Origin of the sequence: Kitasatospora sp. NPDC058170 (genome assembly GCF_042883905.1) — a bacterium.
GTDB lineage: Bacteria > Actinomycetota > Actinomycetes > Streptomycetales > Streptomycetaceae > Kitasatospora.
Genome location: NZ_JBHVUV010000001.1, coordinates 482,234 through 595,306 on the forward strand (window position 1 = coordinate 482,234; position 113,073 = coordinate 595,306).

Annotated in this window: 103 protein-coding genes and 1 riboswitch (1 of these 104 running past the window's edge); of the genes, 73 read left to right on the top strand and 30 right to left on the bottom strand. The window is 73.4% G+C overall.

The features are described 5' to 3' along the window. Positions 1-98: 98 nt before the first annotated feature. Both ACFVVX_RS02200 and ACFVVX_RS02205 read right to left on the bottom strand, forming a co-directional pair. A complete protein-coding gene (locus ACFVVX_RS02200) occupies positions 99-914 on the bottom strand; it encodes a hypothetical protein (protein ID WP_387940393.1) in 816 nt (271 codons plus the stop codon). A gap of 10 nt (positions 915-924) precedes the next feature. Next, complete coding sequence (locus tag ACFVVX_RS02205; RefSeq protein ID WP_387940395.1) at positions 925-1,719, bottom strand: alpha/beta hydrolase; 795 nt, start codon at positions 1,717-1,719, stop codon at positions 925-927. Positions 1,720-2,056: 337 nt separating this feature from the next. On the opposite strand from ACFVVX_RS02205, the gene ACFVVX_RS02210 reads away from it, so the two are divergent. The 3 genes from ACFVVX_RS02210 to ACFVVX_RS02220 are packed head-to-tail and all read left to right on the top strand — an operon-like array spanning position 2,057 to position 4,814. After that, positions 2,057-2,893: a lysophospholipid acyltransferase family protein gene (locus tag ACFVVX_RS02210; protein WP_387940649.1), complete on the top strand. Its 837-nt coding sequence runs from the start codon at positions 2,057-2,059 to the stop codon at positions 2,891-2,893. A gap of 30 nt (positions 2,894-2,923) precedes the next feature. Next, entirely contained in the window at positions 2,924-4,120 is a 1,197-nt protein-coding gene (macS, locus tag ACFVVX_RS02215) for a MacS family sensor histidine kinase (protein ID WP_387940397.1), read from the top strand. After that, positions 4,113-4,814: a response regulator gene (locus ACFVVX_RS02220; protein WP_387940399.1), complete on the top strand. Its 702-nt coding sequence runs from the start codon at positions 4,113-4,115 to the stop codon at positions 4,812-4,814. Before macS ends, ACFVVX_RS02220 begins: the two co-directional genes overlap by 8 nt. A gap of 44 nt (positions 4,815-4,858) precedes the next feature. On the opposite strand, the gene ACFVVX_RS02225 is transcribed toward ACFVVX_RS02220, so the two are convergent. Then, positions 4,859-6,793 carry an anthranilate synthase family protein gene (locus ACFVVX_RS02225; RefSeq protein ID WP_387940401.1) on the bottom strand — a complete coding sequence of 645 codons (1,935 nt, stop codon included), beginning with the start codon at positions 6,791-6,793 and terminating at the stop codon, positions 4,859-4,861. Between the two features lie 302 nt (positions 6,794-7,095). Between ACFVVX_RS02225 and ACFVVX_RS02230 the strand changes: the two genes are divergently transcribed. Then, the gene (locus tag ACFVVX_RS02230; protein ID WP_387940403.1) at positions 7,096-8,433 is read left to right on the top strand and encodes a class II 3-deoxy-7-phosphoheptulonate synthase; all 1,338 of its coding nucleotides are present in this window, start codon (positions 7,096-7,098) and stop codon (positions 8,431-8,433) included. 189 nt (positions 8,434-8,622) lie between these two features. Continuing rightward, a complete protein-coding gene (locus tag ACFVVX_RS02235; RefSeq protein WP_387940405.1) occupies positions 8,623-8,916 on the top strand; it encodes a bacterioferritin-associated ferredoxin in 294 nt (97 codons plus the stop codon). A 28-nt stretch (positions 8,917-8,944) separates the two neighbouring features. On the opposite strand, the gene bfr is transcribed toward ACFVVX_RS02235, so the two are convergent. After that, positions 8,945-9,424 (bottom strand): bacterioferritin, encoded by a 480-nt coding sequence (gene bfr, locus ACFVVX_RS02240; protein ID WP_387940407.1) that lies wholly within the window; start codon positions 9,422-9,424, stop codon positions 8,945-8,947. A 220-nt stretch (positions 9,425-9,644) separates the two neighbouring features. Here bfr and ACFVVX_RS02245 point away from each other — a divergent pair, with 220 nt between their 5' ends. Then, complete coding sequence (locus ACFVVX_RS02245; RefSeq protein WP_387940409.1) at positions 9,645-10,274, top strand: sulfite oxidase-like oxidoreductase; 630 nt, start codon at positions 9,645-9,647, stop codon at positions 10,272-10,274. A gap of 4 nt (positions 10,275-10,278) precedes the next feature. On the opposite strand, the gene ACFVVX_RS02250 is transcribed toward ACFVVX_RS02245, so the two are convergent. The 5 genes from ACFVVX_RS02250 to thiO all read right to left on the bottom strand — a co-directional run bounded on the left by ACFVVX_RS02250 (position 10,279) and on the right by thiO (position 15,940). Further along, positions 10,279-11,661, bottom strand: coding sequence for an FAD-binding oxidoreductase (locus ACFVVX_RS02250; protein WP_387940411.1), 1,383 nt, complete (start codon positions 11,659-11,661; stop codon positions 10,279-10,281). A 171-nt stretch (positions 11,662-11,832) separates the two neighbouring features. After that, on the bottom strand, positions 11,833-13,605 hold the full coding sequence (gene pknB, locus ACFVVX_RS02255) for a Stk1 family PASTA domain-containing Ser/Thr kinase (protein ID WP_387940651.1): 1,773 nt from the start codon (positions 13,603-13,605) through the stop codon (positions 11,833-11,835). Positions 13,606-13,757: 152 nt separating this feature from the next. Beyond that, positions 13,758-14,573, bottom strand: coding sequence for a thiazole synthase (locus ACFVVX_RS02260; protein WP_387940413.1), 816 nt, complete (start codon positions 14,571-14,573; stop codon positions 13,758-13,760). Positions 14,574-14,576: 3 nt separating this feature from the next. Continuing rightward, entirely contained in the window at positions 14,577-14,786 is a 210-nt protein-coding gene (gene thiS / locus ACFVVX_RS02265; RefSeq protein ID WP_387940415.1) for a sulfur carrier protein ThiS, read from the bottom strand. After that, positions 14,783-15,940, bottom strand: a complete 1,158-nt coding sequence (thiO, locus tag ACFVVX_RS02270; RefSeq protein ID WP_387940417.1) for a glycine oxidase ThiO — start codon at positions 15,938-15,940, stop codon at positions 14,783-14,785. Before thiO ends, thiS begins: the two co-directional genes overlap by 4 nt. Before the next feature lie 2 nt (positions 15,941-15,942). Beyond that, a riboswitch (TPP riboswitch) is annotated at positions 15,943-16,055 on the bottom strand. 118 nt (positions 16,056-16,173) lie between these two features. On the opposite strand from thiO, the gene ACFVVX_RS02275 reads away from it, so the two are divergent. From ACFVVX_RS02275 to thiE, 3 genes are read left to right on the top strand one after another with little or no spacing between them, the layout of a single operon-like run. Continuing rightward, positions 16,174-17,388: an NAD(P)/FAD-dependent oxidoreductase gene (locus tag ACFVVX_RS02275; protein WP_387940419.1), complete on the top strand. Its 1,215-nt coding sequence runs from the start codon at positions 16,174-16,176 to the stop codon at positions 17,386-17,388. A 52-nt stretch (positions 17,389-17,440) separates the two neighbouring features. Continuing rightward, entirely contained in the window at positions 17,441-17,806 is a 366-nt protein-coding gene (locus ACFVVX_RS02280; protein ID WP_387940421.1) for an Rv2175c family DNA-binding protein, read from the top strand. Further along, positions 17,806-18,453, top strand: coding sequence for a thiamine phosphate synthase (gene thiE, locus ACFVVX_RS02285; RefSeq protein ID WP_387940423.1), 648 nt, complete (start codon positions 17,806-17,808; stop codon positions 18,451-18,453). Before ACFVVX_RS02280 ends, thiE begins: the two co-directional genes overlap by 1 nt. A 31-nt stretch (positions 18,454-18,484) precedes the next feature. Here thiE and ACFVVX_RS02290 read toward each other — a convergent pair whose 3' ends face one another. Continuing rightward, positions 18,485-19,591 carry a polyprenyl synthetase family protein gene (locus ACFVVX_RS02290; RefSeq protein WP_387940425.1) on the bottom strand — a complete coding sequence of 369 codons (1,107 nt, stop codon included), beginning with the start codon at positions 19,589-19,591 and terminating at the stop codon, positions 18,485-18,487. Between the two features lie 186 nt (positions 19,592-19,777). Between ACFVVX_RS02290 and metF the strand changes: the two genes are divergently transcribed. Both metF and ACFVVX_RS02300 read left to right on the top strand, forming a co-directional pair. Continuing rightward, positions 19,778-20,692, top strand: a complete 915-nt coding sequence (gene metF, locus ACFVVX_RS02295) for a methylenetetrahydrofolate reductase [NAD(P)H] (RefSeq protein ID WP_387940427.1) — start codon at positions 19,778-19,780, stop codon at positions 20,690-20,692. Positions 20,693-20,826: 134 nt separating this feature from the next. Further along, positions 20,827-21,738, top strand: coding sequence for a hypothetical protein (locus ACFVVX_RS02300; RefSeq protein ID WP_387940430.1), 912 nt, complete (start codon positions 20,827-20,829; stop codon positions 21,736-21,738). Positions 21,739-21,766: 28 nt separating this feature from the next. On the opposite strand, the gene ACFVVX_RS02305 is transcribed toward ACFVVX_RS02300, so the two are convergent. Beyond that, a complete protein-coding gene (locus tag ACFVVX_RS02305; protein WP_387940432.1) occupies positions 21,767-23,236 on the bottom strand; it encodes a phytoene desaturase family protein in 1,470 nt (489 codons plus the stop codon). Between the two features lie 11 nt (positions 23,237-23,247). After that, the gene (locus tag ACFVVX_RS02310; protein ID WP_387940434.1) at positions 23,248-23,871 is read right to left on the bottom strand and encodes a DUF4126 domain-containing protein; all 624 of its coding nucleotides are present in this window, start codon (positions 23,869-23,871) and stop codon (positions 23,248-23,250) included. A 587-nt stretch (positions 23,872-24,458) separates the two neighbouring features. Here ACFVVX_RS02310 and ACFVVX_RS02315 point away from each other — a divergent pair. From ACFVVX_RS02315 to ACFVVX_RS02325, 3 genes are all read left to right on the top strand, one after another. After that, positions 24,459-24,983, top strand: coding sequence for an SAV_6107 family HEPN domain-containing protein (locus ACFVVX_RS02315; protein ID WP_387940653.1), 525 nt, complete (start codon positions 24,459-24,461; stop codon positions 24,981-24,983). Positions 24,984-25,100: 117 nt separating this feature from the next. Then, positions 25,101-25,853, top strand: coding sequence for a methyltransferase domain-containing protein (locus tag ACFVVX_RS02320; protein WP_387940436.1), 753 nt, complete (start codon positions 25,101-25,103; stop codon positions 25,851-25,853). A gap of 436 nt (positions 25,854-26,289) precedes the next feature. Then, complete coding sequence (locus ACFVVX_RS02325; protein ID WP_387940438.1) at positions 26,290-26,676, top strand: DUF3040 domain-containing protein; 387 nt, start codon at positions 26,290-26,292, stop codon at positions 26,674-26,676. 78 nt (positions 26,677-26,754) lie between these two features. On the opposite strand, the gene ACFVVX_RS02330 is transcribed toward ACFVVX_RS02325, so the two are convergent. From ACFVVX_RS02330 to ACFVVX_RS02345, 4 genes are all read right to left on the bottom strand, one after another. Beyond that, complete coding sequence (locus ACFVVX_RS02330) at positions 26,755-29,202, bottom strand: transglutaminaseTgpA domain-containing protein (RefSeq protein WP_387940440.1); 2,448 nt, start codon at positions 29,200-29,202, stop codon at positions 26,755-26,757. Continuing rightward, the gene (locus tag ACFVVX_RS02335) at positions 29,199-30,521 is read right to left on the bottom strand and encodes a DUF58 domain-containing protein (protein ID WP_387940442.1); all 1,323 of its coding nucleotides are present in this window, start codon (positions 30,519-30,521) and stop codon (positions 29,199-29,201) included. The genes ACFVVX_RS02330 and ACFVVX_RS02335 overlap by 4 nt, the downstream gene beginning before the upstream one ends. A 1-nt stretch (position 30,522) precedes the next feature. Then, positions 30,523-31,488 (bottom strand): AAA family ATPase, encoded by a 966-nt coding sequence (locus ACFVVX_RS02340; protein ID WP_387940655.1) that lies wholly within the window; start codon positions 31,486-31,488, stop codon positions 30,523-30,525. Between the two features lie 449 nt (positions 31,489-31,937). Continuing rightward, positions 31,938-32,480: a beta-class carbonic anhydrase gene (locus ACFVVX_RS02345; RefSeq protein WP_387940444.1), complete on the bottom strand. Its 543-nt coding sequence runs from the start codon at positions 32,478-32,480 to the stop codon at positions 31,938-31,940. Between the two features lie 581 nt (positions 32,481-33,061). On the opposite strand from ACFVVX_RS02345, the gene rsmH reads away from it, so the two are divergent. The 16 genes from rsmH (at position 33,062) to ACFVVX_RS02425 (ending at position 51,652) form a co-directional block, all read left to right on the top strand. After that, positions 33,062-34,036 (top strand): 16S rRNA (cytosine(1402)-N(4))-methyltransferase RsmH, encoded by a 975-nt coding sequence (gene rsmH / locus ACFVVX_RS02350; protein ID WP_387940446.1) that lies wholly within the window; start codon positions 33,062-33,064, stop codon positions 34,034-34,036. A gap of 116 nt (positions 34,037-34,152) precedes the next feature. After that, positions 34,153-34,671, top strand: a complete 519-nt coding sequence (locus ACFVVX_RS02355) for a septum formation initiator family protein (RefSeq protein WP_387940448.1) — start codon at positions 34,153-34,155, stop codon at positions 34,669-34,671. Beyond that, the gene (locus ACFVVX_RS02360; RefSeq protein ID WP_387940450.1) at positions 34,668-36,875 is read left to right on the top strand and encodes a penicillin-binding transpeptidase domain-containing protein; all 2,208 of its coding nucleotides are present in this window, start codon (positions 34,668-34,670) and stop codon (positions 36,873-36,875) included. The genes ACFVVX_RS02355 and ACFVVX_RS02360 overlap by 4 nt, the downstream gene beginning before the upstream one ends. A 6-nt stretch (positions 36,876-36,881) precedes the next feature. Then, the gene (locus ACFVVX_RS02365) at positions 36,882-38,534 is read left to right on the top strand and encodes a UDP-N-acetylmuramoyl-L-alanyl-D-glutamate--2,6-diaminopimelate ligase (RefSeq protein WP_387940452.1); all 1,653 of its coding nucleotides are present in this window, start codon (positions 36,882-36,884) and stop codon (positions 38,532-38,534) included. After that, positions 38,531-39,934: a UDP-N-acetylmuramoyl-tripeptide--D-alanyl-D-alanine ligase gene (gene murF, locus ACFVVX_RS02370; protein WP_387940454.1), complete on the top strand. Its 1,404-nt coding sequence runs from the start codon at positions 38,531-38,533 to the stop codon at positions 39,932-39,934. The genes ACFVVX_RS02365 and murF overlap by 4 nt, the downstream gene beginning before the upstream one ends. Continuing rightward, positions 39,934-40,995 (top strand): phospho-N-acetylmuramoyl-pentapeptide-transferase, encoded by a 1,062-nt coding sequence (gene mraY / locus ACFVVX_RS02375; RefSeq protein ID WP_387940657.1) that lies wholly within the window; start codon positions 39,934-39,936, stop codon positions 40,993-40,995. Before murF ends, mraY begins: the two co-directional genes overlap by 1 nt. Next, positions 40,992-42,425 (top strand): UDP-N-acetylmuramoyl-L-alanine--D-glutamate ligase, encoded by a 1,434-nt coding sequence (gene murD, locus ACFVVX_RS02380; RefSeq protein ID WP_387940456.1) that lies wholly within the window; start codon positions 40,992-40,994, stop codon positions 42,423-42,425. The genes mraY and murD overlap by 4 nt, the downstream gene beginning before the upstream one ends. Positions 42,426-42,555: 130 nt before the next feature. Continuing rightward, positions 42,556-43,929: a putative lipid II flippase FtsW gene (ftsW, locus tag ACFVVX_RS02385; protein WP_387940458.1), complete on the top strand. Its 1,374-nt coding sequence runs from the start codon at positions 42,556-42,558 to the stop codon at positions 43,927-43,929. A gap of 6 nt (positions 43,930-43,935) precedes the next feature. Further along, a complete protein-coding gene (gene murG, locus ACFVVX_RS02390) occupies positions 43,936-45,042 on the top strand; it encodes an undecaprenyldiphospho-muramoylpentapeptide beta-N-acetylglucosaminyltransferase (RefSeq protein WP_387940460.1) in 1,107 nt (368 codons plus the stop codon). Then, positions 45,035-45,847, top strand: coding sequence for a cell division protein FtsQ/DivIB (locus tag ACFVVX_RS02395; RefSeq protein WP_387940462.1), 813 nt, complete (start codon positions 45,035-45,037; stop codon positions 45,845-45,847). The genes murG and ACFVVX_RS02395 overlap by 8 nt, the downstream gene beginning before the upstream one ends. Positions 45,848-46,211: 364 nt before the next feature. After that, positions 46,212-47,441, top strand: coding sequence for a cell division protein FtsZ (ftsZ, locus tag ACFVVX_RS02400; protein ID WP_387940464.1), 1,230 nt, complete (start codon positions 46,212-46,214; stop codon positions 47,439-47,441). Between the two features lie 3 nt (positions 47,442-47,444). Beyond that, a complete protein-coding gene (pgeF, locus tag ACFVVX_RS02405) occupies positions 47,445-48,179 on the top strand; it encodes a peptidoglycan editing factor PgeF (RefSeq protein WP_387940466.1) in 735 nt (244 codons plus the stop codon). Continuing rightward, positions 48,176-48,964 carry a YggS family pyridoxal phosphate-dependent enzyme gene (locus tag ACFVVX_RS02410; RefSeq protein ID WP_387940468.1) on the top strand — a complete coding sequence of 263 codons (789 nt, stop codon included), beginning with the start codon at positions 48,176-48,178 and terminating at the stop codon, positions 48,962-48,964. Before pgeF ends, ACFVVX_RS02410 begins: the two co-directional genes overlap by 4 nt. 301 nt (positions 48,965-49,265) lie before the next feature. After that, positions 49,266-49,868 (top strand): cell division protein SepF, encoded by a 603-nt coding sequence (locus ACFVVX_RS02415; protein WP_030391444.1) that lies wholly within the window; start codon positions 49,266-49,268, stop codon positions 49,866-49,868. Positions 49,869-49,961: 93 nt separating this feature from the next. Continuing rightward, on the top strand, positions 49,962-50,243 hold the full coding sequence (locus ACFVVX_RS02420) for a YggT family protein (protein WP_148645520.1): 282 nt from the start codon (positions 49,962-49,964) through the stop codon (positions 50,241-50,243). A gap of 59 nt (positions 50,244-50,302) precedes the next feature. Then, a complete protein-coding gene (locus ACFVVX_RS02425; protein WP_387940470.1) occupies positions 50,303-51,652 on the top strand; it encodes a DivIVA domain-containing protein in 1,350 nt (449 codons plus the stop codon). Between the two features lie 175 nt (positions 51,653-51,827). Here ACFVVX_RS02425 and ileS read toward each other — a convergent pair whose 3' ends face one another. Beyond that, complete coding sequence (gene ileS / locus ACFVVX_RS02430) at positions 51,828-54,956, bottom strand: isoleucine--tRNA ligase (RefSeq protein ID WP_387940472.1); 3,129 nt, start codon at positions 54,954-54,956, stop codon at positions 51,828-51,830. Positions 54,957-55,542: 586 nt separating this feature from the next. Here ileS and ACFVVX_RS02435 point away from each other — a divergent pair. From ACFVVX_RS02435 to ACFVVX_RS02460, 6 genes are all read left to right on the top strand, one after another. Continuing rightward, positions 55,543-56,049 carry a TraR/DksA family transcriptional regulator gene (locus ACFVVX_RS02435; protein WP_387940474.1) on the top strand — a complete coding sequence of 169 codons (507 nt, stop codon included), beginning with the start codon at positions 55,543-55,545 and terminating at the stop codon, positions 56,047-56,049. Positions 56,050-56,122: 73 nt separating this feature from the next. Then, on the top strand, positions 56,123-56,806 hold the full coding sequence (lspA, locus tag ACFVVX_RS02440) for a signal peptidase II (protein ID WP_387940659.1): 684 nt from the start codon (positions 56,123-56,125) through the stop codon (positions 56,804-56,806). A gap of 69 nt (positions 56,807-56,875) precedes the next feature. After that, the gene (locus ACFVVX_RS02445) at positions 56,876-57,814 is read left to right on the top strand and encodes an RluA family pseudouridine synthase (RefSeq protein WP_387940476.1); all 939 of its coding nucleotides are present in this window, start codon (positions 56,876-56,878) and stop codon (positions 57,812-57,814) included. 11 nt (positions 57,815-57,825) lie between these two features. Further along, positions 57,826-58,296: a GNAT family N-acetyltransferase gene (locus tag ACFVVX_RS02450; RefSeq protein ID WP_387940478.1), complete on the top strand. Its 471-nt coding sequence runs from the start codon at positions 57,826-57,828 to the stop codon at positions 58,294-58,296. A 163-nt stretch (positions 58,297-58,459) separates the two neighbouring features. Beyond that, positions 58,460-61,267: an alpha/beta fold hydrolase gene (locus tag ACFVVX_RS02455; RefSeq protein ID WP_387940480.1), complete on the top strand. Its 2,808-nt coding sequence runs from the start codon at positions 58,460-58,462 to the stop codon at positions 61,265-61,267. Continuing rightward, positions 61,264-62,121: an ABC transporter permease gene (locus ACFVVX_RS02460; protein ID WP_387940482.1), complete on the top strand. Its 858-nt coding sequence runs from the start codon at positions 61,264-61,266 to the stop codon at positions 62,119-62,121. The genes ACFVVX_RS02455 and ACFVVX_RS02460 overlap by 4 nt, the downstream gene beginning before the upstream one ends. Before the next feature lie 65 nt (positions 62,122-62,186). Here ACFVVX_RS02460 and ACFVVX_RS02465 read toward each other — a convergent pair whose 3' ends face one another. Then, a complete protein-coding gene (locus ACFVVX_RS02465; protein WP_387940661.1) occupies positions 62,187-63,821 on the bottom strand; it encodes an alkaline phosphatase D family protein in 1,635 nt (544 codons plus the stop codon). Between the two features lie 191 nt (positions 63,822-64,012). Between ACFVVX_RS02465 and ACFVVX_RS02470 the strand changes: the two genes are divergently transcribed. Then, positions 64,013-64,603: a dienelactone hydrolase family protein gene (locus tag ACFVVX_RS02470; protein WP_387940484.1), complete on the top strand. Its 591-nt coding sequence runs from the start codon at positions 64,013-64,015 to the stop codon at positions 64,601-64,603. A gap of 220 nt (positions 64,604-64,823) precedes the next feature. Beyond that, positions 64,824-65,891 (top strand): alpha/beta hydrolase, encoded by a 1,068-nt coding sequence (locus tag ACFVVX_RS02475; RefSeq protein WP_387940486.1) that lies wholly within the window; start codon positions 64,824-64,826, stop codon positions 65,889-65,891. A gap of 70 nt (positions 65,892-65,961) precedes the next feature. On the opposite strand, the gene ACFVVX_RS02480 is transcribed toward ACFVVX_RS02475, so the two are convergent. The 3 genes from ACFVVX_RS02480 to ACFVVX_RS02490 all read right to left on the bottom strand — a co-directional run bounded on the left by ACFVVX_RS02480 (position 65,962) and on the right by ACFVVX_RS02490 (position 68,025). Next, positions 65,962-66,153 carry a DUF397 domain-containing protein gene (locus ACFVVX_RS02480; protein ID WP_387940488.1) on the bottom strand — a complete coding sequence of 64 codons (192 nt, stop codon included), beginning with the start codon at positions 66,151-66,153 and terminating at the stop codon, positions 65,962-65,964. A 10-nt stretch (positions 66,154-66,163) separates the two neighbouring features. Continuing rightward, on the bottom strand, positions 66,164-66,700 hold the full coding sequence (locus tag ACFVVX_RS02485; protein ID WP_387940490.1) for a DUF5753 domain-containing protein: 537 nt from the start codon (positions 66,698-66,700) through the stop codon (positions 66,164-66,166). Between the two features lie 188 nt (positions 66,701-66,888). Continuing rightward, positions 66,889-68,025: a winged helix DNA-binding domain-containing protein gene (locus ACFVVX_RS02490; RefSeq protein ID WP_387940492.1), complete on the bottom strand. Its 1,137-nt coding sequence runs from the start codon at positions 68,023-68,025 to the stop codon at positions 66,889-66,891. Positions 68,026-68,119: 94 nt separating this feature from the next. Here ACFVVX_RS02490 and ACFVVX_RS02495 point away from each other — a divergent pair, with 94 nt between their 5' ends. Then, positions 68,120-68,950, top strand: coding sequence for a hypothetical protein (locus ACFVVX_RS02495; protein WP_387940494.1), 831 nt, complete (start codon positions 68,120-68,122; stop codon positions 68,948-68,950). A 3-nt stretch (positions 68,951-68,953) separates the two neighbouring features. Here ACFVVX_RS02495 and ACFVVX_RS02500 read toward each other — a convergent pair whose 3' ends face one another. After that, positions 68,954-70,282 (bottom strand): DUF2252 domain-containing protein, encoded by a 1,329-nt coding sequence (locus tag ACFVVX_RS02500; RefSeq protein ID WP_387940496.1) that lies wholly within the window; start codon positions 70,280-70,282, stop codon positions 68,954-68,956. A gap of 188 nt (positions 70,283-70,470) precedes the next feature. Here ACFVVX_RS02500 and dnaE point away from each other — a divergent pair, with 188 nt between their 5' ends. Continuing rightward, on the top strand, positions 70,471-74,004 hold the full coding sequence (gene dnaE / locus ACFVVX_RS02505; protein ID WP_387940498.1) for a DNA polymerase III subunit alpha: 3,534 nt from the start codon (positions 70,471-70,473) through the stop codon (positions 74,002-74,004). 33 nt (positions 74,005-74,037) lie between these two features. Here dnaE and ACFVVX_RS02510 read toward each other — a convergent pair whose 3' ends face one another. After that, on the bottom strand, positions 74,038-74,925 hold the full coding sequence (locus ACFVVX_RS02510) for a LysR substrate-binding domain-containing protein (protein WP_387940500.1): 888 nt from the start codon (positions 74,923-74,925) through the stop codon (positions 74,038-74,040). Between the two features lie 72 nt (positions 74,926-74,997). Here ACFVVX_RS02510 and ACFVVX_RS02515 point away from each other — a divergent pair, with 72 nt between their 5' ends. The 6 genes from ACFVVX_RS02515 to ACFVVX_RS02540 all read left to right on the top strand — a co-directional run bounded on the left by ACFVVX_RS02515 (position 74,998) and on the right by ACFVVX_RS02540 (position 81,482). Beyond that, the gene (locus ACFVVX_RS02515) at positions 74,998-75,918 is read left to right on the top strand and encodes a dihydrodipicolinate synthase family protein (RefSeq protein WP_387940502.1); all 921 of its coding nucleotides are present in this window, start codon (positions 74,998-75,000) and stop codon (positions 75,916-75,918) included. A 97-nt stretch (positions 75,919-76,015) separates the two neighbouring features. After that, positions 76,016-77,047, top strand: a complete 1,032-nt coding sequence (locus ACFVVX_RS02520) for an aspartate-semialdehyde dehydrogenase (RefSeq protein ID WP_387940504.1) — start codon at positions 76,016-76,018, stop codon at positions 77,045-77,047. A gap of 251 nt (positions 77,048-77,298) precedes the next feature. Then, the gene (locus tag ACFVVX_RS02525; protein WP_387940506.1) at positions 77,299-78,519 is read left to right on the top strand and encodes an NYN domain-containing protein; all 1,221 of its coding nucleotides are present in this window, start codon (positions 77,299-77,301) and stop codon (positions 78,517-78,519) included. A gap of 210 nt (positions 78,520-78,729) precedes the next feature. Further along, the gene (locus tag ACFVVX_RS02530) at positions 78,730-79,728 is read left to right on the top strand and encodes an ABC transporter ATP-binding protein (protein WP_387940508.1); all 999 of its coding nucleotides are present in this window, start codon (positions 78,730-78,732) and stop codon (positions 79,726-79,728) included. A gap of 76 nt (positions 79,729-79,804) precedes the next feature. After that, positions 79,805-80,614 carry an ABC transporter permease gene (locus tag ACFVVX_RS02535; RefSeq protein ID WP_387940510.1) on the top strand — a complete coding sequence of 270 codons (810 nt, stop codon included), beginning with the start codon at positions 79,805-79,807 and terminating at the stop codon, positions 80,612-80,614. A 97-nt stretch (positions 80,615-80,711) separates the two neighbouring features. Then, on the top strand, positions 80,712-81,482 hold the full coding sequence (locus tag ACFVVX_RS02540; protein ID WP_387940512.1) for a hypothetical protein: 771 nt from the start codon (positions 80,712-80,714) through the stop codon (positions 81,480-81,482). Between the two features lie 22 nt (positions 81,483-81,504). Here ACFVVX_RS02540 and ybaK read toward each other — a convergent pair whose 3' ends face one another. The 3 genes from ybaK to ACFVVX_RS02555 all read right to left on the bottom strand — a co-directional run bounded on the left by ybaK (position 81,505) and on the right by ACFVVX_RS02555 (position 84,386). Beyond that, positions 81,505-81,999 carry a Cys-tRNA(Pro) deacylase gene (gene ybaK / locus ACFVVX_RS02545; protein WP_387940514.1) on the bottom strand — a complete coding sequence of 165 codons (495 nt, stop codon included), beginning with the start codon at positions 81,997-81,999 and terminating at the stop codon, positions 81,505-81,507. A gap of 35 nt (positions 82,000-82,034) precedes the next feature. After that, positions 82,035-82,706 carry an LON peptidase substrate-binding domain-containing protein gene (locus ACFVVX_RS02550; protein WP_387940663.1) on the bottom strand — a complete coding sequence of 224 codons (672 nt, stop codon included), beginning with the start codon at positions 82,704-82,706 and terminating at the stop codon, positions 82,035-82,037. 99 nt (positions 82,707-82,805) lie between these two features. Further along, positions 82,806-84,386 (bottom strand): oxidoreductase, encoded by a 1,581-nt coding sequence (locus tag ACFVVX_RS02555; RefSeq protein ID WP_387940516.1) that lies wholly within the window; start codon positions 84,384-84,386, stop codon positions 82,806-82,808. 91 nt (positions 84,387-84,477) lie between these two features. Here ACFVVX_RS02555 and hisD point away from each other — a divergent pair, with 91 nt between their 5' ends. The 8 genes from hisD (at position 84,478) to hisF (ending at position 90,334) form a co-directional block, all read left to right on the top strand. Beyond that, positions 84,478-85,785 carry a histidinol dehydrogenase gene (hisD, locus tag ACFVVX_RS02560; protein ID WP_387940518.1) on the top strand — a complete coding sequence of 436 codons (1,308 nt, stop codon included), beginning with the start codon at positions 84,478-84,480 and terminating at the stop codon, positions 85,783-85,785. Beyond that, a complete protein-coding gene (locus ACFVVX_RS02565) occupies positions 85,782-86,879 on the top strand; it encodes a histidinol-phosphate transaminase (RefSeq protein WP_387940520.1) in 1,098 nt (365 codons plus the stop codon). Before hisD ends, ACFVVX_RS02565 begins: the two co-directional genes overlap by 4 nt. 6 nt (positions 86,880-86,885) lie before the next feature. Continuing rightward, the gene (gene hisB / locus ACFVVX_RS02570; protein ID WP_209411986.1) at positions 86,886-87,479 is read left to right on the top strand and encodes an imidazoleglycerol-phosphate dehydratase HisB; all 594 of its coding nucleotides are present in this window, start codon (positions 86,886-86,888) and stop codon (positions 87,477-87,479) included. Continuing rightward, a complete protein-coding gene (locus ACFVVX_RS02575) occupies positions 87,476-87,628 on the top strand; it encodes a hypothetical protein (protein ID WP_387940522.1) in 153 nt (50 codons plus the stop codon). Before hisB ends, ACFVVX_RS02575 begins: the two co-directional genes overlap by 4 nt. A 127-nt stretch (positions 87,629-87,755) precedes the next feature. Next, positions 87,756-88,391: an imidazole glycerol phosphate synthase subunit HisH gene (hisH, locus tag ACFVVX_RS02580; protein ID WP_387940524.1), complete on the top strand. Its 636-nt coding sequence runs from the start codon at positions 87,756-87,758 to the stop codon at positions 88,389-88,391. Positions 88,392-88,413: 22 nt separating this feature from the next. Next, the gene (gene priA / locus ACFVVX_RS02585; RefSeq protein ID WP_387940526.1) at positions 88,414-89,139 is read left to right on the top strand and encodes a bifunctional 1-(5-phosphoribosyl)-5-((5-phosphoribosylamino)methylideneamino)imidazole-4-carboxamide isomerase/phosphoribosylanthranilate isomerase PriA; all 726 of its coding nucleotides are present in this window, start codon (positions 88,414-88,416) and stop codon (positions 89,137-89,139) included. After that, positions 89,136-89,567, top strand: a complete 432-nt coding sequence (locus tag ACFVVX_RS02590) for a RidA family protein (protein ID WP_387940528.1) — start codon at positions 89,136-89,138, stop codon at positions 89,565-89,567. The genes priA and ACFVVX_RS02590 overlap by 4 nt, the downstream gene beginning before the upstream one ends. After that, entirely contained in the window at positions 89,564-90,334 is a 771-nt protein-coding gene (gene hisF / locus ACFVVX_RS02595; protein WP_387940530.1) for an imidazole glycerol phosphate synthase subunit HisF, read from the top strand. Before ACFVVX_RS02590 ends, hisF begins: the two co-directional genes overlap by 4 nt. A gap of 48 nt (positions 90,335-90,382) precedes the next feature. On the opposite strand, the gene ACFVVX_RS02600 is transcribed toward hisF, so the two are convergent. The 3 genes from ACFVVX_RS02600 to ACFVVX_RS02610 form a co-directional block, all read right to left on the bottom strand. Beyond that, positions 90,383-91,168 carry a VOC family protein gene (locus tag ACFVVX_RS02600; protein ID WP_387940532.1) on the bottom strand — a complete coding sequence of 262 codons (786 nt, stop codon included), beginning with the start codon at positions 91,166-91,168 and terminating at the stop codon, positions 90,383-90,385. 131 nt (positions 91,169-91,299) lie between these two features. Then, on the bottom strand, positions 91,300-91,944 hold the full coding sequence (locus ACFVVX_RS02605) for a TIGR03085 family metal-binding protein (protein WP_387940534.1): 645 nt from the start codon (positions 91,942-91,944) through the stop codon (positions 91,300-91,302). A 29-nt stretch (positions 91,945-91,973) separates the two neighbouring features. Then, entirely contained in the window at positions 91,974-92,552 is a 579-nt protein-coding gene (locus tag ACFVVX_RS02610; protein ID WP_387940536.1) for a hypothetical protein, read from the bottom strand. A 122-nt stretch (positions 92,553-92,674) separates the two neighbouring features. Between ACFVVX_RS02610 and ACFVVX_RS02615 the strand changes: the two genes are divergently transcribed. The 18 genes from ACFVVX_RS02615 (at position 92,675) to ACFVVX_RS02700 (ending at position 111,614) form a co-directional block, all read left to right on the top strand. After that, entirely contained in the window at positions 92,675-93,145 is a 471-nt protein-coding gene (locus tag ACFVVX_RS02615) for a hypothetical protein (RefSeq protein ID WP_387940538.1), read from the top strand. Between the two features lie 66 nt (positions 93,146-93,211). Beyond that, positions 93,212-93,583 (top strand): phosphoribosyl-AMP cyclohydrolase, encoded by a 372-nt coding sequence (gene hisI, locus ACFVVX_RS02620; protein WP_387940540.1) that lies wholly within the window; start codon positions 93,212-93,214, stop codon positions 93,581-93,583. 38 nt (positions 93,584-93,621) lie between these two features. Beyond that, complete coding sequence (locus tag ACFVVX_RS02625; RefSeq protein ID WP_387940542.1) at positions 93,622-95,142, top strand: anthranilate synthase component I; 1,521 nt, start codon at positions 93,622-93,624, stop codon at positions 95,140-95,142. A gap of 40 nt (positions 95,143-95,182) precedes the next feature. Beyond that, entirely contained in the window at positions 95,183-95,743 is a 561-nt protein-coding gene (locus ACFVVX_RS02630) for a Uma2 family endonuclease (RefSeq protein WP_387940544.1), read from the top strand. A gap of 32 nt (positions 95,744-95,775) precedes the next feature. Beyond that, a complete protein-coding gene (locus ACFVVX_RS02635) occupies positions 95,776-96,414 on the top strand; it encodes a TIGR02234 family membrane protein (RefSeq protein ID WP_387940546.1) in 639 nt (212 codons plus the stop codon). 157 nt (positions 96,415-96,571) lie between these two features. Further along, entirely contained in the window at positions 96,572-96,823 is a 252-nt protein-coding gene (locus ACFVVX_RS02640; protein ID WP_387940548.1) for an HGxxPAAW family protein, read from the top strand. 84 nt (positions 96,824-96,907) lie between these two features. Then, entirely contained in the window at positions 96,908-97,354 is a 447-nt protein-coding gene (locus tag ACFVVX_RS02645) for a DUF2752 domain-containing protein (protein ID WP_387940550.1), read from the top strand. A 267-nt stretch (positions 97,355-97,621) separates the two neighbouring features. Then, positions 97,622-98,428 carry an indole-3-glycerol phosphate synthase TrpC gene (trpC, locus tag ACFVVX_RS02650; protein ID WP_387940552.1) on the top strand — a complete coding sequence of 269 codons (807 nt, stop codon included), beginning with the start codon at positions 97,622-97,624 and terminating at the stop codon, positions 98,426-98,428. A gap of 10 nt (positions 98,429-98,438) precedes the next feature. Further along, positions 98,439-98,588, top strand: a complete 150-nt coding sequence (gene trpM / locus ACFVVX_RS02655) for a tryptophan biosynthesis modulator TrpM (protein WP_387940554.1) — start codon at positions 98,439-98,441, stop codon at positions 98,586-98,588. Between the two features lie 49 nt (positions 98,589-98,637). Next, positions 98,638-99,888, top strand: a complete 1,251-nt coding sequence (gene trpB, locus ACFVVX_RS02660) for a tryptophan synthase subunit beta (RefSeq protein ID WP_387940555.1) — start codon at positions 98,638-98,640, stop codon at positions 99,886-99,888. A 2-nt stretch (positions 99,889-99,890) separates the two neighbouring features. Then, on the top strand, positions 99,891-100,700 hold the full coding sequence (gene trpA, locus ACFVVX_RS02665; protein WP_387940556.1) for a tryptophan synthase subunit alpha: 810 nt from the start codon (positions 99,891-99,893) through the stop codon (positions 100,698-100,700). Positions 100,701-101,004: 304 nt separating this feature from the next. Then, positions 101,005-101,262 (top strand): hypothetical protein, encoded by a 258-nt coding sequence (locus tag ACFVVX_RS02670; RefSeq protein ID WP_387940557.1) that lies wholly within the window; start codon positions 101,005-101,007, stop codon positions 101,260-101,262. Between the two features lie 136 nt (positions 101,263-101,398). Then, complete coding sequence (locus ACFVVX_RS02675; protein ID WP_387940559.1) at positions 101,399-101,938, top strand: MauE/DoxX family redox-associated membrane protein; 540 nt, start codon at positions 101,399-101,401, stop codon at positions 101,936-101,938. 97 nt (positions 101,939-102,035) lie between these two features. Beyond that, a complete protein-coding gene (locus ACFVVX_RS02680; RefSeq protein ID WP_387940561.1) occupies positions 102,036-102,899 on the top strand; it encodes a DsbA family protein in 864 nt (287 codons plus the stop codon). A 173-nt stretch (positions 102,900-103,072) separates the two neighbouring features. After that, positions 103,073-104,098, top strand: a complete 1,026-nt coding sequence (gene lgt, locus ACFVVX_RS02685; protein ID WP_387940563.1) for a prolipoprotein diacylglyceryl transferase — start codon at positions 103,073-103,075, stop codon at positions 104,096-104,098. Between the two features lie 193 nt (positions 104,099-104,291). Beyond that, on the top strand, positions 104,292-104,984 hold the full coding sequence (locus ACFVVX_RS02690; RefSeq protein ID WP_387940665.1) for a VIT1/CCC1 transporter family protein: 693 nt from the start codon (positions 104,292-104,294) through the stop codon (positions 104,982-104,984). Positions 104,985-105,589: 605 nt separating this feature from the next. Continuing rightward, the gene (gene gltB, locus ACFVVX_RS02695; protein ID WP_387940667.1) at positions 105,590-110,092 is read left to right on the top strand and encodes a glutamate synthase large subunit; all 4,503 of its coding nucleotides are present in this window, start codon (positions 105,590-105,592) and stop codon (positions 110,090-110,092) included. Continuing rightward, entirely contained in the window at positions 110,085-111,614 is a 1,530-nt protein-coding gene (locus ACFVVX_RS02700) for a glutamate synthase subunit beta (protein WP_387940565.1), read from the top strand. The genes gltB and ACFVVX_RS02700 overlap by 8 nt, the downstream gene beginning before the upstream one ends. 234 nt (positions 111,615-111,848) lie before the next feature. Here ACFVVX_RS02700 and ACFVVX_RS02705 read toward each other — a convergent pair whose 3' ends face one another. Next, the gene (locus tag ACFVVX_RS02705) at positions 111,849-112,823 is read right to left on the bottom strand and encodes a helix-turn-helix domain-containing protein (RefSeq protein ID WP_387940567.1); all 975 of its coding nucleotides are present in this window, start codon (positions 112,821-112,823) and stop codon (positions 111,849-111,851) included. A gap of 144 nt (positions 112,824-112,967) precedes the next feature. Between ACFVVX_RS02705 and ACFVVX_RS02710 the strand changes: the two genes are divergently transcribed. Beyond that, positions 112,968-113,073, top strand: the 5' portion of a protein-coding gene (locus tag ACFVVX_RS02710; protein ID WP_387940569.1) for an MFS transporter. The gene runs 1,145 nt beyond the window's last position; 106 of the gene's 1,251 nt are visible here — the first part of the coding sequence; it begins with the start codon at positions 112,968-112,970; the stop codon falls past the right edge of the window.

Genomic DNA, 113,073 nt, shown 5'->3' on the forward strand with positions numbered 1-113,073 from the left:
TCCCTGGGCGGGGCCCCGCGGGGCGCGGGTGTGGGGGCCGGCCGCCCCGCCCCCCCCCCCACTCCACGGCGCTCGGGCCGGGTCGCCCGGCCCGGCGGTCAGACGACCGCGCCGCCGTGCGGGTCCTCGGGCTCGTCCTCGTCGCGGTCCTTCATCCGGGCGACGAGGGTGGCGAAGCCGCCGAGGAAGGCGGTGACGCCGACCCAGGCGGGCCAGCCGGAGACCTCGCGCCAGACGACCGCGTCGAACAGCAGCAGCGCCGGGCCGCCGAGGACGGCGAGCCAGGCGAACTTGGCGGTGACGTCGGCGGGCGGCAGCGGCGGGGGCTCCGGGGGGACGAAGTGGCCCTCGTCCGCGTCCTCGGCCAGCTCGAAGTCGCGCGGACCGGTGCCGGCCGCCGGCATCACGGGCCGGGTGGAGCGGGGGCGGGGCTGCGGCGCGAGGTCGGCGAGGTCACCCGGGTCGGCCGGGCCCGTGCGCTGGTCGGTCCCCTCCTTGAAGCCGCCCTTGAGCTCGCCGCGGGCCCGCGAGTCCTCGATTTCCGGCCAGTTCGGATTGTTGAGGTCGACGGGGTCGTCGAACTGGGCGACCAGCGCGGCGAAGATCTCGTCCTGCTCGGCCTGGCTGCGCTCGGGCGCGCGCCGGACCCGGGGCTCCTCGGCAGCCGAGCCGGTGCCGGTGCCCGTGCCCGTGCCGGTGCCCGTGCCGGAGGTGGTGCCCGTGCCGGACACCGTTCCCGCGTCGGGCCCCGCGCCCGCGTCGGGGCTCGAACCGGTGCCCCCGCCCGAAGCGGAGTCGGTGCCCCCGCCGGATCCCGAGCGCGGGCCGGGGTCCTTCCGGTCGGTGGGCTCGCCCTTTGCGCCGTCCTCGCGGGGTGCCTCGTCCTCGCCGCCCGCCGTGCTGCTCTCGTGCACTTCCGGCCCTTCAGCCTTGGTGATCGTCGGATTCGACCCGGGTGACGCCCGCCGCGTGCGCGGGAGCCAGCCGTCGGATGAAGTCCTGGCTGGCCGCGAATATTTCCGCCGCGTCGTGGTCCAGCGTCGCGACGTGGTAGCTGCGCTGACACAGCCGCTCCGTCACATCGGTCGAGGATATCCGGGCCAGCACCAGTTCCGAGTTGGCCGGGGAGACGACGTGGTCCTGCGGGCTGTGGAACAGCAGTACCGGCTGGGTCACCTGCGGCAGCCGCCCCTGGACGTCCTTCCAGAGCCGGGCCAGTGACCAGGCGGCGTTCAGCGGTGTCCGGTCGTAGCCGACCTCGACCGAGCCCGCGCGGGCGATGTCGTTGGCCACCCCGGGCAGGCTCGGCAGCACGTGCCGCAGGGCCGGAAGCAGCACACTCGCGGGGTTGTCCGAGCGCACCGACGGGTTGACCAGCACCAGACCGGAGATCACCGGGCCGTGCAGGGCGGCCAGCCGCAGCGCCAGCGAGCCGCCCATCGACAGCGCGCAGACGAAGACCTGCTCGCACTCGGCGGCCAGCGCCAGCAGCTCCCGCTCGACCTCCGCGTACCAGTCCTCCCAGCGCGTCAGCTGCATGTCCTGCCAACGGGTGCCGTGGCCGGGCAGCAGCGGCAGCGAGACCGTGAACCCGGCGGCGGCCAGCTCGTCGGCCCACGGGCGCAGCGACTGCGGTGAGCCGGTGAAGCCGTGGCAGAGCAGCACGCCGATCGGCCCGCCCCGGTGGCGGTACGGTTCGGCACCGGGCAGCAGAGGCATGGCGGGCTCCTTCGCGGGCGGGGACGCTGGAGGGGACGCTGGAGGGGACGCTGGAGAGGAAAACGCTGTGGGGGCAACGCGGTTCGCGCGCGGAGACGCGGGAAAGCCGCATCGTCCCACGGGTCCGGCCACGCCGTACACCCCTGCCGAGCAGCGGTTGGACACCCCTTCGGGGGGCCGGGCCGGGCAGCCGCGGACCGGCCCCCGGGCAGTCGCCGTACGCCCGTCGGACGTCCCGTCGGAGATCCGACGGGGCGGGGCGGGCGCGGGCGGGCGCCGCGGGGCATTAGGATCGACCGGTCCGCATAACAGGAGGCCCCGGTTGTTCTACCGACTGATGAAGATGATCGTCGCGCCACTGCTTCGGATCTTCTTCCGGCCGTGGATCGAGGGTGAGGAGAACATCCCCACCGAGGGTGCCGCGATCATCGCGAGCAACCACCTGTCCTTCTCGGACTCCTTCTTCTTCCCCGCGCTGATCAAGCGCAGGGTGACCTTCATCGCCAAGGCGGAGTACTTCAACACGCCCGGCATCAAGGGCAAGTTGACCGCGGCCTTCTTCAAGGGCGTCGGCCAGCTGCCGGTGGACCGCTCGGGCGTGCGCGGCGCCGGCGAGGCGGCGATCCGCAGCGCGATCGCCGTGCTGGAGCAGGGCGAGCTCTTCGGCGTCTACCCGGAGGGCACCCGCTCGCCCGACGGCAAGCTGTACCGCGGCAAGGTCGGCGGTCTGGCACGGGTCGCACTGGCCACCGGTGCGCCGGTCATCCCGGTCGCCATGATCGACACCGAGAAGGTCCAGCCCCCCGGCCAGGTGGTCCCGAACTTCGGCATCCGCCCGGGCATCCGGATCGGCCGCCCGCTGGACTTCTCCCGCTACCACGGCATGGAGAACGACCGCTTCATCCTCCGTTCGGTGACGGACGAGGTGATGTACGAGATCATGCGGCTCTCCGGCCAGGAGTACGTGGACATCTACGCGACCGCCGCCAAGCGGCAGATCGCCGACGACAAGAAGCGCGCCGACGCCGAGCGCAAGGCGGTGCAGAAGGCCGAGCAGGCCGCCGCCAAGGCCGAGAAGGCCGAGGCGGACAAGGCCGAGAAGGCTGAGAAGGCCGCGGAGGCCGAAGCGGCCAAGGCCGCCGAGCAGGACCAGAAGGACGGCGGGCCGGCCTAGACCCGGTCACCAGGGGGAGGGGCAGGGCAGATGTCGGACGGCAGCAGAACCTGGGCGGTCGGCGGGACTCTCGCGGCCGGCGGCATGTCCGTCGAACTGCCGCTCTGGCGCGCCATCTCGTACTTCCGGGTCCTGGCGCTCTGCTACGCGATACTGCGCTACCTCAACTCCTACCTGCACTTCCTGCACCCCGTCGCGGGCTGGATCTACCTCGGCGCACTGATCCTCTGGACGCTCGCCAGCACCCGCGCCTTCGCCGGGCCGCAGCGCTGCACCTGGTACGTGCTCGGCACCGACCTCACCCTCGCCGTCACCGGCATCGTGATGAGCGGGATGACCGACGACCCGGCCAGGATCAGCCACGGCGCGCCCACCCTGCCCACCATCTGGGCGGCCGGCACCGTGCTCGGCTTCGCGGGCAAGGGCGGCTGGCGCTGGGCGGCCGCGGCCGGTTCGGTGATCGGGGTGGCCAACATCCTCGGCCACGGCGGCCCGACCGGTGACAACATCCACAACATCGTGCTGCTGATGGTGGCGGGCTGCGCCATCGGCTACGTCATCGAGATCGCCCGCGCCAGCGAGGCGACGCTCACCCGGGCGCTCCAGGTGGAGGCGGCCACCCGCGAACGCGAGCGGCTCTCCCGGGACATCCACGACGGGGTGCTCCAGGTGCTCGCCCTGGTCCAGCGCCGCGGCGGGGAGCAGGGCGAGGGCCGCGAAGGCGGCGGCGACTTCGCCGAGCTCGGCCGCCTCGCGGGCGAGCAGGAGCGCGCACTGCGGGCGCTGATGAGCGGCGGCCCGCTGCCCGCCCAGCGCCGCCCGCTCGAACCGCAGGACCTGCGCACCCTGCTCGGCGGGTACGCGGGGGAGCGGATCACGCTGTCCGCCCCCGGTACCCCGGTGCTGCTGCCCGCCCCGGCCGCCGGCGAACTGGCCGCCGCGGTCGGCGCGGCCGTGGACAACGTCCGCAGGCACGCCGGTGCGCAGGCCCGCGCCTGGATCCTGGTCGAGGACGAGCCGGAGGCCGTCACGGTCAGCATCCGCGACGACGGTCCGGGCTTCGCGCCGGGCCGGCTCGGTGAGGCGGAGCAGGCCGGCCGGCTCGGGGTCTCCCAGTCGATCCGGGGGCGGCTGCTGGACCTCGGCGGCACGGCCGAGCTGTACTCCACGCCCGGGGAGGGCGTCGAGGTCGAACTTCGCGTCCCGAGAAGGGGTTCTGATGACTGACCAGCCGACCGCCCAGCCGACTGCCCGGCCGGCCGACCAGCCGGTGCGGGTCATGGTCGTGGACGACCACCCGATGTGGCGCGAGGCCGTCTCGCGCGACCTCGCCGAGGCCGGGCTGGACGTGGTGGCCACCGCGGGCGACGGCGAGGAGGCCGTCCGCCGGGCCCGCGCCTGCAGCCCGCAGGTGGTGGTGCTGGACCTCAACCTCCCCGGCCTGTCGGGCGCCGAGGCGTGCCGTCAGGTGGTGGCCCAGGACCCGTCCGTGCGCGTGCTGGTGCTGTCCGCGAGCGGCGAGCACGCGGACGTGCTGGAGGCGGTGAAGTCCGGCGCGACCGGCTACCTGGTCAAGTCGGCCGGGCGGGAGGAGCTGCTGGACGCCGTGCGCCGCACCGCCGTCGGCGACGCCGTCTTCACCCCGGGCCTGGCCGGCCTGGTCCTCGGCGAGTTCCGCCGCCTGGCCGCCGAGCCCGCCGCCCCGACCGCGCCCGCCGTCCCGCAGCTCACCGCCCGGGAGACCGAGGTGCTGCGGCTGGTCGCCAAGGGCCTGTCCTACCGCCAGATCGCCGACCGGCTGGTGCTCTCGCACCGCACGGTGCAGAACCACGTCCAGAACACCCTGGGCAAGCTCCAGCTGCACAACCGGGTCGAGCTGGTCCGCTACGCCATCGAGCAGGGCCTCGACGACGAGATCTGAGCGGGCGCGCCGTGCGGCGCGCCCGCCCGTGGTGGAGCGGTGGATCAGCCGCGCAGCGCCGCCGCCTCGCGCAGCACCCCGGCGACGATGTCGACGCCCTCCCGGGTGAGCACCGACTCCGGGTGGAACTGCAGTCCGGCGAAGCCCGCGCCGCGCAGCGCGTGGACGTCGCCGGTCAGCGGGTCGCGGGAGACCTGCACGCCCTCGGCGGCGAGCCGGGCCGCGTCCTCGTCCGAGCAGCGCGCGGTGAAGGTGTTGTAGAAGCCGACCGTGCGCCGGGTGCCGAACAGGTCGACCGTCTCCTGCGCCCCCTGGTAGGGGACCGCCTTGCGGGCCAGCGGCAGGCCGAGCGCGTCCGAGAGCAGCTGGTGGCTGAGGCAGACGGCGAGCAGCGGGGCCGTCCGGGCGCCCGAGCGTACGGCGGCCAGCGCGTCGGCGACGATCGGGCGCAGTACGGCCATCTTGGGGTCCTGCGCGACGGCCGGGTCGCCCGGGCCGGGGCCGAGCACCAGCGGGCCGCGGTGGGCGGCGACCCGCTCGCGCAGGCCCGGCTCGTCGAAGCGCGCGACGGTGACCCGGTGGCCGAGCGAGGTCAGCAGGTGGGCGAGCATCGAGGTGAAGGTGTCCTCGCCGTCCACGACCAGGGTGGGTTCGGGCTCGGTGACCACGGCCGGCTCCTGCATCCGCAGCCAGAACGGGGCGAGGTTGGCGCGCCGCGCGTCCAGCGCCGCCTGGACGCGGTGGTCGTCGGCCAGCCGGGGTCCGCCCGGGTGGGGCACCCGGGCCGGGGTGGGGCGGGCGCCGATCGCGGTGAGCACCCCGGCGGCCTTGGCGTGGGTCTCGGCGACCTCGGAGTCCGGGTCGGAGTGGCGGACGAGGGTCGCGCCGACCCGGACCACCAGTCTCCCGGTGGCCGGGTCGATGTCGGCGGTGCGGATGCAGATCGGGGAGTCCAGCAGCTGGCCGCCGCTGGCGGAGCGGCCGATCAGGGCCAGCGCGCCGGAGTAGTAGCCGCGTCCGCCGCGCTCGTAGCGCTTGATCACCCGGGTGGCGTTCTGCACCGGGCTGCCGGTCACGGTGGCGGCGAACATCGTTTCCCTGAGCACCTCGCGGACGTCCAGCGAGGTGCGCCCGCGCAGCTCGTACTCGGTGTGGGCGAGGTGGGCCATCTCCTTGAGGCGCGGCCCGAGCACCTGGCCGCCGAGGTCGCCGACGGTGCACATCATCTTGAGTTCCTCGTCGACCACCATGGTGAGCTCCTCCAGCTCCTTGGGGTCGTGGAGGAAGTCGAGGAGCGAGTCGATGTCGGAGCCGCCGGCCGGATAGCGGTAGGTGCCGGAGATCGGGTTCATCACGACCGTCCCGCCGCTCTGGCGGACGTGCACCTCGGGGGAGGCGCCGACCAGGACGCGCTCCCCGGTGTGCACCAGGAAGGTCCAGTAGGCGCCGCGCTCCTGCTCCAGCAGCCGGCGGAACAGCGAGAGCGCGAGGGCGGGGGAGAAGCCGTCGAGGGTCGCGGTGAAGTCCCGGCGGATGACGAAGTTGGCGCCCTCGCCGCGTCCGATCTCGTCCTCGATGACCCGGCGGACGATCCCGGCGTACTCCTGGTCGTCGATGTCGAAGGCCCCGCCGGACAGCGAGACCGGCAGGTTCGGGAGCTCGGGGGCCAGCGCGGCCAGCGGGAAGGCGTACTGCTCGGTCACCGAGAGCGCCTGCAGCGGGGTGGCGTCGTCGTGCGCCTCGAAGCCGCGCTCGCGGATCTGCCGGTACGGGACGAGGGCGAGCAGGTCGTGGGCGGGCCCATCGGCCGGGACGCCCGAGCGGACCGGTAGATCGGCCAGGTGCTCGTACGTGCCGACCGTGCCCACCAGCACCTCGACGGTGTCCGGGGCGAGGCGGGGGGTGCGGCGGTGCAGCAGCGCGAACGCGGGGGCGTCGGGGCCGGTCAGTCGGGCGAGCAGGTCGGCGGGGGTGGTCACGGTGGCGGCTTCCTTCCGGGTGGAATGCGGGGTGCGGTGCTGTGCTCCGCTCCCGGGAGGGCCGACTGCTCAGACGCCGACGGCCGCCCCGAGGGGCGGCCGTCGTGTTCGTCTAGGAACGCGAGATCGGTGGGCCACCCTTGGGGTTGGCCCACCACCAGGAGTGGTTGTGCGGCGCGTTCATGCGTCGAGCGTAGCGGATGCCGCGGACCGGGTGAGGCGGGTCACGTGATTGTCCGAGATGTGTCTCACCCATCGGGCAGTGGTCACAATTCGGTTGCCGCACCCCGTAGCCTTGCCGTGTGACCGTGACAAATCCCCACTCCTGGCAGTCCCTGCCCGCGGCGCAGCAGCCTGAATGGCCGGACCAAGAGGCTCTGCGCAAGACCCTTGCGGAGCTCGCCTCCTATCCGCCGCTCGTCTTCGCCGGCGAGTGCGACCAGCTGCGCGCCCGGCTCGGTGCCGTGGCGCGTGGTGAGGCGTTCCTGCTGCAGGGCGGCGACTGCGCCGAGGCCTTCGACGGCGTGTCCGCGGAGCACATCCGCAACAAGCTGAAGACGCTGCTCCAGATGGCGGCCGTGCTGACGTACGCCGCCTCCGTCCCCGTGGTGAAGGTCGGCCGGATCGCCGGCCAGTACTCCAAGCCGCGCTCGAAGTCGACCGAGACCCGCGACGGTGTGACCCTTCCGGTCTACCGCGGCGACTCGGTGAACGGCTTCGACTTCACCCCCGAGTCCCGGATCCCGGACCCGGAGCGCCTCAAGCGGATGTACAACGCCTCCGCCGCGACGCTCAACCTGGTGCGTGCCTTCACCACCGGTGGGTACGCGGACCTGCGCCAGGTGCACGCCTGGAACCAGGACTTCGTGCGCAACTCGCCGGCCGGTCAGCGCTACGAGCAGCTGGCGCGTGAGATCGACAACGCGCTGGCGTTCATGAACGCCTGCGGCGTGGCGCCGGAGGAGTTCAAGACCGTCGAGTTCTACTCCTCGCACGAGGCGCTGATCCTCGACTACGAGACCGCGCTGACCCGCGTGGACTCGCGCACCGGCGACCTGTACGACGTCTCCGGCCACATGGTCTGGATCGGCGAGCGCACCCGTCAGCTGGACCAGGCGCACATCGAGTTCGCCTCCAAGATCCGCAACCCGATCGGCGTGAAGCTGGGCCCGACCACCTCGGTCGACGAGGCGCTCACCCTGATCGAGCGGCTGGACCCGGAGCGCGAGCCCGGCCGGCTCACCTTCATCACCCGGATGGGTGCGGGCAAGGTCCGCGACCACCTGCCCACCCTGGTGGAGAAGGTCACCGCGTCCGGCGCCCAGCCGGTGTGGATCTGCGACCCGATGCACGGCAACACCTTCGAGGCCTCCAGCGGCCACAAGACCCGCCGCTTCGACGACGTGCTCGACGAGGTCAAGGGCTTCTTCGAGGTGCACCGCGCCCTCGGCACCCACCCGGGCGGCATCCACGTGGAGCTGACCGGCGACGATGTCACCGAGTGCGTCGGCGGCGGCGACGAGGTGCTGGTCGACGACCTGCACCAGCGCTACGAGACGGCCTGCGACCCGCGCCTCAACCGCAGCCAGTCGCTGGACCTCGCGTTCCTGGTGGCCGAGATGTACCGCGGCGGTCACTGACCCCGCACCGGCCCCGCGCCCTCTCCAGGGCGGCGATGTGACGAAAGCCCCTCCGGATTCGGGATTCCCGAGCCCGGAGGGGCTTTTTCCTGTCCGGATCGCCAGGTAAGGTGAGGCTCAGTGAACTAAGGCAAGCCTTAGTCAAGATCACTCGGCAGATCAGCTCGCACCACCCCGGGAGAGACCGCGATGTACGTGTGCATGTGCCATGCGGTCACCGAGGCCCAGGTGAAGAAGGAGATCGACGCGGGTGCCAACACCCCGCGCCAGATCGCCAAGGGCTGCAAGGCCGGCACCGACTGCGGCTCCTGCGTGCGACGGATCCAGGCGCTGCTGGGCGAGCACGGTGCGCGCCCGTGCCCGACGGCCCGGCTGGCGGCCCGGCTGGGCCTGGCCGACCCCGAGGCCGAGGAGCTCCAGGCCCCGCAGTCCCATCCGCACGCTCCGCTCCCGGCCGTCGCGATACCGCTGCGCGCGGCCTGAGCGGCCGCACCCGGTCACGCCGGCCGCGTCACGACTCCGGCTGCTCGATCAGCTGGGCGAGGTAGAGCGGCTCCCCGAGCTTCTCCAGCAGCTCCAGCTGGGTGTCGAGGTAGTCGATGTGGTGCTCCTCGTCCGCCAGGATGGACTCGAAGATGTTCGCCGAGGTGACGTCGTCCTTGGCCCGCATCACCACGATCCCGCGCCGCAGCCGGTCGATCGCCTCGACCTCGACCTGGCGGTCCGCTTCGAACATCTCCTTGACGGTCTGGCCGATCCGGACGTGGAAGAGCCGCTGGTAGTTCGGCAGCCCGTCCAGGAACAGGATCCGGTCGGTGAGCACCTCGGCGTGCTTCATCTCGTCGAAGGACTCGTGCCGGGTGTACTTGGCGAGCTTCGTCCAGCCGAAGTTCTCCTGCATCTTCGCGTGCAGGAAGTACTGGTTGATCGCGGTCAGCTCGGCGGTGAGCTGCTCGTTGAGGAACTCGATGACATCCTTGTCGCCCTTCATGGGGGGTGCCTTCCTGCTCTGCGTCCGGGAATCACGGCCGTACCCACCGGCTTCCCGCGCATCCTGGCACCGGAATGGGGCGAAATTCCAGTAAGTTCACACTCACTCGGACATGTGTCGGAATATACGATTTGGTCCTCTATTAACCCGTACGGGCGGGCGCACACCACCTCAAAGGGGCGCGCGCTGGGCGTCGTCCGCCGTCTGTCACCATGGAGCCATGGGTCAGTCCGAACAAGAACCGCTTCCGCCGTCTGACCCGAGGCTCCCTCCGGGTCAGCGCCCGCAACGCGGCTGGCCCGCCCTGCACTACGGGCCCGTGCCCCGCTTCAAGCCGCTGACCTGGGACTTCCAGGTGTTCGGCGCGACCGCCTCGGCAGAGAAGCACAGCTGGGACTTCGCCGGCTTCACCGCCCTGCCCCGCGCCACCGTGCACGCCGACTTCCACTGCGTGACCAAGTTCTCGATGCTCGGCAACGAGTGGACGGGCGTGTCGGCCTCGCTCGTCCTCGAACAGGTGCCCCCCGCGCCCGGCGTCACCCATGTCATGGTCTGGGCCGAGTACGGCTACAGCGCGAACCTGCGGCTCGCCGACTTCGCCGACCCCCGGACGGTCTTCGCCACCCACCGCAACGGCGAACCGCTCACCGCCGAGCACGGCTTCCCGGTCCGGCTGGTCGTCCCGCAGCTGTACGCCTGGAAGGGCCCCAAGTGGGTCCGGGCGGTGGAGTACATGAGGGCCGACCGGCGCGGCTTCTGGGAGGAGCGCGGCTACCACAACCTCGCCGACCCCTGGAGCGAGCAGCGCTACTCCTACCAGGAGGAACCGGGCGACGGCCCGCTGCGGTAGCGCGTCAGGCCGCTGTGCCCGGCTTGATGTTCTGGTTGAGGTGGAACAGGTTGCCCGGGTCGTAGCGCCGCTTGGCCTGCGCCAGCCGGTCGTAGTTGCCCCGGTAGTTGTCCTGGATGCGGTGCTGGTCGTCGTGGTCCATGAAGCCGATGTAGCCGCCCGCCTCGGAGTGCGGGGCGAGCGCGGCGTAGTAGTCACGGACCCAGGAGGTGTTCGCGGCGTTGTCGGCCGGGTCCGGCCAGACCCCGGCGATCACGGTGGCGAAGGTGGCGTCGCGGTAGGCGAACGCCGTGCCGTCGGCGGGCACCCGGTGGCAGGCGCCGTTGATCGGGTAGATGTGCACCCCCGAGTTGACCGTCGGCACCAGGCGGCCGTACTCCAGATGGGCCGCGATCGCCCCGTCGGTCAGCTCGCCCGCGAAGAGGCCCTTCCAGTACTGCTGCAGGCCCGGCGGGAGCAGCGGGTCGAAGGCCGCGCCGAACGCCGGGTACGGCACCGGGCCGACGCCCTCGGCCAGCATCGGGGCGGCGTCCCGCAGCGGCGCCAGGACCTTCTCGGCCTCCGCCGGCGGACCGGACCAGCACGGCACCAGCAGGATGAAGTTGTCGCCGACCCGGTCCTCGGGGACGAACGGCAGCGGCGGCGCGATGTGGAATCCGGGGAACAGGCCCAGCTGCTCCGGGGCGTCCTGGATGAACTCGCGGTAGAAGCGCAACACGTCGCCGGCGTACTCCAGCTCGAAGACCATCGGCCCGGCGATCACGTCCTTGACCGGGCTCAGCCGGTACTCGAAGGACGTCACCGCGCCGAAGTTGCCGCCGCCGCCGCGCAGCGCCCAGAACAGCTCGGGCTCCTGCTCCGCGCTCACCGTGTGGAACCGCCCGTCGGCGGTGACGACGTCCGCCGAGATCAGGTTGTCGCAGCTCAGGCCCATTCCGCGGGCCAGATGGCCGAAGCCCCCGTTCAGGGTGAGCCCGGCGATCCCGGTGGTGGAGATGATCCCGCCGGTGACGCCGAGCCCGAAGGCGTACCCGGCGGCGTTCAGGTCGCCCCAGGTGACGCCGCCCTCGCAGCGGGCGGTCCGGCGCTCCGGGTCGATCCGCACCCCGTGCAGGCCGGAGAAGTCGATCACCAGGCCGTCGTCGCAGGTCCCGAAGCCCGGTGCGCTGTGGGCGCCGCCGCGCACGGCCAGGTCCAGGCCGTTCTCCCGGGCGTGGTCCACGGCGGCGATCACGTCCCCGGCGTTGGCGACCCGGACCACCACGGCGGGCCGGCGGTCGACCATGCCGTTGTAGACCCGGCGGGCCTCCTCGTACCCCTCGTCCGCGGGCGTGACCACCACGCCCCGCACGCGCTCCCTCAAGTCCTCGACGGTGGGTCCGCCCATGGCGACCACACTCCTCGGGTAGCGGCCGCCGCGCAGCCCCGACCGGAGGTCCCGGCGCTGCAGCCCACAGGCGGCACGCGGGGCCGGGCAGACCTGACTCCACGCTACGCCCGGCCGGACGCGAGCCCCAGCCGTGCGGCCGCGCGCGGGGGCCGGGACCCGGCGGGTGTCCTAGAGGAACGGGAAGGTGACCGTCACCACGGTGCGCTGCGGCCGGCGCTCGCCGGGAGCGGGGGACTGGCTGGAGACCTTGCCGGTGCCGAACAGGTTGACGCCGCTGCTCTGCATCGCGAATCCGGCGGCCTGCAGGGCCTTGGCGGCGTCGTCCTTGGACATCCCGGTCACGTCCGGGATCGGCACCATGCCCTTGCTGACCACCAGCGCGACCGCCGTGTTCTCCGGCACCTGCGCCCCGGCGGCGGGCGAGCTGCTGATCACCGAACCCTCCGGCACGGTGTCGTGGTAGGTCTCGGTGGTGCCGCCCCGGGACAGCTGGGCGCCGGTCAGCAGGGACGCGGCCTGGTCGGCCGGCTTGCCGGTGACGTCCGGCACGGCGATCCGCTTCGGCCCCCGGGAGACGGTGACGGTGACGGCGTCGCTCTTGCGGGCCCGCGCGCCGACCCCGGGATCGGTGGAGACCACCTGCCCGGCCGGAACGCTCTCGCTGTACACCTCGGTGAACCGCCCGTGCATGCCCGCGCCGTCCAGGATCCGCTGCGCCTCGGCCCGGTCCTTGCCCAGCACGCCGGGCACCGCTCCGTACAGCGCCCCGGACAGCGCGTAGGTGGTGCCGCCGACCAGCAGCACCAGAGCCGCCAGCACGGAGGCCCAGATCAGCGGCTTGCGCGGCAGCCGGCGCAGCAGGCCCGCCGCGCGGGGGGTGCGCGCCGGCGCCGGCTCGTCGTACGGGCGCGGCTCGGTGAGCAGCTGTTCCATCAGCTCCGGCGGCACGTCCAGCACGCTGGTGCGTTCGGCGGGCGCCCGGACCGCCGCGCCCGGCTGGATCACCGAGGTCGGCTCGCTGGTCGGGTACTGCGGGCTGGGCCGGGTGGAGGCGGGCGGCTCGGCGTCCAGCTGGGCGGCGGTGAGCGTGCGGCGGACCCGCTGGAGGGCGGCCAGCAGCTCGACCGCGTCGTACGGGCGGGCCTGCGGGTCGCGCGCACAGGCGCCGGCCACTATCGCGTCCAGCTCGGGGACGACGCCGGGCACGGTGAGCGAGGGCGCGGGCACGTCCTCGTGCAGGTGGCGGTACATGACCTGGACGGGGTTCTCGCCGGTGTGCGGACGCCGGCCGGTGAGCATCTCGTACAGCAGGATGCCGGCCGCGTAGACGTCGACCCGCTGGTCGGTGTCGGCGCCGGGGCGGATCTGCTCGGGGGCGAGGTAGGAGACCGTGCCGAGCACGGTGCCGCTGGTGGCGGTGGTGGAGGTGACCTCGCCGTCGGCGGTGTTCAGCACCCGGACCAGGCCGAAGTCGGCGACCTTGACCAGGCCGTCGTCGGTGATCAGCACGTTCTCCGGCTTGACGTCCCGGTGGACCAGCCCGGCCCGGTGGGCGGCGCCGACGGCGGCCAGCACCGGCTCCAGGATGTCCAGGGCGGCCCGGATGGACAGCGCGCCGCGGTCGCGCAGCAGGTCGCGCAGGGTGCGGCCGGGCACGTACTCCATGGCGAGGAAAACGTTTCCGCCGTCCGCACCCTGGTCGAAGACGTTGACCACGTTGGGGTGCGCGAGCCGGGCGACCGCCTTGGCCTCGCGGATGAACCGGCTGGTGAAACCGTCGTCCCCGGCGAGCGAGGGGTGCATCACCTTGAGCGCCACGACCCGGTCGAGCCGGGTGTCGGTGCCCCGGTAGACGGTGGACATCCCGCCGGTCGCGATGCGCTGCTCGACCCGGTACCGACCGTCGAGCAGGGTACCGATCAGGGGGTCGTGCAGTGCCATGTCCACCCGGCGAGTGTAGTGGCGCGGCCGGGCACGGGCCCCGGGGGACACCGCCCCCCGGGGCTCTGTGCCCGGCTTGTGACACGTCGAACAGCGTCGAACGGCCTCGGACGGTGTCGAGTCGGCGCCCGGACGCGGCCGGGGCGGGACGGTCAGAAGGCGGGGCGCTCCCGGGTGTCCAGGTCGGCCCGCCCGGCCATCGCCGAGGAGGCCTCGGCATGGAAGCGGCGCGGGATCCGGCCCGCCCGGTACGCGAGGCGGCCGGCCTCGGTGGCGCGGCGCATCGCGTCGGCCATCAGCACCGGGTCCTGAGCGCGCGTCACCGCCGACGCCAGCATCACCGCCGAGCAGCCCAGCTCCATCGCCAGCGCCACGTCCGAGGCGGTGCCGGCGCCCGCGTCCAGGATCACCGGGACCTTGGCGCCCTCCACGATCAGCTGGAAGTTGTGCGGGTTGCGGATGCCCAGGCCGGAGCCGATCGGCGAGCCCAGCGGCATGATCGCCGCGCAGCCGACGTCCTCCAGCTTGCGGGCCAGCACCGGATCGTCGTTGGTGTAGGGCAGGACGGTGAAGCCGTCGTCGACCAGGGTCTCGGCGGCGTCCAGCAGCTCGATCGGGTCCGGCAGCAGGGTGCGCTCGTCGGCGATCACCTCCAGCTTGACCCAGTCGGTGCCGAGCGCCTCGCGGGCCAGCCGGGCCGTCAGCACGGCCTCGCCGGCGGTGAAGCAGCCGGCCGTGTTGGGCAGGATGCGGATGCCGTTGCGGGTGAGCACGTCCAGCACCGAGCCCTGGGTGGTGGCGTCGACCCGGCGCATCGCGACGGTGGTCAGCTCGGTGCCGGAGATCCGCAGGGCCTGCTCCAGGACCTCCAGGCTGGGGGCGCCGCCGGTGCCCATGATCAGGCGGGAGCCGAAGGCGGTACCGGCGATCGTCAGCGCGTCCTTGTCGTCGCCGCGGGAGTGGACCATCGGTCAGCCCCCCTGGACGGCGGTGAGGATCTCCACCCGGTCGCCCGTCGCGAGCCGCGTGAGCGGCCACGAACCACGGGGCACCACGGCCTCGTTGAGCGCGGCGGCGACGCCGGAGTTGGCCTGGCTGAGGGCGGCCACCACCTCGGCGAGGGTGGTCGTGGCGGGCACCTGGCGGGGCTCGCCGTTGACGGTGAGTTCGATCTCGCTCATGCGGGGACCTTCGTGGTGAAGCGGGTGGGGGAGAACGGTTCGGCGAGCTCGGGCGTCGTGCCGGTGGCCAGGTACTCGGCGACCAGGTCGCCCGTCACCGGGGTGAGCAGGACGCCGTTGCGGTAGTGCCCGGTGGCGGCGACCAGGCCGGGCAGTGCGGTCGGACCGAGCAGCGGCGCGTTGTCCGGCGAGCCCGGGCGCAGGCCGGCGCAGGTCTCCACCAGCGGCAGCTCGGTGATGCCGGGGACCAGCTCGTGGGCGTCGCGCAGCAGCTCGTACACCCCGCCGGCGGTGACGGTGGTGTCGTAGCCCTGCTCCTCGCTGGTCGCGCCGATCACCAGCTCGCCGTCCTCGCGCGGCACCAGGTAGAGGTGCTGGCCGCGCACCACCGCGCGGACGTTGCGGGAGAGGAACGGCCGGTAGGGCGCGGGGACGCGCAGCCGCAGGATCTGGCCCTTGACCGGGCGGATCGCGGGCAGCACGCCCTCGGGCAGACCGGGCAGCAGATGGCTGCGGGGGCCGGCGGCGAGCACGACCTGGTCGGCGGTGACGCTCTCGCCGGTGGACAGCCGGGCACCGACCGCCCGGTCGCCCGCGACCAGCAGCTCGACCGCCTCGGCACGCCGGACGACGACGCCCGCGGCCTCGCCGGCCAGCAGCAGAGCGGTGAGCAGCCGGCGGCCGTCCACCTGGTGGTCGTCGGTGACGTGCAGGCCGCCGCGGACCCCGGGGGCCAGCATGGGTTCGAGCTTGCGGGCCTCACGGCCGGTCAGCCAGTGCGAGTCCAGGCCGAGCCGCCGGTGGAAGGCGTGCAGCTCGCGGAGCTCCTCGCGGTCGTCGGAGTCGAGGGCGACGGCGATGGTGCCGCACCGGCGGTAACCGGTGTCCTCGCCGCCGCTCGCCTCGGTGAGCTCGGCCGCGAAGGCGGCGTACCGCTCGTTGGAGGCCATTCCGAGGCGCAGCAGCGGCTCCTCGCCGTACTGGAGTTCGGTGACCGGTGCGAGCATGCCCGCCGCGACCCGGGCGGCGCCGCCGCCGGGGTCCAGGTCGACCACGACGACCCGCAGCCCGCGCTGTGCCGCCCGCCAGGCGACGGCGAGGCCGATGACGCCCCCGCCGATCACCAGGACGTCGGCGTGGGTACCCGGTGCCAAGCGTGTCAAAGTCGCTCTCTCCCTTCGCCGGAATGACCCGGATCAGGTTCGGACGGTCGCGGGCCGTGCCAGCCCGCCTCTCAGCCCGGTTCGCCGGGCTCCCGTGATGGTGCCCCCACCTTAACTCCGGGGGTTGCCGCCGCCGAAGGCGCGTACGAGGGGTGGACAGCGCCCGCCCCGGGCCCGTCCGGGGGCCGCCCCGGGCGTCCGGGGCGGCTGGGTACAGTGACGGCGTGGGAGAGCTGAGCGGGACGGATCGGGTGGTCGTCGTCGGTGCCGGGCTGGCCGGGGCGCAGTGCGCGGCGGGGTTGCGGCGGGGCGGCTGGCAGGGGCGGATCGTCCTGGTCGGCGAGGAGCCGCACGCGCCGTACGACCGGCCGCCGCTCTCCAAGGAGGTGCTGCTCCGCAAGGCCGACGCCACCACGCTCGACATCGACCTCCCGCAGCTGGGCGTCGAGCTGCTCACCGGCCGCCGCGCCACCGGCCTCACCCCCGGCACGCCGCACACCCCCGGCATGCTGCACACCGACGACGGCGACCTGCCGTACGACGCCCTGGTGATCGCCACCGGGGCCGCCCCGCGGGCCCTGCCCGGCGCCGAGCGCGCCCATGTGCTGCACACCCTGGACGACGCGCTGGCCCTGCGCGCCCTGCTCCGGCCCGGCCTGCGCCTGGTGCTGGTCGGCGCGGGCTGGATCGGCGCCGAGGTGGCCACCGCCGCCCGGGCGGCCGGCTGCGAGGTCACCGTGGTCGAGGCGGGCCCGGCGCCCGTCCCCGCCGCACTGCCCGTCGAGATCGGCCGGGCGATGGCCGCCTGGTACGCCGAGGCCGGGGTCGCGCTGCGCTGCGGCGTCGGCGTCGCGGCCGTGGAGCCCGGCGCGGTCCTGCTGGCGGACGGCTCGCACCTGCCCGCCGACGAGGTGGTGGTCGGGATCGGCGCCCGCCCGGCGACCGGCTGGCTGGCCGGCTCCGGGGTCGCGCTGGACGCCGCCGGGGCCGTCCTGGTGGACGAGCGGCTGCGCACCGGCCTGCCCGGGGTCTTCGCGGCGGGGGACTGCGTCAGCTACCCCTCGGCGCGCTCCGGCGCCCGGCTGACCGTCCAGCACTGGGACCACGCGCTGCAGTCGGGAGAGGCGGCCGCCGCCTCCGTGCTCGGCGCGCACGCGCCGTACGACCCGGTGCCGTACTTCTGGTCGGAGCAGTTCGGCCGGATGGTGCAGTACGCCGGACGGCACGGCGAGGGCGACGAGCTCGTCCACCGCGGCTCCCCGCAGGACCCGACCTGGGCGGTGCTCTGGCTGCGCGACGGCGCGCTGCGGGCCCTGCTCACGGTGGACCGCCCGCGCGATCTGACCCAGGGGCGGCGGCTGATCGAGCGCGGCACGGCACTGGACGCGGCCCGGGCGGCGGACCCCGCCGTGCCCCTGAAGTCGGCCGTCGCGGGGTAGCGCGGACGGGCGTTTGGTGCGCGGCGGGCCGCGGAGGTGGCAGTCTGGTGGCGTGAGTGAGATCGAAAGCAAGATTGAATCCCTGGTCACCGAGTGGATGTACCTGCCCGACATCTCGGAGCAGTGGGGGGTGCGGGTCACCGAGGTGCGCGACCTGGTCAAGAGCGGCGGGCTGATCGCCGTCCGGCGCGGCCCGAACAGGTCGCTCCAGGTACCGGCCGCGTTCATCGACGGCACCGGGCTGGTCAAGCACCTGTCCGGCACCCTGACGGTGCTGCGCGACTGCGGGTACAACGACGTGGAGATCCTGGAGTGGCTCTTCACCGAGGACCCGTCGCTGCCCGGCAGCCCGATCCAGGCACTGCAGGAGAACCGCGGCACCGAGGTGAAGCGCCGCGCCCAGGCGATGCTGATCTGATGGCGGCGGACACCCTGCGCCGGCGGCTCGCCGACGCCCGGCTCTACCTGTGCACCGACGCCCGTCGCGAGCAGGGCGACCTCGCGCAGTTCCTCGACGCGGCGCTGGCCGGCGGGGTGGACATCGTCCAGCTGCGGGACAAGGGCCTGGAGGCCAAGCAGGAGCTCGCGGCGCTGGAGGTCTTCGCGGACGCCTGCCGCCGGCACGGCAAGCTGCTCTCCGTCAACGACCGCGCCGACGTCGCGCACGCGGCCCGCCCCGAGGTGCTGCACCTCGGGCAGGACGACCTGCCGGTGCCGGCCGCCCGGGCGATCCTCGGCGAGGACGTGGTCATCGGACGGTCCTGCCACGCCGAGTCCGAGGTGGACGCGGCGATCGCCGAGCCCGGCGTGGACTACTTCTGCACCGGCCCGGTCTGGCCCACCCCGACCAAGCCGGGCCGCCACGCGCCGGGCCTCGGCCTGGTCTCGTACGCGGCGCGGCAGACCACCGACCGCCCGTGGTTCGCCATCGGCGGCATCGACCTGGGCAACCTCGACGAGGTGCTGGCGGCCGGGGCGAGCCGGGTCGTGGTGGTGCGCGCGATCACCGGCGCGGACGACCCGCAGGCGGCCGCCGCCGAGCTGGCCCGGCGGCTGCGGGCCTGACCGCCCGCCCGGCCGCCGCCGACCGCAGGGCTCAGTACTTGCGGACGGTGGCGGCCTCGGCCAGTGCCAGCAGGGCGGTGCGGGCCCGCTCGTCCGCCAGCGGCGCCGCCGCCAGCGCGGCCAGCGAATGGTTCATCAGCTCCTCGATCCGCCGTTCCACCTTCTCGGCCGCGCCGCTGCGCTCCACCAGGGCGCGCAGGCCGGCGACCTCCTCGGGCGCGAGGTCCGGCGCGCCGAGCCGCTCGTCCAGGTGGCGGGCGTCGGCGGCGGGCAGTCCGCGCATCGCGTGCGCGACCAGCAGCGTGCGCTTGCCCTCGCGCAGGTCGTCCCCGGCCGGCTTGCCGGTGACCGCCGGGTCGCCGAAGACGCCCAGCAGGTCGTCGCGGAGCTGGAACGCCTCGCCCAGCGGCAGGCCGAACGCCGAGTACGCCTCGACCAGCTCCGGCCCGGCGCCGGCCAGCAGCGCCCCGACCTGCAGCGGTCGCTCGATCGTGTACTTCGCCGACTTGTAGTGCAGGACGGTCTGCGCCCGGTCCAGGGCGCCCCCGTCGGTGGAGTCGCCCGCGACCGGCTCCAGCACGTCCAGGTACTGGCCGACCATGACCTCGGTGCGCATCAGGTCGAACACCGGCTTGGCGGCCAGCACGGCGGCCGGCTCCAGGCCGGAGCGCAGGAACAGCTCGTCGCACCAGATCAGCAGCAGGTCGCCGAGCAGCACCGCCGCCGAGGCGCCGTACTGCTCGCGGTCGCCGCGCCAGCCGCTCTCCCGGTGCAGCGCCTCGAAGCGGCGGTGGACGGAGGGCAGGCCGCGCCGGGTGTCGCTGCGGTCCATCAGGTCGTCGTGCACCAGGGCGCTCGCCTGGAGCAGTTCCAGGGCGGCCGCCGCGTGTGCGATCCCGTCGTTCTCGGACGGCCCGCCGGCGCCGCGCCAACCCCAGTAGCAAAAGGCCGGGCGCAGCCGCTTGCCGCCGTCCAGCAGGAAGTCGCGCAGCGCCTCGGTGGCGGGCGCGAGCTGCGGGGAGATCTTCCCCAGCAGGGCCGACTGGCCGTCCATGAACCCGGCCAGGGCGGCGTTGACGCGCGTCCGCACGTCCTCCAGATCAATGGGGTTGGCCGGCCGGTTGCTGGACGAGGTCACGATGAGGCTCCGGAGGTTCGCTGGGATGCGGCCAGCCTAGCCGGGCGGCTGGGAACAGCCGTACGGACCGCGGTCCGGCGGGGCCCGCGAAGGGCGTCCGAACGGAAGCGGAATCCCGTCCACCAGGTGTCTCAATCCGTGGACCCGAGTTGTCCGTGTCCAGCGCGTGACGGTTAACCTGCCAGCATGGCACTCGGTATCGCTTCCACCCGACCGGACCGCGCGCTGACGGTTCGCGAGCTTCTGGCGGCCGGCAAGCGGTCCTTCTCCTTCGAGTTCATGCCCCCGCGCACCGAGGTCGGCGAGCAGCGGCTCTGGGACGCCATCCGGCGGCTCGAACCGCTCGACCCCAACTTCGTCTGCATGACGTACGGCGCGGGCGGCTCCTCGCGGGAGCGCACGGTCAACATCGTCGGCCGGATCGCCACCGAGACCACGCTGACCCCGGTCGCCCACCTCACGGCGGTGGACCACTCGGTCGCCGAGCTGCGCAACATCATCGGCCAGTACGCCGACCAGGGGGTGCGCAACGTCCTCGCGGTGCGGGGCGACCCGCCCGGCGACCCGCGGGGCGAGTGGGTCAGCCACCCGCAGGGCGTCACCTACGCGTACGAGCTGGTCGAGCTGATCAAGGGCATCGGCGACTTCTGCGTGGGTGTCGCGGCCTCGCCGAACATGCACCCGCGCTCGACCGACTGGGACGAGGACATCCGCCACTTCGTCGCGAAGATCCGGTCCGGGGCCGACTACGCGATCACCCAGATGTTCTTCGAGGTCGACGACTACCTGCGGCTGCGCGACCGGGTCTCGGCGGCCGGCTGCGAGACGCCGATCATCCCGGAGATCATGCCGGTCACCAACGCCAAGCAGCTGGACCGCTTCCCCCAGCTGAGCGGAGCGGCCTTCCCGGCCGACCTGGAGGCCCGGCTGCGGGCCGTGGTCGACGACCCGGCGGCGCTGCGCGAGGTCGGCATGGAGCATGCCACCGCGATGTCCGAGCGGCTCCTCGCCGAGGGCGTGCCCGGGCTGCACTTCATCACGCTCAACCACTCGACGGCGACGCTGGAGATCTACCAGAACCTCGGCCTGCACCAGCGCTGAGCCGTCCGTACGCGGCCTGCCCGGCTCCCGCCCGAGCGGGGCGGGAACGCGATGCGGTGCCTTGGCCGTTGAACCGGTACAGTCGCCGCACACGCGCGGCGCGCGCGGGCGGGTGAGCTGGAGGTAGCGGGCGGATGGGCATCGGATACCTGCTGCTGTACGGCGCGTTGGCGGTGGTGGCGCTCTGGCTGGTGGCCGAGCTGCTGCTGCAGAACCGGGCTCCGCTGCACTGGCGGGCCCTCGCCCTGGCCGGCTTCCTCGGGGTGGCCGGCGGGATGGCGCTCGGATCCGTCCCGGTGATCGGCGCGGGCGCGGCGATGTTCGCGGTCGGCCAGGTCTTCGTCACCCTCTCCGTGAAGCGCGGCTACGGGTCCGGCTGGTCGCTGCGCAAGGCCGACGGAACGCTTCCCGGCCCGCTCGCCAAGGTCCCGCTGCTCGGCGCCCTGACCGGCGGGGCGGCGGCCGTGGCGGCCGCCGCGGCGGCGGCGGACCGGATCGGCGAGGTCAGCGCGGTGGAGGAGGCCGTGGTGGCCGTGCCCGTCGCCGTCGCGGAGGAGCTCCCGGCCGTCGAGCAGACCGCCGCCTTCCAGATGCAGGAGCTCGCCCAGGACGGCGTCTACGCCTCCGGCTACTACGAGCAGCAGCAGCCCGCCCAGGACCCGTACGCCGGGGCCTACCAGTCCGGCTACGACATTCCGCAGCAGCAGCAGCAGCAGCCTCAGCCGGACGCCTTCGGCTACGAGCAGCAGCAGCAACAGCAGCAGCAGTGGCAGGGGCAGCAGCAGCCCGCCTTCGCCTACGACCAGGGCTACGGCGGCTACCAGCAGCAGCCGGCCCAGCCGGATCCGTACGGCGGCTACGCCCCGCAGCAGGACCAGTACGGCGGCTACCAGCAGCAGCCCCAGCCGGACGCGTACGGCTACGAGCAGCAGCAACAGCAGCAGCAACCGGAACAGCAGCAGTGGCAGCCGGAGCCGGGCATCCCCCCGCAGCCGACCTACGACTACGGCTACCAGCAGCAGCCCACCTGGCAGCAGCAGGGCTGACCGGCCCGGGCCCGGACAGGGCCACGCCCTAGGCGGGGCCGATCAGGCCGGCCGCGATACAGGCGGACATGCCGACCCGGGCCAGGCCGCCACCGGGGTGTGCGGTGCCGCCGATCAGGTAGTGGCCGGGAGCCGACTCGTTGGCCGCCTGGAGGTACCCGCCGTGCAGGCCGGCCAGGGCGGGGCGCGGGACGGAGCCGCGCCGCGCGCCCGTCTCGCGCTCGGTGTCGGCGGGGGTGCGGACGACCCGCCACAGGAGCCGCTCGCGCAGCGGGATCCCGGCGGCCTCCACCGCGGCGACCATCCGGTCGGCGCAGCGCTCGCCGACGGCCGGGTCGGACCAGTCGGTGCCGGTGACCCCCACCGTGGCGGTGAGGACGACGCTCTCGTGCGCGCCGTCCGGCCGCAGCGACGGATCGTCAGGGCGCAGGACCTGCACGGTCGGACGGTCCACCGGCGGGAGCCCGCCGAAGACCGCGGCCGCCTCGGCGGCCGGGTCGGCGGCGTGCACCACCGTCCGGTGCGCGGTACCGGCCGGCCGGGCGCCGCGCAGCGCGAGCAGCACGCAGAGCCGGCCGGGCGGCAGCGCCTCCCCGTGCGGGTGCGGGTCGAGGCCGGCGATGCCGGAGCCCCGGGCGTCCACGGCCGAGACGACCACGTCGGTGGGCAGCTCCCCGCCCTTCGCCAGCCGGACGCCGACCGCGCGCCCCCCGTCGACCAGCACCTCCTCGACCGGACTGTCGAAGCGGAACGCCACCCCGCGCTGCTCGCACCGGCGGTACACCGCGTCGGCCAGCGCGCGGATGCCGCCGCTGACGTACCAGACGCCGAAGGACTGCTCCATGTACGGCAGCACGGTCGCGCTCGCCGGGGCGGTGCGCGGGTCGAGGCCGAAGCGCAGGGCGTGCTCGTGCAGCAGGGCGGTGAGCCCGGGGTGGCCGCCGAGCTCGCGGGCGGCCACGTCGGCGAGCGTCCAGGGCGCGCGGCGCAGCCGGGCCAGGCCCCTGCGGGGCGGGGCGGGGTACGGATCGGTGTGCAGCGGGGTCGGGTCGGCCGGGAGGGGCTCCTCCAGCAGCGGGCGCCGGGTGGCCTCCCACACCGTCCGGCCGTGGTTCATCACCTCGCTCCAGCGCGCGCCCGAGCCGGGGCCGAACGCGCCGTCCAGCGCCTGGATCACGCCGCCGCGGGAGGCGTTGGGCAGCAGCAGAGCGGTGCCGTCGGGGAACAGGTGGCGGCTCTCCGGGTCGACCGGGGCCAGCTCGACCAGCTCCTCCAGCGGCTCCCGGCCGGTCTTCAGCGCCAGGTCGCGGTAGACCGCGGGGAGGGTGAGCAGACCGGGGCCGGTGTCGAAGGCGAAGCCGTCGCGCTCGTGGCGGCCGACCATGCCGCCGTAGGTGCCGCCCGCCTCGCAGACCGTCACCCGGTGTCCGAGGGTGGCCAGCCGGGAGGCCGCCGCGAGCCCGCTCATTCCTGCGCCGATGATGACGATCCGTGCCATGGCACCCGATCCTAGGGCGTGTACACGCCCTGCTCCGGCCGGGTGCCCGCCGCGCGGGCGGCCCTGCGCTCGCGGCGGCGGGCCCGGAACCGGCGGATCCGGCTGATCGCGAACCAGACCAGCAGCAGCCCGACGGCCAGCAGCACGGCGGAGATCGAGGCGGCCAGCCAGGGGTGGAAGATCGCCAGGGTGACCAGGGCGGCGACCGAGACGTCCTCGGCCAGGCTGACCGCGATGTTGCTGGCCGGCTCCGGCGAGGTGTTGACCGCCATCCGCAGCGAGGCCTTCACCAGGTGGCTGACCAACGCCGTGGTGCCGCCCATCGCGCCCGCCGCGACCTCGCCGAGCGAGCCGGGGTCGGCACTGGCCAGCAGCGCGCCGACGGTGGCGCCCGCGATCGGGCGGATCACGGTGTGGACGGTGTCCCAGAGCGAGTCCACGTACGGGATCTTGTCGGCCACCGCCTCCAGCAGGAACAGCACGCCGGCGGCGATCAGGACGTCGGTGCGCTCCAGCGCGGCCGGTACCGACTGCGCGTCGGCGAACCGGCCCAGCAGGCCGAGCAGCAGCACCACGGCGTACGCGTTGATCCCGCTGGCCAGCCCGCTGGTGAAGATCAGCGGAAGGATCGACATCGGTCCCCTCCTCGCAGTGCCGACCGGTCCGCCCGGCCTCGCCGTACCGTACCGGGACGCGCGGCGGGCGCCGACCGGTTCCCGGCCCCGGTCCGGGGAATCCGGGGGAACTGAGTACGGATACTCAGTTACGCGGTTGAGTACCTCAACGGATGGCCTGCGACCTGCGCAGACGGGAAAGTAGTGGCACCGGGACAGCGGCGCGTCGGGCGCCTCGGCCCGGGACGCGGGCAGGTGGCGTCCACTCGGCCGGGGAGGCCGGCGGACGGCACCGCGGTCCGCACCGGAGCCGGTCAGGGTCCGCGCACCGCCGACACGGGGCGGCGGAGCGCGCCGGGGGGACCGGCGACCCGGGGAGTTGCGCAGCGCCGCCCGTGGGGGGACGGCGCTTCGGCAGGTGCGGGGCGGCAGCGTACGGCGGGACCGGGACGGGGGAGTGCCGGTGGCCGGTTGCCGCCCGGCCCCATGTCCGGCCCCGGTACGGGCATGCGAACGCCCAGGGGCCCGTTGTCAGTGGTGCCGTTCACGATGGAGGGGTACGGACCATCCGGCCCGTGCGCTGCCTCGGATCGGGGGAGACCATGACCATCAGCCATCCGGAGCCCGTCACCGCCCGCCTCCACTCCGCCGCCCAACCCGCCGACCGCCGCCCCGCCGGGGACGTCCACCCGGTGCTGCGCCGGGTCTCCGCGCCGCCCGCCGCCCTCGACCTGCTCGCCGACGCGCACCGCACCCTCGCCCGGGCCCGCGACCTGGAGGACCCGCTGGAGCGCTACGCCGCCGCGCACCTCGCGGCGCTGCGCACCGTCGCCGCGGTGCTCGCGGTGCGCGGCCGCCCGGAGAAGAGCCCCCGCCGGCGCAAGGCCATCCGCAGCGCCTGGGAGGTCCTGCCCGAGATGGCGCCCGAGCTCGCCGAGTGGGCCGTGTACTTCGCGGCCGGCGCCCGCCGCCGGGCCGCCGCCGAGGCCGGGATCCGGGGTGCCGCCTCGGCCCGGGACGCCGACGACCTGATCCGCAACTCCGCCCTCTTCCTTCGCCTGGTCGAACGGCTGCTCGGCCTGCATCCGCGGCCGCCGGCCCCGCGGCTGCCGCTCGACGAGGGCGCGGGGTAGCGGGCGCCGGGCGGTGCGACCCGGGGCGTGCCCGGTGACCAGCGGCGCGGCCCGGGCGCCCGGCCGGTCTAAGGTGGTGGCATCCCGATCGATCTGCACGTGCCAAGGAGTTCCACCGTGTACCCGACGCGTCCCCGCAGCGCCCTGCGTACCGCCGTGGTGTGGGAGGTGGTGCGGGCGGCCCTGGAGAAGCGGGCCGCCGAGCTGGACCAGCCCGTGCTCGACGTGGTCGACACCGGCGGCGGCACCGGCAACTTCGCCGTGCCGGTCGCCCGGCTCGGCCACCGCGTCACCGTGGTCGACCCCAGCCCGGACGCGCTGTTCGCGCTGGAGCGCCGGGCCGCCGAGGCCGGCGTCACCGACCTGGTCCGCGCCGTCCAGGGCGACACCCAGACGCTGCCCGAGCTGGTCGCCCCGAAGAGCGTCGACGCGGTGCTCTGCCACGGCGTGCTGGAGGTCGTGGACGACCCGGCCGACGCGCTCGGCAGCCTGGCCGGTGCCCTGCGCGGCGGCGGTCTGGTCAGCCTGCTGGCGGCCAACCGCAACGGCGCGGTGCTGGCCCGCGCGCTCGCCGGTCACTTCACCGACGCTCGAACCGTGCTGGAGGCCGCGGACGGCCGCTGGGGCGAGGGCGACCCGATGCCGCGCCGCTTCACCGGCGACGAGCTCGCCCGGCTGGCGACCGGCGCCGGCCTGCGGGTGGAGTCGGTGCACGGTGTACGGGTCTTCGCCGACCTGGTCCCCGGGGCGCTGGTGGACGCCGAGCCCGGCGCGCTGGACGCCCTGCTCAAGCTGGAGGAGGCCGCCGCCGGGCAGCCCGCCTTCCACGCCGTCGCGACCCAGCTGCACCTGCTCGCCACCCTGGCCTGAGCCGCCGGGCGAGGGCCGCCCCGGAGACCGGGGGCGGCCCTCGCTTCGCACACCGTCCACCGGCCGTCCGACGTCCGTTCTCCGGCCGATCTCCCGACCATCTCCTCCCGGTCTCCTCGGAAGCTCCCCAGCTCCCGGCCGATTCCATCGGGTCGGGCACTTGTCCGGGGGTCGCGGCGTTGAGCCCAGTGCGGCCCAGGACCCGCTGAAGTGGCCCGGCCCACGCGTGGCCGACCACCCCGCAACGGGGCCCTGGACCGTATGATCTGGGTAAAGCCGGAAAGCATGACAGCCGGATGCATGGGGCATATGGACGACACGGGCCGGGTCCCCCGCACAGGCGTCCGACCGCGTGTTCTGAAGGCTGATTGGACTTTGCCACCCCGACCGGGGCGGTGGACCGGTCGCATCCGCGACCGACGAGTAGGAGGACTCCGTGCCGCTCTCGGAGCACGAGCAGCGACTGCTCGACCAGATGGAGCGAGCGCTGTATGCCGAAGATCCCAAATTCGCGTCGGCGCTTGAGGGAACCGGGCTGCGCACCTACACCCGTCGGCGGGTCTACCTGGCCGTGGCGGGCTTCGTGGTCGGCGTGGGCCTGCTGATGGGTGGCATGGTTGTCCCCGACCAGATCTGGGTCAGCATCGTCGGCTTCCTGGTGATGCTCGGATGCGCGGTCTTCGCCGTGACGGGCTGGCGGCGCGGGCCCGCCGGACAGGGCTCCGGCCCCCGCCCGGCCGCCGCGCCCCGGCGCAAGGCCGGGATGATGGACCGGGTGGAGCAGCGCTGGCAGCGCCGCCGGGACGAGCAGAGCGGTCTCTGAAACCCTGCTGAACGGCAGACGCCGAGGGCGGGCAGTCGATTCGACTGCCCGCCCTCGGCGTCTGTCCGTGCGCAGTGCTCAGGAGGGCTTCCGCCCGCCCCGGCGCAGCTTCCCCCAGGCCCGGCGCACCGGGCCGGTGACGGCCCCGGTCACCCGGCCGACCCGGCGGCGGCCGGCGAGCCGGGCGGCCAGCACCGCGTCGGCCATCCGCCACCACAGCTTGGCCGAGGAGGCCGGCAGCAGCACCGCGCGGACCCGCTCGGCCCGCTTGGCCCCGGCCCGCAGGCCGTCCCGGGCGGTCCGGACGTCCGCCGCCAGCGGGGCGGCGACCTCGGCGGACCGGGCGTAGAGCACCCGCTCGGTGGCCAGCGCCACCCGCCCGGCGGCGGCGGCCGAGGTCTCGTCGAGTTCGGCGGTCTCGGCGATCCGGCGGGCGGCCGAGCGCGGGGTGCGCGACTCGTCCGGCGGGATGCCGAGGTCCCAGGCGGAGTCGATCAACTCGTCCCAGGCGGCCAGCACCTGTGCGTCGGTGAGCTCCCCCGGGCCGTCCCCGCCGGGCCGGCGCCGCCCGCCCGCGCCGAGCCGCCGGCGGCGCAGCAGCGTCCGCCAGACCATCGGGGTGAGCAGGAGGGCGATCAGCACCAGGACGCCGGCGAAGGTGCCGAGGACCTGTCCGGAGAGCAGCCAGGACTCCGCGCCGGCACCGGCGGCGGCCTTCCTCTCGTCCCCGCAGTCACCCGTCCGGCGCAGCTTCGCGTCGCAGTCGCCGCTGCTGGACGGCACCGGCACGGGCGCCGTGTTCTGCGGGACGGCGGTCGGCTGCTGGGTCGGCGCGGTGGCCGGGGCGGCGACCGGATCGGTGTAGCGGGGCTCCACGCCGCGGCTCTTGGTGGGCTCGAAGCGCATCCAGCCGTAGCCCTGGAAGTACAGCTCGGGCCAGGCGTGGTACATCAGCCCGGTGACCAGGTACCGGTCGGCGCCCTTGGCCTCGCCGGGGGTGAACCCGACCGCGACCCGGGCGGGGATGTTCAGGCTGCGGGCCATCGCCGCCATGGTGGAGGCGAAGTGCACGCAGAAGCCCTTGCGGTCCCGCAGGAAGGTCTCGATCGCCGCGTTGCCGGAGCCGCCCTTGATCGCGGTGGTGTACGTGAAGCCCGGCCCGGTGAACCAGTCCTGCAGCGCGAGCGCCTTGTCGTAGGTGGTCGAGGCGTTCTTGGTGACGGCGAGCGCCTGCTCCCGGACGACCGGCGGCAGGTCCTTGGGCAGCTCGGTGTAGCGCTCGGCGACCTTGGCCGGGACCGGGCCCGCCTGGCGCAGCTCGGTGGCGGTGGGCCGGACGTCCAGGGCGGTGACCTTGTAGCTCAGGCCCTTGATCGCGTTGGGCTTGTCCTTGGCGGGCAGCACGCTGCCGGTGAGGGTGTCGAGCTTCCAGTCGGAGAACCTGGGGACGGTGACGCTCCTGGCCGGGTACGGCATCGGCAGCCAGGCCGAGTCCAGCCGGTCGCTGACCCGGAACTCGCCCTGGACCGAGGGCACGTTGAGGTCGCTCTGCCCCTCGGGGACGGGGAGGGTCTCCCGGAGGTCGGCCGTGCCGGGCCCGCTGAGCTTCCACTCGGTGCCGTCGAACGCGTCCAGCGAGCCGGTGCGCAGGTAGGCGGTGTCGGCGAGGGAGCCGTCCATCGTGTAGGTGAGCAGCTCGTCGTTGCTGGACCTGGCCACGTTGGAGGCGAGCGTCACCAGCGGGTCGAGGGTGGTGACGGCGCCGCCCCCGAGGCCGCCGGCGGCGCCGGCGCGGCCGTTGGCGTGGATCAGGCCGAAGTCCCAGCGCGGCAGGAAGGCCGGCAGCAGCAGGGCGAGCGCCAGGGCCAGCACGCCGACCCGCTGGCCGCCGAGGCTGAGCGTGCCGCTGCCCTCGGAGTTGCGCGAGCTGCCGCGGAAGACCCGCCCCCAGCGGGAGATCCGGTCCTGGCCCTCGGCGAAGAGCAGCAGCAGGTAGCCGCCGGCCGCGAGGGCGAACCAGACCCAGCTCCCGCCGGTGCCGGCCAGCCCGTTGCCGATCGAGAAGAGCGCCAGCAGCGGCAGCCCGGCCAGCGCGGAGCGCCGGTAGGTCACCGCAACGGCGTCCACGACGATGGCGATCAGGCCGACCGAGGAGACCAGGATCAGCCGCAGGCCCGCGTTCGGCGGCGCCGGGATGGCGTACTCCTGGATGTCGTCCAGGCCCGCGGAGAGCACGTGGTCCAGGGTGCGCAGCGACTGCGGCCCGGGGACCAGGCCGCCCCACAGGGCGCCGTCGCCGGCGAAGCCGACCAGCAGCAGCAGGAACAGGACGGCCAGCTGCCCGACCGGCACCGTCCAGCGGTAGAAGGGCGTCCGGCGCAGGCCGGCGCCGGCCGCCGCGATGACGGCGACCACCAGGAAGGCGTGGGTGATCCAGCCCTTGGTGGTGAGCAGCGGGGTCAGGCAGAGCGCGGCCAGTGCGGTGGCCAGCGCCGAGTACACGGTCAGTTTGGCCCGAGCGGTCACGCACCGGCTCCTTGTCGGTAGGGGGAGGGCGCCTCGGTGCGGTCGGCGGCCCGCCACAGGTCGGGGACGGAGTCCCCGGCGCGGACGGGCAGGACCGTCCAGCCGGCCTCGCGCAGCTGCTGGACCCGGGCGCGGAACTCGTCGCCGCCGGTCTCCGGGGCGAGCAGCCGCAGGCCGGACCAGGTGCCGGAGTCCAGGACGAAGGCCACGGCGCCGCCGGTGCGGTTGCGCAGCCGGGCCAGCCGGGCCGTCTGCGGTTCGTCGAGCTCGCCGAGGACGGCGACCAGCAGGCCCTCGCCGCCGGAGCGCAGCGGCTCCTCGGCGCGGGACAGCCCGCCGCCGTCGGAGAGGTCGACCACGGCGAGCGCGTCGAGGATCAGGCCCGAGGTGTCGGCGGCGCTGCTCCGGCCGCCCGCGTCCGGTCCGGGCACGCTGTGGCCGATGTCGGTCAGCAGGCGGGTCTGGTAGCCGCGCTCCAGCAGGTGGACGGCGACCGAGGCGGCGCAGCTGACCGCCCACTCGAAGGAGGACGCGGGGCCGCTGCCCCGGTGGCCCGTCTCCCGGGTGTCCAGCAGGACGGTGGCCCGGGCCCGCTGGGGCTGCTCCTCGCGGCGCACCATCAGTTCGCCGTACTTGGCCGTGGACTTCCAGTGCACCCGGCGCAGGTCGTCGCCGGGACGGTACTCGCGCAGGATCACGTCGTCGTCGCCGGCCAGCGCGAGGCTGCGGGTGTGGCTGTCGCCCTGCCCGGCCCACTCGCCGCTCAGCCGCACCTGCGGCAGGGCCTGGACCTGGGGCACCACGGTGAGCACGTCGGAGGCGGCGAACGAACGATTCACCTCGCACATGCCGAACGGGTCGGACAGCCGCAGCTGCAGCGGTCCGAGCGGGTAGCGGCCGCGCAGGTCGGAGCGGACCCGGTAGGAGACCTCGCGGTTGCCGTGCGGCTCGACCCGGTCCAGCACGAAGCGCGGGCGCGGCCCGAGCACGTACGGGACCTTGTCCTCCAGCAGCAGCAGGCCGGTGGGCACCCGGGAGACGTTGTCGACCCGCAGGTGGACCCGGGCCTCCTGGCCGGCGACGGCGCGGCGCGGGCTGAGCCGCCGGCCGCTGGCCACCCGGTAGCGGGTGTTGGCCAGCAGCAGCGCGGCGGCCAGCGGCAGCGCGGCGAGCAGCACGCCGACGCGCAGCAGCGCGTCCTGGTCGAGCAGGTACGCGCAGACCACCGCGGTCACCCCGGCGGCGAGGAAGGAGCGGCCCCGGGTGGTGAGACCGCGCAGGCCGGCGCGCAGGCCCGACGGTGCGTCGGACGGTCCCACCTCAGCCCCTCCGGACGGCCGGGCCGCCCTGCGGGCGCGGCAGCGGCAGCCGGGCGACCAGGTCGGCCACGATCTGCTCGGAGGTGCGCCGGCTGAGCTGGGTCTCGGCGGTCGGCATCAGCCGGTGGGCGAGCACCGGGACGGCCAGGCGCTGGATGTCGTCCGGGGTGACGTAGTCGCGGCCGTCCAGCGCGGCGGCGGCGCGGGCCGCCCGCACCAGGTGCAGGGTCGCGCGCGGCGAGGCGCCCAGGCGCAGCTCGGGGCTGGTGCGGGTGGCGGAGACCAGGTCGACGGCGTAGCGGCGGACCGGGTCCGCGATGTGCACGGTGCGCACCAGCTCGATCAGCTTGAGGATGTCGGCGGCGTGCGCGACCGGCTGGAGGTCCTCCAGCGGGCTGGCGCCGGAGTGCACGTCGAGCATGGCGAACTCGGCCTCGGCGCTCGGGTAGCCCATCGAGATCCGGGCCATGAAGCGGTCCCGCTGGGCCTCCGGGAGGGGGTAGGTGCCCTCCATCTCGACCGGGTTCTGGGTGGCCACCACCATGAACGGCGAGGGCAGCTCGTAGCTGGTGCCGTCGATGGTGACCTGGCGCTCCTCCATCGACTCCAGCAGCGCGGACTGGGTCTTGGGCGAGGCCCGGTTGATCTCGTCGCCGACCACGATCTGGGCGAAGATCGCACCCGGGCGGAACTCGAAGTCGCGCTGCTGCTGGTCGTAGATGTTGGTGCCGGTGACGTCCGAGGGCAGCAGGTCGGGCGTGAACTGGATGCGCCGCACGGTGCAGTCGACGGACTTGGCCAGCGCCTTGGCCAGCATGGTCTTGCCGACGCCCGGCACGTCCTCCAGCAGCAGGTGGCCCTCGGCGAGCAGCACGGTCAGCGCGATCCGGACGGCCTCCGGCTTGCCCTCGATGACGCTCTCGATGTTGGCCCGCACCCGGTCCACGACGGCACCGAGCTCGGGCAGGCCGACCCGGTGGTACCCGTCGGCCCCCTGGTCGCCCCCCGCACGACCCTCAAGACCGGCCTGATCGTTGTAGCTCGTCACCCGTACGCTCCCTGGCACACCGTGCCCGCCTCACCCCGAGGCGGGCCCCCACCCCATGCTTGACGCGGCCCCTCCGGGAGCGGTTCCGTGGGGGAGCCGGTACCGGGGTGTGGCCTGCGGCCTGGCCGCCCCAGGTGGTTCGGGGCCTGACCGGCAGGCGCATTCTCCCCCGGGTGGTGGCCAGAAGTCACCATCCGGCCCGGAAGCGCAGGGGAAACGTCGGTGGGGCGGCGGGCAGGCGTCGGCCGGGCGGCGGGGAGGTGCGGGGCGGTCGAGGGGGCAACGCCGGTCGGGCGCGGCGGGATTGCCGGGGGATCACCCCGGCGGAGGCCCGGACGGCGCTGGCCGGGCCTTCGGGACGGCCGGGGTCAGTGGATCTCGCGGAGCAGCCCGGTGTGGACGTCGAAGACGAAGCCGCGGACGTCGTCGGTGTGCAGCAGGAACGGCGAGGTGCGTACCCGCTGCATGGACTGGCGCACGTCGCTGTCGAGGTCGACGAAGGACTCCACCGCCCACTGCGGGCGCTGGCCGACCTCCTGCTCCAGCTCGCGGCGGAAGTCCTCGGTGAGGCCGAGCAGACCGCAGCCGGTGTGGTGGATCAGCGCGATCGAGCGGGTGCCCAGGGCGCGCTGGCTGATGGTGAGGGAGCGGATGGTGTCGTCGGTGACGACGCCGCCGGCGTTGCGGATGACGTGGGCGTCGCCGAGTTCGAGGCCGAGCGCCGCGAACAGGTCGAGTCGGGCGTCCATGCAGGCCACCACGGTGACCTTCTGGACCGGGCGGGCGTCCATGCCGCCGTCTCGGAAGGTCACCGCGTACTCGCGGTTGGCCGAGACGAAGCGGTCGATGATGTCGGATCCGGTGGTGTCGGCAGCGGCGGTCGGCGTGGGCCGGTCGGGGGTCACTGTCATATCGGAGACGTTAGTGCGATTCCGGTGCCGATGGTGGGGTCGAGGCCTACAGAGCACGAGGCTGTGACCGAGTGCATATCGACAACGGTCGGGCCCCGGTGGGCGATCTGTCCGGGTTTGCCGGATCCGTGTACCGGCGGCGCACGGCGGCCGTGCGGGCAGGGGCGCGCGAGGGCGCCGCCCGGACCGGGGGCCGTCCCCGACGGGCCGTCCGGGGCGGCCACGACCTGCGGTGATCCGTACCGCCGCCCGGGTGGTGCGCCGGAGCGGGCCATTGACTGACGGGGTGTGGGCGATAGAGTTGCGGCGCAGTGGAGCACACCCGTCGGGGCCCGTCAACCGGGTCTTTCCGGTCGGTGCGGCGGCCGACGCGGCCCGTGGCCTCCACCCGCTCCCGTGCCACCTGGCGCACCTTCCCCGGTGCCGGGCGGTCACGACCTTCCCCCAGTGAGCGGGCGGGGACCACGGGCCGCGTCCGCCCGGCCGCAGGCCCTTGCGCCGGCTCCGGTGCGCGGTGGGCCAAAATGGTCGGAGCTCCCGGACCTCGGGCGGCTTCGCACCGAAGAAGGGCGCCACAGCGCATGAGCACCAACGATCCGGCCCCCAAGCACGTCCCCGTGATGCTGCAGCGGTGCATGGACGCGCTCGCCCCGGCGATCTCGCGACCGGGCGCGGTGGTGGTCGACGCCACCCTCGGCCTCGGCGGGCACAGCGAGGCCCTGCTGACCCAGTTCCCGGAGGTCCGGCTGATCGCGGTGGACCGCGACCCGGCGGCGCTCAAGCTCTCCGGCGAGCGGCTGGCCCCCTTCGGCGACCGCGCCACCCTGGTGCACGCCGTCTACGACGAGATCCCCGAGGTGCTGGAGCGCCTGGACATCCCCGAGATCCAGGGCGTCCTGTTCGACCTCGGCGTCTCCTCGATGCAGCTGGACGAGGCCGAGCGCGGCTTCGCGTACGCCCAGGACGCCCCGCTCGACATGCGGATGGACCAGACCCGGGGGCTGAGCGCGGCCGAGGTGCTGAACACCTACACCCACGGCCAGCTGGCCCGGATCCTCAAGGTCTACGGTGAGGAGCGGTTCGCCGGGAAGATCGCCTCGGTGATCCTGCGGGAGCGCGAGAAGGAACCGTTCACCACCAGTGCGCGTCTGGTGGATCTGGTACGCAATGCCATCCCGGCCGCCACCCGGCGCACCGGCGGCAACCCGGCCAAGCGCACCTTCCAGGCGCTGCGGATCGAGGTCAACGGCGAGCTGGAGGTGCTGGACCGGGCGATCCCGGGGGCGCTGGACGTGCTGGCGCTGGGCGGACGGATCGCCGTGATGTCCTACCAGTCGCTGGAGGACCGCCTGGTCAAGCAGTACTTCGCGGCCGGGGCGACCACCACGGCCCCGCCCGGGCTGCCGTTCGTCCCGGAGGAGCACCAGCCCTGGCTGAAGCTGATCACCCGCGGTGCCGAGATGGCCACCGAGGAGGAGATCGAGGAGAACCGGCGTGCCGCACCCGTGCGGCTGCGGGTGGCGGAGAGGATCAGGGACCGAAGCACCCGGCGCTGACCAGGCAACGGGCGGTCCGAGGGGCGGAGGAAGACAGAGTGGTGGCGCCGGTGGTTGGCGGTGGACCCCTCCTGCCCGAGGGCGGGCGGGGCGGACGGGCCCGGGCGGGGAGCGGCATGCTCCCGGGCCAGGGCAGGGCACGGATCACGGTCCGGCCGGGGCGGCGACCCGTCCGGGGGCGGACGCCCTTCGCGGTCCTGGTGGTGGTCCTGCTGACGGCGGGCCTGCTCGGGCTGCTGGCGCTGAACACCGCGCTCAACGAGGGCTCCTTCGAGCTGTCCAGGCTGCAGAAGCAGACCACCGTGCTGACGGACGAGCAGCAGGGCCTCCAGCACCAGATCGACCAGGGCTCCGCACCGGACGCGCTGGAGCGCCGGGCCCGCGAGCTGGGGATGGTGCCGGCCGGCGGCATGGCCTTCCTCCAGGAGGACGGCACGGTGCTCGGCAAGCCTGGCGCGGCCCAGGACAACCCACCGGTCAAGCGCTCCACCGCCGAGCCGTGGCCGGGCGGGCAGCCGAAGCCCGGCGCCCAGCCGACCGCCCCGGCCGGCGGTGACACCACCGTCCAGATCAACCCGGTGACGCCGGCCGCCCCGCCGGCGCCCGCCGCCCCGAGCGGGGGTACCGGCCGATGAGCACGCCCCGACAGCCCTCCGGCGGTTCCGGCGGCACCGGCGGCCGCCGCCCGGTGGCCAAGGGCGCCGCGCCCCGCCCGGCACCGCGCGGCCAGGGCGCCAAGCCGCAGCCCGGCAAGGCCCAGCCCGCGAAGCCGCAGCCCGCCCGCGCCAAGCAGCCCCCGAAGGCCCAGCCCGCCCAGGGCCGGGACCCGAAGGCGCCGACCGCCAGGACCCCCCGGACCCCGCAGCAGCGCCGCCCCGAGGGCCGGCCGCCCGCGCGCGGCCAGGCACCGGCCAAGGCCCGCCCGAAGGCCCGCCCGCCGCTGCGCCCGCAGCCGAAGGCGATCCGGCTCGCCGACCCGCGCCGCCGGCTGCGGGTCATCACCATGGTCATGTCGCTGGTGTTCTCGGTCTTCGCCGGCCGGCTGATCCAGCTCCAGCTGCTGGACTCGGACGCGCTGGCCGCCGACGCCAACACCAACCGCTACCAGAACATCCCGATCACGGCCGAGCGCGGCTCGATAACGACCGCCGACGGCGTGGCGCTGGCCACCACCGTCGACGCGTACGACATCACCGCCGACCCGGCCATGTTCACCCCGGGGGCCTCCGGCATCCCGGACGCCCCCGAGCAGGCCGCCGCGCTGCTGTCGCCGATCCTGGGCGTGCCCAAGGAGAAGATCGCCGCCGACCTGCACACCCCCAAGACCCGCTACAAGCGGCTCGCCGCCCAGCAGACCCCGGACACCAAGAACCAGATCAGCGACCTCAAGTCGAGCCTGGAGAAGCAGGCCGGCTCCAAGTCCTGCGCCGCCCAGCGGCGGCTGCTCAACAAGTCCACCGAGGAGGGCGGGCGGACCAGGCTGGACAACGAGTGCGTCAACCCGCTGGCCGGCGTCTTCAACCGGGAGACCCAGAAGCGCGTCTACCCCTCGGACGGGCTGGCCTCCAACCTGGTCGGCTTCGTCAACGCCGAGGGCGAGGGCGCGGGCGGTCTGGAGTCGCAGTACCAGTCGGTGCTGGCCGGCAAGGAGGGCAAGAGCAGCTACGCCCAGGCGGGCGGCCGACTGGTGCCCACCGCCGGGGGCTCGCTGGACCCGGCCGTGCCCGGCACCGACCTGCGGCTGACCGTCAACCGGGACATCCAGTGGGCCGCCCAGCGCGCCATCACCGACCAGGTCGCCAACGCCGGGGCGGAGAAGGGCTACGTCATCGTCCAGGACGTGAAGTCCGGCCAGGTCCTCGCGATGGCCACCTCGCCCGGCCTCAATCCCAACGACCTGCGCTCGGCCAAGCCGGGCCAGCTCGGCAACGCGGCCGTCCAGGACGTCTACGAGCCCGGCAGCACCGCCAAGCTGATGACCCTGGCCGCCGTACTGGACTCCGGGAAGGCCGCCTGGGACACCAAGGTCACCGTCCCCAACCGGCTGGTCCGCGGCGGCCAGGAGTTCAAGGACGACGTCGACCACGCGACCTGGTACCTGACCCTCGCGGGGGTGCTCGCCAAGTCCTCCAACATCGGCACCATCGAGGCCGCCGAGCAGCTCGGCGCGACCCAGCCGGAGTCCAACAAGATCCTCTACGACTACCTGCGCAAGTTCGGCATCGGCGAGACCACCGGACTCGGCTTCCCCGGCGAGACGGCCGGACTGCTGGAGAAGCCCGAGGACTGGAAGGCCTCCAAGCAGTTCACCATCCCGTTCGGGCAGGGCCTGTCGGTCAGCGCCATGCAGGCGACCTCGGTGTTCTCCACCATCGCCAACGGCGGTGTGCGGGTGGCGCCCGGCGTCATCCAGGGCACCACCTCGCCGGACGGCCGGTACACCCCCGCCGCGCCCGGCGCGCAGTCCCGGGTGGTCAGCGAGCAGACCGCGAAGACCCTCACCGAGATGCTGGAGTCGGTCGTCTCCGACGAGCAGGGCACCGGCGGCAAGGCCGCCATCCCCGGCTACCGGGTGGCAGGCAAGACCGGCACCGCCGATCGGGTGGACCCGAAGACCGGCGGATACCGCGGCTACACCGCCTCCTTCATCGGCTTCGCCCCCGCCGACGCGCCCCGGGTCACCGTCTCCTGCACCATCCAGGACCCGGTCAACGGCCACTTCGGCGGCCAGCTCTGCGGGCCGGTGTTCAAGCAGGTGATGGAGTTCACGCTGAAGACCCTGCAGGTCCCGCCGAGCGGCAGCGAGGCCCCCAACCTCGCCGTCGACTGGAAGCCGTGATCGAGGATGAGCGAGGAACGGGCCGCTTTGGGCGACGGCGCGGCGAAGGCCCGGTTTGGCCCTGGACACCCTTCGGCGGATAGCCTTCCCGCCGTGCCGAAACCCGATCAAATCACCGTGAGCCCGCCGCGCCCCGCCCGGGCCGTGGCCCTGCCGCTCGCCGAGCTGGCCCGTCTGCTGGGCCTCGCGCCCGTCGAGGGGGGCCTGGTCACCGGCGTCACCCACGACGCCCGCGCGGTGCGCCCCGGCGATGTGTACGTGGCCTTCCCGGGCGCCAACCACCACGGCGCGGCCTTCGCGGGCCAGGCCGCCGCGGCCGGCGCGGTGGCGCTGCTCACCGACCCGGCGGGCGCCGAGCTGGCGGCCGCCACCGGCCTGCCGCTGCTGCTGGTCGACCGGCCGCGGGCCCGGATGGGCGAGCTGGCGGCCGCCGTCTACGGCCGGCCCTCCGAGCGGCTGCTGATGATCGGGCTGACCGGCACCAACGGCAAGACCACCACCTCCTACCTGGTCGAGGGCGGACTGCTCGGCGCCGGGCGCAGCCCCGGGGTGATCGGCACCGTCGAGATGCGGGTCGGCACCGAGCGGATCAAGAGCGAGCGGACCACCCCCGAGGCCACCGACCTGCACGCGATCCTCGCCGTGATGGGCGAGCGCGGCGCGGACGCGGTGACCATGGAGGTCTCCAGCCACGCGCTGGTCTACGGCCGCACCGACGGCGTGGTCTACGACGTCGCGCTGTTCAACAACCTCACCCCCGAGCACCTCGACTTCCACCCGGACATGGAGGACTACTTCCAGGCCAAGGCCCGGCTGTTCCAGCCCGGCAAGTCCCGGAGCGGCGTGGTCAACCTGGACGACCCGTACGGGCGCCGGCTGGCCGGCGAGGCGAAGATCCCGATCACCTCGTTCTCCGCGACCGGCGCGCCCGAGGCCCACTGGCGGGCCGTGGACGTCCAGCTCGGCCCGGTCGGCTCCACCTTCCGGGTGCTCGGCCCCGACGGCGCCGAGGCGGACGCCTCCGTGCCGCTGCCCGGCCCGTTCAACGTCGCCAACGCGCTGGCCGCGATCACCCTGCTGGTCACCGCCGGACTGCCGCTGGAGCGGGCCGTCGCCGGGATCGCCGCGGTACCCGGGGTGCCCGGCCGGCTGGAGCGGGTGGACGCCGGCCAGCCGTACGTCGCCGTGGTCGACTACGCGCACAAGCCGGACGCCCTGCAGGCCGTCCTCGGCTCGCTGCGCGAGGTCACCAAGGGCCGGCTGCACGTCGTCGTCGGCTGCGGCGGCGACCGCGACCCGCACAAGCGCGGCCCGATGGGCGCCATCGCCGCCCGGCTCGCCGACACCGCCCTGCTGACCAGCGACAACCCGCGCAGCGAGGACCAGTTGGCGATCCTCGCCACCATGCTGACCGGCGCCGCCTCGGTGCCCGAGGCCGAGCGCGGCACCGTCCTGGTCGTCCCCGACCGGGCCGAGGCGATCCGCCTCGCGGTCTCCCGCGCCCAGGCCGGGGACACCGTGCTGGTGGCCGGCAAGGGCCACGAGCTCGGCCAGTACGTACGAGACGAGATCCGCCCCTTCGACGACCGCGAGGTGCTGCGCGAGTCGATCGCGCGGACCACGGCCGCCCGGGGCACCGGAGGAGTAGAGCAGCCGTGATCGCACTGACCCTCGCAGAGGTGGCCGCAGCAGTCGGGGGAACCCTGGACGGCGCCGACCCCGACACCGTCGTGACCGGACCGGTCGAGGTCGACTCCCGCAAGGTGCGGCCCGGGGGCCTGTTCGCGGCCTTCGTCGGCGAGCACGCGGACGGCCACGACTACGCCGACACCGCCGTCGCGGCCGGCGCCGTCGCGGTGCTCGCCTCCCGTCCGGTCGGCGTGCCCGCCGTGCTGGTCGACAGCGTGGTGGACGCGCTCGGCAAGCTGGCCCGGACCGTGGTCGCCCGCGCCGACGGCACCACCGTCGTCGCGCTGACCGGCTCGGCCGGCAAGACCAGCACCAAGGACCTGATCGCCCAGCTGCTCCAGCGCCACGGCCGGACCGTCTACCCGCCCGGCTCGCTCAACAACGAGATCGGCCACCCGATGACCGCGCTGCGGGTCGAGGCCGACACCCGGCACCTGGTGATGGAGATGGGCGCCCGGCACAAGGGCGACATCGAGTACCTGACCTCGATCACCCCGCCGCGGATCGGCCTGGTGCTGAACGTCGGCACCGCGCACGTCGGCGAGTTCGGCTCCCAGGAGGCGATCGCCGAGGCCAAGGGCGAACTCGTCGAGGCGCTGCCCGCCGACGGCGCGGCGATCCTCAACGCCGACGACCGGCTGGTGCGCGCGATGGCCTCCCGGACCCGGGCCAGGGTGGTGCTGTTCGGGGAGTCGCCGGACGCCCACGTCCGGGCGCGGGATGTTCGCCTGGACTCCACCGGACGGCCATCGTTCACGCTGACCACCCCGGCCGGTTCCGCACCCGTGCAGCTGCGCCTGTACGGTGAGCACCACGTCTCGAACGCCCTCGCCGCCGCTGCGGTGGCGGTGGAGCTCGGGATGTCCGTCGACGACACCGCCGAAGCGCTGAGCGAGGCGGATGCGCTGTCCCGCTGGCGCATGGAGGTCGTCGACCGGGCCGATGGTGTCACCGTCGTCAACGACGCCTACAACGCGAACCCCGACTCGATGCGGGCCGCGCTGCGGGCGCTGGTCTCGATGGGGGGACGCGGACCGGAGCGCCGCCGCACCTGGGCGGTGCTCGGTGAGATGCGGGAGCTCGGCGAGGAGAGCCTGGCCGAGCACGACGCCATCGGGCGGCTCGCGGTACGACTGGACGTCACCAAGCTGGTGGCGGTCGGCGGACGCGAGGCGGCCTGTATGGAACTGGGCGCGAGGAACGAAGGTTCGTGGGGTGAGGAGTCGGTGCTGGTGTCCGACGCGGACGCGGCGGTCGAACTGCTGCGCAGTCAGCTTCGGCCGGGGGATGTGGTCCTGGTGAAGGCCTCCCGTTCGGTGGGTCTGGAGAAGGTGGCCGAGGAACTGCTCGCGGACGGTGCCGCATCATGATGAAGCAAGTCCTCATCTCCGGCATCATCGGCCTGGTCCTGTCGCTGCTCGGCACCCCGGCCCTGATCAAGCTGCTCGCCAAGTACGGCTACGGCCAGTACATCCGCGACGACGGCCCCAAGGCGCACCACAGCAAGAAGGGCACGCCCACCATGGGCGGCATCGCCTTCATCCTGGCGACGCTGATCGCGTACTTCGGGACCAAGGCGATAACGGGCGAGGCCCCGACCGCCTCCGGGCTGCTGGTGCTGTTCCTGACGGTGGGCCTGGGCCTGGTCGGCTTCCTGGACGACTACATCAAGGTCGTCAAGCGCCGCTCGCTCGGCCTGCGGGCCAAGGCGAAGCTGGTCGGCCAGTCGGCCGTGGCCCTGGTCTTCGCGATCCTGGCCCTCCAGTTCAGCGACAGCCGCGGGCTCACTCCGGCCTCCCAGCACCTCTCCTTCGTACGCGACTTCGGCTGGTCGATCGGCCCGGTGCTGTTCGTCATCTTCGCGTACTTCATGATCGCCGCGATGTCGAACGGCGTGAACCTGACGGACGGTCTGGACGGCCTCGCCACCGGTGCCTCGGTGATGGTCTTCGGCGCCTACACCTTCATCGGCGTCTGGGAGTACGGCCAGAGCTGCGCCTACACGATCTCCGCCACCGCCAGCTGCTACGACGTCCGCGACCCGCTGGACCTCGCGGTGGTCGCCGCCGCCCTGATGGGCTCCTGCTTCGGCTTCCTCTGGTGGAACACCTCGCCCGCGAAGATCTTCATGGGTGACACCGGCTCGCTCGCCCTCGGCGGCGCGCTGGCCGGTCTGGCGATCTGCTCCCGCACCGAGCTGCTGCTCGCGCTGCTCGGCGGCCTGTTCGTGATCATCACCCTCTCGGTGATCATCCAGGTCGGGTCCTTCCGGATGACCGGCAAGCGGGTCTTCAAGATGGCACCGCTGCAGCACCACTTCGAACTCAAGGGCTGGAGCGAGGTCCTGATCGTGGTCCGGTTCTGGATCATCCAGGGCCTCTGCGTGGCGGTCGGCCTCGGCCTCTTCTACGCGGGATGGGTTGCCGGATGACCGACCTCCAGTGGACCGGCCTGCCGGTCACCGTCGCCGGACTCGGGGTCTCCGGCATCAGCGCCGCCCGCGCGCTGCACGGCCTCGGCGCCCGGGTCACCGTCGTCGACGGCGGCTCCGGCGCGGGCCTGCGGGCCCGCGCCGACGAGCTGGCGGCCGAGGGCATCACCGTCCGCCTCCAGGACGGTGACAGCCTGCCCGAGGGCACCCGGCTGATCGTCACCTCGCCCGGCTGGCCGCCGAGCAGCCCGCTGTTCGCCGCCGCCGGGGCGGCCGGCGTCGAGGTCTGGGGCGACGTCGAACTCGCCTGGCGCCTGCGCAGGCCGCTGGAGTCCACCGGCGAGCCCGCCCCCTGGCTGGCCGTCACCGGCACCAACGGCAAGACCACCACCGTCCAGATGCTCGCCTCGATCCTCACCGCCGCCGGCCGGCGCACCGCCGCCGTCGGCAACGTCGGGGTCTCCGTCCTGGACGCGGTGCTCGCCGAGGAGCCCTACGAGGTGCTCGCCGTCGAGCTCTCCAGCTACCAGCTGCACTGGGCGCCCTCGCTGCGCCCGTACGCGGCGGCCGTGCTCAACCTGGCCCCCGACCACCTGGACTGGCACGGCTCGATGGAGGCGTACGCCGCCGACAAGGGCCGGATCTACGAGGGCAACGTCGTCGCCTGCGTCTACAACCTGGCCGACCCGGCCACCGAGGCGCTGGTCCGCGAGGCCGACGTCGAGGAGGGCTGCCGGGCGGTCGGCTTCGGCCTCGGCGCGCCCGGCCTGTCGAACCTCGGCGTGGTCGACGGCCTGCTGGTGGACCGCGCCTTCGTGCCGGACCGGGCCAAGAGCGCCGCCGAGCTGGGCTCCGTCGAGGACGTGAACCCGCCGGCCCCGCACAACATCGCCAACGCGCTCGCCGCGGCCGCCCTGGCCCGCGCCTACGGCGTGGACCCCAAGGCCGTCCGGGAGGGCCTGCGGGCCTTCCGCCCGGATGCCCACCGGATCGCCGAGGTCGGCGTGGTCGACGGGGTCACGTACATCGACGACTCCAAGGCCACCAACACCCACGCCGCCGCGGCCTCGCTGGCCGCCTACCGGCCGATCGTCTGGGTCGCCGGCGGCCTGGCCAAGGGCGCCGCTTTCGACGACCTGGTCCAGGGCGCGGCCGAGCGGCTGCGCGCCGTGGTGCTGATCGGCCAGGACCGCGCGGTGATCCGCGAGGCGCTGGCGCGACACGCGCCGGATGTCCCGGTGATCGAGGCGGCCGAGGGCCAGACTGGCGCGGTGGCGATGACAGAGGTGGTCCGCACGGCCGCGTCACTCGCCCAATCGGGTGACACGGTGCTGCTGGCCCCGGCCTGCGCGTCGATGGACATGTTCACCAACTACGGCGAGCGCGGCGACCTGTTCGCCGCCGCGGTCCGGGAGCTGGCGCCCCGCTAGCGGGGCCGGGCGGGGCCGCCGGCCGGCAGCCCCGCCGCGCGGCCCGCCGACTCGCGGGGCGCGGCAGCAACCGCCGGCACCGGGCCGCAGGCGGACCCGGGTCGGGCGAGTCGCAGAAGAGGAGAACGTGGTGGCGGGTCAGGGCAGGGCGGGTGGTCCCGGCGCGCCGGAAAAGGGCGCCGCGCACCCGCTGAGACTGATCTCGGCCACCACGACCGCCTACAAGTCGGCCGGCCCGCTGGCCCGTGTGCAGGCCTTCCGGGCCCGGCTGCGGTACACCCTGGACCGGCCGCTCACGCCCTACTACCTGATCCTCGGCTCGGTGCTGCTGCTGGTGGTGCTCGGCCTGGTGATGGTCTTCTCCGCCTCGCAGATCCTGGCCCTCGGCCAGCACCGCTCGGCGCAGTTCTACTTCCTCAAGCAGCTGGTCGCGGCCATGCTCGGCGCGGTCATGCTGATCGGCTTCGCCAGCGTGCCGGTCGCGGTGCTGCGGGTGATCGTCTACCCGGTGCTGCTCGCCGTCATCGGCGCGCTCGCGCTGGTCGCGGTGCCCGGCGTCGGGGTGGAGGTCAACGGCAACCGGAACTGGCTGGATCTCGGCTTCTTCCAGTTCCAGCCCTCCGAGTTCGCCAAGCTCGCCCTGGTGCTCTGGGCCGCCGACCTGCTCGCCCGCAAGCAGCGCAACGGCACCCTCGACCAGTGGAAGCACCTGCTGGTCCCGCTGGTGCCGGGAGCCCTGCTGCTGCTCGCGCTGATCATGCTCGGCGGCGACATGGGCACCTCGATGATCCTGGTGGCCATGCTGTTCGGCCTGCTCTGGATGGTCGGGGCCCCGCTGCGGCTGTTCGTGGCCACCGTCGGCGTCGCGGTCGTGGTCTGCACCGCCCTGGTGGTCACCGTCCCGCACCGGGCCGAGCGGCTCTCCTGCATCGGCGTCACCAAGCTCGACCCGAACGGTGCCTGCTTCCAGGCCCTGCACGGCGTCTACTCGTTCGCGCTCGGCGGCCCCTGGGGCTCGGGCCTCGGCGCCGGGGTCGAGAAATGGGGCCAGCTGCCGGAGGCGCACACCGACTTCATCTTCGCCGCGACGGGCGAGGAACTCGGACTGGTGGGGACGCTGTCGGTGATCGGTCTCTTCGCGGCACTAGGCTACGCGGGTATCCGTGTGGCCATCGGTACGAAGGACCCCTTCGTCAGGTACGCCGCGGGAGCCGTCACCACCTGGATCATGGCGCAGGCCGTGGTCAACCTGGGGTCGGCGCTGGGACTGCTGCCCATCGCGGGCGTCCCGCTCCCGCTGTTCTCCTACGGCGGTTCCGCCATGCTGTCGGCCATGAGCGCGATCGGTGTGCTGCTGTGCCTCGCACGCAGCACCCCGGGTGCGAAGGCGGCCCTGGCCGCCCGGAGCAAAAACTCCCGGTTCAGGAAACGACTGGTCCGGGTGCTGCCACGACGACGAACCACAGCGCGCCCGGCCCCGGTGCCGGCACGCAGGGAGCGGTGAATTTCGGTGCATGTCGTACTCGCCGGCGGGGGGACCGCCGGTCACATCGAGCCGGCCCTCGCCCTCGCGGACGCCCTCCGCAGGCACGACCCGTCCATCGGGATCACCGCCCTGGGCACCGAGCGCGGCCTGGAGACCCGGCTGGTACCCGAGCGCGGCTACCAGCTGGAACTGATCCCGGCCGTGCCGCTGCCCCGCAAGCCCACCCCCGAGCTGATCACCGTTCCGGGCCGGCTGCGCGGGACGGTCCGGGCCGCCCAGGAGATCATCGAGCGGGTCAAGGCGGACGCGGTGGTCGGCTTCGGCGGCTACGTCGCGATGCCCGCCTACCTGGCCGCCAAGCGCGCCGGTGTGCCGATCGTGGTGCACGAGGCCAACGCCCGGCCCGGTCTGGCCAACAAGATCGGCGCCAGGTACAGCGACTTCGTCGCGGTCTCCACGCCGGACAGCAAGCTGCGGGACTCCCGCTACATCGGCATCCCGCTGCGCCGGACGATCGCCACCCTGGACCGCAACGCGGCCCGCCCGGAGGCCCGGCACTACTTCGGCCTCGACCAGCGGCTGCCCACCCTGCTGGTCTCCGGCGGCTCCCAGGGCGCGCGCCGGCTCAACGAGACCGTCACCGCGATCGCCCCGCGGCTCCAGCAGTACGGCGTGCAGATCCTGCACGCGGTCGGCCCGAAGAACGAGCTGCCGCAGGTCGACGACATCCCCGGGATGCCGCCGTACCGCGCGGTGCCCTACGTGGACCGGATGGACCTCGCGTACGCGGCGGCCGACCTGATGCTCTGCCGGGCCGGCGCCATGACGGTGGCCGAGCTGGCGGCGGTCGGTCTGCCCGCCGCCTTCGTGCCGCTGCCGATCGGCAACGGCGAGCAGCGGCTGAACGCCCAGCCGATGGTCAAGGCCGGCGGCGGCCTGCTGGTCGACGACGCCGAGTTGACCCCGGACTGGGTGCTGCAGAACGTGCTGCCGGTGCTCACCGACCCGCAGCGGCTCTGGGACATGAGCCGCGCCGCCGCCGAGTTCGGCCGCCGGGACGCCGACGAGCTGCTGGTCGGGATGGTGTACGAGGCGATCGAGGCTGCGCGGGGCGGCCGCCGTCGTGGCTGACGGTCGCCTCGCCGACCCTCCTCCGGCCCGTCGGGCCGGAGGAGGACACCCGCAGGACGAGGTGGAGTTCGAGGCCGAGGAGTACGCTCCCCGGCTTCGGCTCTCCCGGCGGGGCGTCCTGGTGCTGGGCGCGCTCGGGGCCGCGGTGCTGGGCGTGCTGACCTGGGTGCTGTTCCTCTCCTCGGTGCTGGACGTGCGCAGCGTCTCGGTGCAGGGGGTCCAGGACGACAGGCTGACGGCCGACCAGGTCCGCACCGCGATCGGCGGGGTCGGCTCCGGCCCGTTGGCCCGGGTGGACCTGGAGGACGCCAGACGGCGGGTCGAGGCGATCCCCCGGGTGGCCGCGGCCGAGGTCTGGCGGGGCTGGCCGCACACCCTGCGGGTGAAGATCACCCAGCGGAAGGCGGTGGCCGCCGTCAAGGGGGAGGACGGCCGGTTCACCCAGGTCGACGCGGGCGGCGTGAGCTTCGCCACCGAGTCGGCCGCCCCCGAAGGGGTGCCGGTGGTGGAACTGCAACTCAGTCAGCAGGCGAAGGACGTGGAGTCGGTGATCACCCGTCCGCAGCTGGTGCAGGGCGCGGTGATGGTGGCCGCGCGACTTCCGGCCGAGGTCGCACAGCGGGCCGGGGCGGTGCTGGTGCACTCCTACGACGACATTCAGCTGCAGCTCAGCGGGGGTGCGACGGTGCGCTGGGGGAGTCCGGAACAGAGCGATCGCAAGGCGCGGGTCCTGGTGGCGCTGCTGCATCAGAAGGGTACGAACTTCGATGTGAGCGCTCCGGAGGCGCCGGCGGTGTCGGGATGATCCGGTAGGTTCTCTGTCTGGGGGAGGGGTTGACGCCTTTCGGTGTCGGCCCGAACCTAGGTGGTCACCCCGGTTTCATTAGCCGGTTGATGATCACATAGGCTCAAAAGAAAAAGGGAAGCTCGGCGTGTTCGTTGAAACACGAGCCCGGCGCGACCTAGTGTCCTGTGTCACCAGACTGTGTTCTCTGGTGATGTGACGGAGGCACAGCACTAACCCTAAAGGTCAAGTTTAGGGTTGGGGTCGGCGGTCGGCATTTCGGACATTCAGTCAGAAACCAGGCTCCCTACCCATCGACATCCGTCGGCACGGCATCCCACAGGCGCCGAGCCGACCCGGAAATTCGAGGCGAGAGGCCTTCGACGTGGCAGCACCGCAGAACTACCTCGCAGTCATCAAGGTCGTCGGTATCGGCGGCGGTGGTGTCAACGCCATCAACCGGATGATCGAGGTCGGTCTCAAGGGCGTCGAGTTCATCGCGATCAACACCGATGCGCAGGCCCTCCTGATGAGCGACGCCGACGTCAAGCTCGATGTGGGCCGTGAACTCACCCGGGGCCTGGGCGCCGGCGCCAACCCCGAGGTCGGCCGGAAGGCCGCCGAGGACCACCGCGAGGAGATCGAGGAGGTCCTCAAGGGGGCCGACATGGTCTTCGTCACCGCGGGCGAGGGTGGTGGCACGGGCACGGGCGGCGCGCCCGTCGTGGCCAACATCGCCCGCTCGCTCGGCGCCCTGACCATCGGCGTGGTCACCCGCCCCTTCACCTTCGAGGGCCGCCGTCGCGCCAACCAGGCCGAGGACGGCATCGCCGGCCTGCGCGAAGAGGTCGACACCCTCATCGTGATCCCCAACGACCGGCTGCTGTCCATCTCGGACCGCCAGGTCAGCGTGCTGGACGCGTTCCGCTCCGCCGACCAGGTGCTGCTCTCCGGTGTCCAGGGCATCACCGACCTGATCACCACCCCCGGCCTGATCAACCTGGACTTCGCCGACGTCAAGTCCGTCATGTCGGACGCCGGTTCGGCGCTGATGGGCATCGGCTCCGCCCGGGGCGAGGACCGCGCCAAGGCGGCCGCCGTGATGGCGATCTCCTCGCCGCTGCTGGAGGCGTCCATCGACGGCGCCCGCGGTGTGCTGCTCTCCATCTCCGGCGGCTCCGACCTCGGCCTGTTCGAGATCAACGAGTCGGCCCAGCTGGTCAGCGAGGCCGCCCACCCCGAGGCCAACATCATCTTCGGCGCGGTCATCGACGACGCGCTCGGCGACGAGGTCCGGGTCACCGTGATCGCGGCCGGCTTCGACGGCGGGCAGCCGCCGGCCATCGTCCGCGACCCGGTGGTCAAGGCCACCCCGGCGACGCCCCCGGCGGGTACGCCGAGCACCGCGCCCGAGCGTCCGGCCGGCCGGCCGCCGTACGGGAACATCGGTTCGGTGACGTCCCGTTCGGACCACGACGGTTCGGTCGGCTCCCGGCAGGCCGAGGCTCCGGCCACCGCGACCGCGGCCCCGGTGCCGCCGCAGGTGCAGCCGGCCCGCCAGCCGTTCGTGGAGAGCCCCGCCGAGGAGCTCGACGTCCCGGACTTCTTGAAGTAGTCCGTGGTGGAACACGCAGTACGCAACGGTGCTCACTTCGCCTTCACCGACCGGTGGGGCGGGGTGAGCACTTCGCCGTACGGGGAGTTGAACCTCGGCGGCGCGGTGGGGGACGACCCGCAGGCCGTCCGGGAGAACCGGGCGATCGCGGCCCGCTCGCTCGGGCTCGACCCGGCGGACGTCGTGTGGATGAACCAGGTGCACGGCGCGGAGGTCGCGGTGGTGACCGGGCGCCAGGCCCTCGGGCAGGCCCCGACCGTGGACGCGCTGGTCACCGACCGGCCGCTGGCGCTGGCGGTACTGACCGCCGACTGCACCCCGGTCCTGCTGGCCGACCCGGTGGCGGGCGTGGTGGGCGCGGCCCACGCGGGCCGGCCCGGACTGGCGGCGGGCGTGGTGCCCGCGGCGGTCCGGGCGATGGTGGAGCTGGGCGCCGAGCCCGGGCGGATCACCGCCGCCACCGGACCCGCGGTCTGCGGCCGCTGCTACGAGGTGCCGGCCCCGCTGCGGGCCGAGGTGGCCGGGACGGTGCCGGCCGCGTACGCCGAGACCTCCTGGGGGACCCCGGCCCTGGACGTGCCGGAGGGAGTGGCGGCGCAGCTGGCCGCTGCGGGGGTCACCGAGTTGGTGCGATCATCTGTCTGCACCCTCGAATCCGCCGATCACTACTCCTACCGTCGCGAGCAGCGGACGGGTCGGCTCGCGAGCTACGTCTGGTTGGGCTCTGAACTCTCATGACGAACGACATCTACGGACCGTTCCCGGGCAGCGCCGAGTTCTCGGCGGCCCTGACGGAGGGCCAGCGGGCCCGGTACGAGGAACTCGGGTCCAACCTGGAGGTCGTCGAGCGCCGGATCGCCGACGCCTGTGCGGCCGCGGGGCGGGCGCGTGACGAGGTCAGGCTGGTCGTGGTGACCAAGACCTACCCGGCCGAGGACACCGCGCTGCTGGCCGCGCTGGGCGTCACCGATGTCGCGGAGAACCGCGACCAGGACGCCGGGCCCAAGGCGGAGCAGTGCAGAAACCTTCCGCTGGACTGGCACTTCGTCGGCCAGCTGCAGACCAACAAGGTCCGCTCGGTGGTCCGGTACGCGAACCACGTGCACTCGGTGGACCGGGACCGGCTGGTCGGCTCGCTCTCCGCCGCGGTGCTCAAGTCCGGGCGCCCGGAGCTGGGCTGCCTGGTGCAGGTGGCGCTGGACAAGGAGAGCGGCGAGGGCGAGGGCCGGGCCGGGGTCGCGCCGGAGGAGGTGGCGGCGCTGGCCGACGCGATCGCCGACGCGCCCGGGCTGCGGCTGGACGGTGTGATGACCGTCGCCCCGCTCGCCGGTCCGCTGGCCGGGGACCCGGCCCGCTCCTTCGAGCGGCTGGCGGAAATCGCAACCGCCGTACGCACGGCCCATCCTGCTGCCACGATGGTTTCCGCAGGAATGAGCGGTGACCTGGAGCAGGCGATTGCCGCCGGGGCGACACATGTGCGCGTCGGAACGGCGGTACTCGGAGTGCGGTCACCCCTCAGGTAACGTCACCGGGTAGTAGATCAGACTGCAGGACAAAATAGGACAGAAACTAGCAGCTTTCCAGAGCGCTAGCGAACCGTGGATCGCAGCTCCGCGGCCCACACCCACGATCTCTGACCGGCCGTCGGCCTGACGGTCCGTCGTGGGCGGGCCGCGGGTATCCGCAGGCGGGGCCGGACGGCCCGGCCGTCGGGACGGAGTCGATCCACCACGGAGCAGGCGGAGCGAGCGACCATCGACGGCGCGCGTTCGCGAAGCGACCACCGAGCGCAGCGAGGTGGGCATGAGCGGAGGAGACAGGAGCATGGCCGGCGCAATGCGCAAGATGGCGGTCTACCTCGGCCTCGTGGAGGACGAGACGTACGACGGCCAGGGGTACGACCCCGACGACGACTACGACGCGGACCCCGAGCCGATTCGCACGGGGCGGACGGAGGACATCCCCCGCCCGGCGTCGCCGGCGCCCGCCCCCGTCTCCTCGATCACGCCGCAGCCGGTGCCGGCCGCGGTGCCGATCCGGCAGGAGACCCCGAGGATGGCCCCAGTGTCGTCCATCACACCCGAACGCCGCCACAACCTGGAGAAGAGCGCCCCGGTGATCATGCCCAAGGTAGTGAACGAACGAGAGCCCTACCGCATCACCACGCTGCACCCCCGGACCTACAACGAGGCCCGTACGATCGGGGAACAGTTCCGTGGCGGGACCCCTGTGATCATGAATTTGACCGAGATGGACGACACCGATGCGAAGCGGCTCGTAGACTTCGCCGCTGGACTCGTCTTCGGTCTGCACGGCAGTATCGAGCGCGTGACGCAGAAGGTGTTCCTGCTGTCTCCTGCTAACGTCGATGTCACGGCGGAGGACAAGGCTCGGATCGCCGAGGGTGGGTTCTTCAACCAGAGCTGACCCGGCCACGACTTTACGTGTGGATCTGATCGACAGTGAGTTAACGACAGGCGACAGGCCGAATGGCCCGAGTACAGGGGAGAGGGAAGCGCGATGGGGATCGTGTGGGCGGTGCTCTACTACGCGCTGACCGTCTTCCTGGTGTTCCTGCTTGTGCGGCTGGTGATGGACTGGGTCTTCCAGTTCGCGCGTTCGTGGCGGCCCGGCAAGGCCATGGTCCTGGTCCTGGAGGCCACGTACACTGTCACGGATCCGCCGCTCAAGCTTCTTCGGCGGTTCATTCCGCCGTTGCGTCTCGGGGGCGTGGCGCTCGACCTGTCCTTCTTCGTACTGATGATCATTGTGTATGTCCTGATCTCGCTTGTGCGGCCCTAGTCGTAGGTGAGCGATGCGACAGGATGCCGGTGTGCCGACGATCACGTTGAGGTGAAGAGATGCCATTGACCCCCGAGGACGTTCGGAACAAGCAGTTCACGACCGTCCGCCTGCGCGAAGGCTATGACGAGGACGAGGTCGATGCCTTCCTCGACGAGGTCGAGGCGGAGCTGACCCGCCTTCTCCGCGAGAACGAGGACCTGCGCGCCAAGCTGGCCGCCGCGACCCGTGCCGCCGCGCAGAACCAGGCCAACATGCGCAAGGAGCCGCCGCAGGACTCGCGTCCCGGCGCCCCCGTGCCGGCCGCCATATCCGGCCCGCCGGTCCCCGGGCAGCAGGGCCCCGGCCCGCAGCAGATGGGTGGCCCCGGCGGTCCGCAGCAGATGGGCGGCCCGCAGCAGCAGCAGCAGATGGGCAACCAGCCGCTCGGCCTGCCGTCCGGCGCGCCGCAGCTCCCGTCCGGGCAGGGCGGCCCGATGGGCGGCCCGCAGCAGCAGATGAACCAGACCATGGGCGGCCAGCAGCAGCTGGTCCAGCCGATGGGCGGTCAGATGCTGCAGCCGATGGGCGGCCCGATGGGCCAGCAGGGTCCCGGCCAGGGCAACCCGATGGGCCAGGGCATGGGCCAGGGCATGGGCCAGCAGCAGATGCAGCAGATGGGCGGCCCGATGGGCGGCCAGCAGCAGCAGATGGGCGGCCCGCTCGGCAACCCGATGCAGCAGCAGGGCCCCGGTGGCGACAGTGCCGCCCGCGTCCTGGCGCTCGCCCAGCAGACCGCCGACCAGGCGATCTCCGAGGCCCGTTCCGAGGCCAACAAGATCGTCGGCGAGGCGCGCAGCCGGGCCGAGGGCCTGGAGCGCGACGCCCGTGCCAAGGCCGACGCCCTGGAGCGGGACGCGCAGGAGAAGCACCGCGTCGCGATGGGCTCCCTGGAGTCCGCCCGGGCCACGCTGGAGCGCAAGGTCGAGGACCTGCGGGCGTTCGAGCGTGAGTACCGGACGCGTCTGAAGTCCTACCTGGAGACCCAGCTGCGCCAGCTGGAGTCGCAGGCGGACGACTCGCTCGCCCCGCCGCGCCTCCCGGCCACCGCCTCGCTGCCGCCGGCCGCGTCGTCGATGGCTCCGGCCGGTGCGTCCGCGATGAGCGGCGGCGCCCCGAGCTTCGGTGGCAACCAGCCGTCCTTCGGTGGCAACCAGCCGTCGTTCGGCGGGCAGAGCTCCTTCGGCGGCAACAACGGTGCGCCGAGCTTCGGCGGGCAGTCCTCCGGTGGCAACTCCGGTGCGCCGCAGATGGCCCCGGCCGGGATGACCCAGCCGATGGCCGCGGTCCGTCCGCAGCCGCCGCAGCCGATGCAGCAGGCGCCGGCGCCGATGCGCGGGTTCCTGATCGACGAGGACGGCGACAACTGAGGTTGTAGCCGGGCACTTCGAGGGCGCCCCCGTCTGACCTTCCGGGTCATGGCGGGGGCGCCCTCGTCGTGCTGTCCGGGCGCCGTGGCCGGCCCCGGACCGGGGGGAGATGCGGCGGAGCCGCCGCCACCCGGGGGTGGCGGCGGCTCCGGGGTGTTCCGGTCAGGCCTTGCGGTCAGGCCTTGCGGAGCTGGAAGGCGAGGCCGAGGGCCTCGTCGGAGAAGGTCTCCGACTCCCAGTCGGCGGCGCCGGCCGCGAAGTCGGTGGCCAGCACCTCCTCGGCGACCAGCGGGCCGTGCTCGGCGATCGCCTCGGCGGTCTCCTCGTTGGCGGCCCGCCAGCGCAGCACGATCCGGTCGGAGACGTCCAGGCCGGAGTTCTTCCGGGCCTCCTGGATCTGGCGGATGGCGTCGCGGGCGACGCCCAGGCGCTTGAGCTCCGGGGTGATATGCAGGTCGAGCGCGACGGTGGCGCCGGACTCGTTGGCGACCGCCCAGCCCTCGCGCGGGGTCTCGGTGATCACGACCTCGTCGGGGCCCAGCTCGATCCGCTCGCCGTTCAGCTCCACGCCGGTGGTGCCGGTCGCCCGCAGCTCGGCGGCGAGCTGAGCGGCGTCGGCGGCGGCGACCACCTTGGCCACGTCCTGCACGCCCTTGCCGAAGCGCTTGCCCAGCGCGCGGAAGTTGGCCTTGGCGGTGGTGTCGACCAGCGAGCCGCCGACCTCCGCCAGCGACTCCAGGGCGGAGACGTTGAGCTCCTCGGCGATCTGCGCGCGCAGGTCGGCGGGCAGCTCCTCCCAGCCCTGGGCGGCGATCAGCGCCCGGGAGAGCGGCTGGCGGGTCTTCACCCCGGACTCGGCGCGGGTGGCCCGGCCGAGCTCGACCAGCCGGCGCACCAGTGCCATGTGGCGCGAGAGGTCGGTGTCGATCAGGGTCTCGTCCGCCTGCGGCCAGGTGGCCAGGTGGACCGAGGCCGGGGCGTCCGGGGTGACCGGGACGACCAGGTCCTGCCAGACCCGCTCGGTGATGAACGGGGTGAGCGGGGCCATCAGCCGGGTGACCGTCTCCAGGGCCTCGTGCAGGGTGGCGAGCGCGGCCGCGTCGCCCTGCCAGAAGCGGCGGCGGCCGCGGCGGACGTACCAGTTGGAGAGGTCGTCGACGAAGGCGGAGAGCAGCTTGCCGGCCCGCTGGGTGTCGTAGGCCTCCAGCGCCGCGTCGGTCTCCCGGACCAGGGTGTTCAGCTCCGAGAGCACCCAGCGGTCCAGCTGCGGGCGGTCGGCCGGGGCCGGGTCGCCCGCGGAGGGGGCCCAGCCGGAGGTCCGGGCGTACAGGGCCTGGAAGGCGACGGTGTTCCAGTAGGTCAGGAGGGTCTTGCGGACCACCTCCTGGATGGTGCCGTGGCCGACCCGGCGGGCCGACCAGGGCGAGCCGCCGGCCGCCATGAACCAGCGGACGGCGTCGGCGCCGTGCTGGTCCATCAGCGGGATCGGCTGCAGGATGTTGCCCAGGTGCTTGGACATCTTGCGGCCGTCCTCGGCCAGGATGTGGCCCAGGCAGACGACGTTCTCGTAGCTGTTCCTGTCGAAGACCAGGGTGCCGACGGCCATCAGCGTGTAGAACCAGCCGCGGGTCTGGTCGATCGCCTCGGAGATGAACTGCGCCGGGTAGCGCTTCTCGAACAGCTCCTTGTTCTGGTACGGGTAGCCGTACTGGGCGAAGGGCATCGAGCCCGAGTCGTACCAGGCGTCGATGACCTCGGGCACGCGGGTGGCGGTGCCGCCGCAGTCCCGGCAGTCGAAGGTGACGTCGTCGATGAACGGGCGGTGCGGGTCGAGGCCGCTCTGGTCGGTGCCGGTGAGCTCGGAGAGCTCGGCCAGCGAGCCGACGCAGGCCAGGTGGCCCTCCTCGCAGCGCCAGATCGGCAGCGGGGTGCCCCAGTAGCGGTTGCGGCTGAGCGCCCAGTCGATGTTGTTGTTCAGCCAGTCGCCGAAGCGGCCGTGCTTGACCGTCTCCGGGTACCAGTTGGTGGCCTCGTTCTCGCGGATCAGCGCGTCCTTGACGGCAGTGGTCCGGATGTACCAGGACGGCTGCGCGTAGTAGAGCAGCGCGGTGTGGCAGCGCCAGCAGTGCGGGTAGCTGTGCTCGTACGGCAGGTGGCGGAAGAGCAGGCCGCGCTCCTGGAGGTCCTTGACCAGGTCCTCGTCGGCCTTCTTGAAGAACTGGCCGCCGACCAGCGGGACGGCCGGGTCGAAGGTGCCGTCGGCGAGCACCGGGTTGACCACCGGCAGGCCGTAGCGGCGGCAGGTCGCGAGGTCGTCCGCGCCGAAGGCGGGGGACTGGTGGACGATGCCGGTGCCGTCCTCGGTGGTGACGTAGTCGGCGTTGAGGACGTAGTGCGCGTTCTCGATCTCGACCAGGTCGAACGGGCGCCGGTAGGTCCAGCGCTCCATCTCGGCGCCGGTGAAGGACTGCCCGGTGGCCTCCCAGCCCTCGCCGAGCGCCTTGGCCAGCAGCGGCTCGGCGACGACCAGCCGCTCGTTGCCGTCGGTGGCCACCACGTAGGTGACCTCGGGGTGGACGGCGGCGGCGGTGTTGGAGACCAGGGTCCAGGGGGTGGTCGTCCAGACCAGCAGCGCGGCCTCGCCGGCCAGGGGGCCGCCGGTCAGCGGGAAGCGGACGAAGACCGAGGGGTCGACGACGGTCTCGTAGCCCTGGGCCAGCTCGTGGTCGGACAGGCCGGTGCCGCAGCGCGGACACCAGGGGGCGACCCGGTGGTCCTGGACCAGCAGGCCCTTGTCGAAGATCTGCTTGAGCGACCACCAGACGGACTGCACGTAGGACGGGTCCATGGTGCGGTACGCCTCGTCGAGGTCGACCCAGTACCCCATGCGGGTGGTCAGCTCGGTGAAGGCGTCGGTGTGGCGGGTCACCGACTCGCGGCACTTGGCGTTGAACTCGGCGATGCCGTACGCCTCGATGTCCTGCTTGCCGGAGAAGCCGAGCTCCTTCTCGACGGCCAGCTCGACCGGGAGGCCGTGGCAGTCCCAGCCGGCCTTGCGGGCGACGTGGTAGCCCTTCATGGTCCGGTAGCGCGGGAAGACGTCCTTGAAGACGCGGGCCTCGATGTGGTGGGCGCCGGGCATGCCGTTGGCGGTCGGCGGACCCTCGTAGAAGACCCACTCGGGGCGGCCCTCGGACTGCTCCAGGCTGCGCTGGAAGACCTTGTTGTCCTGCCAGAAGGAGAGGATCTGGTGCTCCAGCACGGGCAGATCGACCTGGGCGGGGACGGAGTTGTAGGTGGTCATCGCGGTTGTCATACCTCCGGCGGATGTGGACGGGATCCGACGGAGGGACGAGACGGCATGCCGCCCCGCGGTACCACCCTCCTTGGCCGCAGTACTGCTCGCGGCCCTCTTGTTTGGGCTTGCTGCCGGGTCTAGTAGGCCGGTGGCCGTTCTTCCGGCGGCTCCGGGGTGATCTTCCCGCCGCGCACGCCCCCGGGCTCACACCGTCCCCGGGTCTCTGCTGGCTGCGTGCGTCGGTACTCGTCCCATCTGCGCCTTGCAGGCCCAGTGTATCGGCCGCGGCAAGTCGGTTTGCCCGGCGCGCAGGGGCGCGGTTAGGCGGGGGTGTTCTGGGCACAAGTCTGGTCAGCGCGCGGGGCGGGGCGGCTGTGACGGCTGCCTGGGTGGGATCATTGTGAGGCGCCGGTATGTCAGGTTGTGACCGGTTTTGATGGGGATTATCGTTCCGGCACTGGAAGCCGCCGGGAACCGGCGGCTCGATTCGTTCGTAGATGGGGTCGAAGCCATGGCTGAGAAGGCAACCGGCGCGGGCACCGCCACCAAGCGGGCACGCAAGGCCGTGGCAGGCGATCCAGGGGAGGGGACCGTGACCACTACCGCACGGCACAAGACCAGCACCGACACCGCCCGCGTCGCGGCGAGCCGGGTCCGGACACCGGTCGCGACCGGGGCCCGCGGCGGGGCCGAGTCGGTGGACCCGGCCGAGCTGCCGGTCCGCGCGGGCGAGGACCCGTGGACCTCCGAGGAGGTGCACGAGCTGCACGCCGAGCTGATCAGCGAGCTGGACCGGCTGCAGAACGAGATCGACGCCTCCGAGGCGGCCATCTCCGGACTGATGCGCGACTCCAACGACGGAGCCGGCGACGACCAGGTGGACGCCGGTACGAAGAACATCTCGCGGGAGAGCGAGCTGGCGCTGGGAAACAACGCCCGGGACAGCCTCGCCCAGACCGAGCGCGCGCTGGCCCGGCTGGAGGGCGTCGGCTTCGGCACCTGCGAATCCTGCGGCCAGGCCATCGGCAAGGCGCGGATGCAGGCCTTCCCCCGGGCGACGCTCTGCGTCCAGTGCAAGGCCAAGCAGGAACGCCGCTGACCGGGGCGACGCGGGGGGTCGGGCTTGCCGTACGCTCGACCCCGTAACGTCGCCCGACGCGTCGCGATCGACGATCGTCGGCCCACACTCCCCCACCCTTCGACCGGGGGGACCCCCATCGGCAGCGGAGCGGATCATCAGTACGCAAGGTTCCCCTCAGACGCGGGACGAGTCCGTCCCGACCCCCGCCGAGGTTGTGGAGGAGGCCGTGGCCGAGCCCGATGAGGCGGTCGCCGCGATCGAGGAGGCCGCGCCGAAGGGCCGCCGCCGGATCGGCGTGCTGCTGGTCGTCGCCCTGCTCGCCTACCTGATCGACCTCGGCAGCAAGCTGCTGGTGGTGGCACGGCTGGAGAACCACGCGCCGATCAAGGTCATCGGCGATGTGATGACCTTCCAGGTGATCCGCAACTCCGGCGCGGCCTTCGGGATGGGCCAGGCGCTGACCGTGGTGTTCACGATGATCGCGTCGGCCGTCATCGTGGTGATCTGGCGGATCGCCCGCAAGCTGTACAGCCTGCCCTGGGCGATCGCGCTCGGCCTGCTGCTCGGCGGCGCGCTCGGCAACCTCACCGACCGGCTGTTCCGCACCCCGGGCGTCTTCCGGGGCCACGTGGTGGACTTCATCTCCGTCCAGCACTTCGCCGTCTTCAACCTGGCCGACTCGGCGATCGTCTGCGGCGGCATCCTCGTGGTGCTGCTCTCCTTCCGCGGCAGCAACCCGGACGGGACCGTCCACCAGCCGGCCAAGGGCGAGTAGCGGCGGTCACGAGGGGCGGCCGCTGCCGGGCGTCGGGGGCGGGCTCCGCAGTCCGGCATACTCGTACGGGTGAGTACCGCAGCGCAGATCCGCAGCCTCCCCGTTCCCGACGGCCTTGAGGGCGAGCGTCTCGACGCCGCCCTCGCCCGGATGTTCGGCTTCTCCCGGACCAAGGCCGCGGAGCTGGCCGCCGACGGCAAGGTGACGCTCGACGGCACCGTGGCCGGCAAGTCGGACCGGGTGACGGCCGGTTCCTGGCTGGAGGTCGAGATCCCCGCCCCCGCCGCGCCCGTGCAGATCGTCGCCGAGCACGTCGAGGGCATGCGCATCGTCCACGACGACGAGGACATCGTGCTCGTCGACAAGCCGGTCGGCGTCGCCGCGCACCCGAGCCCCGGCTGGACCGGCCCGACCGTGATCGGCGGCCTGGCCGCGGCCGGCTACCGGATCTCCACCTCGGGCGCCGCCGAGCGCCAGGGCGTCGTGCACCGCCTGGACGTCGGCACCTCCGGTCTGATGGTGGTCGCCAAGTCCGAGCGCGCCTACACCGACCTCAAGCGGCAGTTCCACGACCGGGTGACCGAGAAGAAGTACCACACCCTCGTCCAGGGCCACCCCGACCCGATGAGCGGCACCGTGGACGCGCCGATCGGCCGCCACCCCAGCTCCGACTGGAAGTGGGCCGTCACCAAGGACGGCAAGGCCTCCGTCACCCACTACGACCTGATCGAGGCCTACCGGGCCGCCTCGCTGCTGGACATCAAGCTGGAGACCGGCCGCACCCACCAGATCCGGGTGCACATGTCCGCGCTGCGCCACCCCTGCGTCGGCGACCTCACCTACGGCGCCGACCCGACGCTGTCCAAGCGGCTCGGACTGAGCCGGCAGTGGCTGCACGCCGTCTCGCTGGCCTTCGAGCACCCGGCCGACGGCGAGTGGGTGCAGTTCTCCAGCGAGTACCCGGCGGACCTGCGCAAGGCGCTGGACATCATCTCCTCCGAGAGCTGAGGGGTACGGCCGTGAGTGCTTCCGCGGCGCGGATCCGGGTGGCCGGGGGCGAGGACGATCTGGCCCTGGTGCACGCCGTGCGGCGCGCGGTGTTCATCGTCGAGCAGGAGATCCCCGAGGACGAGGAGTGGGACGACCTCGACGCCACCTCCGAGCACCTGCTCGCGGTCGGTCCGCAGGGGGAGCCGCTCGGCACCGCCCGGCTGATCCACGGGGAGCAGGCGCTCAAGATCACCGGCGGGACCGGGGGCCGGGTGCTGCTCGGCCGGCTCGCGGTGGTGAAGGCGGCGCGCGGTACCGGACTGGGCGCCGAGCTGGTGCGGGCGGTGGAGGCGGCCGGACGCGCGCGGGGCGCGCGTGAGGTCGAGCTGCACGCCCAGGTCCAGGCGCTGGGCTTCTACGAGCGGCTCGGCTACGCCGCCGAGGGGCCGGTCTACCAGGACGCGGGGATCCCGCACCGGACGATGACCCGGGTCCTCTAGGGCGTGTTCGGGCCCTCTCCCGTCCGTGGGCGGGGGAGGGAGCCGGGGTGCTCGTCGCGCAGGTGGGCGATCAGCCGTTCGCGGACGTCGAAGCGCAGCCGGGCGGTGTCGTCCGGCGGCCTTTATCGGACGCCTACCGGCCCGGCGGATACGATCACCGACCATGGAGCTCGGTGGGGCGTGGCGCCGGTGGCGCGGCCGCGGGACGGCGGCCGGACGGAGACTGCTGGCCGGTGCGGTGGCCCTGGTGGTGGTGGCCGGGGTGGGGACGGCGGCGGCCGTGGCGGCCGGCGGGGAGTCGGCGGTCCGCCAGGAGGATCGCTTCCTCGCCATGCCCGAGACCCCCGGCAGCGACCAGCAGGTCCAGCTGGACACCTCCTTCTTCACCACCGGTACGGGTCCGCGCCCGGCGATCCTGCTCGCCCACGGCTTCGGCGGCTCCAAGGAGGGCGAGCGGGAGCGGGCCGAGCAGCTCGCCCGGCAGGGCTACGCCGTCCTGACCTGGTCGGCGCGCGGCTTCGGCCGCTCCGGCGGAAAGATCGGACTCAACGCGCCCGACCGCGAGGTGGAGGACGTCCGGCACCTGGTCGACTGGCTCGCCCAGCGGCCCGAGGTGCGCCTGGACGCCGCCGGCGACCCCAGGGTGGGTATCACCGGCGCCTCGTACGGCGGCGCGGTGGCGCTGCTCGGCTCCGCCTACGACCGGCGGATCGACGCGGTCGCCTCCCAGATCACCTGGTGGAACCTGGCCGACGCGCTGTTCCCGCAGGGCGTGCAGGGCTCGGCGGCCGTGGACGGGGTGTTCAAGAAGCTCTGGGCCGGCATCTTCTTCACCACCGGTGCGGCGGGCGACCTCGGGCCCTCGGGCGGTGCGCCGCGCGGCGGCACCCAGCCGCAGCCGGCCCCGGACGGTCCGGTGGGCTGCGGGCGGTTCCTGGACACGCTGTGCCGGATGTACGACCGGGTCGCCACCACCGGGCACGCCGACGCGGAGGCCGTCGCCCTGCTGGACCGCTCCAGCCCGGCCTCGGTGGCCGACCGGCTGAAGGCGCCCACCCTGGTCGTCCAGGGCCAGCAGGACTCGCTGTTCCCGCTCGACCAGGGCGACGCGATCGCCCGGGCCGTCGCCGCCAACGGCGCACCGGTGGCCGTCGACTGGTTCGCGGGCGGCCACGACGGCGGCACCGACACCAGCGAGCGGGTGGACGACCGGGTCGGAGCCTGGTTCGACCGCTACCTGAAGAACCCCGACGCCCGGGGCGGGGGCGACGACACGGGCCCGGCCTTCCGGGTCACCCGCACCGGCGGCGTCGACTCCACCGGCTTCCAGGCCGTGCTGCGCGGCGCCACCGCCGACGCCTACCCCGGCCTCGGCGGCACCGGTTCGCGCACGGTGGCGCTGACCGGCCCCGAGCAGACCTTCGCCAACCCGCCCGGCGGCGCCCCGCCGAACATCTCCACGCTGCCCGGCATCGGCGCGCTCAGCCAGGCCGCCGCCCTGGGGGCCGGGATCTCGCTGGACTTCCCCGGGCAGCACGCCACCTTCGACTCGGCGGCGCTGGACACCGCGCTGCACCTGACCGGGCAGCCGACGGTCGCGGTGAAGGTCCAGGCCGACCGGCCGGACGCGGTGCTGTTCGCCAAGCTGTACGACGTCGGGCCGGACGGCAAGCAGACCCTGCCGCAGCAGCTGGTCGCCCCGCTGCGGGTGACCGGCGCCGACGCCCCCGGCGGACGCACCGTCACCGTCGCCCTGCCCGCCGTCGACCACACCTTCGCCGCCGGGCACCGGCTGCGCCTGGTCCTGGCCAGCACCGACCTGGCCTACGCCTCGCCCGCCGAGCCGGCCGCGTATCGGGCCGCCGTGGCCGGGGCGCTCACCGTGCCGACCGTGGACGCGCTGGTCACCGAGGCCGCGCCGCTGCCCGCCCGGACCTGGCTGCTGCCGCTGGTGGCGGCCGCGGTGGCGGCGGCGCTGCTGCTGGTACCCCGGCTGCGGCGGCGGGGCCGGCGGCGCGGGCCCGCGTTCGACCCGGCGCTGGCCGGCGTCCCGCTGCAGATCACCGGCCTCAGCAAGCGCTACAAGGGCGCCGCCGACCGGTACGCCGTCCGGGAGCTGGGCTTCCGGGTGGAGCAGGGCCAGGTGCTCGGCCTGCTCGGCCCGAACGGCGCGGGCAAGACCACCACTCTGCGGATGCTGATGGGCCTGATCAGGCCGGACGAGGGCGAGATCAGGATCTTCGGGCACGCGGTGCGCCCGGGTGCGCCGGTGCTCTCCCGGGTCGGCGCCTTCGTCGAGGGCGCGGGCTTCCTGCCGCACCTCAGCGGCCGGGCCAACCTGCGGCTGTACTGGCAGGCCACCGGCCGCCCGGCCGAGGACGCGCACCTCGACGAGGCGCTGGCCATCGCCGACCTCGGCGAGGCGCTGGACCGGGCGGTGCGCACCTACTCGCAGGGCATGCGCCAGCGGCTGGCGATCGCCCAGGCCATGCTCGGCCTGCCGGACCTGCTGATCCTGGACGAGCCGACCAACGGGCTGGACCCGCCGCAGATCCGCGAGATGCGCGAGGTGATGATCCGCTACGCGGCCGCCGGCCGGACCGTGATCGTCTCCAGCCACCTGCTGTCGGAGGTGGAGCAGAGCTGCACCGACCTGGTGGTGATGGACCACGGCCGGCTGGTCACCACCGGCGCGGTCGCCGAGATCGTGGGCGGCGGCGAGCTGCTGCTGGTCGGCACACCCGCCTCGTACGGGCCGCAGGAGCTGGCGGTGGCCGCCGACAAGGCGGGCGAGCTGGCGGGCGTCGGCTCGGTGGACGCGGTCGAGGGCGGGCTGCTCGTCCGGCTGGACGGCATGGCGGCCAGTGAGCTGCTGGCCGAACTGGTCCGGCTGGGGGTGCCGGTGGAGCGGGCCGGTCCGCACCGCCGGCTGGAGGACGCGTTCCTGTCGCTGATCGGAGGTGCCGCATGACGACGGCCGCTTCGCCGGACCACGCGCCCGGGTACCGGGCGGGCCGCACGCTCCCGCTGCGGATCGAGGCCATGCGCCAGCTGCGGCGCCGGCGCACCATGGTGATCGGCGGGGTGCTGGCGGCGATGCCGTTCGTCATCCTGGCGGCGTTCCAGATCGGCGGCACGCCGAGCCGGGCCGACCGGACCACCTTCATCGAGCTGGCCACCGCCTCCGGGCCGAACTTCGCGACCACCATGCTGTTCATGGGTACCGGCTTCCTGTTGGTGATCCCGGTCGCGCTGTTCTGCGGGGACACCGTGGCCTCGGAGGCGGGCTGGTCCTCGCTGCGCTACCTGCTGGCCGCGCCGGTGCCGCGGGCCCGGCTGCTGGCCCGCAAGTTCGCGGTGGGGCTGGCGTTCTCGGCGGCGGCCGTGGTGCTGCTGCCGGCGATCGGGCTGCTGGTCGGCACCGCCGCGTACGGCTGGGGGGACCTCAGGCTGCCCGCCGGGGCGAGCCTGTCGGCGGGGGAGGCGCTGCCGCGGCTGGCGATCGCGGTGGCCTTCGTGTTCCTGGCCGAGATCGTGATCGCCGCGCTGGCGTTCTGGCTCTCCACCGCCACCGACGCGCCGCTCGGCGCGGTGGGCGGGGCGGTGTTCGCCTCGATCGTCACCGGGGTGCTGGACGCCGTGACCGCGCTCGGCGACCTGCGGGAGTGGCTGCCCGCGCACTGGCAGTACGCCTGGGCGGACGCCCTGCAGCCGCAGCTGGAGTGGGGCGGCATGGTGCAGGGGGTCTCGCTGTCGCTGTCCTACGCGGCGGTGCTGCTGGCGCTGGCGTTCCGGGGCTTCGCCCGCAAGGACGTGGTGTCCTGAGGGTGGTGCCCTGAACACGGTGTCCTGAGGGGCGCCGGTGGCGGCGGCACCCCTCAGGACGGCGGTCACTTGACCGGCGAGTAGACCCGCTCGATCTGCTGGGTGCCGGTGCGGGTGCGGTAGGAGCGCGTCCACTTGGTGGTGGCGTCCTTGCGGGTCCGGTCGGACAGGACGTAGTAGTCCATCTGGGTCTGGCCCGGGGTGATGTCCAGGACGCCGTAGCCGTGCGAGTCCAGGTCCACCCACTTGATGTGCGGGTTGGCGGCCTTGATCGCGGCGGCGGCCGCCAGCGAGACGGTCTGCGGCGCGACCTTGAGGATGTCGTCGATGTTGTCCGAGGTGACCGAGGTGACCACGAACTCGGTGGCGGCGCTGCCCGAGAGCGGGTAGGTGGCGGCCTCGTTCGGGACGTCCGACGCCCAGGCGGAGTGGATGTCACCGGTCAGGAAGACGGTGTTGTTGATGCCGTTCGACTTCAGGTGGCCGAGCAGCTCGCGGCGGTCGTGGGTGTAGCCGTCCCACTGGTCGGTGTTGACCGCCAGGCCCTCGCCGGGCAGGCCGAGCAGCTTGGCCAGCGGGCGAAGGATGTAGTCGGGCAGCGAGAAGAAGGCGACCGGGGAGATCATCACCTCGTTGCCGATCAGCCGCCAGGTGGTGTCGGAGGCCGACAGCCCGGACTTCAGCCAGTCCATCTGGGCCCGGCCGGTGATCGTGCGGTCGGCCGAGTCGACGTCGCCGTTGCCGACCTTGACCTGCTGCGAGCGGAACGAGCGCTGGTCCATCAGGTGCAGGTCGGCGAGCTTGCCGTAGCGCAGGCGGCGGTAGGTGGTGCCGGCGATCGACGGGCGGACCGGCATCCACTCGAAGTAGGCCTGCTTGGCGGCGGCCATCCGCTCCGACCAGTCGCCCTCGGTGCCGGGGGTGTGGTTCTCGGCGCCGCCGGACCAGGCGTCGTTGGCGAACTCGTGGTCGTCCCAGATGGCGATGGTCGGGATCTGCGCGTGCAGCCCCTGAAGGTCCTGGTCGGTCTTGTAGCGGCCGTGCCGGGTGCGGTAGTCGGCGAGGGTGGTGATCTCGTGGGTCGGGGCGTGCGGGCGGACGACCGTGCCGCGGGCGCAGAACTCGCCGGTCTTGTACTCGTAGATGTAGTCGCCGAGGAAGAGGAAGGCGTCGAGGTCGCCGCGGGCCGCGAGGTGGCGGTAGGCGGAGAAGTAGCCGGCCTCCCAGTTGGCGCAGGACGCCACGCCGAAGCGGAGGCGGTCGAGGGCGGCGTTGGTGGCCGGGGTGGTGTGGGTGCGGCCGACGGGGGAGACGGTGCCGCCGGCGGTGAAGCGGTACCAGTAGGCGGTGTCCGGGGCCAGGCCGCGGACGTCGGCCTTGACGGTGTGGTCGGCGGCGGCGGAGGCGGTCACCGTGCCGCTCGCCGCGATCCGGGTGAAGGCCTTGTCGGTGGCCAGCTCCCAGCGGACGTCGGTGTCCGGCCCGGTGGCGGAGCCGGGGACGGCCTCGGGAGTCGGGGTGACCCTGGTCCAGAGCAGGATGCCGTCGGGCAGCGGGTCGCCGGAGGCGATGCCGTGGAGGAACTGCGGGGCGGTCGCGGCCTCGGCGGTGGTGCCGAGGGCGAGCGGAAGGGCGGCGGCGCCGGCCACGAGGGCGGTGGCCTTCAGCACCTGGCGGCGGTGCGGGCGGGCAGCGGTCATGTCATCGACAAGGTCAGTCACGGCGGACAGGCTACCGGGCGGTAATGATGCGTTCCATATGTTGAACTGACTGTTTATCGCTGATTCACCGGCGTGTGACGTCCCGCCACCGGTGCGGGTGCGCGAGGTCACCCGGCGGTCATGAGCGATGATGGGGACGCCCCCGACCACCGCTGCAAGGAAGTCCGACCGTGGCCCAGATCCTGCTCCTCCACTCCGTCTACGGGCTGCGTCCGGCCGTCCACGCCGCCGCCGACCGGCTGCGGGCCGCCGGACACACCGTGCACACCCCCGACCTGTTCGACGGCAGGACCTTCGACGACGTCGAGGAGGGCATGGCGTACAAGGAGGAGCTCGGCAGCGACGAGCTGCTCCGCCGCGCCGTCACCGCCGCCGCGCCGCTGCTGGGGTCGGACGCCGCGCTCGTCTACGCGGGCTTCTCGCTCGGCGGCTCGCTCGCCCAGAACCTCGCGCTGGCCGACGAGAAGGCGCTCGGCCTGCTGCTCCTGCACGGCACCTCGGACATCCGCGAGGACGCGGCCACCTCGATCCCCGTCCAGCTGCACATCGCCGAGCCCGACCCGTTCGAGCCCGAGGACTGGCTGAACGCCTGGTACCTGGGCATGCGCAAGGCCGGTGCCGACGTGGAGGTGCACCGTTACCGGGGCGCGGGCCACGTCTTCACCGACCCGGACCTGCCGGACTACGACGCCGAGGCGGCGGAGCAGACCTGGGCGGTGGCGCTGGACTTCCTGGCGGAGCTGGACGAGCAGGCGGGCTGAGCAGGGCGGGCGGGGCGGGGCCGCGCAGGAAGTCGGACGGGCCGACTTCCTGCGCCGGCCGGGCCGCAGTCCGGCGCCGAAGGGCTTCCGCCGGCTTCGCCCTTCAGGGCCCGTCGACGACTGGTTGACTACGCCGTATGGACCTCGTGCAAGCGTTCCGCACCGGCGTGGACGTGCTGAGAACCCGTTGGTGCTCCCCCGCCCGGTCGGACGGCCCGTCATGAGCCCCGAGGGCGTGCCGCCGGAGCCCGGGCGCGTACCGGCGGCACGGAAAGCGCCTCCCTTCGACCCTGAACTGGCCGTTGCGCTGGCGGCGTTGGAGGCGTTCTCGGCCAGGGTGGGGGAGTCGCCCGGCCCGCTCACCCCGGAGAACCTCGCGGCCTGGCAGCGGAGGGACACCGCGACCCGGCCCCGGCCGACCGTCAGCGAGCTCCGGGCCGACGGCCGCTTCGACGTCGAGGAGCTGCGGGTGCCGGGCGCGGCGGGCGGGCCCGAGGTCACGCTCGTGAGCGCGCGGCCCGCCGGGGTGAGTCGGCCGCTTCCGCTGCTGTACTACCTGCACGGCGGCGGAATGGTCATGGGCAACGCGTGGTCCGTCCTCCCGCAGGTGCTCCGGGAGTGGGCCTGCGCCCTGGAGCTGGCCGTCATCTCGGTCGAGTACCGGCTGGCACCGCAGGCCCGGTACCCCGGGCCGCTGGAGGACTGCTACGCCGGACTCGTCTGGGCGGCCGGGAACGCGCGGGCACTGGGCATCGACGCGGACCGGATCATCGTCGGGGGGAAGAGCGCCGGCGCCGGACTCGCCGCGGCGCTCGCCCTGCTCGCCCGCGACCGGGGCGGCCCCAGGCCGATCGGGCAGCTGCTGCTGTGCCCGATGCTCGACGACCGCAACGACACCTTCTCCAGCCACCAGATGGCCGGCGTCGGCACCTGGGACCGGACCGCCAACGCCACCGGCTGGCAGGCCCTGCTGGGCGACCGGGTGGGCGCGGCGGACCTGTCGCCCTACGCGGCCCCCGCCCGTGCCACCGACCTGTCCGGCCTGCCCCCGGCCTACATCGAGGTCGGGTCGGCCGAGACCTTCCGGGACGAGGACGTGGCCTACGCCAACGCGATCTGGCAGGCCGGCGGACAGGCCGAACTACACGTCTGGCCCGGTGCGTTCCACGGCTTCGACAGCCTCGCCCCCGACGCGGCCCTCACCCGCGACGCCCGCGACGCCCGCCTGCGCTGGCTCCGCCGCGTGCTCGCACAGTCCGAGGCGGCCGGGCGGGGAGGCGAGGAGTGAGGGCGGTACGCGCGGACCGGCGAGGAGGGGGCGCAGGAAGTCGGGCGGGCCGACTTCCTGCGCCGGTGGATCACACGTGGTGGTCGTGTTCGCCGGCCTTGATGGAGTAGAGGAGGGCGGCGAAGGCGGCGGGGGTGGTGCGGATGATGATTTGGCCTTCGTCGGATTCGCGGAGTTCCACGTGGCTGTCGACCGCGCGGACCTCCACGCAGTTCTCGACGTTGCCGCTGTAGGAAGACTTCTGCCACTCGGTGTCGGTCATGTCGGGCCTTTCATAGGTTCCCTGCAACCCTGCGGATCATGTCGCGCGAGTCGGCTTCACTCAGCGCCGATGCTTCGGTGCGTTCGAAGACGTGCCGGTAGCTGGTCAGCTCGCTGACGGCATCGAGATATTCGGGGCCTTGGGAGGACTCCCGCTCGACGGTGTCGAGCTCGGGGACCGCGCCGAACGCATAGCCGAGGTTCTCGGCGGCCCCGGGGAACGTCTCGACCTCGAACGGCACGACGCGGATGGTCATCCAGGGCAGCTCGGAGTCTTCGAGGAGGGAAGAGAGCTGTTCCTTGAGGATCTGGGTACCGCCGAACCGCGTCCAGAGCACTGACTCGTAGATGAAGAAGGTCATCGGCTTCGGATTCCGGCGAAGGTCGGCCTTGCGCTGCATTCTGAACGCAGTGCGGGCCTCCAGCTCGTGTCGAGGGAGCGGAGGGAGGACTCGTCCGAAGACCGCCGGGGCGTAGCTGAGCGTCTGGCAGGTGCCGGGCATGTGGGTGAGCAGCCACACCATAAGCGCGTGGGAGGTCTTCTCCAATTCCGCGTTCTCAAGGAAACCGTCGGGGAGGGTGCCGCGATACTCCTCCCACCAGCCCTTGGACCCGGTAGGGCGGGTGATGAAGCAGGGAGTCCGCCTGCGATCTGCGGCGGCCGGCGGCGAACTCCTGTGGCCGACCCCGGCGCGGTATGCGCGGATCGGCGAGGAGTGGCGTGGGAAGTCGCTGGTCAGGCGTGGGGGCCGGTGCTGACTGGGCCGATGGTCAACTCGGGGGTGGCCTCCAGGACTTCGCCGATTCGGGCGGCCTGGGCGTCGAGGTCGGCCAGGTGTTGTGCGGTGAGCTCGGCCAGCGGCTCGACGGTGAGGTGGAGGCGGCGGCCGGTGCGGCGTTGGTGCCAGACACCGGCGACGGTGCCGTCGATCAGCAGCACGGGGTAGTTGCCGGCCTGGCCGCGGTTGAGGGCGCGGGTGGCGGCGGGGCCGGGAAACACCAGCTCGCGGGGGTGGCAGCCGACGGTGTAGGCGTCGAAGTAGGGGAGAAGGCGGAGGCCGGTCGGCTCGGCGGGCGGGAAGTCGGTGTCGCCGGCGGACAGCCAGGCGGTGGTGCCTTCGAGTCGGACGGGCACCAGGTCATCGGTGAAGAGCTGCTCCACCCAGCGGGTCGGGGCGGCCAGCCAGCGGGCGAAGTGTTCGGGGGTGGCCGGGCCGTAGGCGTACAGGTAGCTGCGGAGCAGCCAGCTGAGGGCGGCCTGCGGCTCGGCGGGGGTGAAGCCGGGGAGCATGCGGTGCGGGTTGGTGTAGGTGGTCTTGCGGCCGCGATCCGGGCCGAAGCAGAGCGCTCCACGGGCGGCCGCCAGGGGCAGGGCCTGGCGCCAGCGCGGCCAGAAGCCCTGGAAGGCCGGCATCACCAGGTCGCCCGCCCACGGGCCGGTGGCGGCGATGACGGCCTCGCTCAACTCGTCCGCGGTGAGCTCGGCGTCGGCGAGGGCTTCGGCGATGGCGGTGACGACCAGCTCGGTCTGCTCGTCGGTCATCCGCATCTTCTCCGGTACCGCGCCGCGGGTGCAGGGGACGGCGGCGAGGGCGCCCGTCCACAGGGGGAGGTCGGCCGTGGGCAGCAGATGGACGGTGCCGCGCGGACCGAAGGTCTTCACCAGGCTGTGCTCCTCCCACAGCGCCCGCCGGACGTCCGCCCGGGTGCCGCCTGCCATCCGCAGACCGATCGACAGCTCGGCGGCGGACATCACCTGTGCGTGCGCCCCGCAGGCCGCCCCGGCGACGGCGGCCGGTCCGCCCGGCAGGGGTGCGGCGAGTCCGTGCCGGGCGAGACGGCGGGCGCAGACCTGGGGCCAGGTGAGGGTCATGGGGCTCTCCGATTCGGGCGCTGGGGAAGACCGACGCTAACGGGGATGTAGGCCGGAAACCGTCCTCGATGGCGGGGTGGGGGAGGATGTCGGCGTGGCAGAGCGGAGATACGAGCACGCGCCGGCGCACACCCTTCCCGGGCTGTTGCAGCGCGGGCGGGGGCTGGGCGCGCGGATGGCGGCGGAGGACCCGGCGGCGGCCGCCGAGTTGGTGTACGGGTGCATCCGGTGGGACTGGCGGTGGGACTCGGTCGACCAGCGGGCGCTGTACCTGGCCCGGCTGGTCAGGGATTCGGCTGCGCCGCTCGGGCCGGTGGTGAAGATGTTGGCCAGGGGCGAGGGTGTGCGCGAGCGGGCCACCGGGGTGCTTGAGCTGCTGGCCCTGGACGGGCCGGGCGAGGCCGGGGATGCGCTGCGGGCGTGCGCGCGGGAGGGGAAGCGCTCGGTCGCGGCGCTGGAGGAGACCAGTCGGGAGCAGGCGGAGGTCCACAACGCCGCACTGGTGGAGCTGCCGGCGGATCACGGGGAGGCCGAGGACGTCCCGGTCCTGGTAGCCCAGCTGGAGCGGGACTGGGCTGCGCGGCGGTGGTGCGGGCCGAAGCGGACGGCCGAGGGGCTGCGGCGGCTCGGGCCGGACGCCCGCGACGCGGTGTCGCTGCTGCGGCGGTTCTGGCTGTGGACGCCGCACTCGTACGAGCGGGCCTCCTACCTGGAGGCGCTGGCGGCGATCGAGCCGGCGGGGCTGGAGTCGGTCCACACGGAGTGCCTCTGGGACTGCGAGGCGGAGGCCCGGCTGCTGGGGATCGCGCACGCGCCGGACGGGCCGGAGGTCCGCGAGCGGCTCGGATACCTCCGCGACGACCCGATGGAGGAGCCCGGGGTCAGGGCCGCCGCCGGGGAGCGGCTGGCGGCCCTGACAGGCTGACGCCTACAGGCCGGGGATGCGGCCGTTGCGGTAGAGGTCCACGAAGAGCTGGTGGTCCTGGCGGGCCCGGGCGCCGTACGCGTGGGCGAAGTCGACCAGCATGGCGGTGAAGCCGGCCTCGTCGCGGGCGATGGCGGCGTCGATGGCGTGCTCGGTGGAGAACGGCACCAGGGTGTGGCCGCTGGAGGACTCGTCGGCGGCGGCGTGCATGGTGGCGGTGGCGCGGCCGAGGTAGTCGGTGACGGCGAGCAGCTCGGGCAGCTCGTTGAGGTCCGTCCAGTCGAGGTCGGCCGCGTACGGGGAGACCTCGGCGACCAGCTGGCCGCGGCCGTGCAGGGTGGTGTGGCCGAGCCACGGGTCGCTGTGGTCCTGCAGGGCGCGCTGGGAGATCACCGTGCGGTGGCCCTCGTGCTCGAAGTAGCCGGCGATGGCCGGGTCGGTGACGTGCCGGGCGACGGCGGGCGTCTGGCCCTGCTTCATGTAGATGACCACGTCGTTCTCCAGGGCGTCGGTGTGGCCTTCCAGCAACAGGTTGTAGGAGGGCAGGCCGGCGCTGCCGATCCCGATGCCCCGGCGGCCGACGACGTCCTTGACCTTCAGCGACTCCGGGCGGGCCCGGGAGGCGGGCGGCAGGGTGGCCAGGTAGGCCTCGAAGGCGGACAGCACCTCGGCCCGGGTGGGCTCGTCCAGCTCGATGGCGCCGCCGCCGGTGCGGAAGCGGCGGTCGTAGCCGTCGACGACGGTCTCGGACTCCAGCAGCGAGACGCGGGTCTGCAGCCGGGCCCGGCGCAGGGTGTCCAGGATCGGGCCGGTCGCGGTGTCCAGGGTGAACGGGGTGGCGTCGCCGGAGGAGACGTGGGCGGCGATCCGGGTGCGGTAGGCGGTGGCGAAGGAGGTCACCAGCCGGGTGATCGTCTCGTCGGAGAGCGCCTTGGCGTAGCCGATCAGCGCCAGCGAGGCGGCGAGCCGCTGGACGTCCCAGGTGAAGGCGCCGACGTAGGCCTCGTCGAAGTCGTTGACGTTGAAGACCAGCCGGCCCTCGGCGTTCAGGTAGGTGCCGAAGTTCTCGGCGTGCAGGTCGCCGTGGATCCACACCCGGCTGGTGCGCTCGTCCAGGAAGGTGCTGCCGTAGCCGGCGAACGGGCCGTCGGCGAGGTCGGCGTAGTACAGCGCGGCGGTGCCCCGGTAGAAGGCGAAGGCGGAGGCCGCCATCTTGCGGAACTTGACCCGGAAGGCCGCCGGGTCCTTGGCGAGCAGGTCGCCGAAGGCCGAGTCGAAGACGCCCAGGACGGTCTCGGCGCGCTGCTCGGCGGTGGGCTGCTGGTGGGGCATGGTGTCGGGTTCCTTGCGGCGAGTGGGTGCGGGGGGACGGTCGTGACTGGAGGCTAGAGTAGGAGCGTGAACGTGTGAGAGCTGGTCCGGGCCCTGGCAGTGGCTCGGGCCTCCGCTGTTTCCAGGCACCATCGTGACCTGCGCGTTCGCCGGCCAACCAGACAGCACGAGCCTCCGGAGGCCCCGCCTTGAGCGACCAGCCGTACGCGCATCTGCACGTCCACACCGAGTACTCGATGCTGGACGGTGCCGCCCGGCTGAAGCAGTTGTTCAAGGAGGTCGAACGGCTGGGCCAGACCCATGTCGCGATGACCGACCACGGCAACATGTACGGCGCGGCCGAGTTCCACAAGCAGGCCACCGCCGCCGGCATCACCCCGGTGATCGGCATCGAGGCGTACGTCGCGCCGGACTCGCGCTCCAACACCAAGCGCATCCTCTGGGGCCAGCCGCACCAGAAGCGGGACGACGTCTCGGCGTCCGGCGCCTACACCCACAAGACCATCTGGGCCCGGAACAAGCAGGGCCTGCACAACCTCTTCAAGCTGACCTCGCGCTCGTACGCCGAGGGCTGGCTGGTGAAGTGGCCGCGGATGGACAAGGAGATCATCTCCGAGCACGCGGCCGGCCTGATGGCCACCACCGGCTGCCCCTCCGGAGAGGTGCAGACCCGTCTGCGGCTCGGCCAGTTCGACGAGGCGGTCCGGTCCGCCGCCGACTACCAGGACATCTTCGGCAAGGAGAACTACTTCCTGGAGCTGATGGACCACGGCCTGGACATCGAGAAGCGGGTCCGCGACGGGCTGCTGGAGATCAGCAAGAAGCTGAACATCCCGCCGGTGGTCACCAACGACTCGCACTACACCACCGAGGGCGACGCCGGTGCGCACGACCTGCTGCTCTGCGTGCAGACCGGCAAGAACCTCTCGGACCCGGACCGCTTCCGCTTCGACGGCACCGGCTACTACATCAAGTCGGCCGCCGAGATGTACGCGCTGGACTCCTCGGACGCCTGGCAGGAGGGCTGCCGCAACAGCCAGCTGCTGATCGCCCAGCGGGTCGACACCGCGGGCATGTTCGAGTTCAAGAACCTCATGCCGCGCTTCCCGATCCCGGAGGGCTACGAGTCCGAGTCGGACTTCTTCAAGGCCCAGGTGTGGAAGGGCATGGAGTGGCGCTTCCCGGAGGGGTACGACGAGGAGCACAAGAAGCTCGCCGAGTACGAGATGGACACCATCATCCAGATGGGGTTCCCGGCGTACTTCCTCGTGGTCGCCGACTTCATCATGTGGGCCAAGGAGCAGGGCATCGCGGTGGGACCGGGCCGCGGCTCGGCGGCCGGCTCGCTGGTCGCGTACGCGATGGGCATCACCGACCTCGACCCCATCCCGCACGGCCTGATCTTCGAGCGCTTCCTCAACCCCGAGCGCATCTCCATGCCTGATGTCGACATCGACTTCGACGAGCGCCGGCGCGGTGACGTGATCCGGTACGTGACGGAGAAGTGGGGCTCCGACAAGGTCGCCATGATCGTCACGTACGGCACCATCAAGGCGAAGGCCGCCATCAAGGACTCCTCGCGGGTCCTCGGCTACCCCTACGCGATGGGCGACCGGATCACCAAGGCGATGCCGCCGGACGTCATGGGCAAGGGCATCCCGCTCTCCGGGATCACCGACAACTCGCACCCGCGCTACGGCGAGGCCGGCGAGATCCGCGGGCTCTACGAGAACGACCCGGACGTCCGCAAGGTGATCGACACCGCCCGCGGCATCGAGGGCCTGATCCGCCAGCCCGGTGTGCACGCGGCCGGCGTCATCATGTCCGCCGAACCGCTGACCGACCACATCCCGGTGTGGACCCGGCACACCGACGGCGTCACCATCACGCAGTTCGACTACCCCACCTGTGAGGGCCTCGGCCTTCTCAAGATGGACTTCCTCGGCCTGCGCAACCTGACGATCATGGACGACGCCGTCAAGGCGATCGAGCGGAACAAGGGCGAGAAGATCGAGCTGCTCAAGCTGCCGCTCGACGACAAGCCCACCTACGAACTCCTCGCCCGCGGTGACACGCTCGGCGTCTTCCAGCTCGACGGCGGGCCGATGCGCTCGCTGCTGCGCCTGATGAAGCCCGACAACTTCGAGGACATCTCCGCCGTTCTCGCGCTGTACCGGCCGGGCCCGATGGGCGTCAACTCGCACACCAACTACGCCCTGCGCAAGAACGGCCAGCAGGAGATCACCCCGATCCACCCGGAGCTGGAGAAGCCCCTGGAGGAGATCCTCAAGCCGACCTACGGCCTGATCGTCTACCAGGAGCAGGTGCAGAAGGCCGCGCAGATCCTGGCCGGCTACTCGCTCGGCCAGGCCGACCTGCTGCGCCGGGCGATGGGCAAGAAGAAGAAGGAGATCCTGGAGGCGGAGTTCGTCCCCTTCCAGCGCGGCTGCCGCGAGCACGGCTACTCGGACGCGGCGATCCAGGCGGTGTGGGACGTCCTCGTCCCCTTCTCCGGCTACGCGTTCAACAAGGCGCACACCGCCGGGTACGGGCTGGTCTCGTACTGGACGGCCTACCTCAAGGCCAACTACCCGGCCGAGTACATGTCCGGCCTGCTCACGTCCGTCAAGGACGACAAGGACAAGTCCGCGGTGTACCTCAACGAGTGCCGCAAGATGGGCATCCAGGTGCTGCCGCCGGACGTCAACGAGTCGGACTCCGACTTCACCCCGCACGGTGACGAGCTGGTGCGGTTCGGCCTCACCGCCATCCGCAACGTCGGCGGGCCGGTGGTGGACTCGATGATCCGCACCCGCAAGGGCAAGGGGAAGTTCAGCTCCTTCCCGGACTTCCTGGACAAGGTGGAGTCGGTGGTCTGCAACAAGCGGACCGTCGAATCCCTGATCAAGGCGGGCGCGTTCGACTCGCTCGGGCACACCCGCAAGGGGCTGACCGCCCAGTTCGAGCCGATGATCGACAACGTCGTCGGGGTCAAGCGCAAGGAGGCCGAGGGGCAGTTCGACCTCTTCGGCGGCGACGCGGTCAGCGACGAGCCGAGCTTCGGCCTGGACGTGGTCTTCTCCGAGGAGGAGTGGGAGAAGTCCTTCCTGCTCACCCAGGAGCGGGAGATGCTCGGCCTGTACGTCTCCTCGCACCCGCTGCACGGCATCGAGCACGTGCTCGCCGACAAGGCGGACTGCGCGGTCGCCGACCTCGCCGAGCGGCCGGACGGCACCATCGTCACCATCGGCGGCATCATCTCGGGCCTCCAGCGGAAGATGACCAAGCAGGGCAACGCCTGGGCGATCGCCACCGTGGAGGACCTCGCGGGCTCCATCGACTGCATGTTCTTCCCCGCCAGCTACCAGCTGGTCTCCTCACAACTCGTCGAGGACGCCGTGGTGTTCGTGCGCGGCAAGCTGGACAAGCGGGAGGACGTGCCGCGGCTGATGGGCATGGAGCTGTCCGTCCCGGACCTCTCCAACGCGCACGCGGATGCGCCGATCATCATCAACATCCCCAGTGTGAAGATCACTCCGCCGCTGGTCGCCCGGCTCGGCGAGGTGCTCAACAGCCACCGGGGGACCACCGAGGTCCGGCTGCGGCTGGAGGGCAACCGGCGTACGACCGTGCTGCGGCTGGACCGGCACCGGGTGAAGTCCGACCCGGCGCTGTTCGGGGACCTCAAGCAGCTGCTCGGGCCGAGCTGCCTGGCGGGCTGATCCGGGCTGCTCGGGCTGCTCGGCGGCGGGGGGCTACGCCCCGCCGCCGAGGCCCGGCGGGACGGCCGTGTGCAGGGCCGAGACGAAGGCCGAGACCGCCGGGTGCGAGCCCGCGCCCGCGCGGAAGGCGGCGCGGGTGCGCCGGTACATCGGCAGCCGGGTGAGGACCACGCCGGGGGGCGTGCGCGCGATGCCCAGGTGCGGTACCAGCGCCACCCCCTGACCGGCCGCCACCAGGGCGAGCACCGTCGCGAAGTCGTCGATCTGGTGCCGGATCCGGGGCGCGAAGCCGGCGCTCTCGCAGGCCCGGACGGCCATGGTGTGGCAGAGCGTGCCCGGCGGCGACATGATCCACGGCGCCGTGCGCTGCTCGGCGACGGTGGCCGCCGCGCGGGCCGCCAGGTACATCGGCTCGGTGAACACCGGGCGGGTCACCGCCAGGCCCGGCTCCGGATCGGCCGGCACCAGGTCGTACTCGTGCACCAGCGCCACGTCCAGCTCGCCCGCGCGGAGCGCCGCCGCGACGCCGGCCGGGTCCACCTCGGTGACCATCGGCTCCAGGTCCGGGTGCCAGCTCGCCAGCTCGGCCAGCACCGCCGGGATGACCGCGCGGGCCGCCGACGGGTAGGTGCCGATCCGCAGCGGACCGGCCAACCCCTGCCGGGCGTGGGCGAGTTCTGCGTCCGCCTGCTCCAGCCGCTCCAGCACCGCCTCGGCGTGCCGGACCAGGTTCGCCCCGGCGGGGGTCAGCGCGACCCGTCGGCCGGTGCGCTCCAGCAGGGGGAGGCCGGCCTCCTTCTCCAGGACGGACAGCTGCTGGGACACCGCCGAAGGGCTGAACGAGAGGGACTCGGCGACCGCGGCGATGGTGCCGAGATGGGCGAGTTCGCGCAGCAGGCGCAGGCGTCGTACATCGAGCATCGGCTCAGCTTACGAGAAGCCTCGGAAATGTGAACTGGACCTGGGGGATCGGCGGGTCGCAGGATCACCTCCATGGAACTCGCAGCGGTGGAACCCGCAGCCGTGGAACTCGGGGGCGTCTACGTCCCCCTGGTCACCCCGTTCGCCGAGGACGGCTCGGTGGCCCTGGACGCACTGGACGGGCTGGCCCGCTCCGTCCTGCGGCAGGGGGCGGCCGGGCTGGTCGCACTCGGCACCACCGGGGAGCCCGCCGCGCTCGACGCGGCGGAGAAGCGCGCGGTGGTCTCGGTCTGCGCGGCCGTCTGCGCCGAGCTCGGCGCACAGCTGGTGGTCGGGGCGGGCGGCGCCGACACCCGGAGCGTGGCGCGGTCGCTGGCCGAGCTCGGTGACCTGGCGCCGCAGGCCGCGGCGGCGCTGGTGACCGTCCCCGGCTTCCTGCGGCCGGGCGAGGACGGGACGCTCGCGCACTTCCGCGCGCTCGCCGACGCCGGCCCGCTGCCGCTGATCGTCTACCACATCCCCTACCGCACCGGGCAGCCGCTCGGCGCCGCCGCGCTGCTCCGGCTGGCCGCCGTCCCGGGCGTGGCCGGCGTCAAGTACGCGACCGGCGGGCTGGACCAGGACGCGGTGGACCTGCTGGCCGCCGGGCCGGCCGGCTTCGCGGTGCTGGCCGGGGAGGACGCCTTCCTCTCGCCGATGCTGGCGCTCGGCGCCGCCGGGGGCATCCTGGCCTCCGCCCACCTGGCCACCGCCCGGTTCGTCGAGCTGGCCGCCGCCTGGGCGGCCGGGGACGTGCCGCGGGCCCGCGCGCTGGGGCACCGGCTCACCGCCCTGGCGAACGCCGTCTTCGCCGCACCCAACCCCGGCGTGGTCAAGGGCGTGCTGCACGCCCAGGGCCGGATCCCCACCCCGGACGTGCGGCTGCCGCTGCTGCCGGCGGGCGCGGCGGAGGTCGCGGCCGCGCTGGAACTGGCCAGTGGTCTGGACCACTGACTCTCACGCCTTGGAATACCAGGTCGCCCCGCGCCCGTGACAAGGCATGATGGGCGGAGTGCGGCCGTGAACAGCACCATCAAGAGGAGTAGTCGCAATGAAGATCGGCATTGTCGGTGCCACCGGTCAGGTCGGCGGCGTCGTCCGCGAGATCCTGGCGGAGCGCGCAGGATTCCCCGTCGAGCAGCTGCGGCTGTTCGCCTCGGCCCGTTCGGCCGGCCGCACGCTGCCCTGGCAGGGCACCGAGGTCACCGTCGAGGACGCGGCCACGGCCGACTACACCGGCCTGGACATCGTGATCTTCTCGGCCGGCGGCTCCACCTCCAAGGCCCTCGCCCCCAAGGCCGCCGCCGCCGGTGCCGTCGTGATCGACAACTCCTCCGCCTGGCGCCGCGACCCCGAGGTCCCGCTGGTCGTCTCCGAGGTCAACCCGCAGGCGATCGCCGACCGCCCCAAGGGCATCATCGCCAACCCGAACTGCACCACCATGGCGGCCATGCCGGTGCTGCGCCCGCTGCACGACGAGGCCGGCCTCGTCGCGCTGGTCGTCTCCACCTACCAGGCCGTCTCCGGCAGCGGCGTGGCCGGCGTCGCCGAGCTCCAGGACCAGGCCGCCAAGGTGGTGGACGGCGCCTCCGCGCTCGCCCACGACGGCTCCGCGGTCGAGTTCCCCGAGCCCAAGGTGTACAAGCGCCCGATCGCCTTCAACGTGCTGCCGCTGGCCGGCTCGATCGTCGAGGACGGCTCCAACGAGACCGACGAGGAGCAGAAGCTCCGCCACGAGAGCCGCAAGATCCTCGGCATCCCCGAGCTGAAGGTGGCCGGCACCTGCGTGCGCGTGCCGGTCTTCTCCGGCCACTCGCTGCAGATCAACGCCCGCTTCGAGCGCCCGATCAGCCCCGAGCGCGCGGCCGAGCTGCTCGGCGCGGCGCCCGGCGTCGAGCTCAGCGACATCCCCACCCCGCTCCAGGCCGCCGGCCGGGACCCGAGCTTCGTCGGCCGCATCCGCGCCGACGAGACGGTGGAGCACGGGCTGTCGCTGTTCGTCTCCAACGACAACCTCCGCAAGGGCGCCGCGCTCAACGCCGTCCAGCTGGCCGAACTGGTCGCCGCCGAGCTCAAGGGCTGACCCCGCCACCCCCGGAGCGGGCCCCGTCCACGGACGGGGCCCGCTCCGTGTTTTCCCGGGGACGGCCGTTGCCGGACCGCGACAAACGCCGAGGTTCGGCAAGCGAACCAGGGGTAAAGGTGACCCAACGATCGGGCGGCTGGGGGTACTCCCTCACCCCACCTGGGCCCGAGCGCCGGGCGGACCGCGCCCACCCGGTACCGCCGAACCGGTGGCGCCTGGCCCCGAGGGCGAGCGAAAAGAGGTGCGCGATGGACCGCTGTGTCGTCCTGGTGGACGCCGGATACCTGCTGGGCGCCGCCGCCAGTCTGCTCGCCGGGGACCCGTCCCGCTCCCGGGTGACGGTCGACCACACCGCGCTGATCACCGCCCTGCGCGAGCGAGCCGAGGCCGAGACCGGCCTGCCGCTGCTGCGCATCTACTGGTTCGACGCCGCCCCCGACCGCCGGCCGATGCCCGAGCACCGCCGGCTGCGGGTCCTGCCCCGGGTCACCGTCCGGCTCGGCGCGCTCACCCGGGCCGAGGGCCGCTGGGTGCAGAAGGGCGTGGACGCCGCCATGCACGCGGAGCTGTCCGAGCTCGCCCGCAACCGGGCCTGCGCCGACGTCGTGCTGATCACCGGCGACGGGGACCTGCTGCCCGGCATGATGTCCGCCAAGGAGCACGGCGTCGTCGTCCACCTCTGGGCGCTGCAGGCCGCCGACGGCGACTTCAACCAGTCCGAGGACCTGGTCGGCGAGGCCGACGAGCGCCGGGTGCTGGACCGCGAGTGGATCGAGGGCTCCTTCAGCCTGCGCGAGGCCGCCACCGTCTTCCCGGCCCCCGGCCCGCGCCACGAGATCGCCAAGATCCTCGCCGCCCCGCCCGCCGCCGCCGTGGCGGCCGCCGGCCGGCCCGCCAACGGCTCCCCGGCACCCGCCGCCGTCGCGGCCGTCGCCGGCCCGGTCGGACGCCCGCAGCCCGCCGCCGCGCTCAAGGTCGTCCCCACCCCGAAGGACCTCGCCGGGCGCGCCGTCGCCCCGCACCCCGTCACGGCCGCCAACGGCAGCGGTCCCGTCCTGCGCTGGTCCTCCGACCGGGGCTGGGTCGACCGGCCCGTCCCGGAGCCCGCCGTCACCGCGGGCGACACCCTGCCCACCCTCGCCCAGCTCACCACCGCCGAACAGCGCTGGGCCGACCGGGAGGAGGACATCACCACCATCGGCGGCGACGCCCACGAGGTCGGCCAGGTCTTCGCCCGCCGCTGGACCGAGCGGCTCGGCGACGTCGAACGGCTCACCGTGCTCTGGCCCGACTACCCGCGCATCCCGCACCGGGTCGACGGCGAGCTGCTCCGCTACGCCGCCCGCTTCGGGCTGCTCGCGCACAAGGACGACCAGATCGACGAGCACGACCGGTACGCGATCCGGGCCGGCTTCTGGAAGGAGCTCGCCGCCAGGGTGCCCGGCGGCGACCTGGTCGTCGACGACTGACCACCGGTGACTGGATTCGGGGGTTCAGGCCCCCTTGTCCGGTTCGGGGGCTCCACCGCGTAGAGTCTTCGTTCGTGAGCGAGGGCAACGGGCGAACCGTCGAAAGGGGCGCGTTCCGCGAAGCGACCACTGAGCGGAGCGGGGCGGCGGGCGCATGAGCGAGGGCAGCGGGCGAACCGCTCGGCGGGGCGCGTTCCGCGAGGCGACTGCATGAGCGAGGGCACCGGGCGGGCACCCCGGGAGGCCTCGCCGTGCTGTGCCGTGCGCGACCTGGTCAAGACCTACCGCTCCGGGCGCGGCGCCGCCGCCACCGGGATCCGGGCCAACGACGGCGTCACCCTGACCGTCCGCCAGGGCGAGATCTTCGGGCTGCTCGGCCCCAACGGCGCCGGCAAGTCCACCCTGGTCCGCCAGCTCACCGGACTGCTGCGCCCCGACTCCGGCGCGATCGAGATCCTCGGCCACGACGTGGTCCGCCACCCCGACCGGGCCGCCCGGCTGCTCGGCTACCTCGGCCAGGAGTCCACCGCGCTGGACGAGCTGACCGTCGCGCTCGCCGCCGAGACCACCGGCCGGCTGCGCGGTCTGAGCCGGACCGCGGCCCGCGCCGAGACCGGCGAGGTGCTCACCGAGCTCGGCCTCGAACCGCTCGCCGACCGGCCGCTCGCCAAGCTCTCCGGCGGCCAGCGCCGGCTCGCCTGCTTCGCCGCCGTCCTGGTGGGGGAGCGGCCGCTGCTCGTCCTGGACGAGCCGACCACCGGCATGGACCCGATCGCCCGCCGGGCCGTCTGGAGCGCCGTCGAACGGCGCCGGGCCGAGCGGCGGACGACCGTGCTGCTGGTCACCCACAACGTGATCGAGGCGGAGACCGTGCTGGACCGGGTCGCCGTGATGGACGAGGGCCGGGTGATCGCCTGCGACACGCCGGGCGGGCTCAAGGCCCTGGTGGACGGCGACGTCCGGCTGGACCTGGTCTGGCGGACCGAGGCGCCGGTGCACGTGCCGGCCGTCGCGGCGCTCGCCGAGCGGGCCGAGCGCACCGGCCGCCGCTGGACCGTGCGGACCAGCCCCGAGCAGGCCCGCGAACTGGTCGCGGCCGTCACCACCGGGCCGGCCTTCGCCGCCCTGGACGACTTCACCCTGGCCACCCCGAGCCTTGAGGACGCCTACCTCAAGCTGGGCGGCCGCCACGGAGGGCTGGCGAAGTGACGCTGCAAGCACGGAGCGGCCCCGGCGGCCGGAGCGGCGCCCGCGGCCCGCGCTGCCCGCGAGGGGGTGCCCGGCGATGACCCTGCTCTCGGCGCCGCCGACCGCGGCAGCGGTGGACGACGGACCCGCCCCGCTGGCGCCCGCCGCCCGGCTGCTGCCCGCGCTGGCCGCCGTCTACCGGGCGCAGCTGGCGCGGGCCAAGGTGGCGCGCATCCCGCTGCTGTTCGTGGCCACCTTCCAGTCGCTGGGCATCCTGGTGATGATGCGCGGCGTCGTCGACCCGGGGGAGAGCGCGGCGGCGCGCTCGGTGGTGGCCGGCTCCAGCGTGCTGGTGGTGGCCTTCGTGGCGCTGAACCTGCTCGCCCAGTACTTCGGTCGGCTGCGGGCCACCGGCGGGCTCGACCACTACGCGACGCTGCCGGTGCCGGCCGCCTCGGTGGTGCTCGGCGCGGCCGCCGCGTACGCCTCGTTCACGCTGCCCGGGGCGCTGGTGACGGCCGCCGTCGGGGCCTGGATGTTCGGGCTGTCGATGGCGCAGCTGTGGATGCTGCTCGCGGTGGTGCCGCTGGCCGGTGCGGCGCTCTCCGGGCTGGGCGCGGCCTGCGGGCTGCTGGCGCCCCGGCAGGAGATCGCCACCATGCTGGGGCAGCTCGGCATGTCGGCGGCGCTGCTGCTGGGGGTGCTGCCGGTGGACAACCTGCCGCAGCCGGTGCTCTGGCTGCGGGACCTGCTGCCGTCCACGTACGGCGTGGAGGCCTTCGCCCGTACGTTCACGCCCGACCCGGACTGGACCCGGGTGACGGCCGACCTGGCGGTCTGCGCGGGGGTCGGCGTGGTCTCGCTGGCCGTCGCCACCTGGGCGTACCGGCGGGCCACCACCCGGTAGGGCCTGCCCGGGCCGTGCGCCGCTCCGGCGGCCCGGCCGGGCCGCCGGTGTGCGGGTGGCGCGGTCGTCCGGGTGGCGATCGTGAAACGATGGGCCTGTGACCGTACCGAACACACCTCCGGATCCCGCGCGTGCCGCGGCGGGCACCGATGCGGACGCCGTCGTCGACCGCGCCCCGGCCGCCGCCCCGAACCCGTACGGGCCGCCGCCCGCCCTGGATCTGGCGCCGCTCGGCCGGCCGGACGGCCGGGAGCGGCTGCAGCGGCTGCTGCCCGAGCTGCGGCTGGGCGTGCTCACCACACTGGTCTGCGTCCTGCTGGGCCTGGTCGTGGCGGTGCTGTGGGTGTGGCTGGCGCCGAAGGTGCCGCTGGTGGTCGACGGCAACCGGATCCTCTACGGCGACCCCGAGGGCGAGCAGCGGGCCGGCGCCGACTCCGTGTTCGCGCTGATCGGGCTGGGCGCGGGCATCGTGACCGCGCTCGGCGCGTTCCTGCTGTCCCGGCGGCGCGGCGGCGGCATCGCCGTCGCGGTCGGGCTGGCGCTCGGCGGCCTGCTCGGGTCGGTGGCCGGGTGGCGGCTGGGCATCCGGCTGGGGCCGGGCGAGGACCTGATCGCCCGGGCCGCGAAGGCCGGCAACGGCGGACACTTCGACGCGGCCCTGGAGCTGGGCGCGCACGGGGCGCTGCTGGTCTGGCCGATGGCCGCGATGGTGGTGCTGCTGGCCCTGTCGGCCGCGTTCGGCAAGCGCGAGGAGGACCCGCCGCCGTACTGGGCCGGGCCCTACGCGGCGCCGGCGCCCGTCCAGGACGGGCAGCCGCTCCGGGAGGCGGCACCCCGGGACACACCGCCCCAGGATCACCGGTCGTAGGTCCTGTCCGGCCTCAGCGGCCTCAGCGGCCGATCGGGGCGGTCCGGGCTCCCGTGAGGGCGATCAGGTCGGCGGGGGAGAGTTCGACCTCCAGACCGCGCCGGCCCGCCGAGACGTACACCGTGGGGTGGGCGAGCGCGCTGTCGTCCACCACGGTCCGCAGGGCGCGGCGCTGGCCGAGCGGGGAGATCCCGCCGAGCACGTAGCCGCTGCTGCGCTCCGCGGCCGCCGGGTCGGCCATCGCCGCCCGCTTGCCGCCGACGGCCGCCGCGAGGGCCTTGAGGTCCAGCTGCCCGGCCACCGGCACGACGCCGACCGTGAGGACGCCGTCGACGTCGGCGACCAGCGTCTTGAACACCCGGCCGGCCGGGATCCCGAGGGCCTGCGCGGCCTCCCCGCCGTAGGACGCGGCGGCCGGGTCGTGCTCGTAGGCGTGGACGGTGAAGGCCACGGCGGCGTTCTCCAGGGCGACGGTGGCGGGGGTGCCCTGGCCGCCCTTCTTCGGTTTCCTGGCCATGGAGTCCTCGGTGGTGGGCTCGGTGGTGGGGCGGCTCAGTTGGGGCTGAAGGCCTGGCGGGTGAGGTCGACGGCGGGCAGCGACGGCAGCCAGGACAGCACCGCCGTCTCGCGGCGCAGCAGCTCCAGCTCGGCGGTCAGGCGCTGGGCGGTGTCGGGGCAGGCGAGCAGCCGCTGCTTGACCGGGGTGTCGAACACCGAGGCGGCCGCGACCAGGTAGGAGAGCACCTGCGGGTCGTCGGGCAGGTCCTGGCGGCCGACGGTGCTGGCCTCGCGGGCCCCGGCGAGCCGCTTCTGGTACGCCCGGAAGGCCCGCTCGACGCCCGCGGCCAGGGCCCCGGCGCCCTCGCCGGGCTCCTCCTCGATCGGCTCGATCTCACCGGTCAGGTACGGACCGCCGGTGTCTGCCGAGCGCAGCCGGAAGCGCGTGGTACCGGTGACCAGCAGCTCGTAGCGGCCGTCCGGCTGCTCCTGCACCGAGGCGATGTCGGCCACGCAGCCGATGTGGTGCATCGCCTCCAGCGGATCCCCGGTGACGGTGCCGAGGCCGTCGAGCGGTCCGGCCGGGCCCTCGCCCGGGCGGACCGGGGCGACCTCGCGGCCGTCCCTGATGGCGAGCACCCCGAAGCGGCGCGGCCGGTCCTCCGGGCCGGCCAGCAGGTCGGCGACCAGACGGCGGTAGCGCTCCTCGAAGACGTTCAGGGGCATCACCAGCCCCGGGTAGAGCACGGTGTTCAGCGGGAAGAGCGGCAGCCGTTCTGTCACGGCGGACAGCGTAGTTCCCCGGACCGGGCGAATGCCGCCGGGTTATCCGCGCTGGAGCATCCGGGAGGCGCCGGCGGCGACCGTGGTGGCCAGGATCCAGCCGACGACCACCAGCCCGGAGGCGACCCACTGGGAGGCGCCGCCGGGGTTCCAGCCCTGTTGGCCGAGGTCGACGACCGGCAGCAGCTGGCCCAGCGCGTACAGCACCGGGTTCCAGTGCGGCCGCTCGTCGGCCTTGAGCGGCTGCAGCTCGTGGGTGGCGAAGTAGACGCTGCCGAGCGCCCAGGCGAGCAGCAGCCACAGCGCGGCCCGGCCGGGGCGGAAGCCGTAGCCGACGGTGACGTCCTGGATCCGGCCCCAGAGCCGGGCCGGCAGCGGCAGGGTCTGCCGGCGGCGGCGCTGCTTGGCGTAGAGCACCTCGCGGGCGTCGTCGTCGGCGCCGTCGCGGCGCAGCGCGGCGGCCAGCTGCTCGTACGACTCGGGCTGGAACTCCACCGAGGAGTCCTCCAGCCAGGCGATCCGCTGCTGGATGGTGAAGGGGACGGCCGGGCGCAGGCACTCGTAGGTGAAGCCGGTGAGGCCGAGGAACCTGCCGTGCGGCCAGGAGCCGGGGGCGTCGACCAGGTTGCCGACCCGGGCGCGGGAGAGCGAGACGGCGCCGCCGGCCGGGAGGCGGCAGGTGAACCGCAGCTCGGGCGTCTGGATCCGGCGCAGGGCGAGCTCGTCGCCCGGGCCGAGGTGGAACTCGGCGTCGGAGAGCAGGCAGGCGGCCTCGAACCGGCCGTCGGAGAGCCGGACCTGGCCGTGGGCGCGGAACGGGGTGGTCGGCGCGCCGGGCGGCGGGGTCTGCCCGTAGCCGGAGCCGTAGTAGGTCTGCGAACTGTGCCAGCCGCCGTCCACCGACCCGCTGAGGTAGGCGGTGTGGCCGACGGTTATTCGGACCGCGTTGAGCACGATCGGGTTCTCCGGGACGGCGTGCAGCTGGGCGCCGCGCAGCGAGAGCCGGCCGCCGATCCGGGCGGTGCGCAGGCTCACCTCGCCGCGGGACTCCATCCGGTCGGCCTCGAAGTCCTGGTTGACGGCCATGCCGTCGGCGGACAGCGCCCGGCCGAAGCGGTCACCGCCGAGGACGGCCTGGTTGAGCAGCAGGTCGGTGCCGATCCGGGCGTCGGTGAGCCGCAGCCCCTGCGGGATGCGGCAGCGGGCCAGGTGCAGGTCGCCGGAGGTGGCGAGGCGGGAGGCCTCCAGCCGGGGGATCCGGCAGTTGACGAAGCGCAGCGTGCCGGCCTCCGCCTCGGAGATCAGGATCTTCTGCTCGAAGCGGCAGTCGTGCACCTCGACGTAGTGGCCGATGGAGCCGCCGGCCAGGTTGAGCGATCCGGTGACCCGCACCCCGCTCAGCCGCAGCGAGGCGACCCGGCCCGGGGCGGCCGTCGGCCCGTCCAGCAGCAGGCGGGCCAGCACCTCGGCGCGGACGGTGCGCCCGGGCCCCCACACGGCGTCCCCGAAGGGGTCGTCCTCTCCGCTGTCACGGGTGCGCCGGTCGTACACCTCGCCCTGCCGGAACGCCTCCCAGAGATCCTGCTCAACCTGCGTCCAGCCGTCAGGCGCGCGATCCGCCATCGTTCCCCCGTCTCCCCCGGTCGTCTCGCCTTTCGTATCACGGACTGAAATGCGGGGCCGCCGGTTCCGGCCACTCCTTACACTGGGTGGCGTGATCTCTCGAATCGACCTCCGCGGCTCGCTCGACGACCCGCGTGACCTGCTGCCCCGTGCCGACTTCGACGTCGCGGCCGCCCTGGAGACGGTGCGCCCGATCGCCGAGGACGTGCACCATCGCGGGGTCGCGGCGCTGATCGAGATCACCGAGCGCTTCGACGGCGTGCGGCTGGAGTCCACCCGGGTGCCCGCCGAGCAGATCGCCGAGGCCCTGGAGACGCTGGACCCGAAGGTGCGCGCCGCGCTGGAGGAGTCGATCCGCCGCGCCCGCCTGGTCCACGCGGACCAGCGCCGCACCGGGCACACCACCCAGGTCGTGCCGGGCGGCACCGTCACCCAGCGCTGGGTCCCGGTGGACCGGGTCGGCCTCTACGTGCCCGGCGGCCTCGCCGTGTACCCGTCCTCCGTGGTGATGAACGTGGTGCCCGCACAGGAGGCCGGGGTGGCCGGCATCGCGGTGACCTCGCCGCCGCAGAAGGCCTTCGGCGGCCGGGTGCACCCGACGATCCTGGCGGCCTGCGCGCTGCTCGGCGTCACCGAGGTGTACGCCGTCGGCGGCGCCCAGGCGGTCGCCATGTTCGCGCTCGGCACCGAGGAGTGCGAGCCGGTGAACATGGTCACCGGCCCGGGCAACATCTACGTGGCCGCGGCCAAGCGCTACTTCGCGGGCCGGATCGGCATCGACTCCGAGGCCGGTCCGACCGAGATCGCCGTCCTCGCCGACGACAGCGCCGACCCGGCCGAGGTCGCCGCCGACCTGATCAGCCAGGCCGAGCACGGCCCGACCTCGGGCTCGGTGCTGGTCACCGACTCGCCCGCGCTGGCCGAGGCCGTGGAGGCCGAGCTGAAGACCCAGACCGCCCGGACGAAGCACGCCGAGCGGGTGGCCGAGGCGCTGGGCGGCCGGCAGTCCGGCATCATCCTGGTCGACGACCTGGACCAGGGCCTGGCGGTGGTCAACGCCTACGCCGCCGAGCACCTGGAGATCCAGACCCGGGACGCCCACGCCGTCTCGGCCCGGGTTCGCAACGCCGGCGCGATCTTCATCGGCCGCTACACCCCGGTCTCGCTGGGCGACTACGCGGCCGGCTCCAACCACGTGCTGCCGACCGGCGGCTGCGCCTGCCACTCCGCCGGGCTGTCCGTGCAGACCTTCCTGCGCGGGGTCCAGGTCGTCGAGTACGACCGCGAGGCACTGGCCGGCATCGCCGCGCACGTCGTCAACCTCGCCGACGCCGAGGACCTGCCGGGTCACGGCGATGCCATCAAGGCCCGCTTCGAGTGGACGGTTCCCGGCGCATGAACCTGAACGACCTCCCCATCCGCGACGAGCTGCGCGGGCAGTCCCCCTACGGTGCGCCGCAGCTCGACGTGCCCGTCCAGCTCAACACCAACGAGAACCCGTACCAGCTGCCCGAGGAGCTGGTCGCCCGGATCGCCGAGCGGGTCGCCGAGGCCGCCCGCAACCTCAACCGCTACCCCGACCGGGACGCGGTCGAGCTGCGCGAGGGCCTGGCCCGGTACCTGACCCGGACCACCGGCTTCGCCCGCGGCCGTGAGCAGGTCTGGGCCGCCAACGGCTCCAACGAGGTGCTCCAGCAGCTGCTGCAGACCTTCGGCGGCCCCGGCCGGGTCGCGCTCGGCTTCGAGCCCTCGTACTCGATGCACGCCCTGATCTCGCGGGGCACCGGCACCGAGTGGATCTCCGGGCCGCGCAACGAGGACTTCACCGTCGACCTCGACGCCGCCGTCGAGGCGATCGCCGAGCACCGGCCGAACGTGGTCTTCGTCTGCTCGCCGAACAACCCGACCGGCACCGCCGTCGCCGCCGACACCGTCCTGGCGCTGTACGAGGCCGCGCAGGCCGCCCGGCCCAGCGTGGTGATCGTCGACGAGGCGTACGTCGAGTTCTCGCACCGCGCCTCGCTGCTGCCGCTGCTGGAGGGCCGCCCCAACCTGGTGGTCACCCGCACCATGTCCAAGGCCTTCGGCGCGGCCGGGCTGCGCCTGGGCTACCTGGCCGCCGACGCGGCCGTGGTGGACGCGGTGCAGCTGGTCCGGCTGCCGTACCACCTGTCGGCCGTCACCCAGGCCACCGCGCTGGCCTGCCTGGAGCACACCGACACCCTGCTCGGCTACGTCGGCCGGCTCAAGACCGAGCGCGACCGGCTGGTCGACGCGCTCCGCGGTCTCGGGCTGCAGGTGACCGACTCGGACGCCAACTTCGTCCAGTTCGGCCGCTTCGACGACACCCACGCCGTCTGGCAGGCCATCCTCGACCGCGGCGTCCTGGTCCGCGACAACGGCGTCCCCGGGTGGCTGCGCGTCACCGCCGGCACCCCCGCCGAGAACGACGCCTTCCTGGACGCCGTCCGACTCGTGATCAAGGAGCTGTAACCCCGTATGTCCCGTATCGGACGCATCGAGCGCACCACCAAGGAGACCTCGGTCCTGGTCGAGATCGACCTCGACGGCACCGGCCGGACCGACATCTCCACGGGCGTCGGGTTCTACGACCACATGCTCGACCAGCTCGGCCGCCACGGCCTCTTCGACCTCACCGTGAAGACCGACGGCGACCTGCACATCGACACCCACCACACCATCGAGGACACCGCCCTCGCACTGGGCGCCGCCTTCAAGCAGGCGCTCGGCGACAAGGTGGGCATCTACCGCTTCGGCAACTGCACGGTGCCGCTGGACGAGTCGCTCGCCCAGGTCACCGTCGACCTCTCCGGCCGCCCCTACCTGGTGCACACCGAGCCGGAGAACATGGCGCCGATGATCGGCGCCTACGACACCACCATGACCCGGCACATCCTGGAGTCCTTCGTGGCCCAGGCCCAGATCGCCCTGCACGTGCACGTGCCGTACGGGCGCAACGCGCACCACATCGTGGAGTGCCAGTTCAAGGCGCTGGCCCGGGCCCTGCGCTACGCCGCCGAGCGCGACCCGCGCGCGGCCGGCATCCTCCCGTCTACCAAGGGTGCGCTGTGAGCAAGTCCGCGATCGTCCTCCTCTTCGTCGGACTCTTCCTGGCCGGCGGGGTGATCTCGTTCTGGAAGCAGAAGCTCCCGAAGGGCGTCATCGCCGTGCTCGCCATCGGTTCGGTGCTCTGCCTGGTCTCCGGCGCCATGCGCCTCTAGGGGCCGTCCGACCGTTCCCGCCGCGTGCGCGGCGCCGGGCCTCCCGCCCGCGCCGCGCGCACGGTCGGACAAGCCCCGGCGCAACGAGAACCGCCCGGGACCCGCTGAGAGACTTGGACACCTGAACATGGGCAAGAACGTCGTCGTGCTCGACTACGGGTCGGGCAACCTCCGCTCGGCCCAGCGCGCCGTGGAGCGCACCGGGGCGAACGTCACCGTCACCTCCGACTTCCAGACCGCACTGGACGCGGACGGCCTGCTCGTCCCCGGCGTCGGCGCCTTCGAGGCCTGCATGCGCGGGCTGAAGGCCGTCCGCGGCGAGCAGATCATCGGCCGCCGACTGGCCGGCGGGCGCCCGGTGCTGGGCATCTGCGTCGGCATGCAGATCCTCTTCGAGAAGGGCGTCGAGCACGGCGTGGAGACGGCCGGCTGCGACGAGTGGCCCGGCACCGTCGAGCCGCTGGACGCCCCGGTCGTCCCGCACATGGGGTGGAACACCGTCGACGCCCCCGAGGGCAGCCGGCTCTTCGCCGGGCTCGACGCCGACACCCGCTTCTACTTCGTGCACTCCTACGGCGTGCGTCGCTGGGAGCTGGAAGTCCACAGCGCCCGGATGCACGCCCCGCTCGTCACCTGGGCCACGCACGGGCAGCCGTTCGTCGCCGCCGTCGAGAACGGCCCGCTCTGGGCCACCCAGTTCCACCCCGAGAAGTCCGGCGACGCCGGCGCCGCCCTGCTGACCAACTGGGTCAACACCCTCTGACCGTCTGAGAGTTGTCACAACGATGAGTCGCCTCGAACTGCTCCCCGCCGTCGACGTCCGCGACGGCCAGGCCGTCCGCCTGGTCAAGGGCGCCTCCGGCACCGAGACCTCCTTCGGCGAGCCGCTCGCCGCCGCCCTCGCCTGGCAGAACGCCGGCGCCGAGTGGCTCCACCTGGTCGACCTGGACGCCGCCTTCGGCACCGGCACCAACCGCGACCTGCTGCGCGAGGTCACCGGCGCGCTCGACATCAAGGTCGAGCTGTCCGGCGGCATCCGCGACGACGAGTCGCTGGCCGCCGCCCTGGCCACCGGCTGCACCCGGGTCAACCTCGGCACCGCCGCCCTGGAGAGCCCCGAGTGGGTCGCCAAGGTCATCGCCGAGCACGGCGACCAGATCGCCGTCGGCTTGGACGTGGTCGGCACCACCCTGCGCGGCCGCGGCTGGACCCGCGACGGCGGCCAGCTCTTCGAGGTGCTGGCCCGCCTGGACGCCGAGGGCTGCGCCCGCTACGTCGTCACCGACGTCAACCGGGACGGCACCCTGACCGGCCCCAACCTCCAGCTGCTGCGCGACGTCTGCGCCGCCACCGACAAGCCGGTGGTCGCCTCCGGCGGCGTCTCCTCGCTCGACGACCTGCGCGCCATCGCCACCCTGGTCGGCGAGGGTGTCGAGGGAGCCATCGTGGGCAAGGCACTCTACGAGCAGAAGTTCACCCTCGAAGAGGCCCTGGAGGCGGTTTCAGGATGACGGAACGTCAGATCGTACGCGGTCGGGTCGGCGGATCCTCCCCCTGGGAGGACCAGTTCGGCTACGCGCGGGCGGTGGCGGCCGGGGACCACGTCCACGTGGCCGGCTCCACCGCCTGGGTCGACGGGAGGATCGAGCACGAGGGCGACCCGTACCGGCAGACCCTCGCCGCCTTCGGCGTCGGCCTCACGGCCCTGGCCGCGTACGGACTGACGGCGGACGACGTGGTCCGCACCCGGATGTACATCACCCACGCCCGCGACGCGGACGAGGTGGGCCGCGCCCACCACACCCTCTTCGCCGCCACCCGGCCGGCGGCCACCATGGTGGTGGTCGACGGCCTGATCGACTCCCGGATGATGGTCGAGGTCGAACTCGACGCCTACCGTGCCGGGCTCGCACGCACTCTGGAAGGCCAACAGCCGTGACCCTCGCCGTACGTGTCATCCCCTGTCTGGACGTCGACGCCGGCCGGGTGGTCAAGGGTGTCAACTTCCAGAACCTGCGCGACGCCGGCGACCCGGTCGAGATGGCCAAGCTCTACGACGCCGAGGGCGCCGACGAGCTGACCTTCCTCGACATCACCGCCTCCTCGGGGGACCGCGAGACCACCTACGACGTGGTCCGCCGCACCGCCGAGCAGGTGTTCATCCCGCTGACCGTCGGCGGCGGGATCCGCGCCGTCGAGGACGTCGACAAGCTGCTGCGGGCCGGGGCCGACAAGGTCGGCGTCAACACCGCGGCGATCGCCCGCCCGGAGCTGATCCGGGAGATCGCGCAGCGCTTCGGCCGCCAGGTGCTGGTGCTCTCGGTGGACGCCCGGCGCTGCCCTCCCGGCACCGAGACCGCGTCGGGCTTCGAGGTCACCACGCACGGCGGGCGGCAGGGCACCGGCCTGGACGCCGTCGAGTGGGCGGGCCGCGCGGCCGAGCTGGGCGCGGGCGAGATCCTGCTCAACTCGATGGACGCGGACGGCACCAAGGACGGCTACGACCTGGAGCTGATCGGGGCCGTCCGCAAGACCGTGTCCGTCCCGGTGATCGCCTCCGGCGGCGCCGGCCGGCTCGCCGACTTCGCCCCCGCGGTGGAGGCCGGCGCGGACGCCGTGCTGGCGGCCAGCGTCTTCCACTTCGGCGACCTGCGGATCGGCGAGGTCAAGAACGCGCTGCGCGAGGCCGGGCACCCGGTGCGCTGACCGGTGCCCGGTGCTGTCCGCGCCCGCGGACAGCACCGGGACCGGACCTCAGGACCCCTGCCGCGGCTCGCCCTTGATCAGTGCGAACGGTGCGCCGGACGGGTCCGCCAGCCAGGCGATCCGGCCGACCTCGGGGACGTCCTCGGCGCCCATCAGCACCGTGCCGCCGGCCGCCTGCGCCCGGCCGACCAGCTCGTCGACCTGCTCGGTGGCGAAGTACGGCGTCCAGGAGGGCGGCTGCTCCTGCGACATGACCGGGGCGATGCCGCCGAAGCTGGTGGCGTTCTGGTCGCCCTCGGCGGTGGAGAGCACCAGGTACGTCATGCCGGGGGCCGGGAACTTCTCCGAGCGCCAGCCGAACAGCGTCCGGTAGAAACCGAAGCCGGCCTCCTGGTCGGTGGTGTGCAGCTCGGACCAGACCAGGGCGTTGTCGCTGGACACCACGTCCAGTCCGATGGTCGAACCGGACTGCCAGATCGCGAACTGCGCGCCCTGCGGGTCGGTGAGCTGGGCCATCCGCCCGGCCTCCATCACGTCGAACGGCGCGGCCCGGACGGTGCCGCCGGCCTGCTCGACGGCCTTGGCGGTGGCGTCCGCGTCCGGCGTCCTGAAGTACGTCGTCCAGGCGGACCGGGCGCCCTCCTCGGTGAGCGGGCCGATGGCGCCCACCGTCCGGCCGTCCAGCTGGAGGAAGCCGTAGCCGCCGGCCTCCGGGCCGAGCTGCTGGAAGGTCCAGCCGAACACCGCCCCGTAGAAGGCGGCGGCCGCGGCCGGATCCGGGCTGCCGAGGTCGATCCAGCAGGGCGCGCCGGTGGGAAAGTCGGTGGTGAGCATGAGGTGGTGCTCCTTCGACGGAAAGGGCGGTCGGGCGGCTTGTCGAGGGCGCTCGGGCACCCCTCCCCGACCCTCTGCGAGTCTGCACCCCGCCACTGACATCCGCAGCCGGGGCGGATCGCGCCGGTCGACTACGGCAGCGGCAGCGGCAGCACGTGGCGCAGCGCGGCGACCGCGTCCGGGGGGCCGTCCACGGCCAGCTCGGTACGGGCACCCCGGCCGTAGACGAACAGCACCAGCTCGCCAGGCTCGCCGGTGATCCGGACGACCGGAGCCTTGGCCGGTCCGACGCTCACGCCCGTGCCGGCCGGGCGGCGCAGCTCCAGCCGGACGGGGGAGCGGCGGCCCGCCTCCAGCCTGGCCAGCATCGGCAGCCGCCGCCAGAGCGCCGCGGCCCGGCCGGGCGGCACCGGCTGCGGCTGCCAGGACCCGCCGGCCCGGCGGACGTCCTCGGCGTGCACGAAGTACTCCACCGTGTTCGCCGCCTCGTCGGCGCCGGGCAGCGCGAACAGCGAGAGCAGCGGCGGGCCGGCCCGGAACAGCCGCACCAGCTCCTCGTACGGGCGCCCGGCGTAGCCGCGCTGCACCCGGTGGGTCCAGTCGGCCAGCGGGCCGATCCGGATGCCGGCCGCCGCGTCCGGCCGGTGCTCCCGGAGCACCAGGTGGGCGGCGAGGTCCCGGGTGGACCACCCGGCGCAGAGGGTGGGCGCGTCCGGCCCGGCGGCGGCCAGGAGTTCGGCCAGTCGGTGGCGCTCGGCGAGGGCATGGTTCGACATGCGGCCCAGCCTAGGGGCCTGGCGGGGGGTCAGCGCAGGTGGCCGGTGAGCCTGGTGCCGCCCAGGCGGTTGCTGGCCGTCATCGTGCAGCTGAAGTCCCGCCAGCCCTGCTGGTAGACCGTCATCGCCGGGCCGAACGGGAAGCCGTAGTACGGCCCGCCGCCGCCCTGGCGGGCCTCGGCGGCGGCCAGCGGCTCCTTGCAGGCGTCCCGCATGGCCTTGGTGATCTGGCTCTCGGCGGTCAGCCCGTCCGGCAGCAGCAGGGCCGCGATCGCCTCGCCGTCGTGCTCGCCCTCGCAGGGCCGGGCCTCCGGCCTGGTGATCCCCTTGCTGAGCTGCGGGTGGTCGAAGCAGGCGCCGAGCGGGAGGAACGGGTACGGGACGACCCTGGTCGGGGTCGGCGTCGGCGTGGGGCTCGGCGTCGGGGTCGGGCTCGGGGTGGTCGCGGTGGGGGAGGGCTGCGGCGGCGGCAGCGCGACCGGCCGGCCCTCGGGCCAGAGCAGCACGGTGGCGACCACGGCCAGCAGCACGGCGAGGACCGCCACGACGGCGATGACCAGCCCGCGGGAGGGACGGGAGGCGGCTTCGGGCGGCTGCTCGGTGCTCATGGGCACGAGAATGGCCCAACCGCGGCCGTCTCGGCAGGCGGTTGGCACAACTCGTACGAGCGGACCTGTCGCACTGGTCCGATAGGCTCCCCGCGGCACGACACGATCCCAGGAGTAAGCGGATGCGCGTCGGAATCACCGGTCACCGGGGCCTGTCGGGCGGTATCACCGAGATGCTGGTCCGCGGGGAGCTCTGGCGGCTGGTCACCACCTTCGGCCCGTACGAGCTGGTCGGCGTCAGCTGCGCCGACGAGGGCCCGGAGAGCTGGTTCGCCCGGTCCGTGCTGGAGCACGGCGGCAAGCTGGAGGTGCTCGTCCCCGCGGGGGCGCCCGTCGTCGGCCGCGCCGGCGACCACCACCGCGCCACCAGGCTGCGGCTGATGAACGAGGCCAACGCCGTCCACCGGCTCGCCGCCGTCGAGCACGGCGGCCTCGGCGACGACACCGGGCGCGCCCTGGTCGGCATGGTCGACGAGCTGATCGCGGTCTGGGACGGCGCACCGGACAGCGAGCCCGCCCGGGTCGCCGCGCTCGCCCAGCGGGCCGGGCTCTACGTCCACCGGATCTGGCCGGCGGGCTGCGAGCGCCCGTAGGGTGCCGGAGCGGACGGGCCCCGGCACCCACCCGGCGGGCCTGGCCGGACTGACACAATGGGGCCCATGTCCACCACACCCGCCGCCCCCGGCAGCACCGCCCTGGCGCCCGAGATCGCCGCCCGCCTCAAGCGCACCGAGGAGGGCCTGCTCCCGGCCGTCGCGCAGCAGTACGACACCGGCGAGGTGCTGATGCTCGGCTGGATGGACGACGAGGCGCTGCACCGCACCCTGACCACCGGCCGCTGCACCTACTGGAGCCGCAGCCGGCGCGAGTACTGGGTCAAGGGCGACACCTCGGGCCACGTCCAGCGGGTCAAGTCCGTGGCCCTGGACTGCGACGGCGACACCCTGCTGGTCAAGGTCGACCAGACCGGCGCCGCCTGCCACACCGGCGACCGCACCTGCTTCGACGCCGACGTGCTCCCGCTCGCCTGACCCACCCACCCCGCCACGACCAGAAGGTGCCGCTCTCCATGGACCTCGAAGCCTTCCGCAAGCTCGCCGTCGACACCCGGGTCATCCCGGTCACCCGCAGGCTCCTCGCGGACGGCCTCACCCCGATCGGCCTCTACCGCAGCCTCGCGGGCGAGCGCACCGGCACCTTCCTGCTGGAGTCCGCCGAGCAGGGCCGCAGCTGGTCCCGCTACTCCTTCGTGGGCGTGCGCAGCGCCGCCACCCTCACCGCGGACCCGGACGGCAACGCCCGCTGGCTCGGCGCCCCGCCGGTCGGCATCCCCACCGGCGGGGACCCGCTGCAGGTGCTGCGCGCCGCCCTGGAGGCCCTGCACACCCCGCGCCACGCCGACGACGGCCTGCCGCCGCTCACCGGGGGCCTGGTCGGCTACCTCGGCTACGACGTCGTGCGCCGGCTGGAGAAGCTGCCCGACCTCAACCCGGACGACCTGCGGCTGCCCGAGCTGACCATGCTGCTCGCCACCGACCTCGCCGTGCTCGACCACGTCGACGGCACGGTCACGCTGATCGCCAACGCCGTCAACCACAACGACCTGGCCAGCGGCGCCGACGAGGCCTACGCGGACGCGGTGGCCCGGCTGGACGCGATGGAGGCCGACCTGCTGAAGCCGGTCGACCCGGGCCTGGCGACCTTCACCCCCGCCGGCGCCGGCGACGTCCACTCGCCGTTCGGCGGGGCGCCCTACCGGGCCGCCGTCGAGGAGATCAAGGAGCGGATCCGGGCCGGCGAGGCCTTCCAGGTGGTGCCCTCGCAGCGCTTCGAGGCGCCCTGCCCGGCCTCCGCGCTGGACGTCTACCGGGTGCTGCGCACCACCAACCCCAGCCCGTACATGTACCTGTTCCGGTTCCCCGGCCCGGACGGCACCGCGCAGGGCGGCTTCGACGTGGTCGGCTCCAGCCCGGAGGCGCTGGTCAAGGTCACCGACGGCGAGGCGATGCTGCACCCGATCGCCGGCACCCGGCACCGCGGCGCCACCCCGCAGGAGGACGCCGGGCTCGCCGCCGAGCTGCTCGCCGACCCCAAGGAGCGGGCCGAGCACCTGATGCTGGTCGACCTCGGCCGCAACGACCTCGGCCGGGTCTGCGAGCCCGGCAGCGTGGAGGTGGTCGACTTCATGCACATCGAGCGGTACAGCCACGTCATGCACATCGTCTCCACCGTCACCGGCCGGGTCGCCCCGGGGCGGACGGCCTTCGACGTGCTCACCGCCTGCTTCCCGGCCGGCACCCTCTCCGGCGCGCCGAAGCCGCGCGCGATGCGCATCATCGAGGAGTTGGAGCCCACCCGCCGGGGCCTGTACGGCGGCTGCGTCGGCTACCTGGACTTCGCCGGGGACTCCGACACCGCGATCGCCATCCGCACCGCCGTGCTGCGGGACGGCACCGCCTACGTCCAGGCCGGCGCGGGCGTGGTCGCCGACTCCGACCCGCACGGCGAGGACACCGAGTGCCGTAACAAGGCCGCCGCCGTCCTGCGGGCCGTGGCCACCGCGAACACGCTGCGCACGCCGCTATCGTGAGGACGACGGGGCGGTGAACCGCTGAGGGAAGGCGGCCGGGATGACCTCGACGACCACGGAGAGCGCCTGGGACGCGCTCGAAGGTGCCAACCCTCCGCGCGGCTACCGGGTGGAGATCACGGACGGGAAGATCATCATGACGCCCCACGGGGAGAGCCGGTGGGAGGTCGTCCTCAGCGCGGCGCCGCAGATCAGGACGCAGCTCGCGGGCCGCGGCCGGGTGCTGTCCGACGTCATGATCGACTTCCCCTCGCCGCGCTTCGGCTACGCCCCCGACCTGGCGGTCGTCGCGCCGGGGGCGGAGCGCAACGCCCGTCACCGGTTCGAGTGGCACGACCTCGAAGCGGTGATCGAGGTGGCCTCGCCGTCGGGCCGGGACGAGGACCACCTCAGGAAGGTCCGGACCTACGCCGAGTGCGGGATCCCGCTCTACGTCGTGGTGGATCCCGCCGCGGCGGTCTGCACGGTGCACAGCGCCCCGCAGCCCGCCGGGAGCTACCGGGAGGCGGAGCGGGTGCCCTTCGGCAACGACCTGTTCCTGCCGCTGGCGGACCGGACCCTGGTGCTGTCCACCGACGGGTTCCCGGCCGACCCGGGGTAGGGGCGGCGCGCAGGGTCAGGGATAGTGGACGGGTGAGCGTTCCTACCCAGCCCCGTGCCGAAGCCGTCCCCGCCGCCCCGGCCCCCGCCCCCGCCGCGGTCGGGCGGCGGATGCTCGGCGTGATGCTGCTGCTGACCGCGCTCGGCGCCGCCCTGGTGCTGACCGCCGTCGGCCGGGTCTGGGCCGAGGGCCGGGTGGCCGGATCGGCCGCCGGGACGCTGGAGGTGTCCGCCACCGGCAGCCGGATCTCCGAACTGCCCGGCGGGCTGGCCCTGGTGGCGCTGGCGGCGGCGGTCGCGGTGTTCGCGGTGCGTGGCGTCGGACGGGTCGGGGTCGGTGTGCTCACCTTGCTGTCAGGCCTCGGGGCGGCCGCGACGGCGGCGGCCGGGGCGGGCGACAGTGCGGCGCTGCACGCCGAGGCCGCCCGCAAGCTGGCGCTGTCCGGCGCCCAGGCCACCGGGATCGGCCACACCGCCTGGCCGTGGGTGGCGCTGCTCGGCGGGCTGTTGCTGGCGCTGGCCGGGCTGCTGACCGTCCGGTACGGCCGGGGCTGGCCGACCATGGGCAGCCGCTACGACGCACCGACCCGCAAGGCGCCCGCAAAGGCCGCGGAGACCCCGGCCGACCTGTGGAAGGCGCTGGACCGGGGCGAGGACCCGACCGCGGGCTGAGTGCGGGCCGGGCGCGGGCCCGGGTCGGCCGGGGTGTGACCCGATAGACGAGCACCCCCTTTGGGGGAGCGCTGTGCGGCCCGGCACAATGGAACACGTCAACCCGCCAGGGGCCCGTGGGCCCGGCCGGGCCCCGGAGAACCAAGGAGCACCGCAGATGTCGGCAGCAGCACACGGCCACAACCCCGCCGCCTGGACCGGCGTGACCATCGCGTTCGTCGGCTTCGCGATCTCGGGCGTGGCGATGATCCTCCCGTCGGTGCCGGTGGTCTGGGCCGGTATGGCGGTCGTCGTGCTCGGCGGCGTGGTCGGCAAGGCCATGTCGATGGCCGGGATGGGCAAGCAGCCCAGCCCGCACGTGGAGACCCTCGAGGACCGCGCCGCGGCCGCCGCCGCCGTCACCGCCTGACGCCCGACCCCTCGTACGGCTGAACGGCGGGCGGAACGCCCGCCGTTTCGCTCTGCCCTCCGCTTGCGCCGGGCGGGCACAATCATGGGCGTGAACGCCGCTCCCACCGCCTCCGCCCGGCCGCCCGTGCTGCGCCGGCTGGGCCCGCCGCTGGCCGCCCTGGCCGCCGTGGCCGTCCCCACCGTGTACATCGCCGCGGTGGACCCCAACGCCCCCGGCCACTATCCCGACTGCCCCTTCCTGGCGGCCACCGGCTGGTGGTGCCCCGGCTGCGGCGGCCTGCGCTGCGTCCACGCGCTCGCCCACGGGGAGCTCTCCGGCGCCCTGCACGACAACGCGGTCGCCGTGCTGCTGTTCGCGGTGCTGGCGGTGCTCTGGCTGCGCTGGCTGTGGGCCGTGGTGACCGGCGGCCCCGGGCCGCGGATCGCGCCGGGGGCGAGACGCTGGGTGCTGATCGCCCTGCTGGTGCTGGTGTTCACGGTGGTGCGCAACCTGCCCGTCGGGGCGGGATTGGCGCCACCGCTGGTATGAGTCCGACAGCGGGTGTAAAAGGTGTGAAACCGCAGCTGGGAGCTGTCCTGGGGGGCGTCCGGTCCGCGAGACGCACGCCGGGTGGATGCGCCCTGCGCCCCCCGGTGCCGATACCATCGAAGGGCCGGCTGGCCGTTTGGCCGCCCGGCCCCTGGCCGGCCGAGCCGGCAGAAATGATGGGGGCGCCCGCGTGAGCGAGCGAAGCGAGCGAACAAATGTCAGGTGCGTGTTGCGCGCAGCGCCTGCCGAGCGGAGCGAGGTGGGCGTATGACTGTGCTCGAAACGATCGTCGAAGGGGTCCTCGAGGACCTCGCCGAGCGGCAGGCCAAGGTCTCCCTGGACGAGCTCAAGGAGCTCGCCGCCAAGGCCCCCGACGCCAAGGACGGCGTGGCGGCCCTGCGCGGTGACGGTGTCCGGGTGATCTGCGAGGTCAAGCGCTCCAGCCCGTCCAAGGGCGCACTGGCCGCGATCGCCGATCCGGCCGCCCTGGCCCGCGACTACGCGTCCGGCGGCGCCGCCGCGATCAGCGTCCTGACCGAGCAGCGCCGCTTCGGCGGCTCCCTCGCGGACCTGGACAGCGTCCGCGCCGCGGTGGACACCCCGGTGCTGCGCAAGGACTTCATCGTCACGGCCTACCAGCTGTGGGAGGCCCGCGCCCACGGCGCCGACCTCGCGCTGCTGATCGTCGCCGCCCTCGACCAGCAGGCCCTGGTGTCGCTGATCGAGCGCGCCGAGTCGATCGGCCTCACGCCGCTGGTGGAGGTGCACGACGAGGAGGAGATCGCCCGCGCGGTCGACGCCGGGGCGCGCATCATCGGCGTCAACGCCCGCAACCTGAAGACCCTCGAGGTGGACCGCAACACCTTCGGCAACGTCGTCCACGCCATCCCGGACCACGTCGTCAAGGTGGCCGAGTCCGGTGTGCGCGGTCCGCTGGACGTGATCTCCTACGCCAACCTCGGCGCGGACGCGGTGCTGGTCGGCGAGTCCCTGGTGACCGGCAAGGACCCGCGGGCGGCCGTCGCCGACCTGGTCGCGGCCGGTGCCCACCCCGCGCTGCGGCACAAGGACTGACCCCGCCGCCATGAAACTCGCCTCCCGTCTCGCCCCCGGCTGCCGCCCGCGCGGCTGCCGCGCGCCCGCGCGCCGGGTGCTGGGCAGGCGGGTGCGGTACGTGATCGGCTGCGAGCCCGGACAGGTGCAGGGCCGTCGATGGCGCAGGTCGCACGGCTGAGCACAGCCGTTCCGACGTCACTGTCGTCATCTTCCAGAAGGACCACACCATGTCCGAGAAGGACTACCTGCCCGGCGCCGAGGTGCCGGACGCCCGGGGCTACTTCGGTGCCTACGGGGGCCGTTTCATTCCGGAGGCGCTGGTCGCCGCCGTGGAACAGGTCGCCGAGGAGTACGAGAAGGCCAAGGCCGACCCGGCGTTCGCGGCCGAGCTGGACGGGCTGCTCAAGGACTACACCGGCCGCCCCAGCCCGCTGACCGACGTCCACCGCTTCTCCGCCGAGGCGGGGGGCGCGCGCGTCCTGCTCAAGCGCGAGGACCTCAACCACACCGGCTCGCACAAGATCAACAACGTGCTGGGCCAGGCCCTGCTCACCAGGCGGATGGGCAAGACCCGGATCATCGCCGAGACCGGCGCCGGCCAGCACGGCGTGGCCACCGCCACCGCCTGCGCGCTGTTCGGCTTCGACTGCACCATCTACATGGGCGAGGTCGACACCCGCCGGCAGGCGCTGAACGTCGCCCGGATGCGGATGCTCGGCGCCGAGGTGGTCTCGGTGACGTCCGGCAGCCGCACGCTCAAGGACGCCATCAACGAGGCGTTCCGCGACTGGGTCGCCAACGTGGACTCCACCCACTACCTGTTCGGCACCGTGGCCGGCCCGCACCCCTTCCCGATGATGGTCCGCGACTTCCACCGGGTGATCGGCGTCGAGGCCCGCCAGCAGGTGCTGGACCGGACCGGGCGGCTGCCGGACGCGGTCGTCGCCTGTGTCGGCGGCGGCTCCAACGCGATGGGCATCTTCCACGAGTTCATCCCGGACGCCGGGGTGCGCCTGATCGGCTGCGAGGCGGCCGGCGAGGGCGCCGAGACCCCGAAGCACGCCGCCACCCTCACCAAGGGCGACCCGGGCGTGCTGCACGGCTCGCGCACCTACGTCCTCCAGGACGAGGACGGCCAGACCATCGAGTCGCACTCGATCTCGGCCGGCCTGGACTACCCGGGCGTCGGCCCGGAGCACGCCTGGCTGAAGGACACCGGCCGGGCCGAGTACCGCCCGGTCACCGACGACGCCGCCATGCAGGCACTGCGGCTGCTGTCCCGCACCGAGGGCATCATCCCGGCCATCGAGAGCGCCCACGCGCTGGCCGGCGCCCTGGAGCTGGGCCGCGAACTCGGGCCCGAGGCCACCATCCTGGTCTCGCTCTCCGGGCGCGGCGACAAGGACATGCACACCGCGGCCGAGTACTTCGGCCTGTACGACGAGGCTGCCAACGGCGCCGCTGACGGGGGTAAGTGACCATGGCTTCGAAGCTCAGCGGCATCCTGGCCGCCGCCAAGGCGGAGAACCGCGCCGCGCTGATCGGCTACCTGCCGGCCGGCTTCCCGAGCGTGGACGGCGGCGTGCGCGCGGTCAACGCGCTGATCGAGGGCGGCTGCGACATCGTCGAGGTCGGCCTGCCGCACTCCGACCCGGTGCTGGACGGCCCGACCATCCAGACCGCCGACGACATCGCGCTGCGGGGCGGTGTGCGGATCAAGGACGTGCTGCGCACCGTCCAGGAGGTGGCCGCCGCGCACCCGGAGGCGGCGGTCCTGGTCATGACGTACTGGAACCCGGTCGACCGCTACGGCACCGCGCGCTTCGCCGCGGACCTGGCGGCGGCGGGCGGCGCGGGCTGCATCCTGCCGGACCTGCCGGTCGAGGAGTCCGAGGAGTGGCGCAAGGCGGCGGACGAGCACGGTCTGGACACCGTGTTCGTGGTCGCCCCGAGCAGCAAGGACAAGCGCCTCGCCGAGGTCACCGCGGCGGGCAGCGGCTTCGTGTACGCGGCCGCCGTGATGGGCGTGACCGGCACCCGGGCCAAGGTCGGCAACCTCGCCGAGGACCTGGTCGCCCGGACCAGGGCCGCCACCGACCTGCCGGTCTGCGTCGGCCTCGGCGTCTCGACGGCCGTGCAGGCCGCCGAGGTGGCCGGCTTCGCGGACGGCGTGATCGTCGGCTCGGCCTTCGTCCAGCGGATCCTGGACGCCGACGGGGACGAGCAGGCCGCGCTGGCCGCCGTCCGCGGCCTGGCCGGCGAGCTGGCCGCAGGGGTCCGCCGCCGGTAGTCCGCCGCTGGCGCTCTCCCGCCGGCGCTCCACCGTGTTCCACCGCGTTCCACCGTGCTCGATCCGACGGCCCGTCGCCCCGCTGTACCGGGGGCGGCGGGCCGTCGGCCGTTCCCGCCGTTCCCGCCGGACCCGCTCCGAGGGCAGCGGGCGGCCCCGGGGGACGGCCCGGCCACCCCGAACGGGTGAACACCGGCGGGGACACGCATCAGCCGGGGTTGACCGGCGTTGAGTGGAGGGACGAGTGCACGAACGACGAGCCCGGGGCCTGAGGCGGGCGCGAAGCGAGCGAAGGGGTGTGCCGGTGCCGTGTCTCCAGCGAGCCGTCCTGCTGCGGGCGGCCGCGGCCGTCCTGGCCCTGTGCGCCGCCGTCGGGGCGGACACCGCGGTGGGGCACGCGCTGGCCAGGCGGGGTGCGGAGCGGGCCGAGCGGGACGCGTACGTCTGCGCCGAGGCGGCCCGGGTGGACGCGGCGGTCCGCGCCACCCGCTCGGAGCACGAGGGGCGCCAGGACCTGTACGACCCGGGGCGGCCGCCGGGCTGCGCCCCGAACGCGCGCTAGAACACGGTGGGAACGTATTCGGACAGACCGTCATCAGGTGTCACCCATACGGCTTAATTCCTGAATATGGAGGAACCCCCCTTCATCCCTTACGGTTCGTCAGGAAGTGAACGTGTTTCCCGAGGGGGGTTTCCCGATGGCCGGCCCGGCAGTGCAGCCCGGTGACCCAGCGCCGCCCGGCGGCCCGGCGCGGCGCGGTGGCACCGCGCGGACGGCGTGGCCGGCCTGGACGGAGTGGATCGGCACGGCCGCACGGCTCGGCCTCGCCGTGGTCTGGGGCTGGGCCGGTCTGGCCAAGATCGCCGACCCGGCCGAGGCCGCCCAGGCGGTGCGCGCCTACGAGATCCTGCCCGAGTCGCTGGTCAAGCCGGTCGGCTACGCGCTGCCCTTCCTGGAGCTGGCGCTCGCGCTGCTGCTGGTGATCGGCCTCGGCGTCCGGCTGGTGGCGGCGGTCTCCGCGCTGCTGCTGCTCGCCTTCATCGCCGGGATCGCCTCCGCCTGGGCGCGCGGCATCTCGATCGACTGCGGCTGCTTCGGCGGCGGCGGGGCGGTGGACGCCTCGCAGACCGAGTACCTGCAGGAGATCCTGCGCGACACCGGGTTCCTGCTGCTGGCCGGCTGGCTGCTCTGGCGGCCCCGCACCAGGCTCTCGGTGGACGGCTGGCTGGCGAGCTAGCCGACCGGACCGGTTCCGGTCGGCGCCGGGCCGCCCGGCCGCACCCCCACCCCCACCCCCGACCCTGCCCCCACCCCCGACCTGGATGTCCAAGGCAATGAGCGAGAAGAACCGAGAAGGCAAGCGCACCGCCCGCGAGCGGATGCTGGCGGAGCGGGCGGCCGACGAGGCCGGTGCCCGGCGCAAGAAGAAGCTGGTGGTCGGCGGGGTGGTGCTGGCGGTGATCGCCGCCGCCGTGGTCACCGGTGTGGTGGTGCAGAACCAGCGCTCCAAGCCGGAGACCCCGACCGCGGCCCCGGCCGGCGCGATCGGTGACAAGAACCTGGTCATTCCCGTCGGCGCCGCGAACGCCCCGTCCGTCCTCACCGTCTACGAGGACCCGCGCTGCCCCGCCTGCGGCACCTTCGAGCGCGACTTCGCCCCGACCATCGACCAGTTGGAGGACGCGGGCAAGATCTACACCAACTACCACATCGTGTCGTTCATCGACCGGGCCGTCCAGGGCAAGGGCTCCAAGTACGGGGCCAACGCGCTGGCCTGCGCCCAGGACGCCGGGCACTTCCGCGACTACCACGACGTGCTCTACCGCAACCAGCCGGACGAGACCAACGACGCCTTCGGCGACAAGGCGACGCTGATCAGCCTCGCCAAGCAGGTCAACGGCCTGGACACACCCGCCTTCGAGGCCTGCGTCAACGACAACAAGTTCGGCGGGTGGGTGTCCTCGGTGCAGCAGGACTTCGACAAGTCCAGCTACAAGTCGACGCCGACGGTGCTGCTCAACGGCCAGCCGATCTACCCGAAGAACGGCAGCGAGGAGATCAGCCCGGCGAACCTGGTGAAGTGGGTGGACGCCGCCAACCAGGGCAAGCAGCTCGGCACCACCGGCTCGAACGGGCAGACCCCGGCGCCGAGCAGCACCGCCTCGGAGAGCAACAACCCCTCGCCGAAGGCCGGCTAGGTCCTGCCCGGCCCCCGGGCCCCCGGCCGGCCGCCGCCCCCTCCCCGTCCGGAGGGGGCGGCGGGACCTCGTGCGCGGCCGTGCACCCGGACCGGTCCGCCGGCCGTTGTTCGGCATCTGTGACCCGCGGGGTGCCCGGGGCGGGCCGCGGACCCTGTAGCGTCGGAGCTGCCATGGATATCGCCTACATTCCCAGCCCGTCGCGGGGCGTCCTCTACCTCGGACCGATCCCGCTGCGCGCCTACGCCTTCTGCATCATCCTCGGTGTCGTCGTGGCCGTCTGGCTCGGCAGCAAGCGCTGGGTCGCCCGGGGCGGTGGCAAGCACACGGTCGGCGACATCGCCGTCTGGGCTGTGCCGTTCGGCCTGGTCGGCGGCCGGCTCTACCACGTGATCACCGACCACCAGCTGTACTTCGGTGCGGGCCGCAACCCCTGGAACGCCCTCAAGATCTGGGAGGGCGGCCTCGGCATCTGGGGCGCGATCGCGCTCGGTGCGGTCGGCGCCTGGATCGGTGCCCGCCGCCGGGGTGTGCCGCTGCCCGCCTACGCCGACGCCATCGCGCCCGGCATCGCGCTCGCCCAGGCGCTCGGCCGCTGGGGCAACTGGTTCAACCAGGAGCTGTACGGCCGGGAGACCACCCTGCCGTGGGGCCTGGAGATCGACAAGACGCTGCCGAGCGGCGAGGTGGTCACGGGGATCTACCACCCGACCTTCCTCTACGAGTCGCTCTGGTGCGTCGGGGTCGCGCTGCTGGTGATCTGGGCGGACCGCCGGTTCACCCTCGGCCACGGCCGGGCCTTCGCGCTGTACGTCGCCGCGTACACGGTGGGCCGGTTCTGGACCGAGTGGCTGCGGATCGACGAGGCCCACCACGTCCTCGGCCTGCGGATCAACGACTGGGTCGCGATCCTGGTCTTCCTGGGTGCCGTCGCCTACCTGGTGATCGTGGGCAGGAAGCGCCCGGGCCGCGAGGACCCGGCGAGCATCGACCCGATGGCGACCGACGCCTCGGACGGCCCGGGCGCCGCGGCTACCCCGGGTGCCTCGGGCGCCTCCGGTACCCCGGGCACCTCGGACGCCTCTGACGCCTCGGACCCCAGTGCCGAACCGTCTCGGCCCGTGGACGGGAAGGCGGACGCGCCCGCGGTCGACGCGGCCGCGGACAAGGCCGACAAGAACGCCAAGAACCTCACCTGACCTGCGACTCCGCTCGCCTCCGGCCGCTCTTCCGCACCGCGCGGAGGGCGGCCGGAATGCTGTTCGGGCAGCCTTACTTTGCTGGAAATGCCCATGCCGCGCGGACTACGTTCGATTCATCAGACGATCGGACGGAGGCCTGACAACCGTGAGCGCGACCACCCTTGAACCCGAGGCCGGGAACCACCCCCGCATTCCCGCCGCGGGGCACCACCGTGATGTGAACGGCGGCTGGCTGCGGCCCGCCGTGTTCGGCGCGATGGACGGGCTGGTCTCCAACTTCGCCCTGATGACCGGTGTGGCCGGCGGCGCGGTCCCCAGCGGCACGGTGGTGCTGACCGGGCTGGCGGGTCTGGCGGCCGGCGCCTGCTCGATGGCGGCGGGGGAGTACACCTCGGTCGCCTCGCAGCGCGAGCTGGTGCAGGCCGAGATCGAGGCCGAGCGGCTGGAGCTCAGCCGCAACCCGCACGGCGAGCTGGCCGAGCTGGCCGAGCTGTACGTCGCGCGCGGGGTGGAGCCGGGGCTGGCGCAGGAGGTGGCCCGGCAGCTGTCCGCCGATCCGGACCGGACGCTGGAGGTGCACGCGCGCGAGGAGCTGGGCGTCGACCCCAACGACCTGCCCTCGCCGTGGGTCGCCGCCGGGTCCTCCTTCGTCTGCTTCGCGGTGGGCGCGCTGCTCCCGCTGCTGCCGTACCTGCTGGGGGCGACCTCGCTGCTGCCGGCGCTGGTGCTCTCGATGCTCGGCCTGTTCGCCTGCGGTGCGGTGGTGGCCCGGGTGACGGCGCGCAGCTGGTGGTACAGCGGGCTGCGGCAGCTGGTGCTGGGCGGGGCGGCGGCCGGGGTGACGTACCTGCTGGGCTGGCTGATCGGCGGCCACGTCGGCTGACGGCCGCGTTCCACCGCATACGGGCGGGGCCGGTGGGGGCTGTGGGGCGGACCGGGCAGGTGGGAGGCCCGGCGCTCTGGTGGGATGGTACGGACTTCTGCATGATTATGCGCTGTCATGCGTGACGTTCCACACATGGGTCCGACTGCCAGGCTGTCCTAGCATCGGCCGCAGGCCTGCCGGTCCGAGGATTTCCCCGGTCGGACCGGCCCTGGGGGATCGAATCGCAGGCGGGCCTGTGGCGATCTTGTCGACGAGGCATTTCGCCCCTGTTTCGGCCCTCCAGGGCACGGGCACACTTGAGTGAGCGTGCGGACGAGTTTCCGTCTCCCCTTGCTCGTATTACTCGTCGGTAATAGCCCCTGACCTGGGGTCATGTCCGCCATGTGGACGCAGGATTCCACTTCCCGGGATCTCCGGCATCATGTAACCTGCACGAAATCGCAGAGGGCCAACGTCGTCCCTATTGCACAAGCTCATTGCTCAAGACGACGACGGGAGAGCCGATGCTGTCTGCATCCATGCACTCCGCCAACGAGCCCCAGGCCGGCGCCGCGCGCCCGCCGTACGCGCTCGTTCCGGATGCGCGACCTGCTGCTCAGGGCCTGTACGACCCGCGGAACGAGCACGACGCCTGCGGCGTCGGCTTCGTCGCCACGCTGACCGGCATCGCCGACCACAGGATCGTCGAGCAGGCGCTCACCGTGCTGCGCAACCTGGAGCACCGGGGTGCCACCGGCGCCGAGCCGGACTCCGGTGACGGCGCGGGCATCCTGACCCAGATCCCGGACGCCTTCCTGCGGGCCAAGGTCGCCTTCGAGCTCCCGGCCGCCGGCGCGTACGCGGTCGGCATCGCCTTCCTCCCCGACGAGGACGGGGCCGACGCCGCCGCCGTCGCGCGCATCGAGGCCATCGCCGCCGAGGAGGACCTGACCGTCCTCGGCTGGCGCGACGTCCCGGTCACCCCGGACCTGCTGGGCGCCACCGCCCGCTCGGTGATGCCGCGCTTCCGCCAGCTCTTCCTGGCCAAGGACAGCGTCGAGGGCATCGCGCTGGACCGCCTCGCCTTCGTCGTCCGCAAGCGCTCCGAGCGCGAGGCCGGTGTCTACCTCCCGTCGCTCTCCGCGCGCACCATCGTCTACAAGGGCATGCTCACCACCGGGCAGCTGGAGCCGTTCTTCCCCGACCTGTCGGACCGGCTCTACGCCTCCGCGCTCGGCCTGGTGCACTCGCGCTTCTCCACCAACACCTTCCCGAGCTGGCCGCTCGCCCACCCGTACCGCTTCGTCGCGCACAACGGCGAGATCAACACGGTCAAGGGCAACCGGAACTGGATGACCGCCCGGGAGTCCCAGCTCGCCACCGACCTCATCCCCGGCGACCTGAAGCGGATCTTCCCGATCTGCACCCCGGACCACTCCGACTCGGCGTCCTTCGACGAGGTCCTGGAGCTGCTCCACCTCGGCGGCCGCTCGCTGCCACACTCGGTGCTGATGATGATCCCGGAGGCGTGGGAGAACCACGCCACCATGGAGCCGGCCCGCCGCGCGTTCTACCAGTACCACTCCAACCTGATGGAGCCCTGGGACGGCCCGGCCTGCGTGACCTTCACCGACGGCACCCAGATCGGCGCCGTGCTGGACCGCAACGGCCTGCGCCCGGCCCGCTACTGGATCACCGAGGACGGCCTGGTCGTCCTCTCCTCCGAGGTCGGCGTGCTCGACATCGAGCAGGAGAAGGTCGCCAAGAAGGGCCGCCTGCAGCCCGGCAAGATGTTCCTCATCGACACCGCGGAGCACCGCATCGTCGAGGACGAGGAGATCAAGTCCGCGCTGGCCTCCGAGCACCCCTACGGGGAGTGGGTCGCGGGCGGTCAGATCCAGCTCGCCAAGCTGCCCGAGCGCGAGCACATCGCGCACACCCACGCCTCGGTGACGCGCCGTCAGCAGACCTTCGGCTACACCGAGGAGGAGCTGCGGGTCATCCTCGCGCCGATGGCCAGGACCGGCGGCGAGGCGCTCGGCTCGATGGGCACCGACAGCCCGATCGCCGCGCTCTCCGAGAAGCCGCGCCTGCTGTTCGACTACTTCGTGCAGCTCTTCGCGCAGGTCACCAACCCGCCGCTGGACGCCATCCGCGAGGAGCTCGTCACCTCGCTGCTGAGCAACCTCGGCCCCGAGGGCAACCTGCTGGCCGCCGAGGCCGCCGCCTGTCGCTCGGTCGGCATCACCTTCCCGGTGATCGACAACGACGAGCTGGCCAAGCTCGTCCACATCAACGCCGACGGCGACCAGCCCGGCCTCAAGGCCGTGACGCTGTCCGGCCTCTACAAGGTCGCCACCGGCGGCGAGGGCCTGGCCGCCCGCCTGGCCGCGATCGCCGCCGAGGCCGACGCCGCGATCGCCGACGGCGCCCGGATCGTCGTGCTCTCCGACCGGCACTCCGACGCCGAGCACGCCCCGATCCCCTCGCTGCTGCTCACCTCCGCGATCCACCACCACCTCATCCGCACCAAGCAGCGCACCCAGGTCTCGCTGCTGGTCGAGGCCGGCGACGTCCGCGAGGTCCACCACGTCGCCCTGCTGGTCGGCTACGGCGCCGGCGCGGTCAACCCCTACCTGGCCATGGAGTCCGTCGAGGACCTCGTCGCCCAGGGCACCTTCCTGGACGGCATCGAGCCCGAGAAGGCCATCAAGAACCTGATCAAGGCGCTCGGCAAGGGCGTGCTGAAGGTCATGTCCAAGATGGGCATCTCCACCGTCGCCTCCTACCGCGGCGCGCAGGTCTTCGAGGCCATCGGCCTCTCCGAGGAGCTGGTCGGCGCCTACTTCGCCGGCACCACCACCAAGCTCGGCGGCATCGGCCTGACGGAGGTCGCCAAGGAGGTGGCCGCCCGCCACGCCAAGGCCTACCCGGCCTCCGGCATCCCCGCCGCGCACCGCGCGCTGGACATCGGCGGCGAGTACCAGTGGCGCCGCGAGGGCGAGCCGCACCTGTTCGACCCGGACACCGTCTTCCGGCTCCAGCACTCCACCCGCAACCGCCGGTACGACATCTTCAAGCAGTACACGGACCGGGTGAACGAGCAGTCCCAGCGCCTGATGACGCTGCGCGGCCTGTTCCAGCTGGACGGCCTCGGCCGCGCCCCGATCCCCGTCGACGAGGTCGAGCCGGTCTCCGAGATCGTCAAGCGCTTCTCCACCGGCGCCATGTCCTACGGCTCCATCTCGCGCGAGGCGCACGAGACCCTGGCCATCGCGATGAACCGCCTCGGCGGCAAGTCCAACACCGGCGAGGGCGGCGAGGACCCGGACCGCCTGTACGACCCGGAGCGCCGCTCCGCGATCAAGCAGGTCGCCTCCGGCCGCTTCGGCGTCACCTCCGAGTACCTGGTCAACGCGGACGACATCCAGATCAAGATGGCCCAGGGCGCCAAGCCCGGCGAGGGCGGCCAGCTGCCCGGCCACAAGGTCTACCCGTGGGTCGCCAAGACCCGGCACTCCACCCCGGGCGTCGGCCTGATCTCCCCGCCGCCGCACCACGACATCTACTCCATCGAGGATCTCGCCCAGCTGATCCACGACCTCAAGAACGCCAACCCGGCGGCCCGCATCCACGTGAAGCTGGTCTCCGAGGTCGGCGTCGGCACGGTCGCGGCCGGCGTCTCCAAGGCGCACGCGGACGTGGTGCTGGTCTCCGGCCACGACGGCGGCACCGGCGCCTCGCCGCTCACCTCGCTCAAGCACGCCGGCGGCCCCTGGGAGCTCGGCCTCGCCGAGACCCAGCAGACCCTGCTGCTCAACGGCCTGCGCGACCGCATCGTGGTGCAGACCGACGGCCAGCTGAAGACCGGCCGCGACGTCGTCATCGCCGCGCTGCTGGGCGCCGAGGAGTTCGGCTTCGCCACCGCCCCGCTGGTGGTCTCCGGCTGCATCATGATGCGCGTCTGCCACCTGGACACCTGCCCGGTCGGCGTCGCCACCCAGAACCCGGTGCTGCGCGAGCGCTTCTCCGGCAAGCCCGAGTTCGTGGTGAACTTCTTCGAGTTCATCGCGGAGGAGGTCCGGGAGATCCTGGCCGAGCTGGGCTTCCGCACCATCGAGGAGGCCGTCGGCCACGCCGAGCACATCAACGCGGCCGCCGCGATCGACCACTGGAAGGCCGCCGGCCTCGACCTGGCCCCGCTCTTCCACGTCCCCGAGCTGCCCGAGGGCGCGGCCCTGCACCGCACCACCACGCAGGACCACGCGCTCGACAAGGCCCTGGACAACCAGCTGATCGACCTGGCCCAGGACGCGCTGGAGAACGGCGACGCCGTCCGCATCCAGCTGCCGATCCGCAACGTCAACCGCACGGTCGGCACCATGCTCGGCCACGAGGTGACCAAGCGGTACCGCGGCGAGGGCCTGCCCGAGGGCACCATCGACGTCACCTTCACCGGCAGCGCCGGCCAGTCGTTCGGCGCCTTCGTCCCGAAGGGCATCACGCTGCGCCTGGAGGGCGACGCCAACGACTACGTCGGCAAGGGCCTGTCCGGCGGCGTGGTGATCGTCCGCCCGGCGCGCGACGCCGCCGCCATCGGCGCCGACGCCCAGAACCACGTCATCGCCGGCAACACCATCGGCTACGGCGCCACCAGCGGCCGCGTCCACCTGCGCGGCAAGGCCGGCGAGCGCTTCGGCGTCCGCAACTCCGGTGCCACCCTGGTCGTCGAGGGCGTGGGCGACCACGGCCTGGAGTACATGACCGGGGGCCGGGTCGTCGTCCTCGGCGAGACCGGGCGTAACCTGGCAGCGGGCATGTCCGGCGGTATCGCCTACGTGCTGGACCTCCGCCCCGCGAACGTCAACGACGGCATGGTGGGCATCGAGGCCCCGACCGCCGCCGACCGCGAATGGCTGCGCGAGACCGTGCAGCAGCACTACGAGGAGACCGGCTCCACCGTCGCCGCCGAGCTCCTGGCCGACTGGGGAAGCGGCGTCTCGCGCTTCTCCAAGATCATGCCGACCGACTACAAGGCTGTGCTCGCCGCCAAGGACGCCGCTGAGCGCGATGGCCTCTCCGAGGCCGAGACCACTCGCAAGATGATGGAGGCGGCACGTGGCTGACCCCAAGGGCTTCCTGACCACCGGCAAGCAGCTGGCCGAGCGCCGGCCCGTGGACGTGCGTCTGCGGGACTGGAACGAGGTCTACGTCGAGCGCAGCCTCCTGCCGATCATCACCAAGCAGGCCGGCCGCTGCATGGACTGCGGCATCCCGTTCTGCCACAACGGCTGCCCGCTCGGGAACCTCATCCCCGAGTGGAACGACCTGGCCTACCGGGACGACTTCACCGGTGCGATCGAGCGGCTGCACGCGACCAACAACTTCCCGGAGTTCACTGGCCGGCTCTGCCCGGCCCCCTGTGAGTCCGCGTGCGTCCTGGGCATCAACCAGGACGCGGTGACCATCAAGAACGTCGAGGTCACCATCATCGACAAGGCCTGGGACCGGGGCGGTGTCACGCCGCAGATCCCCGAGCGGCTCTCCGGCAAGACCGTCGCCGTCGTGGGCTCCGGCCCGGCCGGCCTGGCCGTCGCCCAGCAGCTCACCCGGGCCGGGCACACCGTGGTGGTGTACGAGCGCGCCGACCGCGTCGGCGGCCTGCTGCGCTACGGCATCCCCGAGTTCAAGATGGAGAAGCGCCACATCAACCGCCGCATCGAGCAGATGCGCGCGGAGGGCACCCGCTTCCGCACCGGCGTCCACGTCGGCGAGGACATCACCGGGCAGCAGCTGCGCGAGCGCTTCGACGCGGTCGTCGTGGCCGCCGGCGCCACCACGGCCCGCGACCTGCCGGTGCCCGGGCGCGAGCTCAAGGGCATCCACCAGGCCATGGAGTACCTGCCGCTGGCCAACAAGGTGCAGGAGGGCGACTTCGTGGAGCCCCCCATCACCGCCAAGGGCAAGCACGTCATCGTCATCGGTGGCGGCGACACCGGCGCCGACTGCCTCGGCACCGCGCTGCGCCAGGGGGCGGCCTCGGTCACCCAGCTGGAGATCATGCCGCGCCCGAGCGACGCGCGCCCCGGCCACCAGCCCTGGCCGACCATGCCGATGACCTACAAGGTCACCTCGGCGCACGAGGAGGCCCTCTACGTCCGGGAGACCAGGACGGCGGGCGACCGGGCCGAGGGTTCCTCCTCGCCGGAGGCGGGCAAGGACGGCCGCGTCTACGCGGTCAACACCACCCGCTTCACCGGCGACGAGGACGGCAACGTCCAGGAACTGCACCTCGTGGAGGTCGAGTTCAAGGACGGCCGGTTCGAGCCGGTGCCCGGCACCGAGCGCGCCATCCCGGCGCAGCTGGTCACCCTGGCCATGGGCTTCACCGGCACCGACGTGAAGAACGGCCTCGTCGAGCAGCTCGGCGTCGACCTGGACGCGCGCGGCAACGTGGCGCGGGACGCCAGGTTCGCCACCAACGTGGACGGCGTGTACGTCTGCGGTGACGCCGGCCGCGGCCAGTCGCTGATCGTCTGGGCCATCGCGGAGGGCCGCTCGGCCGCCGCCGCGGTGGACGTGTACCTGGGCGGCAAGACCGCGCTGCCCGCCCCGATCCGGCCCACGGACCGCCCGCTGGTGGTCTGAACGGCCCGCTAGACCGCCCGGCGCCGCATCGCCGGGTTGCACGAACCGCTTCCCGCCAGAGTCGCCGGGCCAACGCGGTCCCTGCGGCGTCTGCCCTCTCCCCGACCAAGTTGGGGGCAGACGCCGCCTTTGCGTTTCCCGGGGCGCCCGCGGCGGCGCGGTGTCCGCGGGGTGGGTGGCGTCCGCGGGGTGGTCGGCGTCCGCGGGGTGGTCGGCGTCTGCGGGGTGTCGGGGTCAGCCGCCCAGCAGGAGCTCGGCGGCCTGGGTGCGCAGGTACAGCACGGTGCGACCGGTACGGTGCCGGTCGGCCAGCCCGGCCTCGCGCAGCGCGGTCAGGTGGTGCGAGACGTTCGCCGCGGACAGCCCGGTGCGGGCGGCCAGTTCGGTGGTGGAGGCGGGGGCGTCCAGCTCGGCGAGCAGCCGGGCCCGGGTGCGTCCGATCACCCTGGCCAGCCCGTCGGGGACGGTGGCGCCGGAGGTCTCCCAGAGCGTGGCGACCCCGCGCGGCGGATAGACCAGACCGGGCTGCCCCTGCGCCTCGGCGTGCCAGACCATGCCCGGCCAGACGAACACCGCCGGCACCAGCACCAGGCCGCGCCCGCCCTCCAGCCGCCGCTCGATCTCGTACCGCCGCTGCGCCACCGTCATCCGGCCGTCCTCCCACCGCACCTTCGGGTGGAGCCCGTCGAACAGCGCCGCCGGACCGCCCGCCGCCATCCGGCGCGCCCGGTAGAGGATCTCGCCCTCCACCAGCCGGACGATCCGGCCCCAGTACGGCTCCACGGCCGCGGCCCAGTACGCCCGGATCTCGCCGGCCAGCCGCTCCAGGCCCGCCGCCGGATCCTCGTGCAGGGCGGCCACCAGGGGCGGCAGCGGCAGCGTCACGCCCACCAGGTCGGCCCGGACGGTCTCCGGCCCGGTGGCCGCCAGCACGGCCAGCTCCGCCTCGATGCCGGGCGCCGTCGCAGCCGGGGCCGCGATCAGGAAGTGCGGGAGGTGCCAGGCCGGCATCGGCACCAGCTGCGACAGCAGCTCGTACCGGACGCCGGCGGCCGCCAGCCGCTCCCGCGCCTGGCGCACCCACGGCAGGTGGACGGCCTTGGCACCGGGGTCCTTGAGCACCTGGATGCTCGTCACCACCTCCATGACGCGCGAGCAGGCGAACCGGGTGGCGGCCAGGTCCTGGGCCGAGAAGTCCAAGGTGAGCACGGTGTTCCTTCGTCGGGCGGCGGCGGTGTCGGTGGCGTGTCGGTGGCGTGACGGCGGGTGGGTTGATCATGATCGCGGCGGGACCAGGATTCGACCAGGATGGAATCTCTGGGCTTCGTTGATCATCGCCGAGAGGCTCGGTGCATGACCACCGTCGAACTCACCCCGCTCCGGGACCGGCTCGGCCTCCCGGACACCACCGGCCGCCACCGCCTGGTCGGAGCACACCTGATCGACAGCCTCGGCACCG

What these genes read in the sequence shown, in the direction of transcription:
- thiS (WP_387940415.1), bottom strand. Translation starts at nt 14,786, where the DNA reads ATGAGCGAGATCGAACTCACCGTCAACGGCGAGCCCCGCCAGGTGCCC.
- bfr (WP_387940407.1), bottom strand. Translation starts at nt 9,424, where the DNA reads ATGAAGGGCGACAAGGATGTCATCGAGTTCCTCAACGAGCAGCTCACC.
- ACFVVX_RS02220 (WP_387940399.1), top strand. Translation starts at nt 4,113, where the DNA reads ATGACTGACCAGCCGACCGCCCAGCCGACTGCCCGGCCGGCCGACCAG.
- thiE (WP_387940423.1), top strand. Translation starts at nt 17,806, where the DNA reads ATGGCGGCGGACACCCTGCGCCGGCGGCTCGCCGACGCCCGGCTCTAC.
- hisI (WP_387940540.1), top strand. Translation starts at nt 93,212, where the DNA reads ATGTCCACCACACCCGCCGCCCCCGGCAGCACCGCCCTGGCGCCCGAG.
- ACFVVX_RS02410 (WP_387940468.1), top strand. Translation starts at nt 48,176, where the DNA reads ATGACGAACGACATCTACGGACCGTTCCCGGGCAGCGCCGAGTTCTCG.
- ACFVVX_RS02260 (WP_387940413.1), bottom strand. Translation starts at nt 14,573, where the DNA reads ATGGTCCACTCCCGCGGCGACGACAAGGACGCGCTGACGATCGCCGGT.
- ACFVVX_RS02555 (WP_387940516.1), bottom strand. Translation starts at nt 84,386, where the DNA reads ATGGCGGATCGCGCGCCTGACGGCTGGACGCAGGTTGAGCAGGATCTC.
- ACFVVX_RS02500 (WP_387940496.1), bottom strand. Translation starts at nt 70,282, where the DNA reads ATGCCCCACCAGCAGCCCACCGCCGAGCAGCGCGCCGAGACCGTCCTG.
- ACFVVX_RS02305 (WP_387940432.1), bottom strand. Translation starts at nt 23,236, where the DNA reads ATGGCACGGATCGTCATCATCGGCGCAGGAATGAGCGGGCTCGCGGCG.
- ACFVVX_RS02645 (WP_387940550.1), top strand. Translation starts at nt 96,908, where the DNA reads ATGGGCGTGAACGCCGCTCCCACCGCCTCCGCCCGGCCGCCCGTGCTG.
- ACFVVX_RS02480 (WP_387940488.1), bottom strand. Translation starts at nt 66,153, where the DNA reads ATGACCGACACCGAGTGGCAGAAGTCTTCCTACAGCGGCAACGTCGAG.
- ACFVVX_RS02425 (WP_387940470.1), top strand. Translation starts at nt 50,303, where the DNA reads ATGCCATTGACCCCCGAGGACGTTCGGAACAAGCAGTTCACGACCGTC.
- ACFVVX_RS02245 (WP_387940409.1), top strand. Translation starts at nt 9,645, where the DNA reads ATGGGTCAGTCCGAACAAGAACCGCTTCCGCCGTCTGACCCGAGGCTC.
- ACFVVX_RS02490 (WP_387940492.1), bottom strand. Translation starts at nt 68,025, where the DNA reads ATGACCCTCACCTGGCCCCAGGTCTGCGCCCGCCGTCTCGCCCGGCAC.
- ACFVVX_RS02535 (WP_387940510.1), top strand. Translation starts at nt 79,805, where the DNA reads ATGACCCTGCTCTCGGCGCCGCCGACCGCGGCAGCGGTGGACGACGGA.
- ACFVVX_RS02465 (WP_387940661.1), bottom strand. Translation starts at nt 63,821, where the DNA reads ATGACCGCTGCCCGCCCGCACCGCCGCCAGGTGCTGAAGGCCACCGCC.
- ileS (WP_387940472.1), bottom strand. Translation starts at nt 54,956, where the DNA reads ATGACCACCTACAACTCCGTCCCCGCCCAGGTCGATCTGCCCGTGCTG.
- priA (WP_387940526.1), top strand. Translation starts at nt 88,414, where the DNA reads ATGAGTCGCCTCGAACTGCTCCCCGCCGTCGACGTCCGCGACGGCCAG.
- ACFVVX_RS02250 (WP_387940411.1), bottom strand. Translation starts at nt 11,661, where the DNA reads ATGGGCGGACCCACCGTCGAGGACTTGAGGGAGCGCGTGCGGGGCGTG.
- ACFVVX_RS02550 (WP_387940663.1), bottom strand. Translation starts at nt 82,706, where the DNA reads ATGCCCCTGAACGTCTTCGAGGAGCGCTACCGCCGTCTGGTCGCCGAC.
- ACFVVX_RS02475 (WP_387940486.1), top strand. Translation starts at nt 64,824, where the DNA reads ATGAGCCCCGAGGGCGTGCCGCCGGAGCCCGGGCGCGTACCGGCGGCA.
- trpB (WP_387940555.1), top strand. Translation starts at nt 98,638, where the DNA reads ATGTCCGAGAAGGACTACCTGCCCGGCGCCGAGGTGCCGGACGCCCGG.
- ACFVVX_RS02365 (WP_387940452.1), top strand. Translation starts at nt 36,882, where the DNA reads ATGAGCGAGGAACGGGCCGCTTTGGGCGACGGCGCGGCGAAGGCCCGG.
- ACFVVX_RS02510 (WP_387940500.1), bottom strand. Translation starts at nt 74,925, where the DNA reads ATGCTCGATGTACGACGCCTGCGCCTGCTGCGCGAACTCGCCCATCTC.
- trpC (WP_387940552.1), top strand. Translation starts at nt 97,622, where the DNA reads ATGACTGTGCTCGAAACGATCGTCGAAGGGGTCCTCGAGGACCTCGCC.
- ACFVVX_RS02300 (WP_387940430.1), top strand. Translation starts at nt 20,827, where the DNA reads ATGGGCATCGGATACCTGCTGCTGTACGGCGCGTTGGCGGTGGTGGCG.
- ACFVVX_RS02355 (WP_387940448.1), top strand. Translation starts at nt 34,153, where the DNA reads ATGCTCCCGGGCCAGGGCAGGGCACGGATCACGGTCCGGCCGGGGCGG.
- ACFVVX_RS02515 (WP_387940502.1), top strand. Translation starts at nt 74,998, where the DNA reads ATGGAACTCGCAGCGGTGGAACCCGCAGCCGTGGAACTCGGGGGCGTC.
- ACFVVX_RS02615 (WP_387940538.1), top strand. Translation starts at nt 92,675, where the DNA reads ATGCGCGTCGGAATCACCGGTCACCGGGGCCTGTCGGGCGGTATCACC.
- ACFVVX_RS02675 (WP_387940559.1), top strand. Translation starts at nt 101,399, where the DNA reads ATGGCCGGCCCGGCAGTGCAGCCCGGTGACCCAGCGCCGCCCGGCGGC.
- hisH (WP_387940524.1), top strand. Translation starts at nt 87,756, where the DNA reads ATGGGCAAGAACGTCGTCGTGCTCGACTACGGGTCGGGCAACCTCCGC.
- ybaK (WP_387940514.1), bottom strand. Translation starts at nt 81,999, where the DNA reads ATGGCCAGGAAACCGAAGAAGGGCGGCCAGGGCACCCCCGCCACCGTC.
- ACFVVX_RS02565 (WP_387940520.1), top strand. Translation starts at nt 85,782, where the DNA reads ATGAACCTGAACGACCTCCCCATCCGCGACGAGCTGCGCGGGCAGTCC.
- ACFVVX_RS02310 (WP_387940434.1), bottom strand. Translation starts at nt 23,871, where the DNA reads ATGTCGATCCTTCCGCTGATCTTCACCAGCGGGCTGGCCAGCGGGATC.
- ACFVVX_RS02210 (WP_387940649.1), top strand. Translation starts at nt 2,057, where the DNA reads ATGAAGATGATCGTCGCGCCACTGCTTCGGATCTTCTTCCGGCCGTGG.
- ACFVVX_RS02455 (WP_387940480.1), top strand. Translation starts at nt 58,460, where the DNA reads ATGGAGCTCGGTGGGGCGTGGCGCCGGTGGCGCGGCCGCGGGACGGCG.
- ACFVVX_RS02610 (WP_387940536.1), bottom strand. Translation starts at nt 92,552, where the DNA reads ATGAGCACCGAGCAGCCGCCCGAAGCCGCCTCCCGTCCCTCCCGCGGG.
- ACFVVX_RS02460 (WP_387940482.1), top strand. Translation starts at nt 61,264, where the DNA reads ATGACGACGGCCGCTTCGCCGGACCACGCGCCCGGGTACCGGGCGGGC.
- ACFVVX_RS02360 (WP_387940450.1), top strand. Translation starts at nt 34,668, where the DNA reads ATGAGCACGCCCCGACAGCCCTCCGGCGGTTCCGGCGGCACCGGCGGC.
- ACFVVX_RS02530 (WP_387940508.1), top strand. Translation starts at nt 78,730, where the DNA reads ATGAGCGAGGGCACCGGGCGGGCACCCCGGGAGGCCTCGCCGTGCTGT.
- trpA (WP_387940556.1), top strand. Translation starts at nt 99,891, where the DNA reads ATGGCTTCGAAGCTCAGCGGCATCCTGGCCGCCGCCAAGGCGGAGAAC.
- ACFVVX_RS02640 (WP_387940548.1), top strand. Translation starts at nt 96,572, where the DNA reads ATGTCGGCAGCAGCACACGGCCACAACCCCGCCGCCTGGACCGGCGTG.
- murD (WP_387940456.1), top strand. Translation starts at nt 40,992, where the DNA reads ATGACCGACCTCCAGTGGACCGGCCTGCCGGTCACCGTCGCCGGACTC.
- macS (WP_387940397.1), top strand. Translation starts at nt 2,924, where the DNA reads ATGTCGGACGGCAGCAGAACCTGGGCGGTCGGCGGGACTCTCGCGGCC.
- ACFVVX_RS02520 (WP_387940504.1), top strand. Translation starts at nt 76,016, where the DNA reads ATGAAGATCGGCATTGTCGGTGCCACCGGTCAGGTCGGCGGCGTCGTC.
- ACFVVX_RS02605 (WP_387940534.1), bottom strand. Translation starts at nt 91,944, where the DNA reads ATGTCGAACCATGCCCTCGCCGAGCGCCACCGACTGGCCGAACTCCTG.
- ACFVVX_RS02680 (WP_387940561.1), top strand. Translation starts at nt 102,036, where the DNA reads ATGAGCGAGAAGAACCGAGAAGGCAAGCGCACCGCCCGCGAGCGGATG.
- rsmH (WP_387940446.1), top strand. Translation starts at nt 33,062, where the DNA reads ATGAGCACCAACGATCCGGCCCCCAAGCACGTCCCCGTGATGCTGCAG.
- ACFVVX_RS02525 (WP_387940506.1), top strand. Translation starts at nt 77,299, where the DNA reads ATGGACCGCTGTGTCGTCCTGGTGGACGCCGGATACCTGCTGGGCGCC.
- hisB (WP_209411986.1), top strand. Translation starts at nt 86,886, where the DNA reads ATGTCCCGTATCGGACGCATCGAGCGCACCACCAAGGAGACCTCGGTC.
- ACFVVX_RS02420 (WP_148645520.1), top strand. Translation starts at nt 49,962, where the DNA reads ATGGGGATCGTGTGGGCGGTGCTCTACTACGCGCTGACCGTCTTCCTG.
- ACFVVX_RS02600 (WP_387940532.1), bottom strand. Translation starts at nt 91,168, where the DNA reads ATGCTCACCACCGACTTTCCCACCGGCGCGCCCTGCTGGATCGACCTC.
- ACFVVX_RS02630 (WP_387940544.1), top strand. Translation starts at nt 95,183, where the DNA reads ATGACCTCGACGACCACGGAGAGCGCCTGGGACGCGCTCGAAGGTGCC.
- pknB (WP_387940651.1), bottom strand. Translation starts at nt 13,605, where the DNA reads ATGGCACTGCACGACCCCCTGATCGGTACCCTGCTCGACGGTCGGTAC.
- ACFVVX_RS02345 (WP_387940444.1), bottom strand. Translation starts at nt 32,480, where the DNA reads ATGACAGTGACCCCCGACCGGCCCACGCCGACCGCCGCTGCCGACACC.
- ACFVVX_RS02590 (WP_387940528.1), top strand. Translation starts at nt 89,136, where the DNA reads ATGACGGAACGTCAGATCGTACGCGGTCGGGTCGGCGGATCCTCCCCC.
- metF (WP_387940427.1), top strand. Translation starts at nt 19,778, where the DNA reads ATGGCACTCGGTATCGCTTCCACCCGACCGGACCGCGCGCTGACGGTT.
- trpM (WP_387940554.1), top strand. Translation starts at nt 98,439, where the DNA reads ATGAAACTCGCCTCCCGTCTCGCCCCCGGCTGCCGCCCGCGCGGCTGC.
- ACFVVX_RS02415 (WP_030391444.1), top strand. Translation starts at nt 49,266, where the DNA reads ATGGCCGGCGCAATGCGCAAGATGGCGGTCTACCTCGGCCTCGTGGAG.
- ACFVVX_RS02205 (WP_387940395.1), bottom strand. Translation starts at nt 1,719, where the DNA reads ATGCCTCTGCTGCCCGGTGCCGAACCGTACCGCCACCGGGGCGGGCCG.
- ACFVVX_RS02625 (WP_387940542.1), top strand. Translation starts at nt 93,622, where the DNA reads ATGGACCTCGAAGCCTTCCGCAAGCTCGCCGTCGACACCCGGGTCATC.
- lgt (WP_387940563.1), top strand. Translation starts at nt 103,073, where the DNA reads ATGGATATCGCCTACATTCCCAGCCCGTCGCGGGGCGTCCTCTACCTC.
- ACFVVX_RS02235 (WP_387940405.1), top strand. Translation starts at nt 8,623, where the DNA reads ATGTACGTGTGCATGTGCCATGCGGTCACCGAGGCCCAGGTGAAGAAG.
- mraY (WP_387940657.1), top strand. Translation starts at nt 39,934, where the DNA reads ATGAAGCAAGTCCTCATCTCCGGCATCATCGGCCTGGTCCTGTCGCTG.